The organism is Brevundimonas vesicularis, assembly GCF_014204545.1.
Taxonomy (GTDB): Bacteria; Pseudomonadota; Alphaproteobacteria; order Caulobacterales; family Caulobacteraceae; genus Brevundimonas; species Brevundimonas vesicularis_B.
In genome coordinates this window covers 1-115343 of record NZ_JACHLJ010000002.1, presented here as the reverse complement: position 1 = coordinate 115343, position 115343 = coordinate 1, and the positions used below count along the sequence as shown (strand labels likewise).

Below are 115343 nucleotides of genomic sequence, written 5' to 3'. Positions count from 1 at the left end.
CGTCCATGCCCTGGCCGCGCATAGCCTTGGCCGAGTTGGCGCCCATGACCCAGCGCAGGCTTTCCAGCACGTTGGACTTGCCGCAGCCGTTGGGGCCGACGACGCCGGTCAGGCCGGATTCGATATGCACCTCCGCCGGGTCGACGAACGACTTGAAGCCGACGAGCCGGAGGCGCTGGAACTGCATCGTCCTGGCGGACTACCGGAGCAGAGGGTCGATGGCGGCCGACAGGGCGTCCAGCGAATGGTCGGCGACGGCCGTCCCGTTGACGAAGAAGGCCGGCGTGCCGGTGACGCCGGCCGCATCGGCGCCCGCGATCTGGGCGTCCAGTTCAGCGCGGATGGTCGGGCCTTCCAGGCAGCTCTCGATCTGCTCGCGCGTCCTGCCGCTGGCGGCGATGCCCGCTGCGAACCAGGGCTGGGCGCCGGTGGTCTGCAGGTTGGCCTGATCGCGCATGAAGACGGCCGCCACGTCGAAATAGCGCGCGGGCGCGGCGCACATGGCGACCGCAGCCGCGGCGGCGGCGACATTGGCGGGCGGGGTCGGCAGGTTGCGGTGAACCAGCCGAACCTTGCCGGTGTCGATATATTTGGCCTTGAAGGCCGGCAGCACGGTGTTGTGGAAATCCGCGCAGTGCGAGCAGGTGAAGGACGCGTATTCAATCACCGTGACCGGGGCATTCGCCCGGCCCAGGATATGATCCTGGGCCGTGACGGGCGGCGGCGCATCGGCGGCGAACGCCGGCGCCGCCAGACCGCCGGTCAGGGCGGCGAGGGCGAAACCGGCGGCGATGAAGGCGCGTCGCATCATCTGATCTGGCCTCGGTTACTTGGCCAGGGCCGCGTCGATGGCGGTGGACAGGTCGGCCAGGCTGGCGCCTTCGCCGCCGGGCGAGATGACCTGCGTCTCATTGACGTAGAAGGCCGGGGTGCCGGTTACGCCCTGGGCGCGGGCGGCCTGGACGCGCTTCTCCATGGCGGCGACAGCGTCCTTGTCGGTGACGCAGTCGTTGAACTGCTGCTCGGACAGACCGGCGGCCTGGGCGGTGCGCAGCAGCCAGTCGCGCGGCGAGGACGTCAGCATCTCCTGCTGCGTCGCCATCAGCTGGTGGACGACGTCGAAATACTTGTCCGGACCGGCGCAGCGCGCGACCAGGAAGCCGGCGGTGGCGGCGTCGACCGGCGGCGTCGGCAGTTCGCGGAAGACGTAACGGACCTTGTTGGTGTCGACGTATTTGGCCTTGAACGCCGGCCAGGTGTTCTTCTGCCACAGGGCGCAGTGGGGGCAGGTGACCGAGGCGTATTCGACCACGGTGACCTTGGCGCCTTCGGGCGCGCCCAGACCGATGTCGCCCTCGGCCGCACCCTTGGCGCCGCCGCCGCAGGCCGCCAAGGCCATGGTCGCCAGAGCGGCGCCGGTGATGGCCGCACGACGGCTCATGCGGGCGAAGCGGGATTCAGTGTCGGCCATGAAGGTTCCTCGGAGCGGATCGTTGGCGATGATCGCGCGATTCCCCGGGAATGGCGCAACCCTGAACTAGTCTGGAACAGGTGCGGCGAAGTTTTGTCAACAGCGCCTTATCCGCGCGCCCAGGCCCGATCGATTGCGGGTGCGGGGATGAAACTTTGCGGCCTGTCCTGACGCGGCGGCGGATCGCTAATGCCCTGCTCGATGAAGCGCATGGCCGACAGCAGGCCGGACCGCGAGAAGGGCTTGGGGATCACGCCGTGCGCGCCCAGGAAGTCCTCGGGGATCATCTTGGGGTTGGCGGTCAGGAACACCACTGCGGTGGACGGCCAGCGGTCCTTGATCAGGCGACACACGTCCAGACCGCTGGAGTTATCCGCCAGCTGGATGTCGACGAAGGCGATGTCGGGCGGCGCGTCGAGCGACAGCGACTCGACCTCGCTCAGGGACATGGCCTCGCCGACCAGCCGGTGGCCTTCGTCCTCAAGCATCGCCTCCAGGTCCATCACAAGCAGGGCCTCGTCTTCGACGACCAGGATGTCGAAGTGTGGCCCGGCGGCGCGCACCTAGCCGCTCACGGGGAAGTCGACGACCGCGCGTGTTCCGGGGTCGGCTGGCAGCCACAGCGTCCTGCCGCCGATCTGCTTTGAAAGACGACCGATCAAAGTCTTGCCCAATCCCTGATGCGCGGCGCCGGGAATGCCGGGGCCGTCGTCCTGAACAACAACCTGGCCGCCTTGTTCCGTCTTCTTGGCCGAGACGACCAATCGTCCGCCCCGATCATCGGCGAAAGCGTGCTTGATCGCATTGGTCAGCAGTTCGTTGATGATCAGGCCGATCGACGAGGCGTGGGTCGAAGGTATGAACATCGGCTCCACGTCGACCGAGACCTCGATGTCGCTGCGTCCGGTCGATCCGATCACATCGGCGACCAAGGTGTTGGTGAAGGCCCCGACGTCGAACTGGGTGACGTCGTCGGACTGATAGAGTTTGCGGTGAACGGTCGCGAGGGCGTCCACCCGCTCCAGCATGGAATCCAGGGTTGCGGTCAAGGCCGGATCGGACAGAGAGCGCGATTGAAGTCGCAGCAGCGAGCCGATCATGGTCAGGTTGTTCTTGACCCGGTGGTCGACCTCATGAAGCAGCAAAGTCTTGGCGGTCAGGGCTTCCTGCAGGTCGGCAGTGCGGGCCGCGACTTCGCGCTCGACGACGGCCTTCTGCTTTTCGACCAGAACCTGGGCCTCGACGCGTTCGGTGACGTTCAGCTGCGAGGCGAAGAAATACTCGATCTCGCCCTCGGCGTTACGCACGGGGCTGATGAACAGGGCGTTCCAGAAGGTGCTGCCGTCCTTGCGATAGTTCAGCAGATCGACCTGAATGTCTTCGCCCGCTTCGATCGCCTCGCGGATCTTCGCCACGGCCGCCTTGTCGGACTTGGGTCCCTGCAGGAAACGGCAGTTCTGGCCGACGATCTCATCGCGCTCATAGCCCGTCAGATCCTGAAAGGCCTTGTTGACGAAGACGATCGGATTGTCGGGCAGGCGCGGGTTGGTGATGACCATCGGCATGCGGGTGCCGCGAACGGCCGCCGCAAATGGGTCGCCTCGACCCATCTCGTGCTCCACGAGTTCGGTCAGTCGCCAATCGTCTTTTTGTTTCATTTAGGCTCGGGGATCCAGGCGCGCGACCAGGATATGCCGTGCGGAACTCTCATCTTTACCGTCTCTACCTACAGCAGGGTAGAAGACCTGCCAACCGAGGCGCGGGGCATCAGTCGCTGTCGATGCGGGGACGCGACAAGGCGACGCGGCCCAGGCGCGCCAGGGCGGCGCGCAGATCGTCGGGGGCGGCGGCGATGGAGGCGGTCAGATCAGCCTCGGCCTGTGCGGGCAGGGGCGGCGGCTTGGCGCTGCGTTTGGGACGGGCCGCGGCCTCCTTCAAAGGGGCGACCGGACCCTGGGCGATGCGCAAACGATCCACCGTCCCGGCGCCCAGGAACAGGTTGACGCGAGCCAGAATGTCCTCGGACTGGTGCTGGATCAGCAGGGCGGCGGCGCCGGCGACGCGCAGCTCCAGCACGCCGGGCTGGCCCCCCTTGCCCTTGGTCAGCTTCTGCGGACGGGTGACGCGGGCCAGGCGATCGCCGACGATCTCGCGCCAACGGGGCTCCAGCGCGCCGGCGCCGCGTCCGAACTGTTCGTCCAGCTTCTTGATCAGGGGCGTCAGCGCCTTGCCTGCGCGCGGCGCCGGTCGGGGGACCGGGCGGGTGCGACGGCGAGACAGGATCTCGCGGACCTCGGCGTCTGTGGGCAGCGTGCGGCGCATGGGTCTATATAGCGCGACCGATGCCTGACGTCTCTCCCGACATAGATCTGATCCGCTCGCGGCTGCTGGCCTGGTACGACGCCCATGCGCGCAGCCTGCCGTGGCGAGCGGCCGTCGGCGCGCCGCGGACCGAACCGTATCGAGTCTGGCTGTCGGAGGTCATGCTGCAGCAAACGACCGTGCCGCACGCGACGCCGTATTTCCACACCTTCACCACGTGCTGGCCCACGGTCTGCGACCTCGCGGCGGCCGAGGATGCAGAGGTCATGGGGGCCTGGGCGGGGCTGGGCTACTACGCGCGTGCGCGCAATCTGCTGGCCTGTGCGCGGGCGGTGGCGGGCGAGCATGGCGGGGTGTTTCCGGACACCGAGGCGACGCTGCTCGCCCTGCCGGGCGTCGGCGCCTATACGGCGGCGGCCGTCGCCTCCATCGCCTTCGACCGGGCGGCCAATGTCGTGGACGGCAATGTCGAGCGGGTCATGGCGCGTCTGTTCGCCGTCGAGACGCCTGTCCCCGCCGCTCGGCCCGAGCTGAGGCGGCTGGCCAGCCGGTTCGTCACCGATGAGCGGCCAGGAGACTGGGCGCAGGCGTTGATGGATCTTGGCGCGACGGTTTGCCGGCCCAAGTCACCGTCGTGCGGGACCTGTCCGGTAGCCAGCGAATGCCTGGCTTTGGCCACGGGCGACCCGGCCCGATTTCCGATGAAGACGAAGAAGGTGGGCCGACCGCATCGGCGGGGCGCGGCCTATGTGCTGGTCGACAATCAGGGTCGTGTTGCAGTCGAAACGCGGCCCGAAAAGGGGCTGCTGGGCGGCATGTTGGGCCTGCCGACCAGCGACTGGACGATAGGTGAGCCTGCTGCCGCGGCGCCGATCGAGGCCGACTGGCGCGAAGCCGGAGCGGTGGAACACGTCTTCACCCACTTCAGCCTGACGCTGACAGTGATGACCGCTCGTGTCGATGCGGACAGCCCCTATAGCTGGATGCCGATCGAGGCGGCGCGGGCCGCCCTGCCGACGGTCTTCGCCAAGGCGCTGGACCGGGCGAGCGCGCCGGATCTCTTTGTCTGACCCCTATCGCAGCGTGCGGATTGAAACCTTGCCCCGCTTGTGATGCGGGATGACCACGGCGCGACCGTCGGCGTGCTGGATATTCAGATCGACCACCGCGCCGCCCACTTCCAGGCCGGTGATCTTCAGACGATCCAGGCCGGCGGGCAGGACGGGGTCAGAGAGATCGACCGTCTCCGTCCAGGCGTCGATCGACAGGCCCAGGGTCGCCTGAAGCATCAGGAAGACCGATCCCGCCGCCCAGGCCTGGGGCAGGCAGGCGACCGGATAGGCGATGGGCGGCTCGCCCGGCTCACGCGGGAAGCCGCAGAACAGCTCGGGCAGCCGCAGGTGGAAATGGGCGGCCGCAGCGTAGATCTCGGCCAGGATTTCCGCGACCGCATCGCGCTCGCCGTAAGCCGCCATGCCGGCGGCGGCCATGGCGGTGTCGTGCGGCCAGACCGAGCCGTTATGATAACTCATCGGATTGAAACGGGCCTGTCCGACCTCCAGCGTGCGGATGCCCCAGCCGGTGCGGAACTCGGCGGTCAGCAGGCGTTTGGTGACGCGCCGCGCGCGTTCCAGCGACGGCAGGCCGGTAAACAGCAGGTGCCCGGCGTTGGAGGCTATGGCGCGACATTGCTGCCCGTCGCCATCGAGGGCCACGGCATAGAAGCCCTCGTCCTCCATCCAGAACTTTTCCTCGACCAGGGAGCGGACCTGTTCGGCGCGCATCCGCCATTCGGTCGTGCGGTCGTCATGCAGACGCTCGCCCAGATCACCAAGCGCCTTCCAAGCGGCGAAGGCGTAGCCCTGAACCTCCAGAAGCGCGATCGGACCCTTGGGGAAGCGGCCATCAGCGTGGAAGATGGAATCCTCGGAGTCCTTCCAGCCTTGGTTGGACAGGCCGGTGTCGGCCCCGCGCTGATAGTCGATCAGGCCGTCATTGTTGCTGTCGCCATAGTCGCGCATCCAGTCGGCGGCTGCGATCAGATTGGGCCAAAGCGTGCGGATCAGATCCAGATCGCCGGTCCTGTTGGCGTAGGCGCCGGCAAGGGCCACGAACAGACAGGTGGTGTCGACCCCGCCGTAATAGAGGCCGAACGGCACCTCATGCAGGGCGCTCATCTCGCCGCCGCGCGTCTCGTGCATGATCTTGCCGGGCTGGCTGTCCTGATAGAGCGACGTTTCGGTCGCCTGGCGCGAGGCCAGATAGGTCAGCACGCCCTTGGCCAACGACGGATCCAGCCACAGCATTTGCCAGGCCGAGATAATGCCGTCGCGGCCGAACGGGGTCGAGAACCATGGCGTGCCTGCATAGGGATAGGGGCCGGTCGGCAGGTCGGTGGTCAACAGCGCCATGTCGGCGCGCGACTGGTCCAGCCAGTCGTTGAAGCGCGGGCTGCGCGGGCCGCGCACCGAGGCGCCGCGCCGGCGTTTGGCGCGCATGGCCAGGCGGGCCTGGATGGCGTTCTGACGCCAGCGGTCGGCGTCCGGCGTCTCGCAGGCGTCCACGCCGCACTCGATGAACAGGTCCAGCGAGCGGCCCTTGGGCAGGCTGAACATGAACTCCGCGCGCTGATGCGTCAGGCGCGCGGGCGGTTCGGAAAAGGCGATGCAGCTGGACCGGTCCACGTCGTCCAGGCCGGTATAGCGGAAGGTGACGCGGCGGCCGTCGGTGGTCGGCGTGTGGATCGTCCCGCGCTTGGCCCGAGGCGTGCCGCGCACTTGGAAGATATCGAAGAAGTCCGCACCGAAGTCGAAGGCCAGCGGCAGCAGGATGTCCTCCACCCCATGGTTGACCATGCGGATGCGCTCGAACATCCGCCGGTTCCACAGGAAGCGCCGGCGCTCGATGTGCAGCACGCCGGCCGGAGCTGACCGGCCGCCCATCGGGGGCAGGGGACGGTTGGTGGTGTGGCAGGAGAAGAAGACGTTGTCCTGGCTGACGCCGGACGACAGGCGCGACGGCTTCAGCAGGCCGACCGTCATCGCCCAGCGCGACAGGACACGGGTGTCGCCCGCGAACAGGCCGTCGGCGCCGCCCTTCATGTCGCCCCACCCGTCAGCGACCAAGAAGGTATCGCCTTCCTTCAGCGCCATCAGCTGTTCGAGACCGGTGGCCTCGACCGATTCACCGGCGGTCAGTTGAGTAGAATAGGCGTCGTCCATGCGGTCTCTTCCCCGTCGTTTGAGGCCTCGGCCGAACGTGTCGCACCCGAATGCGGCGCTCAGGGCCGCTTACGGACTTTAATGGTCAAGTCGCCGCCGGGTTCAGGCGAACCTGTGCTTTTTCATCGACAGAGACCGGGTGACCCTCATTTGATCAACCGGACGACCCCGATGGACCGCGCGATGTCGCGGAAGGCGGCTTCCAGGGCGGCGCTGTCTTCGGCCAGGAAGGCATGGTCGGAATCGGTGGCGCAGCTCCTCAGCAGATTGCGCCCGTTCTGCGTGGGCACGTTCAGGCCGACGGTGAAGACCTCGATCTTGTTGGACTTGGCGTAGGTGCAGATCGAGGTCAGATCGGAATCCGTCGCCGCCAGCTCATTGGCTTTGTTCGTGGCGACGTGCGCGCCGTCCGAGGAGCGGTAGCGCAGCGTGTTCACCCCGTCGGTCATCAGCACCAGAATCTTGCGCGGCGTGCGGTTCGCCGGGTCATAGGCGCCGCCTTCCTGGAACGGCGCGGTGGGCGACAGCAGATTGATGCCCCAGATCAGGCCGGATGGAATGTGCGTCTCGGGCTTGTAGCCGCCGACATTGATGACAAGGTTTTTGATCGCTTTCAGGACGCTGGATTTGCTCTTGGACAGGGGGCTGACCGCATTCAGGCAGCTCTGGCCCGTCGTCAGGAAACCTTTGTAGGGCGTCGCCGGCGACTGGTCGTTCAGCCGCGTCGTGCCGACGTTGCGCGAATAGACGCAGCCGAACCACTTGTAGCTGACGTTGCAAGCATATGGCGGGACGGTGACCGTCTTCACCACCTGATCCTTGTAGCAGGTGCCCGTCTCGCTGACGCCGTCGCGCACGGTGGTGCACGGGTAGGGGGTGCCGCCGCTGTAGGTCGTCTTGGTCGTGCAGGTGCGCTCCTGAACATAGTCGTCGGGCACGGAAATCCACGGGGCCTTGCGATTGGCAATCCCGACGTTGACGTAGTCCGCATAGGGCACGACGCCTATCGAGACCTCGTCGCTCTCGGTCGCCATCAGCTCGTTGACCAGCAGACTGGAAGAGCTCTTCAACGCATCGATCCGCTTGATCGAGCGGCTGTCCTTTTCGCTCATGGACCAGGTGTTATCGAGCACCAGAACGGTCTCGATCTTCTGCGCCACGCCACGCGTCGCCTCGGACAAGGCGTTGATGTCGAACTGTTTGACGCCGGCCAGACCCGCGAAGATGGGTTTGACCCCGCCCTTGAACGTCACCCTGACGATTTTGCCATCGACATATTGGGTGCCGGTCTTCCAGCCGTCGATCAGTTGGCCGGTCTTCAGATTGGCCTCCAGATAGGGACCGCTGACCGCTTCCAACTCTTTAGCTGTCTGGGCGCGGGACGCCGCAGCGCCCAGCGCTGCTGCATCGAGCGCTTCCTGCACCTGGTTCCTGACCGAGACATAGCGATTGATGTCGATGGCCAGGCCGACCATCAGTGTCAGGCCCATGGCGGACAGGGCGAAGAAGGTCGCAATGTTGCCTGCGGTATTCCGGCGCAGATGCGCCAGCCGCCGCCTCATCGCTGTCCATTGCATAGTCGTCGCCCCGATTTGGGACGACCGTATTGGATAAGCTTAACTTTTGAGTGAACGCCGTTACAGACTCAGGATTGCAACGGTGCCCTACTCAGTTAGCTTTACGCGATGGCGGCGAAGCTGCGATCTTCGCGCGGACGCAGCGGGGTGACCACATCGTCCAGCGCAGCTTCCGCGAACGGACGGCGCGCCAGCAGGTCGCCGTAGACGTCCAGATAGCGCCGCGCCATGGCGGTGGCGGAGAAGCGCAGGTCAAAGCGCGCACGCACGGCCTCGCGGTCCAGCAGATGCGCGCGCCCGGCGGCGGCGATGGCTTGTTCCATCGTGTCGACCAAGAAGCCTGTGGCGCCGTCTTCGATGACCTCGGGCGTCGAGCCGCAGCGGAAGGCGATGACCGGCGTGCCGCAGGCCATGGCCTCGATCATCACCAGGCCGAACGGCTCCGGCCAGTCGATGGGGAAGAGCAAGGCCTCGGCGCCGCCGAGGAAGGCGGACTTCTGATGGTCGCCGATTTCTCCGATGAACTCGATCAGCGGATTGCCTTCGACCAGCGGGCGGATCGTCTCCTCCCAATAGCGTTTGTCGGCGGCGTCCACCTTGGCGGCCATCTTCAGACGCTTGCCCAGTTTGGTGGCGATCTCGATGGCGCGGTCGGGGCGTTTCTCGGGGGAGATGCGACCCAGGAAGGCTAGATAGCCCTCGGATTTCGGGGAGAAGATGTACTGTTCGCCCGGCATGCCGTGATGGACGGTGGCTTTCCAGTTGGCGAAATGCAGCGGCTTACGCTGATCGTCGGAAATGGAGACCAGGCCGAATTCGCTCCAGCGCGCGTAGACGCCGGGCAGGTCCTTCATATCCAGACGGCCGTGCAGGGTCGTCAGGGTCTTGTCCGCATATTTCTGGAACAGCGGGAAGTGGACCATGTCGGTGTGGAAGTGGATGACGTCGAACTCGTCGGCGCGGTCCAGAACTTCGCCCAGCATCGACAGGTGGGCGGCGAGATCGGATTTCAACGGCGCCGGATCCAGACGGATGGCCTGGTCGCGCACGGGCACCAAACGGGCTTTGGTCTGGGCGTCGGCGCTGGCGAACAGGGTCACGTCGTGGCCCAGATCGACCAAGGCGTCGGTCAGATGCGCCACCACACGTTCCGTGCCGCCGTACAGCTTGGGAGGCACGGCCTCATACAGCGGGGTGATCTGCGCGATTTTCATGGTGATGTGCTCCGACGCCGCATCCTGGCGGGCCGTTGACATCAATGGTCTCGCAACTGCGAAGTTCCGTCGCAGCTGACTAATTTTTACATAGGTTTCGCGGGGTTACAGCGACGCTGACCCGTAATGAGTGTGCGAAATCGTACGTTTCAGCGACGCATTGTCAGCTAAGTGATTGATGCGGCTTATGCGACGCGCGGTCGCAGCGGCTTACATCGCGGCGCGAACTTCCGAGCGGAGGGCGTCGATGGATTTCAGTCCCTGGTCGGTCTTGAAGCGCCAGTAGGTCCAGCCGTTGCAGGCCGGCGCATTCTCCAGCAGCGCGCCCAGCTTGTGGATCGAGCCGCTTAGCGAGCCGTGAACCAGCGAACCGTCCGCACGAACACGCGCCTCGCGTTCGCCCTTGGGGCAATACAGGCGGTCGCCGGGTTGCAGCAGGCCGGCCTCGACCAGGGCGCCGAACGGCACCTTGGGTTCGGCGCGCTTGGAGCCGGTGACCATCAGGTCCTCGGGGCGGGCAGGGATGACCGAGGCGATGCGGGTTTCGGCGACCTTGGCATAGGTCTCGTCACGCTCGATGCCGATGTAGTGGCGGCCGAGGCGTTTGGCGGCCGCGCCGGTGGTGCCGGTGCCGAAGAAGGGATCCAGGATCACGTCGCCGGGGCGCGTCGCCGACAGCAGGACGCGGTGCAGCAGGGCTTCGGGCTTCTGGGTCGGATGGGCCTTCTTGCCGTCGGCGTCCTTGATCCGCTCCTCGCCCGTGCACAGGGCGAAGGTCCAGTCGGAACGCATCTGCGTGTCTTCGTTGAAGGCCTTCAGCGCGTCATAGTTGAAGGTGTAGCGCTTCTGATCCCGCGACTTGGCGGCCCAGATCAGGGTCTCGTGGGCGTTGGTGAACCGGGTGCCCTTGAAGTTCGGCATCGGGTTGGACTTGCGCCAGATGATGTCGTTTAGCACCCAGAAGCCCAAATCCTGGATCGCCGATCCCAGGCGGAAGACATTGTGGTAGCTGCCGATCACCCAGATCGAGCCCTCGGGCTTCAGGACCCGGCGGCATTCGGCTAGCCAGGCGCGGGTGAAGGCGTCGTATTCGGCGAAGCTGGCGAACTTGTCCCAGTCGTCATCGACCGCATCGACCTTGGAATTGTCAGGACGCAGCAGGTCGCCGCCCAGCTGCAGATTATAGGGCGGATCGGCGAAGACGATGTCCACCGAGGCGTCGGGAAGGCTCTTCAGCACCTCGATGCAGTCGCCGCGATGAATGACGTCCTTGGCGAGGACAGGGGTCTTCAGATCGGACATGGAACGCGGCCCCGCAACAGTGAGACCGCTATGGTGAATCCTTGTGGTTAAGGTGGATTAAACGGCAGGGTCCGCCGGACGATTTGCAATCCGGTCGCACCATCCACAGCCTTCTTCGACCAACACGTTCCTGATTTGTTCCGTTTGTGCTCTAAGCGTCTGCGGCGGTCGGCGGCGTGATGGAGGATCAGATGAACGATGGAATCCTGGCTCATATGATGGCCGAATTGGATGCAGAGCTGGCCCGGGCGGAGCCGTCCTTGCCCGCCCATCCCGAACATACGCGCCAGACCGAGATCATGCGCGCCCTGGCCTTGGGGCTGGGCAATTTCGAGCGGATGCGGGCGCACGACGTGCATCTGCTCGCCGCCAGCCTGTCGCCGCGATCGGCCTGATCCGGCGTCAGGGCTTGCGCTTGAACGTGTCGCCGATCTCAGCGGCGTCCGGGCCGTCCGGTCCCGCGCTCTGACGCTCGGCCTGACCGACCGCCTCCGTCGCCTTGTCAGAGGTCAAGGCGTCCGGCTTGCCGGCCGGATCGGCGCCGTTCTCTTCACGACCCTTGGTCTGTTCGCGGTCCATGGTGCTCTCCGTTGCTGGGAGAGGTAGCGCGATGGGGAGCGGCGCGTTCCGTCAGCCGGCCGTATTCACCTTCGCCACCACCGACATGCCCGGCGCCAGACGCTGGGCGGCGGGCTGGTTCGGGTCGATGCGGATGCGGACCGGGATGCGCTGGGCGACCTTGGTGAAGTTGCCGGTGGCGTTGTCGGGGCGGATGACGCTGAACTCCGATCCCGCGGCGGGGGCGATCCGTTCGACATGGCCGCGCAGGGTCTGGCCGCCCAGGGCGTCGACGGTGATCTCGACCGGCTGGCCGACGCGGATGTTCTTCATCTGCGTCTCCTTCATATTGGCCGTGACCCAGACCACGTCCGGCACCAGACCCATCAGCTGGGTGCCCGCGGTCACATACTGGCCCTGGCGTACGCCGATCTCGCCCAGACGGCCGGCGCGGGGGGCGACGATGTGGGTGTTGGCCAGGTCGATCTGGGCCAGGCGCACGGCGGCCTGGGCGTTTTCGACAGCGGCGGCCAGGCTGTCGCGACCGACGACGGCGGAGGTGACGCCGGTCTGAGCGATGCCTTCGGCAGCGCGGGCCTGGGCGACCTGGGCCTGGGCGCTGCGCAGGGCGGCTTCTGCCACGTCGACATTTGCCTGGGCGACCCAGCCTCCGGCCTTCAGGGTGCGGGCGCGGTTGGCGTCGGCCTGGGCCCGTGTCAGCGTGGCTTCGGCCGCGGCGATGGAGGCGCGTTGCTGGGCCACCGATCCGCGCGCCGACGCCTGGGTCTGGGCCGAGTTGGACAGGGCCGCCTGGGCCGAGTGCAGGCTGGCCTCGGCCTGCTCCAGCCGCTGGCGATAGATGCGGTCGTCCACCTGGGCCAGCAACTGCCCCTGTTGCACGGTCTGGAAATCCTGGACCGGCACCTGGACGACATAGCCGTTCACCTGCGGGCTGATGATCGTCACCTGGCCGCGCACATAGGCGTTGTCGGTGCGCTGGATCGCGCCTCGGAAGGGCGGCAACTGCCAGGCGTACAGCACCATCAGAACGCCCAGCAGGGCGACCCCGGCGGCGATGACGGTCCACATGACGTTCTTCTTCGGCGCAGGCGCAGCCGGAGCAGCGGCCGGCGCCTGCGGGGCGGCAGGGGCGGAAGAGGCGGGGGCTGGCGGGGCGGCGTCGGTCATTGTGGGTCTCGGTTCAGTCGGCGGCGGCGACGGCGGCGCTCTGGACCGCAGCGTCTGCATTGTTGTTGTTCTTGGCCTCGCGGCGCGCCTTCCAGCGCGGCCGCAGGTGGGTGACGGTCACCCAGGCGGAGCCCAGGGCCGCGATCACGGCGATCACCAGAAAGACGTCGTTGTAGGCCAGCACATTGGCCTGCTGCGTCACCTGTCGGCCTAGCAGGACGGCGCCTTCGGCGTTCGCCAGCGCGGGGTCCGTTATCGTCGAGGCATAGGCGCCCGACAGTTGACGCAGCCGCAAGGCGACCTGCGGGTCCAGCGCCGAAATCCCGGCCGCCAGCTGATTGGAATGGTATTTCTCGCGGATGATCTGGAGCGTTCCGGTCAGCGCCGAACCCGCCAGACCGCCCACGTTTTGAAGCACGCTGAACATGACGATGAAGCTGATCAGGTTCTGCTTGCCCTGGGTCAGCACCTTGACGATGCCGATCATCAGGGCCGGGCCGATGAACATGGCCGAAGCGAAGGCGATCAGGGCCTGGCTGAAATATAGCTGCGCCGGACGCGTCAGCACCGTCGAATGGCTGTCGATCCAGGCGCCGACGGCGATCAGCGCCAGGGCGATGGCGATCGGCTTGTTCAGCTTTTCCATATTCAGGGTGAAGGCGCTGACCAAGGTGCCGGCGATCATCGACAGCAGAATGACGACGAAGAGGCCGTGAAGCTGATCCGGTCCCAGGCCGACGACGGTCAGGAAACCCACCGCGCCGGATGTCTGTTCCGACAGCACGATGCGGATCAGCAGGATCGCCCCGAACAGGCGCAGCAAATCCGGTCCGGTCAGCCAGCGGGTGTTGATCAGCGGGTTCTTGCGATTGTGCTCGACCAGGAAGGCGGCGGTCAGCAGGATGACGGACCCGATCAGGGCCCAGCCGATCCAGGCGGCTTGCGTCCACCAGACGATGCGCCCCAGACCCAGAGCCGCGCACAACAGGGCCACGCCTGGCGCAAACAGGGCGAAAGTCAGGAAGTCCAGCCGGTCGAACACGCGCAGTCGCTCGGACGGCGGCAGCTTGACCACCTGCACCGCGCCCCAGGCGACCAGGCACAGGCCCAGCTCGAACAGATAGAAGGCGCGCCAGTCGCCCAGCTGGAGCAGGCCGGGCATGACGAGGCGCGAAATCGGCACGGCGAAACTGGCCAGGCCGATGCCGATGATCAGACCCTTCAGCCGATGCGCCGCCGGGAACGCCTGGATGATGTAGAGGAAGCCCAGGCTAGAAAGGCCTGCGCCCGCCATGCCGGCGATGGCCCGCACCAGCAGGGTCGATTGATAGTTGGCGACGAACAGGTGGGCGGCGCAGACCAGCACGAAGGCGCCCAGGAAGATCTGGGTGAACAGGCGCAGGCCGTACTGCATCCGGAACTTGACGAGGATCAGGTTCATGCAGGCGTTGGTCATGACGAAGACGACCGGCAGCCAGGCGGCCTCGGTGATCGTGATCCCCAGCGAGCCTTGCAGGTTCTGGATGTTGGCGGTGACGGCGGCATTGCCCAGCGACCCGACCATGGCGACCAGCAGGCCGGTCAGGGCGTATTGGATCCGCATCGGCCAGGAGTGATCGGGGGTGGCGGGCGAGCCGGGCATCATCGGCCGCTCGTGCGGCTTCAGCGTTTCGACATACTGTTCCCAGGGCAGGTGCCAATTGTTGCCGGCCATCAGCGCAACTCCCCGCGCGGTCTCAGGCCATCAAGAACAAGCGCGCGGGTGCGCAACGACACGGCCTGGCGCTCGGCTTCATCCGCGCCCTGAAAACCGGCACCCAGCAGGGTGGCGATCAGACGAATGTCCATCGGCCGCAGATCCTCCCGCACCAGGCCGGCGGCCTGGGCCCGCTTCAGCGGTGCGGCGCCCGCCTCCATCAAGCTCTGCCGCAAGGGGGTAAGCGCATCCGGCGACCGCACGTTCCGCACGACGCCGGCCAGTCCCGCATTGCGCACCATGTCCTCGGCCAGGCGGTCCAGAAACCAGAAGAAGGCCTGCGGATCATCGCCCTGTTCGGCGGTGCGCCGACCCAGGTCCGCGACGTCGGCCTCCAGCACGGCCAGAGCCAATTCCGTGCGGTCGGAGAAGTGCCGATACAGGGTGCCGCGCCCCACCCCTGCCCGTTCGGCGATCAGATCCAGGGGCGCATCCAACCCTTGGCTGGCGAAGACCGCGCGCGCCGCCTCCAGCACCGCCGCCCGGTTCAGAGCGGCGTCCTTGCGGACAGGTTTTTCGGCAGGGCGCGTCATGGTGAGGCGCGTAAATGGACACGACTGTCCGTTTTGCAAGGGGCGGCTAGAGCGCTTTTTCCAGCACCGCGAATTCCAGCTCGGGTCGGGGCGGATCGACGGGGAAGGGGCGGGTCTCGCCGGTGGGGGTGTAACCGCGTCGTTCGTACCAGGCCATTAGTTCGGTCCGGCGGTGGATGACGGTCATCTCCATGCGGCGCGCGCCGAAACGCGCGACCGCGTCGCTTTCGGCGGCCGCGAGCAGACGACGGCCGAGGCCGGACGCCTGCAAGGTCGGCTCGACCGTCAGCATGCCGAGATAGGCCAGGTTGTCCCCGGCGCGGGCGACCTGGACGCAGCCGATCAGCGCGCCGTCGCGATGGGCCAGCAGGATGACCCGGTCGGGATCGGCGATCAGGGCCGACAGCTCCGCCGCGCTGGTGCGATCATCGAACAGCAGGTCGGCTTCATGCGTCCAGCCGGCCTTGGCCGTTTCGCCGCGATAGGCGCGCTCGATCAGAGGATGCAGCGCGGCGACGTCGTCGGGCGTCGCCGCGCGTATGGCGATCGGCGTCACCGGCTGACGCCCAGCTCCGTCAGCAGATGATCCATCCCATAGACGTCGCGCAGGGCCACGGTGACGGCCTGGGTGGTGACGATCACGCTGCGGTTGGTGTTGCGGTCGTAGCCATAGGCGTTGCGCTGGGTCAGGACGGTGGAATCGAAGTTGGCTCCGATGATCTCGCCCCGGGCGTTGATTGCCGGCGAGCCCGAGGAACCGCCGATGGTGTCGGTCGAGACGGCCATGTCCATCACCGCGTTCGGATCGATCCGATCCTTGGCGGCCATCAGCTTGGGCGCGACCTTGAACGGCTCGGCGCCGGTGGCGCGGTCCCACAGGCCGGCGAAGGTGGTGAAGGCGCCGAAACGCTGGCCCGGCACGTCGGAGCCTTCGACCTTGCCATAGGTCAGGCGCAGGGTGCCGGTAGCGTCGGGATAGACGGCGTCGCCATAGGCGGCGAAACGGGCGGCCGCCAGCTGTTCCGACGCGCGGTCGGTCGGGGCCTTGACCTTATTCTCCCATTCCGTGCGAACCGCGCGGGCGTCGGCGTCGATCGACAGGACATACTGGATCATCGGGTCGTCCGACGCCTGAACCGCCGCCAGGCCGCCGGTCCACAGGGCGCGACGCACGGCCGGATCGGCCAGTTTGGTGCCCGAGACGACGCGGGCCGACAGCGCTTCGGGGCTTTCCTTGCCCAGCAGGGTGCGAACGTAGGGGCTGTCCACCGTCAGCCATTCGCGCGTCTTGGACAGCCACCATTCCAGCCGGATTTGCTCCAGCTCGGGATAGGTGGGCCGCTCGGCGAACAGACCGGATTCGACGCCCGGCAGGCGGCTGTCGGCGAACTCGGCCAGACGCTGGTCCGACGGCTTTGCTCGCTCCTGCGCGCCGCGCACGATGGCCTTGGCCCACTGGAACAGCTGCGATCCGCCGGCGACCGAGGTGGTGCCCAGACCCGTGCCGCCTTCCAGCAGGGCGGTCGGCGCATAGAGTTCGCGCGCAATGGGCTGGACCGCTTCCAGCGCACCCCACGGATCGGGACCATTGCCGTTGGCGGCGGCGTAGCGCTGCATGAAGTCGACCTCGGCCGCCGCCTTGGCCTGGATGAACTGGGCGTCGGTCAGGGCGCGCATCCGGCCCAAGCCGCGCTTGTAGGTGTTCTCCACGCCCACGATCGGGTCCATGGCGATAAAGGCTTGGTCCTCGCCCTCTTCAGAATAGCGGATCAGACGACCGCGCAGCTCCGAGGCGATCAACTGATCCAGTGGCAGGACCACGTCGCGGATCGTGGCCAGCTGGTCCATCGTAAGCAGGCGCTGGGTCGCGCCGGGATTGCCGGTGATGAAGACGGCCTCGCCCTCGGTCGGCTTGTCGGCGTTCCAGGCGAAGTGGACCGGCGTCTCGACCGGTTTGCCGTCCTCGTACAGGCGGATGAAGGCCGCATCGATGGCGAAGCGCGGGAAGGAGAAGTTGTCCAGATCGCCGCCGAAGGTCGCGGCGCGATCTTCCGGCGCCCAGGCCAGGCGCACATCGCTGTATTTGCGGTATTTGTAGAGTTTGAACTGGCCGCCCCGGTACAGGCTGACGACCTGGCAGCGGATCTTGGGATCGTTTCCGCAGGCTTCGGTCTCGATTCGCCCGGCCTCGGCCTCGCGCGCCTGGGTGAAGGCCTGACCCTCAAGCCCTTCCCCGGCCTTGTGCATCCGCTCGGTGACGTCGGAGATGTCAGTCAGGATCTCGGCCGTGGCGCCGGGGCATTTGCGCTCTTCCTCGCGCGTCTTGGGCGTAAAGCCCGTCTCACCATACTGCTGCCGCGGCGTGGACAGGTTGGCGACGCAGGTGGCGACGCAGTGGTTGTTGGTCATCACCAGACCCTGGCCGGACACCACGCCCGCCGAACAGCCGCCGAACTTCACCGACGACAGCCGCACCCGATCCAGGAAGGCCTGATCGATATTGGTCCCCAGCGTCTGGTTGGCGCGGGCGATCGGGAAGTTGTCGTAGGTCCACATGCCTTCCTCGGCGCTGGCCGAGGTGGCGGCGAAGGCGAAAACGGCGGCGGAGGCGAGGAGGAGAGGGCGCATGGGCGGTGTCCTTTAGGTCTCCTCCCCGCCTTGCGGGGAGGTGGCGCGGCGCTTCTTCAGCGTCGTGACGGAGGGGCTCTTGGGCACTTTACAGGCGATCGTGCAGTGGTGAAGAGCCCCTCCACCGCTTCGCGGTCCCCCTCCCCGCGCAGCGGGGAGGAGACTTCTTCGTTCTCGTCTTAGCGCCGCACGCCCAGTTCGCGCAGCAGGCGCGGCTGGTTGTAGACGTTGCGCAGGGCCTCGGTGATGGCGGCGGTCGAGACCGTGACCGTGCGGTTCAGCTCGCCGTCGTAGCCGAAGCTGCCGCCCAGCGAGTGGATGTTGCCGTCGAAGGCCGCGCCGATGACTTCGCCCTTGGCGTTGATCACGGGCGAGCCCGAGTTGCCGCCGATGATGTCGTTGGTCGAGACGAAGTCATAGACGGTCGACTTGTTGACCTTGCCCTCGGCCGCCAGCCAGTCCTCGGCCGCGTTGAAGGGCTCGGCGCCCGTGTTGCGCTCGTACAGGCCGCCGATCTGGGTGAAGGGCTCGACCGTCACGCCGCGATAGGTCCAGCCCTTCACCTGGCCGTAGGACAGGCGCAAGGAGAAGGTCGCGTCGGGATAAAGGTTGGTGCCGTAAACCGCGAACCGGGCCTGGGCGATCTTTTCGCCGGCGCGGCTGGTCGGGCCGGACACGGCCGATTCCCACTGGGTGCGGACGGCCTGGGCCGCATCGTCATTGGCCAGGACGAACTGGATCAGCGGGTCGCCCGAGGCGGTCAGTTGCTCCGGCGTCATGGCCAGGGCCTGGGCGCGGAAGGCGGGATCGGCCAGACGCGTGCCGTCCACCAGACGCTCCGCGATCTGCTCGGGGCTTTCCTTGCCCAGCAGCGCCTTCACGTTCGCATTGTCGACCGTCAGATATTCGCGGGTCTTGGACAGCCAGAAGTCGAGATAGATCTTTTCCAGATCGTTCGAGATCGGCGTCTCGGTCGCCAGGCGACGACCCAGCGAGGCGATGTCGGCGTCCGAATAGCCGGCGCGGCGTTCAGCGACGGGCTTGGCGCGTTCCTTGGAGGCGCGGACGATGGCCTTGGCGTAGCTGTACAGCGACGAGCGCTGACCGGCCGCCGATTCCAGCTGGCGATAAGGCAGATACAGGTCGCGCTGGGCGCTCGAGGCGCGTTCCAGATCGGCCCACGGATCGCCGATGCGTTGGGCCAGGGCCGGGTCCGCGGCGACGCGCTGGCGCAGCTCCTGCTCCTCGCGGCGCTTGGTGGCCATGAAGGCCGGGTCGGTCAGGGCGCCCTGCTGGCCGTAGTTGACCTTGAAGCCGTTCTCCAGGCCGAAGATCGGATCGACCGAGACGCGCTTGGCCTCTTCGCCGGTCGTCGAATATTCCAGCAGGCGACCACGCAGTTCCGAGGTCTGGATCAGGCTGACGGGCAGTTGCTGGTCGCGCAGGGTTTCCAGCTGGGCCACGGTCAGCAGGCGCTGGGTCGAGCCGGGATTGCCGGCGACGAAGGTGACGTCGCCTTCCTTGGGCGCATTGGCGTTCCAGGTCAGGTGGTTCGGCGTGGCGACCGGCTTGCCGTCCTCGTAGATACGCAGGAAGCCGGCATCCAGGGCGTAGCGCGGGAAGTTGAAGTTGTCCGGGTCGCCGCCGAAGAAGGCCGCCTGGAACTCGGGCGCGAAGACCAGGCGCACGTCGTCATACTTGCGGAACTTGTAGAGCTTATACTGGCCGCCTCGGTAGAAGCTGATGACCTGGCAGGTCAGCTTCTGATCGTCGCCGCAGGTCTCCTTCTGGATCTTGTCGATCTCGGCGGCGCGGGCCTGGACGAAGGCGGCGCCTTCAAGACCGGCGCCGGCGCCGACGACCCGATCGGTGACGTCAGTGATGTCCGTCAGGATTTCGGCCGTCTGGCCGGGGCATTTCTTCTCTTCCTCACGGGTGGCGGGCATCCAGCCGTTCTTGACGTAGTCGTTCTGGGCCGTGGACAGGTCCTGAACGCACGACACGACGCAGTGGTGGTTGGTCAGCACCAGGCCTTCGTTCGACACCAGTGAAGCCGAGCAGCCCTGCAGGCGCACAGCGGCGTTGCGCACGCGGTCCAACCAGGCCTGGTCGATGTTCGTGCCATACTTCTCGTTCACCGTGGCGATGGGGAAGTTGTCGAAGGTCCACATGCCCTCGTCGGCGCGTGCGGAGGTCGCAGGCGCGGACAGGACGGCGGTGGCGGCGCCGAGCGCGGCGAGCGAGGCGGTGAGACGAAGCGAGGGCAAGGACATGAAGGCGTGTTTCCCAGAGCGTGGGACGGCCTGTCCCATCTGTTATGTTGTAACTAGCGCCGACGAAGGGTGGGCGCCAAGAGGCTGTAAAGCCCTTAATCCCCTGATTTCGAACCCGCAATGACAGCTCTTCACAAGCCTTACCCCGATTTAACTTGGCGGTGAGGGGGCGCACGGTCAGATAGGCGCAAGTTCGGGGGAACCATCGGTTCATGTCGCTTGCATTATCAACCCTGCTCTACGAGTGGCGCCGCTATATGGCGGCCATCGTGGCGCTGGCCTTTTCCGGTCTGCTGGTCCTTGCACAGGTCGGCATGTTCATGGGCATCGGCAAGGCCTTCACGGCCCAGATCGACCGCGCCCGCGCCGACATCATGATCCTGAGTCCCGGCGCCACGGCCCTGTTCAACGGGGGGCCGTCGGGCGTGCCGCGCCGCATCATGCCGGTGGTTTATCAGCATCCCGAGGTGATCGCCGTTGCGGACCTCGATGGATCGGGCGGGCGTTGGCAGAACATCGTCAAGGACAACAAGGGCGAAGCCGACAGCGCGCCGGGCGCCAAGAAGATGGAGTTCGTCAACGTCACCACCATCGACGCCTTGCCCGGCGCGGTAACGGTGCCGGTCGACTATTCCGATGATCTGGTGGAGGCGTTGCGTCAGCCCTACGCCGTGGCGGTGGACCAGACCGCCTTGGGTCGCCTGGGCGTCAAACTAGGTGATCAGGCCTCCTACAACGGCAAGACGGTCAAGGTCGCGGCCGTGACCCAGGGCTATCCTAATATGATGCAGGCGACGGTAGTCATGTCGCGCGACACCCTGCGGATGCTGGGCGAGGCCAACACCGGCGAGCGGGTCGGCCCCCTGATGGTGCAGATCAAGAACCCTGCCCGTGCGCCCATCGTCGTCGCCCAGCTCAACGCCATCGCGAACGGCCAGTTCAAGGCCTGGACCCGTCAGGACCTGGCCAAGGCCAATGAGGGGGCGATGATGAAGGAGAGCTTCATCGCCATCATGCTGGGCTTCTCGCTGTTCCTCGGCATTCTGATTGGGGTGGCCATCACCTGGCAGACCCTGCGCGGGGCCATCATGGCCAACATCAAGGAGTTCGCCTCGCTGCGGGCTCTGGGAGTGTCGATGGGTTCGCTTCGTCGGATCGTGCTTGAGCTCAGCTTCTGGGTCGGGATCGCGGGCGTTCTCGCGGCCTATGTCCTGACATGGCTGGTCAGCCTGCTGGCGGCCGGCACGGGCCTGACCATGTCCTTCCCCCCGACGATGGTGCTGATGGTTTCGGCCATGCTGGTGCTGATCGCCCTGGGCTCCGGCTTCCTGTCGCTGGGCGTCCTGAAGAAGAGCCAGCCTGCGGACCTGCTGCGATGAACAGTCATACGAAAGTCCAAGGCAAGCACGGCGACTTCGCCATCGAGGCCAAGGGTCTGGTCAAACGGTTCAAGACCGGTCGCAGCTGGGTCGAGGTGCTGAAAGGGGTCGATTTCGACGCGCGGCACGGCGACCTGACCATGGTCATGGGGCCGTCCGGTTCGGGCAAGTCCACCCTGATCGCCAATCTGTCGGGCCTGCTGAAGCCCGAGGAGGGTCGGGTGGACATTCTGGACGTCGACGACCTGTGGAAATACGGCTCGGGCCGGATCGACAAGTTCCGCCTGGACCACTGCGGCTTCATCTTCCAGGGCTTCAACCTGTTTCCGTCGTTGACGGCGCTTCAGCAAGTCATGACGGTGCTGAAATACCAGGGCCTGTCGCCGTCGGAGGCGAAAAAGCGCGCCACCACGGCGCTGGAGGAGGTCGGTTTAGGCCATCGCCTGAACCAGCGCCCCAGCGCCCTGTCCGGCGGCGAGAAGCAGCGTGTCGCCATCGCCCGCGCCTTGGCCAAGAACCCGCAGATCCTGTTCGCCGACGAACCCACCTCGGCCCTGGACGGCGAGAACGGTCAGGTCGTCATTCGCCTGCTGCGCCGAGCCGCCACCGAACACGGCGCTGCGGTGATCTGCGTCACCCACGACCCGCGCCTTGAAGCTTGGGCCGACCGGGTCATCCATATCGAGGACGGCAAAATCCTCGACGACCAACGCCGCACGCCCGATCCCGACGCCCAGCTGGCGTCCCACTAGACCTCCTTTCCAACGGACCGCATCGTCATGCCCGCCTTCTTGAAAAACAAATGGCTCTGGATCGGCCTGGTCCTGATCGTCCTGCTGGGCGTGGGCTTCGTCGCCTTCACCAAGGCCGACGCGGCCAAGAAGGCCCAGGTCGAAAAAGAGTCGGCCCAGAAGATCGACAGCCCCTATGCGGCGATCGCCAACGGCAAGGCCGACGTCGAAGGCGGCGTGATCAAGGTCGCCGCCCGTCGCGGCGGCGTCGTCCGCGAAGTCCTGGTCAACGAAGGCGACCGCGTCGTCGCTGGCCAGATTCTGGCCCGTCAGGAAGACGACGAGACGCGTCTGGCAGCCCAAAGCGCCGCCGCCGCCGTCGCCGAGGCGCGCGCCCAACTGGGCATGTCGCGGGTCGAACTGACCACGGCGCGCCGCGAATACGACCGGCTCTCTAAACTGGCGGCCACCAATAACGTCGCCGCCCAGCGACTGGACCAGGCCCGTGACCAGATCGCCCAAGCCGAGGCGCGCATCGGGTCGCAGGACGCCGCCATCCAGACCGCCCAGTCGCGTCTGGCCGAGGCGCGCTACAACCAGGAACTAACCGTCATCCGCGCGCCGATGAACGGCCGCATCGCCCGCCGCTACGCCCAGCCCGGCGCCGGCGCCTCGACCCTGAACGTCACGGCCATGTTCGATCTCGAGCCGGACACCGCCCGTATCGTCCGCGCCGAGATCGTCGAGGCCGATATCCCCAACGTCGCCGTCGGTCAGGAGGTCGAACTGACCCCAGAGGGCGATCCGACGAAGATCACTGTCGGTCGTGTCCTGCGTCGCGCCGCCGTCTTCGGCGCTCGCCAGCTGCAGTCCGAGGACCCGTCGGCCCGCACGGACGAACGTGTGGTCGAGGTCGTGGTCTCCGCCGACAACACTCCGTTCCTGATCGGTCAGCGGGTACTTGTGAAGTTCATGAAGCCGGGTCAGAAGGCCGGCGTCGCCCGACCGGTCCAGGCCGGCGTCGGCCCGGCGGCGGCCATGCGGCCTTCCGGTCAGAAGTAGGCTTTCGATCTAAGGTCGAGGAAAGGGGCGCTGCGGCGCCCCTTTTTTTGTTTCAGCGGCCGGTGAAATCGCCCGGCCGCTTTTCCAGTACGGCGGCGACGCCTTCCTGATGGTCCTCGGTCAGGTGGGCCAGCGCCTGCATCGCCGCCGACATCTCCAGCATCTGGTCGAAGGTGGTGTCGCGGCCCTGACGCAGCAGGGTCTTGGCCATGCGCAGGGCTTGGGGCGGCTGGGCCGCGACCTGGCCGGCGACAGCCAGGGCTTCCTCCATCAGGCTGTCGTGCGCGACCACGCGATTGACCAGCCCCCATTCGGCGGCCGTCGCGGCATCGATGGATCGGGCGGTAAACAGCAGTTCGGCGGCGCGGGCATAGCCGATGTTGCGCGGCAGCAGCCAGGACCCGCCGTCGCCCGGGATGATGCCCAGCTTCAGGAAGGGCACGCCGAAACTGGCGCGATCCGAGGCGATACGGATATCGCCCAGCCCCGCGATATCGCAGCCCAGTCCCATCGCCGGCCCGTTGACGGCGGCGATCAGCGGAACTTCAAGCCCGTACAGCGACCGCACGATCCGGTGGACGACGCGGCGATAGCGTTCGCGGATGGCTGCGCCTGAGCCCTCGAACAGGTCGCGCCTGTCTCGCATCGCCGTCAGATCGCCGCCGGCCGAAAACGCCCGCCCGGCGCCGGTCAGGACCACGCAACGGATCGACGGATCGGCGTTGACCCGCTCGCACGCCGCCGCGACCTCGTCGCCGTCGCCCAGATCGGGCAGGGCGTTCAGCCGCGCCTCGCGATCCAGCGTCCAGATCAGGATCGCGCCCCGCTTCTCTTCGGTGATCAGGCCCATGCTTCGTCTCCGTCTTCACGCCCGTCATCGACCGCGAACGCCGCGTCAGGCAAGTCCGGAATTGAAAAAGCCCCGGCGAGACCGGGGCTTCTTCAGGCTGAGGACCGAGCGGGCCGTCAGCGCTTCTTGATCGTATAGGGTACGAAGTTGGACGGATGGCTGACCACTCGACCCGAGTTTGACGGCATATGCCGACTGTTGACCAGCATCCCACCCCAAAGGGCGAAGGACATCATGGCGTGTTGGAGGTTACGTTCCTTATCGTTCATTTTGGCGTCTCCTTTCGCAGAACGATGAAAAGAGACGCGTCGTACCAATGGGATTCCACCGTCAGTCGTTTCGCGTCATCAGCTGATATAAGACAGTTTCGTGAATTTGCAACTTTATTCGTCAGGAGTCGGAGTGATTTTCGCTAGGGTGTCACAATGAGCGCGGCTAGCCCGAGCCGGCCAGGACCGCCCAAGGCCATCGCTACGCCGTGCGTCATGGTGTGCGCGGTCGATGGCGAGAGCGGCCTTTGCCTCGGCTGTTTTCGCACGCTGAAGGAAATCGCCGGCTGGCGGTCGCTGAGCGACGCCGAGCGCGCGGCGGTCATGGCCGAACTGCCGTCGCGCCGTAGCCGGGTCGATCCGGCCAAACTGGGCTAGCGCGGGTCGCGGCTTAAGCTTTCGTCAGCCACGTCGTTTCACCCCATCAAAACGCCGCGCCTGTAAGACAGTGGCATGGTTCGCATCGATACCCAGTCTGTCGTCGTTCTCGGCTTCGCTCTCATGGCGTCGTTCGGCACGGCCCTGACGATCCGCCATCTGGAAGGCGACGGCATGGCCCAGGCGGCGACGCCTGTCGTCGAGGCGGCGGTGGGCGCCTCCGGCACGGACGCCCAGGTGGTGAAGGGCGCGGACGGCCACTATTGGGCCGAGGCCAATATCGACGGCAAGGCGGTGCGGGTGCTGGTGGACACCGGCGCCAGCGTGGTCGCCCTGACGCGCGCCGACGCCCTGAGACTGGGCGTCGATCCCGAACCCGAAGCCTTCACCGGCAAGGTCCAGACCGCATCGGGCGTCGTGCGCGCCGCGCCGGTTCAGCTGAAGACAATCTCGGTCGCCGGCGCGAGGGTGGACCGGGTCGAGGCCCTGGTGGTCGAGCAGGGGTTGGAATACTCCCTGCTGGGCATGAGCTATCTGGGTCGGCTTTCCGCCTTTTCCGCCACGCCGAGCGGGCTGACGCTGCGTCCCTAGAGCGAAATCGGTTGAGTTGGACGTAGTCCAACTCAGCCCAGATTTCGCTCCAGCATCAATCTGGAGCCTGATTCACGGCATCAGCGGAATCGCGAAGCGATTCCTCCTCGGCCGATCAGGCTCTAGAGGTCGCGCATCTGGCGACGGGCTTCGCTGAAATACTGCCAGCCGGTCCACAGGGTGATGATGGCGGCGAACCAGATCAGGAAGATGGCGAAGGACTCGAACGCCGGCTGCCACGCCAGCGGCGATCCATCGTCGTTCTGCAGGCCCAAGGCGCCCCACAGCAGGGTCAGCTGAAGCGCGGCGAGCGCCACCATCTGCACCGTGGTCTTCCACTTGGCGGCCAGGGTGACCGGCAGTTCGATGCGGCCGGCCATCGTCTCGCGCAGGGCGGAGACGGCGAATTCGCGGAACAGGATCAGGCCGCAGGGCAGGGCGATGCCGGGCAACGATCCCGAGGCCAGGACGCCCAGAATGGCGCCGGTCACCAGCACCTTGTCGGCGATGGGATCGAGAATGGCGCCCCAACGCGTGGTCGCGTTCCAGCGTCGGGCCAGATAGCCGTCGACCCAGTCGGTCGAGGCGGCGATGACGAAGATCCAGAAGGCCCAGACGCTGAACTTCCCTTGCGTTTCCGGCGACAGCCAGGCCTCCAGCGCCCCGGGGGCGGCCCCGGCCATCATGGCGAACATCACCACCCCGGCCGCGAGACGCAGCCCGGTCAGAATGTTGGGAATGGGGTTGGCGCGGTGGGCGGAGGTCATCGTCATGTCCGTTGCAACGCGCCGGGTGTGGCACGGTTCGCCGCTCAATCCAACGGTTCGAACCGGGGCTGGTCGGTCAGGGCCGTAAGCGCGCCCTCGGCGATGCCGAAATGCAGGCCGCTGAGCTGAAGCTCGCCCTTGGCTTCGCGCTCGGCGATCCATGGGAAGGTGCGCAGATTCCGGATCGACAGCCGCACGATGGCCTCTTCGGCTGCGCGCTCCAGCTGCTCGGGGGCGACGGTTTCGGCGACGTGCTGGACGACGGGCGCGCCTTGGGCGATCCAGGGGGCGACAAAGTCGGCGACGATTTCAGGGGCGCCGTTGATCATGGCGTTGACGCCGCCGCAGTGAGCGTGGCCCATGACCACGATCCGCTTGACGCCCAGAACCTTGACGCCGAACTCCAGCGCCGCCGACACGCCGTGCAGCTTGCCGTCCGGCTCATAGGGCGGGACCAGATTGGCGACGTTGCGCACGACGAACAGCTCGCCCGGCTTGGCGTCGAAGATCAGGGCCGGATCGGCGCGGCTGTCGGAACAGGCCACGATCAGGGTGTGCGGCTTCTGGCCCTTGGTCGCCAGGGTTTCGTACTCGGCGCGGGCCGTCGGCCAGTGCTCGGCGCGGAAGCGGCGATAGCCGGCGGTCAGTTCGTCTTCGATGTCGCTCATGGTCGGTGTCTTAGCTCCGGCTCAGCTTTTACGGAAGAAGGCGTGGATGCGGTCGGCGAGGGGTTGGTTGATGCCGTCGACCTTGACCAGATCGGCCAGTGAGGCGCGGCTGACGCCCTTGGCCGAGCCGAAAGCGTGCAGCAGGGCCTTCTTGCGGCCGGGGCCGACGCCTTCGATCTCGTCCAGCGGGTTCTTCTTGATGTCCATCGAGCGGCGCTTGGCGTGGGCGCCGTTGGCGAAGCGGTGGGCCTCGTCGCGCAGCCGTTGCAGATAGTAGAGGGCCGGCGACTTCAGCGGCAGCATGAAGGGGGCCTTGCCGGGCATGAAAAACTTCTCCATGCCGGCGTCGCGATCGGGCCCCTTGGCCACGCCGACGACGGTGATGTCGTCTAGACCGCCGAGGTCGGCCATGACCGCCAGCACCTCGGCCAACTGCCCTGCGCCGCCGTCGATCAGCAGCAGGTCGGGACGGACGACGTCTTCGCCCTTGGCCTCGCCTTCCTCCTCGTCCTTGATCAGGCGCGAGAAGCGGCGGCGCATCACCTCGCGCATCATGCCGTAGTCGTCGCCGGGCGTCAGATCCTCGCCCCGGATGTTGAACTTGCGATACTGCGACTTCTGGAAGCCTTCGGGGCCGGCGACGACCATGCCGCCCACCGCATTCGTCCCTTGAATGTGGGCGTTGTCGTAGATTTCGATCCGCTCGGGCCGGCTTTCCAGACCGAAGGCCTCGCATACCTCGTCCAGGATCTTGCCCTGCGCCGAGCTTTCGGCCAGGCGGCGGCCCAAGGCCTCGCGCGCATTGGTTAGGGCGTGGTCGACCAAGGCCAGTTTCTCGCCGCGCATCGGGCGGACGATCTCGACCTTGCGGTCGGCCTTCATCGAAAAGGCCTCTTCCAGCAGTTCCAGCTCGTGCGGGCGGACGTTGGACAGGATCAGGCGCGGGATCGGCTTGTCCTCGTAGAACTGGCCGAGGAAGGCGGCCAGGATCTCCGGATCCGTGTCGCTCTTGTCCACGCGCGGGAAATAGGCGCGGCCGCCCCAGTTCTGGCCGGCGCGATAGAAGAAGACCTGGACGCAGGCCTGGCCGCCGTCGGAATGCAGGGCGAAGACGTCGCCTTCGGCGACGCTGTCGGCGCTGACGGAATTCTCCATCGCGATGGCCGACAGGGCGCGGATGCGGTCGCGCACGCGGGCGGCCTGTTCGAAGTCCATCTCGTCCGACGCCGCCTGCATCTCCTTCGACAGGCGGCCGATCACGGCGCGGGACTTGCCGCGCAGGAACTGTTCGGCCTCGGTGACCAGTTCGCCGTAGTCCTCGAGGCTGATCAGGCCGGTGCACGGCGCAGAGCAGCGCTTGATCTGGTGGAGCATGCAGGGGCGGGTGCGGGTCTCATAGACGCTGTCGGAACAGGACCGCAGCAGGAAGGCCTTCTGCAGGGTGTTCAGCGTGCGGTTGACCGCCCAGGTCGAGGCGAAGGGGCCGAAATAGTCGCCGGGCGTCGTGTGGGCGCCGCGATGCTTTCTGACCTGGGGCGCGCGGTGGTCGCGGCGGATCATCAGTTCGGCGAAGGACTTGTCGTCGCGCAGCACCACGTTAAAGCGGGGCTTCAGCTTCTTGATGAAGTTGGATTCCAGCAGCAGGGCTTCGGTCTCAGTGGCGGTGACCACCAGCTCCATCGACCGGGTCTGCGACACCATCAGGCCGATGCGCTGGGTGTGAAAACGCCCCTGCGCATACTGGATGATGCGCTTCTTCAGCGACTTGGCCTTGCCGACATACAGGCACGACCCGTCCTCGCCATACATGCGATAGACGCCCGGCTTGTCCGGCGCCCGGCGCGCCTCGTCGGCGATCAGGGCGGCGGCTTTCAGTTGGGAATCAGGCGTCTCCTCGGTCATCGCGCCCGATATAGGGTCAAGAGCGCCGGACCAGAAGGACGCCGGCCAGAACAAGCCCCACCCCGGCGATGCGGCCGATGTTCAGCGGCTGGCGCGGCACGCCCAGCGCCCCGAAATGATCCAGCGCCAGGCTGAGCAGCAGCTGGCCCCCGACCATCAGGGTGATGGTCATGGCCACGCCCAGGCGCGGCACGCCCCAGGCGGCGGCGACCACGAAACAGGCGCCGTAGGCCCCGCCCAGCCAGGCGTACCAGGGCAGCGCCCGCGTCGCGGCCATGTCCGGCCGGGTGTGCAGGATGGCCGCCAAGATCCCCAGCACCGTGGTCCCGACCGCAAAGGAGATGAAGGCGGCGTTGACCGGCGAGGCCACGGCGGTCGCCAGCTTGGCGTTGGTGGGCGCTTGAAGCGCGGTGGCGCCGCCGGCCAGGATGACGACGAGGATGGCGAGCAGGGACGGGTTCATGGCCCTTGGCTAGCATGGCTTTCATGGCTTGCAGAGGGCGGCGTGCGGCGCTGGGCGCGGCGCAGGCGGCGACGCTCGGCCCGGTTAAGGGGCGCGCCGGATCGGCTGAGGGCGTCCGAAGATAAATCACGGTGCAATTCGTGCACTTCACCCGGTCCGGACCCGGCGTCGTCCGTCGAGGGGCGAGGGGCGGGCGCGTCGGTCCCATCAGACGGTTGGGGCGGAAAATCAGAGTGCAATGTGTGCACATCGCCGGTCTGGGCCGCCATCGACGACAGGGTTTCGAAGATCCTGAGCCAGCGCTGGGCCTCGGTCGCCTCGCCGTCCATCAGGGCCAGTTGCAGGCGACGGCGCGCCGTGTCGGCCATGTCGGAAAAGGCGAGGTCCTCGACCGCCTCCAGCTCCAGCGCGGGATCGTACAGGTCGGGATCGTCCTGATCCTCGCGCCGCCACTTGGCCTTGCGCGCGCGGATGCGAAAGGCCGACAGGCCCAGGTCGTAGCGGCGGCAGACGATACGCGCCGGCTCGCCCGCCAGATAGTCGTCGCGGGCCAGGTCCCAGATTTCCTGCGAGCGGACGCGATAGACGGGGGCGACTTGGGTCATGGGCGGACGCTGGCACGCGCCTGCGTCAGATGCGGACGTCTCTCACCAGTCCGGATCGACCGGGGCGCCGTCGAAGAGTTCGGCCAGGCGCGCGCCACAGCCCCGGTTCACATCGTCCGGCAAGGCGTATGGCGAGAACCAGCCGATCTCGGCGATCTCGCCGTGGCTGGTGCGCTCGCCCACATCGAAGGCGTCGATGCGGAAGACGGCGACGTGATCGCCGGGAAAGAACCGCTCGTTGGAGTGGATCGAGATCAGGCGCGGCGCCCCGCGCGCGACCAGACCGGCCTCTTCGCGCAGTTCGCGCACCACGGCGGCCTGGGTCGTCTCGCCCCGATCCACCCCGCCGCCCGGCAGCCACCAGCCCTTGAGATAGGTGTGCCGCACCATCAGCACCCGCCCCTGCGCATCCACCGCCACCGCCCGCACGCCCAACGTCTTGCCCCGCGTCAGCCGCGACCAGGCGAAGAAGAGGGGGCGGGTGAAGGGTTCGACGTGGATGCGCCAGGTCATGGGTGAGCCAACTCTAAGGAAATTTGGCGTGTTTGAGCACTCGCGTATCCATTTAGGGGCGCAAACTGCAGTGGAAACCGATCTGTTATAACGTCGCAATCCGAAGTGTGGCTTATGCGTGGCAATATTGGCACGGAGTGACGCTGTTTTATGACGGCGGTGTAATAATCGTGGCGAATGCGGCGCGTCTGCTTAGGCTCCCTTTCACCACACCCGCCCTGGGTGTGCGCCGGGGCCATCGGCATGGGGATGTCGATCGGTCGTCGGGCTCTTTTCAAGGAGGGGTTCGTTTTGAACAGTCGCAGTATCCGTCAACGCCCTTTGGCCAGCACCGTCGTAGGCGGCGCCTTGCTGGCCGCGATTCCCGTCATGTCGCTGGTCGTTGTGCCGAGCGTGGCGCACGCGCAGTCTCAGACGGGCGCGCTTCGCATTTCCATCCAGGCGGGCGGTCAGCCCGTGGCTGGCGCAACGGTGACCGTTAATTCTTCCGTCAGTTTGGTGACGCGAAGCGGGGTGACGGACTCTGCCGGGTTCGTGCGTCTGTCGGGCCTGGATCCTGCGATCAACTACTCCGTCAATGTCGTCGCGCCGGGCTATGATGCCTTCACCGCCAACAACGTCGCCGTTGTCAGCGGCCAAGAGCGTTCTCTCGGCTATGCCCTGACGGGGGGCGACGTCTCGACCCTGGGCGATATCGTCGTGACCGGCACGTCGCTGGCATCCGTGGACGTCACCTCTGCGACGGTCGGAACGACGTTGACGTTGGGCGTGGTCGAGTCGCTGCCAACGGGACGCAGCTATCAAAGCTATCTGCAGTTGGTGCCCGGCGTGAAGCCGTCAAGCGGCGGCAACCCGTCCTCGCGCTCCGGCATCAACTATTCGGACATCGGTGGTGCGACCGGCACTTCGACCGACAACGTCTATTACTTGGATGGCGTCGACGTGACCGACCCGTCCACCGGGACGTTCGGAACCAACTTCAACTCCGAAATTATTCAGGAGCAACAGGTCATCGTCAGCGGCGTGCCCGCCGAATACGCCGGTGGTTCGGGTCTGATCTCGCGCGTCGTCACCAAATCCGGCGGCAACGAGTTCCATGGTTCGCTGAACTACTACTTCCAGAATGATGGATTGGTGGCCAAGGACGAGCACACCACTTCGGGCGGCTTCTCGACCTATGACACCGCCGCGACCCTGGGCGGGCCGATCATCCGCGATCGTCTGTGGTTCTATGGTTCGTACCAGAAGAAACACCGTGAAGACGAGGTTCTGGACGTCAACAGCGGCAACGTGCTGCGCACCGTCACCAATGACGGCGAATACACCTTCGGCAAGCTGACCTGGCAGATCACGGACGATGATCGTCTGACGGCCAGCTACTTCGAGGATCCGACCAGCATCAGCGGTTCCAACTCTTCGGCGACCCTGAATAATCGCGATGTGGCGCAAGAACAGGGCGGTAAGAATTACAAGGTCGAGTACGGCCGGACCTGGGGCGATCTGCAACTGGGCGCCTATTGGTTCCGTCACGAAGGCGAGGTCACGACGAGCGCGGCGGATCAGTCGGTGCGTGATACCGTCACTTTCAGGAACTCGGCCGGCTCAACCCTGGCCCAGCGTCAGTTGGGTGGCGCGGGTTCGAACCTGGAAACCCATCGCGATCGCGACGAGTTCGGCCTGAACTTCGAATACTATCTCGACACGGCGTTCGGCAGCCATACCTTCAAGGGCGGCTATATCAGCACCGAGAACGTGTATGAGGAAAACGGGACTGTCCCGGGCGGCGTGACCTATCAGTCGCTGGCCCCGATCTATTCCGGCACCACCTACCTCGATTACACGACGGCCAGCGGCGCGAACGCTTGGACTGGCCGTGCGATCGTGCAGGCCGACAATGCGCGGGTTCTGGCCGCAATCCAGGGCAACGCCACGGCGCGTGCGGCGGTCGACACCAACCTGGACGGCACCGTCTCCCAGGCTGAGTTGAACGCCTATCGCTTCAACAACACGGCCGGCGCACCCTACGGCAACGTCAACGTCTATCGGGCCCTGCGCACCATCAGCGCGCCTTACGAGGTCAAGAGCGAAGGCCAGAGCCTGTATCTGCAGGACACCTGGACCCTTAACCAACTGACCGTCAACGCCGGCGTTCGGGCCGAGAAGTGGGAGCATTTCGCCTCTGACGGCTCCAAGACGGCGACCTTCGATTGGGAATATGCGCCACGTCTAAGCGTCGTCTATGACGTGCTCGGAGACGGTCGTTCGAAGGTGTTCGGTTTCGCGGGCCGCTATTACGACCCCATCCGCAACAACATGTCCGATTTCGCGGGCGCCCTGACCGGTCCGGTCGATGAAGAGCAGATCAACATCAACGGCACCTGGGTCACCTTCCGGACACGCGGCGGCGCGACCACGCCGGACGCCTTGTTCTCGCCGGCGACCAAGACGCCTTATACCGATGAGTTCATGCTGGGCGCATCGACGACCTTCGGCTCCAGCGTCGGCCTGACTGCGACGGTGACACGTCGCGAGACGCGTGACATCCTGGAAGACTTCGATCTGACGCTGTACTCTGACCCGACGCTGACGGCCGCCACGGCGCCCTTCGGTTACGCCTATCCGGGATCGTTCTACTATCTGCCGTATTCGTACTTCGGCTATACGTCCAAGCCGAACTCGAACTATGTCATCGGCACTCTGCCGGGTGGAGAGCGCAACTACACCGGCTTCGAAGTCACGGTCACCAAGTTCAAGACCGACAACTGGCAAGGGCAGGCGTCCTATACGTACAACAAGGCCGAAGGGAACTCGAACTCCGACTCCAACGCCGACTTCCAGGGCGACTGGATCGCACTCGACCCCCGCGCGCCCAATATGTACGGACCGCAACCCGGCAACATCGAACACCAGTTCAAGGCGTATGCCTCGTACGACTTCAACTTCGGTCTGCAGGTGTCGGGCGTCTTCAACTGGAACAGCGGCGCGCTCTACACGCCGGCGCAGTTGATCAGCGGTCGCTATCTGCCGCTGATGGACAACGGTTCGACGTCGGGCGGTGTGCAGGACACCTTCGTTCTGCCGAACAACGTCGGCTCGGCGACGGGTCCGTCGTATTACACCTTCGACATGCGCTTCCGCTATCAGCGGCCGCTGCCGATCGGAAACGCCGAACTGTTCCTGGACATCTTCAATATCCTGGACAACCAGGCCGCCACCGCCGAGCAGAAGCTGGTCGCGGGCAGCGGTCAGTACGCTTTCGGTGAAGCCAATGCGTGGGTTCAACCGCGTCGTGCCTATCTGGGTGTTCGCTACACGTTCTGATGAAGATCGGGCAGGGCGTCGCGGCTTGCTGTTGACGCCCGGCCTGACGTCAAAGCTCATCTGCGGCGGCCGGAAGCGTTCCGGCCGCCTTTTCTTTTGCGTCGCGCGTTGCCACGAAGATCGCGTCTGCCCGTCGTTCGGCTTGAACCCCGCCCCATCCCGCTCTAAGCCAAGACGGACAACAGGAGCATTCCATGCTGGCTCTCGGCATCATCTTCGGCTTCATCGCCGTTCTGGCGGCGTTCAACGTGTTCGAGTTCGGTCGGGTTGACTGAGGCGGCTGCTCGCTCTGAGCGGGGCGTCGCCCTGGTCACGGGCGGGGCGCGGCGGATCGGGCGGGCCATCTGTCTGAAGCTGGCCCAGGCCGGGTTCGACGTGGCGATCCATCATCATGCGTCGGGCGAGGACGCCCGGACTCTGGCCGACGAGATCGCGGGCCTGGGGCGGCGCGTGTGCCTGTTGCAGGCGGACCTGACGGACGAGGCAAAGGTGCGGGCGCTGGTGCCGGCGGCGTCGGAGGCGCTGGGGCCGGTCAGCGTGCTGGTCAACAACGCCTCGGTGTTTGAGGACGACCGGGTCGGCGGGCTGACGCGCGACAGCTGGGACCTGCATCTCGACACCAATCTGAGGGCGCCCCTCGTGCTGGCCGAGGCGTTCGCGGCGCAAGCCGTCGAGGGGGCCATCGTCAACCTGCTGGACCAGAAGGTGCTGAAGCCGGATCCGCGCTTCTTCTCCTACAGCCTGTCGCGCAACGGCCTGTGGTGGGCGACGCAGACCCTGGCTCAGGCGCTGGCGCCGGGCATCCGGGTCAATGGGGTGGGGCCGGGGCCGACCCTGCCGTCCATCCATCAGACGGCCGAGGAGTTCGCCGCCGAGGCGCGCGCCACACTGCTGGAAACGCCGGGCAGCCCCGAGGCGGTGGCGCAGGCCGTGCTGTGGCTGATTGACGCCCGCATGGTGACGGGCCAGATGATCGCCGTCGACGGGGGCCAGCACCTGGCCTGGCGCACCCCCGACATCCAGGAGTAGCGCGTGGTTTCCTCCTCTCACGTGACGCCGTTTCCGGCGGATGAGCCGCTGCGTTTCGAGCGGCTGAGCGTGTTCGTGCGCGGGCTGGAGGTCGAGGCCGGGATCGGGGTCTATGACCACGAGCAGGGGCGGCTGCAGCGGCTGGTCATCGATGTGACGCTGGAACTGGAGCCCCGGCCCATCGAGCGGCTGGGCGACACCATCAACTATGAGACCGTGGCCAATGCGGCGCGCGCCATCGCGGCCGAGGGGCATGTGGGGCTGGTCGAGACCTTCGCCGAACGGCTGGCGCGGGCGTGCCTGGAGGACGGCCGGGTGCAGCGGGCCACGGTGCGGATCGAAAAGCCGGGGGCCCTGGCGGCGGTGGCGGCGCCGGGCTGCGAGATCGTGCTGGGGCGGTAAGGGCGGTTGCTTCGCGCCGCGCCGACCGCCATTGTCGTCGGCAGATTCCAGCCGGGCGTCCGGCGTGACAGAAGCGTTGTTCATGGCCGAACCCGGCGATCCGAAAGACCCAGCAGCGCCCCGCGATCACGACCACGATCATGACGCCGAGGTCGGCTTCGTCTCGCCCGCGTCGCTGGCGGGCCGTGCGCGCGACCGCCAGCCGGGGCCCTTTCCTTCAGACGAGCCCGAACCGGATTTGTTCGACCCGCCCGAGTTGGCGCCGGGGCCCTTCGATCGGTCCGGGCCTGTGACCCGGCCGACGGCGCCGTTCCCGCCCCGGTCCGAGGCGAAGCCTGCCGAGGCCGAGCCGGCGCCGGCCGTGCGCGCGGTGCGTCAGCGTCTGACGGCCGAGACCGCGCCGCGCCGCGAAGGACCCGTCGTGCCGATGCGGCTGTATGCCGTCTATGTGCTGATCCTGCTGGCCGTGCCGACGCTGGGCGTGTCGTGCCTGGTGGCCCTGCTGGCGGTGATGCGGCGCGACGGGGCGATGGACCCGCTTGAGCACAGCCATGCCGTCTATCAACAGCGCACCATCGTGGGCGCGGTCGGGGCGGCGGTCGTCGGGGCCCTTCTGATCGTGGTCAACATCGGCGTGTTGGTGCTGTTCGCCCTGGCGATCTGGGTCCTGGCGCGCGGCGTGTTCGGGGTGCTGAAACTGAAGAGCGGACAGGCCGTTCCTCACCCCCGCAGCCTGTTGTTCTGAAGGACCGACGATGACGAACGAACCCAATTTCATCGCCGGGCAGCCGTCCGAGGGCAAGGTCGGGGCGCTGATCGCCTGGGCCCTGTTCATCCTGTCGATCCCCAGCGCCAATGTGCTGGTGCTGATCGGGCTGGTGGTGTCCTATGTGACGCGCGGGACGGCGACTGGCGTGGCGCGCCAGCATATCGAGGCGCAGATCCGACTGTTCTGGTCGGTCTTCTGGTGGACCATCGCGGCCTGGGTCGGGATCTTGATCAGCGCCCTGGCGTCGGTGGTGCTGATCGGCATTCCGTTCCTGCTGCTGTTCCTGCTGGTCTGGTTCCTGCTCAGCGTCTGGTTCACGATCAAGAGCGTGATCGGCCTGCTGAACCTACTGAACGACAAGCCCATTTGACGCTGACGGAACGTCCCGGCGGCCTTGGCGGTTGATCCGTCAAAGGAGAACCCGATGGGACAGTTCAAGGACATCGAAGGCGACAACCGGTTCGAACAGGCGTTCGACGACGACAAGGGCGCGGGCCTGGTCTGGGCCGACTATGCGGTGAAGGGCGATGCCCGGATCATCCTGCATGTCGAGGCCGAGCCGTCGTTGCGGGGGTCAGGCGCGGCGGGGCGGTTCATGCAGTCGCTGGCCGATCATGCGCGCCAGACGGGGCTGAAGCTGTTTCCCCGTTGCAGCTACGCCGTCGCCTGGCACAAGCGGCATCCCGACTACGACGACGTTTTGGCCTAGGCGATGCCGCCGCCCTGCGATCGCAGGGCGGCGGTTTGGGTTCAGCCGCCGGCGTAGCCGCCGATGATCGGCAGGATCTCGCCAGTGATGAAGCTGGACATCTGGGGCGAGGCCAGGAAGACGTAGGCGGGCGCGATTTCCTCGGGTTGGGCCGGGCGTTTCATCACCGTGTCGGCGCCGAACTTCGAGGTCGCCTCGGCATCCTTGTCGGCGGGGTTGAGCGGGGTCCAGACCGGGCCGGGCGCGACGACGTTCACGCGGATGCCGCGCGGCGCCAGATGCGTCCCCAGCGAACGCGCATAGGCGTGGATGCCGCCCTTGGTCAGGGAATAGTCGAGCAGATCCTTATTGCCCATCAGACCGGTGACCGAGCCGGTCATGACGATGGCGCCGCCGGCCTTCATGTGCGGCACCGCCGCCTTGGTCATGTTGAAATAGCCGTAGAGGTTGGTCTTCAGCGTGCGGTCGAAATGGTCATAGGTCAGGTCCTCGAAGGCGGGCACGTGTTCCTGGAAGGCGGCATTGGGGACCAGGACGTCGAGGCGGCCGAAGGCGTCGAGCGTGGCCTTGACCGCCATCTCGGCGAAGGCGGGATCGGAGACGTCCCCTTTCAGCACGACGGCGCGGCGACCCTCGGCCTCGACTGCGGCCTTGGTGGTTTCGGCGTCGGCGTCCTCGTCCAGATGGCAGATGACGACGTCGCAGCCCTCGCGCGCGAACAGGACGGCGACTGAACGGCCGATGCCGGAATCGGCGCCGGTGATCAGGGCGGCGAACCCGTCCAGCTTGCCCGACCCCTTCCAGAAGGGCGCATCATAGAGGGGCGCGGGATCCAGCGCGGCCTCGTCGCCCGGCTTGGTCTGGTGCTGTTTGGGGAAGGGCGGTTCGGGGTACGGGCGGGCGCCGGCCTGCATCGCCCCGGACGGTTTGTCATCGCCGGACGTCTTGTCCTTGGCGTCGATGTCGCGCTGGATGGCGCGTTCCTGATCGGCGATGTCTTCGGCGCGCGCGTGGGTCCGGTCGTCCATTGATGTCGTCTCCTGAAGATGGGGTCTTCAGGAAAGCGGATGGGCGGGCGGGTCGTTCCGACGGCCCAGCTTCGGTTGTCAGCCGACGCGGTGGACGATGGTCTTGATGGTCTCGGCCTTGGTCGGCAGATCGGCGGCGAGACGCGAGGCGATCTCGCGGGCGCCGACCGGATAGGCGTCGCCGCCGTCCGCAATGGCCTTGGCCTTGGCGGCAGCTTCCAGCAACAGCTTTTCCAGACCTTCGATCTCTTCCAGCGCCAAGGCGTGGGCTTCGAGCTGAAGGCGTTTGACGCGGTCGGCGGTGGTTTCAGGCGCTTTCATCAGGTCGTAGATCTCGGCCTCGGCCGCGACGAGCCGCAGGTCAGGCTTGGCGTCGGAACCGGTGGATTTGGCCATGGAATCACGTCTCCCGCAAACGACAGGAGCCTAGGGTGAGGCCGATCGAGATTGACGTCGAGCGTTGCTGTAACGGTTGTGGCGACACTGTGGCCGCCACGCATCGGTCGATTACCGCTCTGGCGCGCGGGCCGGGACCATCGCAGGCGCAGCGACGGGGGCCAGGACGCCGCCGGCGACCGCACGCAGCGGCGAACGCGGCGTATGCAGGACGGCCGGCGAGACGCTGACGCCGTCCTGAACCGGGGTGACCAGATAGCCCTTGGCAGCCAGCTTGTCGCCCGAGCGGACGCGCGAGGTCCAGACGGTGATCGGGGCGGCCAGCAGCAGCGGCAGGACGATCGGGGCGAACCAGGTGGCCAGGTCGGGACGGACCGCCAGCGGGATCAGGAAGCCGACGCCGGCGATCATCTGCCAGCGCATGGCGCGGAAAGCATCGGACCAGGCCAGGCCGTCGGCCTCGCGCTGCTGGGTCGACCAGCCGGTGTCGTGGCCCGAGACGATCTGGATGAAGGCCTTGGTGTTGGCGACCATCAGGATGGGGGCCAGGATGGCCGACAGGGCGATCTCGGCCGCCATGCCCTTGGCGATGGCGCGACGGCCGCCGAAGGCGCGCAACTCGGCCGGACGGCTGAGGACCAGGGCGGCGCCCATGAACTTGGGCCCGATCAGCAGCACGCCGGACAGGAATGAGGCCAGCATGAAGGGCGTGAACTGGGGGTTCAGAATGTAGAAGAAGCTGGTCCAGTCGACCGGATAGAACATCTGGATGAACAGGCCGACCATCAGCGACGCCAGCCACAGGGGCGACGACAGATAGGCCATGCAGCCCATCAGCAGCTGTAGGCGGCTCATCGGCGACAGTCCCTTGGCCGTGATCAGGCCTAGGTGCTGGAGGTTGCCCTGGAACCAGCGGTGGTCGCGGCGGATGAAGTCGGTGATCGACGGCGGGGTCTCTTCCCACGATCCGTCCAGCGAGGCGGTGACGTGGACGGCCCAGCCGGCGCGGCGCATCAGGGCGGCCTCGACGACGTCATGGCTCATGATGTGACCGCCGAAAGGCTTCCTGCCCTTCAGGTGCGGCAGGCCACAGCAGGCGGCGAAGGCGCGCGTGCGGATGATGGCGTTGTGGCCCCAGTAGCTGGATTCCGAACCGGTCCAATAGGCCAGGCCGGCAGCGGCGACGCGGCCATACAGGCGCACCGAATACTGCGAGACGCGCGCGAAGATGGTGCGGGCCTTGATGATGACCGGAGCGGTCTGGATCAGGCCGACGCCGGGATTGCGCTCCATGGCGTCGACCATGCGCAGCAGGGTCTCGCCGGCCATGGTGCTGTCGGCGTCCAGGACGATCATGTTCTCATAGGCGCCGCCGAAACGACGGACCCATTCGGCCAGGTTGCCGGCCTTGCGCTCAGCATTGTCGGTGCGGCGGCGATAGAAGGCCTTGGAGTTGGCGGCCATGCGGAACGACTGGAAGACCGAACGCTCGGCGGCGGCGGCGTCTTCCTTGGTCGAGTCGCTCAGCACGAAGATGTCGAAGGCCGACGAGGCGCCCAGACGCGCCAGGCAGGAATCGATCTGGGACAGGCGCGCGAAGGACGAGCGGGCGTCCTCGTTGTACAGCGGCATCAGCAGGGCGGTGCGGGTGCGCGGCATCGGCGGATGCGGCGAGAAGGCGAGGTCCGCCTGATCCTTGCCGCGCAGCATGACGAACAGACCCATCAGGCCGCTGACGAACCAGCAGGAGATGGCGGTGATCAAGACCATGAACAGGCCGAAGGCCAGGATCTCGGTGCCGTCCCAACCCTTGCGGGCATAGAGGTAGAAGGGCGTGATGGCCGACAGACCGGTCAGGACGATGGTGCCGGCCAGCAGGGCCAGGCGGCGCGTCGCGACCGTGCGCGGCGAGGTCGCGGGCGTCACGTCGGCGACGGCGTCGGGTGCGGACAGGGACTGAACCGGCATGGCCAGCGGCGCCTCGTCGGGCAGCCACGACCAGCTCGGCGTTTGCGCGCCGTGGATCGTCGTCTCGATATCAGCCTGTTCGACAGGCCGGATCGCCAGCTTGTTCATGCCGCTCTGGATGCCCCCGAGTGAACCGGATGTCGTCCCGAGGGCTGGGGACGACGCGGAGTGCTGCACTGCAACACGACCTGCATAATCGATCACATTCGCGCGATTTTCAATCACGCAATGTTGATGAAACCAAAAAATGTGGGGGTGAAGTCAGGCCGGAACGTTGAACGGGGCGGAAGCCGGGCGGCCGTGCGGCGACTCCGTGGCCACCGACAGCAGTTTACGATCCAGGACCCAGGCCGCAACCCCTACCCAGCAGACCAGGACGATAGCGTAGAGACGCTCCCACCAGCCGACGTTGGCGTCGTTGACCGTGCCGGGGAAGACGAGGTGCTTGGTCAGAACCGTCAGGATCGCCATGACGACGAAGGTGACGACAAGGAAAAGCTTCAGGCGCGGCAGGTCGCGGCGTTTGGCCAGCCCCCACAGCAGCAGCATCGGCGCCAACTGGATGCCCAAGGCCAGGTTGATGACCATGTGGCGTGGATCGGGCCAGGGCCACAGGGTCGAGGCCGACATGCCGCCGCCGGCCAGGATGAAGACGATAGCGATGACCCAAGCCGCGACCCGCGCGCCGGTCAGGGCGTAGATGGCCAGACCGAAGCCGATCCCCGCCAGCCCAGCCATGACGCCGGCGACGAAGACCCCGCCGTTGAAGATGATCGGCGCCTTGGCCGTCGCCCCGCCCAGTTCGCTGAGATACTGGGTGGCATTGTTGAAGCCGGGGTAAGCCAGGATGGCCACGGCGACGACTGTCAGGGCCAGAAGCGGGGCTGCGACGCCGACGCCCAGCAGGCGACGACGGCGGTGATAGCGAAGCTGCGGCTTCAGCAGGGCCCGAAGGTCCAGCGGCCAGGGTCGGCCGTCCAGCGGCTTCAGCCCCCACAGCGGGCGAATAGCCGGGATGCGCCGGACGACCTCATAGATCGCCAGGCTGCCGACGAAGGTGACGGCGATCAGGGACAGCAGTTCGACCGGCGCGGGAAGGTTCGCCGGGCGGATGATCCAGACGGCCGCGACCAGCACCGTCTGGTGCGCCAGATAGAGGGGGAAGGTGGCCTGGGTCAGATAGTTGAGCGCAGGGCCGCCTCGGTCACGCAGATGGCGATAGCCGAAGCCCAGGATGGCGACGATCACCGCCCATTGGTCGATGCCGTAAACGGCGGCCTTGGGCACGCCCCAGAAGGCCCGTGCGCCGGGATGCCAGACCTGGACCATCATGATCGGCAGGGCGACGGCCGCCAGGGCCAAGGCGATCCAGCGATAGCGCTCCATCGTGCGCCACAGGCTCTCGCGGCCGACGATGCTGAAGCCGAACAGGAAGGCGACCAGCGACAGGGCGTGATTGTACCAGTCGTTTTGCAGGGTGTTGGTCAGGCCGAACCAAGGGAAGATCAGCAGCCGAATGGCGAACAGATAGAGGATCGGCAGGATAAGAAGGCGCGGGCCTGTCAGCGCCTTTTCCAACCCATTGCCCAGTCGGTCGATCAGGCCGGGCTGACGCCACAGGACGACGGCGACCAGGCTGTAGACGGCGATATAGACGATGAACCACAGATGGTTGACCGGCACGCCGTCGGCGAGGCCGCTCCAGCCGAACTCATGACCCAGCCAGGCGACGAAGCCGGCGACGCCGCCGGGCCAGCCGCCCTTGTCCATCGACTCGATCCAGGACTGGATCGGCACCAGAACCAGGGCGCCGAAGATCAGGGGCGGAACCAGCCGCTCGAACCGGGCGTGGGCGACCTCGCGCGGGGTGCGCCGGAAGGTCATGAATCGCAGGGCGGCGCCGGACACCAGAAAAAGCAGGGTCAGCCGCCAGGGATTGGTGACCAGGATCGCCTCGCGCATCCACTCGAAGGTGTGGGCGCTGTGGATGTGCCAGTCATAGACCCCGTAAACCAGGCCGACATGATACAGGATCAGCAGGCCGAAGGCGCCGACCCGGATCCAGTCGAGATCATAACGGCGCTGGGTCGGGGAAGCGGATGGGTTCACGGCCGCGTCTATGATCCGCGTCTGCGCATCAGGCAAGACGCCGGATGGACGCGGGGCGCCGCCAGCCCCGCATGCTGGCGAACGGACTAGAGCGTCTCCGGCAGGCCCAAGGCCTTAAGCGTCGCTGTGATCGAGGCGTCCTGTTCGGCGCGGTACAGGGCCATCTCGTCTTGGACGGGGCGACCCAGCGCCTGTTCGAAATCGGCCTTGGCGGGATCGACGGCGTAGGCGGTCGCGCGGGCCTCCGACCCCAGGTTGGACTGGAAGATGCCGGCGGCGCTGACGGGCAGGAAGTCTTCGTAGGTGATGGGTTCGGCGACGACGTGGCCCGCTGCGATCAGGGCGTCCAAGTCGGCGGTCTCGGCGCGGGCGGCGAGCCCCTCAGGCGTGGGGCGATAACGGAACCAGGCCAGGTCGGCGCGGCGCAGCGCGTCCCAGTCGTCGGGCAGGGCGGAGAAGTCCTTCTTCGCCAGGGCCTCGTCGTACAGGGCGCGACCGGCGGGGGTCAGGGCGCAGCCACGCTGTTCGATCTCGCCGAAGCGGGCGGTGTGGGCGCCCGCCGTGGGGCCGTCGGCGCCCGGGAAGGTGATCGCCTCTTGCAACGCCTTGAAGCTGGTCTGGCGCAGCAGGATCGGACAGGCGCGGGCGGGCGGACCCTCGATGGTTTCCTTCGGGCTGATGCCGCGTGCGGGCATGGCGGCCTGGGCCGCGTCGATATCCAGCGTGCGCGGCGTCAGGTGGTTGATGTGCGGCCCCTTGAAACTGACCACATCGGCGATCAGACGGTGGGCGGCGACCAGCCGTTCGTAGGTTTCGGCGCTGACGGTCGCCTGGGCGTGCCAGCGGAAGGTCTCCAGCAGTTCGGACACGAAACGATCGGCCTGAGCCTCGTCCAGACCGCCGGCGGCCTGCGCCGTCTCGATCAGCTCGCGCGCGCCGGGGGTGAAGATGTCGCGGCGGGCCAGGGTCGCTGCGGCTTCCTCGCGCAGGGCTTCGTCCTCGATCAGTTCCAGCCGCAGCAGCGACGTGAAGACCCGGAACGGATTACGCGCCAGGGCCGCCGGATCGACGGGGCGGAAGGCGGTGGAATGGACCGGCACCCCGGCCGGCGCCAGGTTGTAATAGCTGACCGGCGCCATCCCCATGACCGCAAAGGCGCGCGCGATCGTGGCCAGTTCGTCGGCCGTGCCGACGCGGATGGCGCCGTGGCGCTCCTCCGACAATCGCGCCAGTTCGCCCGACGCCGCCAGCCGGTCTGCCCCGCTCGCATCGGCCTTGATCGCTTGGGCGTTGATGTCGGCCACCAGCGTCAGCAGGTCGCCGTATTGCGGCACCTCGGCCCGGTACATGGCGGACAGGGCGGCCGAAAACCGGCTGCGGATCTCGTCAGGATGGACGAAGGCGGACATGAGCGCTCCCATTTTTCGCCGATCCATAGGCCGACTGGCCGCCGGTTGAAACCCGGCGGCCGTCGCAGGGGTCAGGCGTCGACGCCGACCCCAATCGGGCAGACCACGCCGGTCCCGCCGATGCCGCAGTATCCAGCCGGGTTCTTGGCCAGATAGCCCTGGTGATAACCCTCGGCGTAGAAATAGTCGCCGGCCGGCTCGATCTCAGTGGTGATCGTCCCGCGCCCGGCCTGGGTCAGGGCGGCCTGATAGGCGTCGCGAGAGGCTTCTGCCTCGGCCTGCTGCTCGGCGTTCAGCGTGTAGATGGCCGAGCGATAGGTGGTGCCGATGTCGTTGCCCTGGCGCATGCCCTGGGTCGGGTCGTGGTTCTCCCAGAAGGCCTTGAGCAGTTCGGCATAGGTGATGACGCTCGGGTCGAACACGACCTTGACCACCTCGGTATGACCCGTCCGGCCGGTGCAGGTCTCCTCATAGGTCGGGTTGGGCGTAATCCCGCCGGAATAGCCGGCCGAAGTCACCCAGACGCCCGGCAACTGCCAGAAGATGCGCTCCACGCCCCAGAAACAGCCCATGCCGAAGATGGCGGTCTGGAAACCGTCGGGATAGGGCCCCTTCAGCGGGTTGCCGCTGACATAGTGGTTCACATCGGTGTCCAGCGGCTCGGCGCGGCCGGGCAGGGCGGTCTCGGGCGTGGGCATTTCGGCAGTCTTCTTGAACAGCATTTGCGGCTCTCTCATCGGAAAATGGCGTTGAAGTCCATATGGGGATGCGAGATGCGCTTGCCGAGGGGGCGAGGGTGTTCTATCAGGCCCGCCTCCCGCCGGATCGACCTCCGGCGGCGCGCAAGACGCAGCGTGAAACGGACAGGTGGCGGAGTGGTCGATCGCGCACGCTTGGAAAGCGTGTGTAGGTGAAAGCCTACCGAGGGTTCGAATCCCTCTCTGTCCGCCACGCTCTCCAGCGCTACACGCCGGTGCAGATCGTCGTCGCGAATATTCGCCTCATTACCGAGCTTTGTGCGAACGCAGAGACACCGCGTCGGTCTCTGCGTGCCTGATTCATCGCCAAATTGGGTGCCCTAAGGCCGCCTGTCTCCGTTTGGCGGAAGGCGGTGCACTTTCGCTGTTTCCCTGATATCCGGAAGTTGGCATCTGCCCCTGCCGTCTCTCGGGCTATCCCTGCCGCGTTTCCGTGAGAGTTCCGTAGCTTAGAGGCGCGGCTAGCAGAAATGGTTAGCTCGGATAACAGGGAAGCCAATACGGTATATCAGGGAAAGTAATGCCGGCTATCAGCGAACGAAAAGCCGCCGATCAGAGGTCTGATCGCGGCAGCTATTGTTTGGCAGCGGAGATTTAGGCGACGTAACGGCGTCGCTGTTCGGACCAATCCAACACCAGATCGTTACGCATGACGTCTTCCAAAGTCAGCCGGTCAGATTGCGCGCCGTCCAAGATGGCTCGCTTCAGGTCTGGGGCCAGGAAGGCGACACGCAGGACCCTTGTCACATAGGTGAGGGTCACGCCCTCGGCTTCTGCAATTTCGGCCAGATTGGCTGACCGTCCGCTCAGCAACTTGGCCTTCCAAGCTTCGGCCCGGACCAGTGCCGCGCTGAGCGCGGGATCCATTTTTGGCGCATGGATCGCTGGACTGCCGCCTGGTCCGGCGATTGAAACAGCGCCTCGACGGGTGGTCGCGACAGATAGTCGGAGGATTGGGGCATCGCCTCGACGCTCCAAGTGCTGAAAGACCAGTCGGCCAGACGGCGTGTCGATCATTTCGATGCAGCGTTGCGTATCCAGTATGATGAGGGCTTCTTCCCGCAGTATTTCGATCCGCGCGATCACGTCGCGCATGATCGCCCAATCCGGAATGACCACGCCAGGGAACAGCGGCTTCAAGGCCGTTTCTACAGCGCTTTCAATGACGGGAGCGGATATCCGCGGATGAAGCCCAGCCTTCCGAGGAGATCCCTTCTGTAGGGCCGTCGAGACATAGTATCGATAGGTGGCCCCACCCTTCCTGGGCGAACTGACCGGCGACATCACATTGCCGACGCTGTCGAACATCAGCCCGGTTAACGGCGCGCCTGTGTGTGCGGGCCGCGGCTTGGCAGGCTTACGGGTGCGCCTCGTTGTGTCTAGAAGCGCTTGGACCGCATCAAAGGTCTCTCGATCGATCAGACCGGGATGCTGGCCAGGATACACTAGGTCTTTGTGCGGAATGTCGCCGACATAGATGGGATTGCGCAGCATGTGGTAGGCGCCGCCACGCTCGATCGGCAAGCCGCCTTGGGGCTCGCCGGCCCTGCTCGTCCAACGCTTGGTGACAACGCCTTTCTCGGCCAACTCTTGAACCAGCCGGTTGGCTGAGCGCAGTTCCAGATACCGGGTGAACATCCAGCGGATGACCGGAGCCTCCTCGGCGTTGATCTTCAATGTTCGGCTGTCGGGGTCGTAGCCAAGAATAGGCCGGCCACCCATCCAAAGCCCCTTCTTCTTGGAGGCTGCGATCTTGTCTCGGATGCGCTCGCCGGTGACCTCCCGCTCGAACTGGGCGAACGACAGCAGCACGTTCAGGGTCAGCCGGCCCATTGAGGTGGTGGTGTTGAACGCCTGGGTCACGCTGACGAAGCTGGCTCCAGCCTTGTCCAGCACTTCCACGATCTTGGAGAAGTCTGGCAAGGAGCGTGTCAGCCTATCCACCTTGTAGACCACGACCACATCAATCCGGCCGGCCTCGATCTCCGCCATCAGCCGTTTCAAAGCCGGGCGATCCATGTTGCCGCCGCTAAAGCCGCCGTCGTCATAGATTTCAGGAAGCAGGGTCCAACCTTCACCAGTTTGCGACGACACGTAGGCGGCGCAGGCGTCGCGCTGGGCATGAAGGGAGTTGTAGTCCTGCTCCAGGCCCTCTTCCGTGCTTTTGCGGGTGTAGATGGCGCAGCGAACCGTACGGCCCTGGACGCTCATTGTTTCGCGTCTCGAAGACCAAAGAACCGCGGTCCGTTCCATCGCACGCCGGTGATCTCACGCGCCACTTGGGAGAGGCTTTTGAAGCGTCGGCCTCTCCAGTCAAAGCCTCCCGCGACGACATCCACCTGATGGGCCTCTCCCTGCCACTGACGCTCAAGTCGCGAGCCAGTCTTGAACGTGGCCGTGCGCGGAACTGTCCGGCGGCTGGGGCGGTGGCGCGCCGCGATCTGCCGGAGTGTTTTGTCCAGGCTGACGTCGCTGCCTTCGGCCTCGGTCTGAAGTCGTTCGGCGAATACCCGCCGCATCAAATCCTTGGACTGGAGCTGCGGCGGCGCGTCGCCGAACTTTTTGGCCCACGCGGATCGGAGCTGTGAGATCGTCATCGATCTCAAGGCCAAAAGGTCATAGGAGAGGGTCATTGACTCGCTCCCTCGACGATCCGCCAGCGACGTTCGCCCTCAGCCTTCTCGCTCAGGACCGCATGACCTTTGCGCTTGAGCGCTCCGGCGATGGCGCCGCGAACCGAATGGGCCTGCCAGCCGGTCACAGCCATCATCGCCTGCATGGACGCGCCACGCGGGTGTCGCAGGACTGTGATCAGTTGATCCAGCTTGGAGACGCGCGGGATGGGCTCGGCCGTGGAGGCGGTCTTGATCGGCTTGTTGTTCGGCATGGTATTCGTCTCGGGTCACGGGCCTCAGCACCCTACTGAGACGAGCCCGGATTACCGGGCGTGACATGCTGACTAACGCTCCTATTCCAAAGCTTGTCCAATGGATTGTGCGACGGGGCGGAACGTCAGGGCTCAGCCGTCTCGGATAAGTCGGGTCAGGGGAAACTTTGGGCGGCCGGCCGATGTAGACCGGCCGCCCAAGCACGTCAGTCGGTCTTCGACAGCTTGGCAAGGTTGGCGAGAATGGACGTCCACAACTCGCGTAGCTTCGGATCTCGCATCACCATATCCACGTTCAGCCCATCGAGCAGTTCTAGATTCGGCTTCCTGGCCTGATTGTCTCGGTAGGAAAATCTGAGCAGTTCGATGACCTGCTTCATGTGCCCGACCTTGCCCTGAAGGGCCTGGTTGACGGCCACCATCAGCAGAGCCTGCTGCATGGTGACGGTCTTGCCTCCAACGGTTCGGGTAGTGCGCATAATCTCGCGCATGTCCTTGCCGATCTGGCTTTCGATCTCGGCGCGCGGCAGCCGGCGAGGCCGACCGCGTGGATTTCCGGATCGACCCTTCTTGAACTGGGCGTGTTTAGGCGGTCTGCCCTTGCCGACCTCGTAGTGGCTCATGATCCAGCCTCCACGGGTTGAGCAGCCCGTTCGGCGGCGATCTCGGTGAACGTGCGGCCGTCTCCGATCAAGATCGGTTCAGATTTGGTCGCCATGGGAGACGGCGGACGATCAGATCGCAGTAGATCGGATCAATCTCCACCCCATAGCCTCGACGGCCTGTCCGATGCGCCGCCACCAATGTGGTGCCGGAACCGGCGAAGGCGTCCAACACGATGTCGCCACGGTGCGAACAGTCCAAGATGGCGTCCATGACCATAGTCACCGGCTTGACCGTGGGATGGCTGGCCAGGTCTTCGTCCCGGGTCGCGCTGAAACTGTTGGCGCCGGGATAAGACCAGACATTGGTGCGATACCGGCCATTCTTGCCCAGTTCGACATTGTTGATATGAGGCGCGTTTCCGACCTTCCAAACGAAGACCAACTCGTGGGCGGAGCGATAGAGCGACCCCATGCCGCCATTGGTCTTTGTCCAGACGCAGATGTTCTTCAGCTCGCTGTAGACCGCCTCTCCGGCCGAAATCATCTCTTTGGCATGGCGCCAGTCTATGCATTGGAAGTGGACCGCACCTCGCCGGGAAGCTCTGATCATCTGGATAAGCGCGCGAGCCAGGAAGGTGGTGAACTCCTCACTGGTCATCTCCCCCACGCCCATGGCGAACTCGCGGTGTTTGGTCTGACCCAGGCCAGAAACATGCCCGGCGATGGGGACGTTATAAGGGGGATCCGCGAAGGCAACGCCCGCCTCCTCGCCGTCCATCAGGATCGCATAGGTCTCCACCGCGTAATCTATCGCACGCTAGGAGCCAACGCTGCATCAACAGCGGGCGAAGCCGCCTTGGGCCCGGAACTTAATCAGGCGCTAGCTGACTGCGGGATCTAGCCGGAGGCGGATGACGGTTTTGCGGCAGAAGCGGACGTTGGCGCTGACGGCCGCTGCCATGTCCGCTTCTAACTCATTGCAGACATTCAAAGAGCCCGCTTCCCGCATAGCCGCTAATGCGACAGCGAGGGGCGGCGATTTGTGCCGCTCGGCTAAGGGCATCGCCCCCGCCGATTCATCCGCTGTGTAGGATTGACGGCAAATGCTTTTTTGACGCCGGCCGCTCCATGGGGCTGGCTGCCTATCAACGTTAAGCCTAGGCTGCGTGCTGATCATGCGAGGGCGCTAGGCGAGTGACGTTTCAACAGGGACTGGCCTTTGGCCTTGTCGGGCTGACAATCGGCGCCTTCATCTGGGGTAGGTTTCGTTACGACCTGGTCGCGGTCGTCGCGTTGGTTGCAGGATTGGCGATCGGCATCATCCCCGCCGAGGCTGCATTTGACGGTTTCAAAAACGACGTCACCGTCATCATCGCCTGCGCGCTGATCGTTTCGGCCGCCTTCGCCCGATCGGGGGTCATTGAACTCGCGATGCGGCGGGTGATGCCGCTTCTCAAGACTGAGCGCTCCCAGGTCCCGGTCCTGACCGGCGCTGTGACGTTGCTTTCCATGGCGACGAAGAATGTCGGAGCCTTGGCGATCATGATGCCGGTGGCGCTTCAGGTGGCGCGCCAGACGAAGTCGTCTCCCGCGCGGCTCCTGATGCCGATGGCTTTTGGCGCCATGGCGGGCGGCATGGTCACCCTGGTCGGGACCGCCCCGAACATCATCGTCGCCGAAGTGCGCCAGAGCATCGTCGGCGAACCCTTCGCCATGTTTGACTACGCACCAGTGGGCCTAGCGCTTACCCTGATCGCCCTGGCGTTTTTGGCGTTCGGCTATCGCCTGTTGCCCCGCGATCGACAGGGCGCGACATCCCTGAGCGCGGCATTGGCCGCCAACGCCTATGCCACGGAAGTCAGGGCGCCTGAAGGCTGGGCTCCGGGATCCATGACCGTGTCCGCTCTCGGCGCCCTCGGCGATGGCGAGGTCAAGATCATGGCGCTGATCCGTTCAGGGAAACGGCGGCTGAATCCCAGAGGTAATGTCGTCGTCAAGGCGGGTGACGCGTTGCTGATCGAGGGCGAGCAGCAGGCGCTGGAGGGTTTCGTCAGTCGGGCTCAGATGAACCTCATCCGTGATGATCGCCCCGTTCCGATGGCGACCGCATCCGAGGAGATCGCAATCGTGGAGGCGGTGATCGGCCGAAACTCCCCGCTGCAAGGGCAGTCTGTTCGAAGCTCGGATCTTTACGGCCAGCACGGGATCAATCTGCTGGGCGTGTCGCGAAGCGGCTTTCAACTCACCCAGCATCTACGGACGGCAAAGCTGGCGCCCGGCGACATCATCCTGCTTCAAGGCGCCGAACAGGCGCTGCCGGTCGCGCTGAAGGCGCTGGATCTGCTCCCCCTGGCGGAGCGTCAGGTTCAACTCGGGAGCGTGCGCAGACGGTTCATGCCGGCTGTTGTTCTTGCGTGCGCGATGACGCTCGTTGGCCTCGGCCTGGTTCCAGTCGCCGTCGCCTTCTTCGGCGCCGCCGTCGTCATCGTTGCATTGGGCGGCTTGAAGATGCGTGAGGCCTATGCCGCCCTCGATGGACCCCTGCTCGTTTTGATCGCAGCCCTCATTCCCGTCTCAGACGCGATCCAATCCACGGGTGGGTCCGACCTGATCGCGGGACTGCTTCGCCACGTGTTCACAGGCTTGCCGGGCATTGTCGCGATCACCGGCGTCATGCTCGCCTCAATGGCGGTCACGCCCTTCCTGAACAATGCGGCGACCGTTCTGATCGTCGCCCCGATCGGAGCGACGCTGGCCAAGCAGCTTGGCTACAATCCGGATCCATTCTTGATGGCGGTCGCGGTCGGCGCCGCGTGCGACTTCCTGACGCCCATCGGTCACCAGTGCAACACGCTGGTCATGGGACCTGGCGGCTATAAGTTTTCTGATTATCCCAGACTGGGCGCGCCTTTGAGCGCGCTCGTTCTGGTCACGGGGCCCTCGCTCATCTTGCTGTTTTGGCCTCTTTGATTGGCTCGAGGTCAGAAGATAGCGTTGGAACAGACAGGTCAGGATCACCGTTTCCGGCTGTTCGCCGGCTCGACATCCCGAGCCGCTTATGAGGGCCTGACAGCCTGATAATGCGGCTTCAAAGAGGCGTGAGAGTCGCGAGGCTGCATCAAAACTGCGAGGCGTTCGACAGCTTCAGCCATCGCCAGTCGTTCGCTGTGTGGAAGTTCAGCCAAGGCGGCGAGAAAGCCGTCGCCGAGCAGGCCCGGGGACGTCTGCAATGCCTGCCGCCCCGCGTCGGTCAAACGCACATGGACGACGCGGCGATCCACGGTGGAGCGATAGCGGGCGGCCATGCCCTTCGCTTCGAGCTTGTCCAGCACGGCGACGACGGTCGGCGCCGACATGGAGACGTCCCGCGATATGACGCTGGTGCTGACTTCGCCCAATGCGCGGATGGATTGCAGCACGAGGAGCTGCGGCAGCGTCAGCCCGGTCAGGCGTGAGATTTCTCGAGACCGAACATCGATCGCCTGAGCGATGCGTCGGACCGACCGGACAAGGGATACGGTGGCGTCAACCGCCGCGTCAGGGCCTGGCTCATGGGAAATATCGGCCATTCGGGTTGAACTCTTTCGTGTCCTAACCATTTGTACCCGCTGCTTCCACAATTCAAGGAGGACCCATGTGCGGTCTTAGCGGCGAGATCAATTTCGACGGACGACCGGCCGATGCCGGCGCCGTTCAACGCATGACCGATGCGCTCTCGCCCCGTGGACCGGATGGCTCCGGCATTGTGATGCGCGGCTCGGTGGGGCTGGGTCACCGCCGTTTGAAGATCATCGACCTGAGTGAGAAAGCTCAGCAGCCGATGGTGGACCCTGACCTGGGCGTGACCCTGGCGTTCAACGGCTGCATCTACAACTATCCCGAACTGCGCGAAGAGTTGCAGGGGATGGGGTTCCGCTTCTTCTCGCACGGCGATACCGAGGTCATCATCAAGGCCTGGAAGGCGTGGGGCGAAGCCTGCGTCGAGCGATTCAAGGGCATGTTCGCCTTCGTGCTGCATGAGCGCGACACCGGCCGCACCGTGATCGCTCGCGACCGTTTCGGCATCAAGCCCCTGTATCTGGCCGAACAGGGCCAGCGTCTGCGGTTCGCCTCGACCCTGCCGGCCCTGCTGGCGGCGGGCGACATGGACAAGACCATCGATCCCGTCGGCCTGCACCACTACATGACCTTCCATGCGGTGGTGCCGCCGCCGCACACCATCCTGAAGGGCGTCAAGAAGTTCCCGCCGGCCACCATCCGCGTTATCGAGGCGGACGGAAAGGCCACAGACCGCCTCTACTGGCAGCCCGACATGACCCGCCACGCCGAGGACGCGGCTCTGACGGCCGAGGACTGGCGTGACCGGGTCTTGGACAGCCTGCGCGAGGCGGTGAAGCGCCGCATGGTCGCCGATGTGCCGGTGGGCGTGCTGCTGTCGGGCGGGGTGGACTCCAGCCTGATCGTCGGTCTGCTGGCCGAACTGGGTCAGAAGGATCTGATGACCTTCTCCGTCGGTTTCGAAGAGGCCAATGGCGAGAAGGGCGACGAGTTCGTCTATTCCGACCTGATCGCCAAACACTATGGCACCAAGCACCACCAGATCTTCGTGCCGCATCAGCGGCTGATGGAGGCCCTGCCGGGGACCATCGGCGCAATGTCCGAGCCGATGGTCAGTTACGACAACGTGGGCTTCTATCTGTTGAGCCAGGAAGTCTCGAAACACATCAAGGTGGTGCAGTCGGGCCAGGGGGCGGACGAGGTGTTCGCCGGCTATCACTGGTACCCGCCGATGCTGGACGCGACTGATCCGGTCGAAGCCTACGCCAAGGCCTTCTTCGACCGCAGTCACGCGACGCTGAAGACCCAGCTGAACGGCGCATACATGGCGGACACCGACGTCAGCCGCGCCCTGGTCGAGGCCCATTTCGCCCAAGGCCGCGCGGCGACCCCGGTCGACCAGGCCCTGCGTCTGGACAGCCAAGTGATGCTGGTGGACGACCCGGTGAAGCGGGTCGACAACATGACCATGGCCTGGGGTCTGGAGGCGCGGGTGCCCTTCCTGGACCATGAACTAGTCGAACTGGCCGGCCGCATCCCGCCGGAGCACAAGCTGGCCCAGGGCGGCAAGGGCGTGCTGAAGGAGGCCGCCCGTCTGGTGATCCCGTCCGAGGTGATCGACCGCAAGAAGGGCTATTTCCCCGTTCCGGCGCTGAAATACATCCAGGGTCCGTATCTGGACATGGTCCGCAAGGCCCTGACTAATCAGGCGGCGCGCGATCGTGGCCTGTTCGACCGGGGCTATCTGGACACCCTGTTCGCCAATCCCACTGAGCACATCACACCCCTTCGCGGCTCCGAACTCTGGCAGGTCGCAGTCCTGGAAATGTGGATGCAGCAGCATGGCGTCTGATATCCGCCCCGAGCGATCAAAGGCGCATCGGCTAAAACGTCTGCGGCACGAGGGCCTGAAGCCTCCGGTGCAGTCCGGGGACGGACCGACTCCGGACGCCGTTCTGGACTGCGGCTGGGGGCGGCTGCTGTTCGCCCAGACCTTCGAGACGGCCGAGCCGCTGGTCGAGGCCCTGCGCGCCGAGGGGCCCGACCGGCGCGACATCGCCTTCTATGTTCGCAATCCTCACGTCCTACTGGCGTCAGCGCCTCAGGAGCTGTTCCTGGATCCGTCGCACACCTATCGGCTGGAACTGGCCACCTATCGCGCCAGCCGCCGTCAGCCCCGAGGCTTCACCGTGCGCCGGCTGGCGTCGGAAACGGATGCGCAGGCGGTCAACGACATCTACGCCAAGCGCAAGATGGTGCCCGTTCCGCCTGACTTCTTCTGGTCGCATCGGGACGACCGGACCCTGACCTATTTCGTCGCCGAGGATACTGTGACCGGGGCTGTGATCGGCACCGTGACCGGCGTCAACCACGCCCGCGCCTTTCATGATCCGGAATGCGGCTCTTCGTTATGGTGCTTGGCGGTCGATCCCCAAGCGACCCAGCCGGGCGTCGGCGAGGCCCTGGTTCGGCGTCTGGCAGAATACTTCAAAACCCAAGGTCTGGCGCACATGGACCTGTCGGTCATGCACGACAACGACCAGGCCATCGCCCTGTACGAAAAGCTGGGCTTCTGTCGCGTCTCCTTCTTCGGGGTCAAGCGCAAGAACCCGATCAACGAGGCCCTGTTCGTCGGCCCGACCGACGACCACAACCTGAACCCCTATGCCCGGATCATCGTCGACGAGGCGCGTCGGCGCGGCATCCATACGGAGATCATCGATGGTGAGGGCGGGCTGTTTCGCCTGAACTGGGGCGGCCGGTCGGTCCGATGCCGCGAAAGTCTGTCGGAGCTGACCTCGGCCGTGGCGCTCAGCATCTGCGACGACAAGCGGATGACGCGACGCATCGTCGAGGCGGCCGGCGTGCGCGTTCCCGAGAGGATCGATCCCGAAAGCCCGTCGGCCATCGATGCGGCGCTGACCAAGTTCGGCGCCTTGGTCGTCAAACCGGCGCGCGGCGAGCAGGGGCAAGGCGTCGCGGTTGGCCTGACGACGATGAGCGAGGTCCAGACGGCTCTGGTCCGGGCGCGCCGCATCTGTTCCGAGGTTCTGATCGAGGAACAGGTTCAGGGCGAGGACCTGCGGCTGGTGGTGATCGACTACAAGGTCGTCGCCTGCGCCCTGCGTCGTCCGCCGCGCGTCGTCGGCGACGGGCGCTCGACCTTGCGCGCCCTTGTCGAACACCAAAGCCGTCGTCGCGCCGCCGCCACCGGCGGGGAATCCACCATCCCTATCGACGCCGAGACGGAACGCACCCTGGCCGAAGCCGGCTATCGCCTCGACGACGTAGCGCCGGATGGTGAGGAGATCCTGGTTCGCAAGGCCGCCAACCTGCATCTGGGCGGCACCATCCATGACGTGACGGAAGAGGTGCATCCCGCGCTGATCCGCGCCGCCGTCGCCGCCGCCCGCGCCATCGATATCCCGGTCACGGGCGTCGACCTGATGGTGAAGTCGCCGCGTGAACCCGACTACGCCTTCATCGAAGCCAATGAGCGCCCCGGCCTGGCCAACCACGAACCCCAGCCGACGGCCGAGCGCTTCATCGACCTGCTGTTCCCCCTGTCCGCGCCGACGTCGGCCCGGACAGCCCCGAGACCCGAAGCCTGAAGGAGGCTCCTTGGCCCGTCCCGCGATCGACCTCGACTATCTGAAGACCCGCCTGGCCGAACTGCTGAACACGCCCAGCCCGACCGGCTACACCGACGAGGCCGTCTGGCTGCTATGCCGTGAGCTGGGGCGTCTGGGCGTCGATTACGAGCTGACGCGGCGCGGCGCGATCCGTGCGCGCCTGCCGGGCCGGTCGCCGAAGCCGGCGCGCGCCTTCGTGGCCCACGTCGACACGCTGGGCGCCCAGGTCAAGGCGGTCAAGGACAACGGCCGGCTGGAGCTCGTGCCCATCGGCCACTGGTCCTCGCGCTTCGCCGAGGGCGCGCGCGCGACGATCTTCTCGGAGGGCGGCCTCTATCGCGGGACCATCCTGCCGTTGAAGGCGTCGGGCCACACCTTCAACGAGGAGGTGGACACCCAGCCCGTGAACTGGCGCCAGGTCGAGCTGCGCATCGACGCCGTGACCCACGGCCGCGAAGACACCTTGGCCTTGGGCGTGGATGTCGGCGACATCGTCGCCATCGACCCGCAGCCCGAGTTCATCGATACTGGCTTCATCGTCTCACGCCATCTGGACGACAAGGCGGGCGTCGCTACCCTTTTGGCTGCGCTGGAATGCATGATCCGCGAAGATCGCAAACCGACGGTCGATACCTGGTGGCTGTTCACGATCGCCGAGGAGGTCGGGCTGGGAGCCTCGTCGGTGCTGATTCCGGATGTTGCCGCTATGGTGACGGTCGACAATGGCACGACCGCACCGGGTCAGAACTCTTCGGAGTTCGGCGTCACCATAGCCATGGCCGACCAGACAGGCCCCTTCGACTGGCACCTGTCACGCAAACTGGTTCAACTGGCCCGCGACCACGACATCCCGCACCAGAAGGACGTCTTCCGATACTATCGCTCGGACTCGGCCTCGGCCCTGGAAGCTGGCGCCGACATCCGGACGGCCTTGGTCACCTTCGGCATCGACGCCAGCCACGGCTATGAACGCATCCACGAAAGCGCGCTTGAAGACCTGTCGCGCCTGCTGATCGCCTATGCCGAAAGCGATGTCGAAATCAGCCGTGACGCCAAATCGCTGAGCGGGGCGAACGGCTTCACACACCAACCTGTGGGCGACGAGGTGGACTAGTGCTTGGGTGATCGCTCATTCGCCCAGCCCGCCTCAACTTACGTAATGAATGTCGGCTTGTGGCAGCGTTCGACATGTCCGCTCATGGCGCATCGCCGACCTGGGTGAGTGATGAAGGGTAGGGCGTTGCGCCTAGCGCCAATCTAGAAAATGGCTGATCACATAGACCCAACGAGTATGACGATCGATTCCGCGCCACCTCGGCCAAGGAACAAGCTAATGCCATTGGTGGATCCCCAATCAAGCCCGACAATCGTGACCGAGGTGCAACTTGGCTGACTCATCCTCAATCATAGATCGCATCGTCGTTGTCGGCGGCGGGACCGCGGGATGGATGGCGGCGGCGGCGCTGGCGCAGGCGTTAGAGGGCGCCGGCAAGATCGTGACATTGGTCGAATCCGAGGCCATCGGCATTATCGGGGTGGGCGAGGCGACGATCCCGGAGATCCTGAAGTTCAACGCGCGCTTGGGGATCGACGAGGCGGACTTCCTGCGTGAGACCAAGGCCACGTTCAAGCTGGGGATCGAGTTCGACGGTTGGCGACGCGAGGGTGAGCGCTATTTCCATCCGTTCGGCGCCTTCGGGCTGGATATGGAAGGCATCGCCTTTCATCATTTCTGGCTGAAGGCCTGCGCCGAAGGCCGGTCGGAGCCGCTGGAAACCTACTCCATGGCCTGGCAGGCCGCGCGCCGTGGCCGTTTTGTGCATCCGCAGGGCGGGCCGCAGTCGCCATTGTCCAGCTTGGGCTACGCCTATCATTTCGATGCGGCGCTCTATGCGGCCTTCCTGCGCCGCTTCGCAGAAGGGTTGGGCGTCGTTCGGCATGAGGGGCGGGTGGTCGAGGTCCAGCAGGCGGCGGATGGCGACATCACGGGCGTAAGGCTGGACGACGGCCGGATCGTCGAAGGGGACTTCTTCATCGATTGCACCGGCTTCGTCGGCCTTCTGATCGAGCAGGCGTTGACGTCCGGCTATGAGGACTGGACCAACTGGCTTCACTGTGACAGCGCTGTCGCCGTGCCGTGCGAGCGCGAGGAGCCCTTATCGCCCTACACGCGGTCGACGGCGCGCGAGGCTGGGTGGCAGTGGCGCATTCCGCTGCAACACCGGGTGGGCAACGGCTACGTCTATTCCTCGGCGCACATCTCGCATCAGGAGGCCGAGGACGCGCTGATGTCGCGGTTGGAGGGCAAGGCTCTGGCCGAGCCGCGTCGTCTGCGGTTCGCCACAGGACGGCGGCGAGAATGTTGGAAGCGCAACTGCGTGGCGGTCGGATTGTCGAGCGGATTCCTCGAGCCCCTTGAATCGACCAGCATTCACCTGATTCAGAGCGCCATCACCAAGCTGATCACCCTGTTTCCGTCGCACAAAGACAGCGAGGGCCTTCGCCTCGAGTTCAACGGGTTGATGGAGGAGGAATTCGTCACGGTCCGCGATTTCCTGATCCTGCACTACAAGGTCAACCAGCGAGCGGGACCGTTTTGGAGCCAGGTGCGCGACATGCCGATCCCGGACAGGCTGGCGGCCAAGATCGCCCTGTTCGAGGATACGGGTCGGATCGTCAGGCGCGACCACGACATCTTTTCCGAGTCGAGCTGGCTGGCGGTCGCGGTGGGGCAGGGGCTGACGCCGCAAGGGCGTCACCCGATTTCCGACGTCATCAATCATGACGCCAATCTGGGACGGCTGTCGGCGATCCGTGACAGCATCTGGCGCACGGCCGAAGCCCTGCCGACGCACGAAGATGTCCTGACGACGACGATGAATCGTAAGGCGTTTTGAGGCGGACCTGCCGCCTGCAAGCCGTGTCATCAGACTCGCGTCCGTCGCAATGGTGTGCGCGCACCGCTTCTGACCCCGCCGATCGAAAACACGGCGACTTTGTCGCGAGGCGTTGACATCGCTGTCAATCGGTAGTCCAACACGCTCGCGGACGGTCGATCAAGGCCGCCGAAACGATTGTGACGGGCTGAACCGTCCTCGGGGGGATCAGAAGTGAAGTCAGAGATGTTCCAAGCCGGCTATGCGCCCGCCGCTCGCGGGCTGCGCCGTTCCGTGTCCGCCCTGGCGTTGACGGTCGCCGTCGTTGGCGCAACCGCCGCCCACGCCCAATCGACACCGGCGCCGCAGACGACTGCCCCGACCACGGACGATGCGGCGCAGGTCGACGACGTCGTCGTCACCGGCATCCGCGCGCGGATCGCATCCTCTCAGGCGATCAAGCGCGACTCCGACACCTTTGTCGATGCCGTGACTGCCGACGACATCGGCGCCCTGCCGGACAAGTCGGTTAACGAGGTGCTGCAGCGCATCCCCGGCGTGAACATCAACCGCTTCCAGGGCCCGACCGACCCCGACCACTTCTCGGTCGAAGGTTCCAACGTCATCATTCGCGGCCTGTCCTACGTCCGCTCGGAATTCAACGGCCGCGACGCCTTCAGCGTGAACACGGGCCGCGCCCTGGGCTTCAACGACGTGTCACCGGAACTTCTGTCGAGCGTGCAGGTGTTCAAAAACGCGACGGCTGACCGGATCGAAGGCGGCATCGCCGGGGTCGTCGATCTGCGCACCCGCAAGGCGTTCGACAGCCGCAAGTTCGTCTTCGGCGCGACGGCCGAAGGGTCGTATGGCGACCTACGCGAAAAGCCGGGCCTGGGCTTCTCGTCCCTGATCAGCAACGTCTGGGACACCCAGTACGGTTCGTTCGGCGCCCTGCTGAGCTATGGCGAGTCCGACCTCTATTCCGAAGCTTACGGCAGCCACCTCACCGACTTCACCTACCGTTCCGATCTGTCGAACGGCAACGATCGTCGCTATGTGCCGCGCGGCGGCGCGGTGCGGACCCAGCAGTTCGACCGTTCGCGTTCGACCCTGGACGGCTCGCTGCAATGGGAATCCACCGACGGCCGCGCCAAGCTGACCGGCGAATACATTCGCGCTGACTCGACCTCGGCCTGGGGCGAGCGCGTGGTCGAAGTGGATCTGGGCAGCGGCGGCAACCCCACCCCCCTGCCGGGCCAGTCGTTCACCTATGATTCCAACGGCGTCTTCACGAGCGGTCTGCTGGTCAGCGATTCGCCGAACCTGCAGGTCCTGCCCAAGCGTCAGCGCGATCTGCAAACCCTGACCGAAGACTTCTCCCTGGCCGCTGAATTCCATCCGACCGATCGCCTGTCGATCTGGCTGGATGCACAGTACAGCAAGGCCAGCGCCGACGATCTGGACATGACCGTCTATGGCGCCATCACGCCGCTCTACACCTTGATCGGCGAAGGAAGTCACGGCGTGCCGGACATCCAGTTCGTGGACGCGTCGGGCCAGCCGTCGGCCAGCACAAACGACCCGTCGAACTTCTACTATCGTTCGGCGATGGACCACATCGAACAGTCGGACGGCGATCAGTCCGCGTTCAAGGCCGACGTCAAATACGATTTCGACAACTCGCCGCTGCGCGCCATCCGCATGGGCGCGCGCTATTCGGACCGCGAGCAGACGCGTCGCTATACCGCCTACAACTGGGGTGCGATTTCCGAAAGCTGGGCTGGCGGCGTCACGCCGTTCCAGACCACAGGTCCGCTCGCCGTCGAAGCGTATGACTTCCCCAACTTCCAGCGCGGCCACAATCCGACGCCGATGAAAGGTTTTTACCCGACAGCCGATCTTATGACGGCCTATCGGGACGGCACGCTGCAGGCGGCCTTGGCTGCAGCAAGCAGCTCGGGCTCGACGTGGCGTCCGTTGGATCAGCGTCCGGGCGCCATCGCCGGCACGCCCTTCCTGCCGGGCGATATCAACAACTCGGCCGAACAGACTACCTCCGCCTACGTCCGGTTCGACTTCGGCTGGGATGATGTCTTCGGTCCGGACACCGCCGTCACCGGCAACCTGGGTGTTCGCTACGCCAAGACTGACTTCCAGACGCGCGGCTTCATCTCCAGCCCCAACATCGCGCAGAACTTCGGTGATGCGAACGGTTTCGACCCGCGCTTCCCTGGTCAGAACATTCCGGTGACCCAGGCCAATGCGGCCGCGATCGCGCAGTTCCGTTGCTCGACCATCCAGCCGGGTCAGTCGGCGCCGGGCTATTGCCTGCTGTCGAACGACCGTCTGAACCAGCTGGTCGCCTTCAGCGACGGCAGCTTCCAAGAGGTCGAGCGCGGCAACAGCTACGACGACTGGCTGCCCAGCCTGAACGTCAATCTGAAGTACAAGGAATGGGTGTTCCGCGGGGCCGTGTCGCGCGCCATGACGCGCCCGGACTTTGGCGTGACGGCCTTCGCCGCCACCTTGTTCTACACCGACATGAACCAGGTCCGGGACAATGGCGGCGACGTCAACACCGCCCCGCTGCTGACCACCTTCACCGGCGGATCGCAGCTGACGGGCGTCCGCTCATGGAACTATGATCTGGGCGTGGAATGGTATTTCAAGCCGGGCAGCTCGGTGACCTTCAACGCCTTCTACAAGGACCTGTCGGACATCCTGGCCAGCGGCTCGACCGTCCAGCAGTTTAGCAACGCGCAGGGTGTCTCCGCCGACGCTCAGGTCAACCAGCAGGTCAATATCGGGTCCGGCTGGATCAAGGGCTTCGAGGTTGGTTATCAGCAGACCTACAGCTTCCTGCCAGGCCTGTGGAGCGGGCTGGGTATCGAGGCGAACTACACCTACGTCGAGCCTTCGACCTTCCCCAATGCTGTGACCGAGCCGCGCTATGTGGGTCTGGAGCTGCCGTTGCAGCAGCTGTCGAAGCACACCTACAACTTCTCGGTCTTCTACGAGCGGGATCGTCTGTCGGCGCGTCTGGCCTACAACTGGCGCAACGGCTTCCTGCTGACGCCGCGCGACGACGTGAACCCGTTCTCGCCGATCTTCAACGACTCGACAGGGCAGCTTGACGGTTCGATCTTCTACACCCTGAACGACAACTGGAAGATCGGCCTGGATGGCGCCAACCTGCTGGACGAGGTCACCGTCACGGAGCAGCAGACGTCGTACAACCTGAACGGCGCGAACCAGGCCGGCCCGCTGGCCCCGCGCTCCTACTTCCGCAGCGACCGTCGCGTGACGTTCAGCCTGCGCTACACCTTCTAAAACTTCTTCTCTGAGCGAAGACTTGGGGCGTCGATCTGATCGACGCCCCTTTTTTCGTTCTGGATCAGCCGCCTTCGCGCAGCCTTTCGATGAACTGAGAATGGGCGGGCAGGGCGGCCAAGGTCTGGTCGAAGGCCATGACCATTCGCCCCAACGAAGCCGTTGCGCTCTTGATGTCCAGACAGTCGGCCTGGACGTCGTAGCGGCGCGGCGTCAGGCCAAGGCCGGCCATCAGCAGGGTCCAGTGCTGCGCGTCGTAGGGATCGCCATCCAGGCCGACACCGGCGTTGCGAGACGTGAACTGGGCGATGCGACGCGCCAGGTCGTCGCCAGCCGGGGCCAGTCGCTGGCCTTGCGATCCGCACAGAAGGATCAGATGAAGTCGGTCCGCGCGGTGCGTGATGTCGCGAACCACCGCCTGATTATACGCCTCGGCGCAGGCTGGAACCTGCTCGGACGCGCCCGGCAGCGATGCGACCAGTTGTGTCAGCTGTCGCTCCAGCGCGGCGCTATCCAGGCCCAAGGCGTCGCCAAAGCGCGCCGCCGCCGGACCAAGAGCAAGACGACGCCCGCTCCAGGGATGCGTATCCAGGCCGGGGGCGAGGGCGACGTCCGACAGGGCGGCGACGTCAACGTCGCCCAGCCATGCCGCGAGCGCCGCCTTCGCAACGTCAGCGGCCGTGCGATCTGTGGCGTAGGCCAGGCTGGCGAAGCCGCCGCCGGGCAGGGGGCTACGGCTGGCCAGCCCCTCTTCCAGGTTGGTCATATCCAGACGCGGCGCGTGATCGCCACCCGCGTAGCGCACGGTCAGGCAGCGGTCGTAGCCCAGGCGCGCGGTCCAGTCGCCGTCGCCGTCAAAGGCGCTGGACGCTCGCGTGTCCAAGGTCATGAAGGGCGCGATCGCGCGAGTGTCGCCCAGACCCTCTCGCACGCCGGCACGCAGGGCGATGTCCCGTAGTCGCGCCGTCAGAACGCGCGCGTCCAGCATCAGTCTGGGACGAAGCAAAGAGCGGGGCGATTGCCGATCCGGGCTGGGATGGGCGTAACGACCGGCCGCCATCACGCGCGCCTGGAACTGCAACGGCGTCAGAAGCGCGGCATAGTCGGGGGCGGCGGGCGACTGACGGGCGGCACGCAGCACGACGTCCGCCAGCGCAACCCCATTGATCCCAGGCAGGGGCTCCTGCTCGACGATGGCGATGTCTCGCCCGTCGCGCCAGTTTCGCAGCAGCGAGCCCAGGAAGAAGCCGCCGTGGCCCTGAGCCAACAGGTCGGCGCCGTCCGACAACTGGACGAGCACGCCGTCTGGATCAGCGATCACGACCTCGGGCTCTTCACCAAGCGCGCGAGGAGCGGCGTCTTCGATCAGGACCGAATGACCAGATGGCAGGTGGCGGGCCAGCAGCGCCGCCGCCGCCCAGGCCGCTAACCCGGCGCCCTGAATGACCCAAATCTTTTCGGTCCCGCTCATCGGAGGCTACCTGTGCGCGCAGCCGCATCGCGGATGAAGGCCATGTGATCGGGCGTCCGATCGACGGTCGATCTGACGTCGTCGCGCAGGCCTGCCAGCTTGTCGGACAAGACGTGCGGTTCCAGCCGATCGACACGCGGATCCCAGCCGTTCGGGACGATGTTCTGTCCCACCAGTACGGCGAGCCAGCTCGGCGGTAGGAAGACGCCGATGTCGTAGTCGGGCAGCAGGCCGCGCGACTTGAAGGCTTCGACCTTGGCCGAAAGACTGTCGGGCCAAGCCATGGTTCGCATCTCGCGCCAGAACGGCTCGTCACGCTGGTTGGCGACGTAGTGCAGGACGAGGAAGTCGCGGATCCGATCGAACTCCAGAGCCATGATCCGATTGTATTCCGCGGCGTCCGCCGCCATCCCAACCCTGTCGGGGAACAGATCCAGCAGCGTCGTGATCCCCAACTGGATCAGGTAGATGCTGGTGGATTCCAGCGGTTCCAGGAAGCCGCCGGACAGGCCGATGGCGATGACGTTGCGGCTCCACAGTTTTTGGCGTCGCCCGGTCTTGAAACTCAGCCGACGCGGCTCGGCCAGCGCCGGACCTTCCAGATTGGACATCAGGGTCGCCACGGCGTCCTCGTCCGAAATGTGAGCCGAACAGAAGACGTGGCCGTTTCCGGTGCGATGTTGCAGCGGAATGCGCCATTGCCACCCCGCCGCACGGGCCGTCGCGCGGGTATAGGGGCCGACCGGCGCTGTCGTCTGGCACGGCACGGCGAAGGCGCTGTCGCAGGGCAGCCAGTGGCTCCAGTCCTCGAACGTCGTCTCCAGCGCCTGATTGATCAGCCGTCCGCGAAAGCCCGAGCAGTCGACGAAGAGATCGCCCGAGATACGGCGCCCGTCCGACAGGACGACGGCGTCGACATCGCCCGTCGCGCCATTCAGGACATGATCGACGACCTTCCCTTCGGTGCGGACCACGCCGCGCCCGCACGACACCTGGCGCAGGAAGGCGGCGTAGAGGCTGGCGTCGAACTGAAAGGCGTAGCTGAAGGTGGACAGCAGGGAGCCGGGGTCTGAAACCGGCCGCTGGAAGCGGTTCGCCTCGGCCGCCCTGACCGGATAGCTGTAGTCGCTGATGTCGGCGGGGTCGCCCATGGCGCGGCGCGCGGCCCAGACATGGTGGAAATCGATCCCCTCGATCGGCTCGCCATAGGCGCCGAAGGGATGGATGTAGCTGTCGCCGGGCCGCCCCCAGTCCACGAACTGGATGCCCAGTTTGAAGGTCGCCTGCGTCTGGTCAATCAGCGTCTGCTCGTCGATGCCCATGGCCGTGTTGAAGGCGCGGATGTGGGGCAGGGTGGCCTCGCCCACGCCAACGATGCCGATCTCGTCGGACTCGACCAGTTCTATCGACACGGGGCTGCCCGCCAGACGATGAGACAGGGCGGCGGCCGTCATCCAGCCAGCGGTTCCCCCGCCCAGGATAACGATTTTTCGGATCGGACCGGCATCGTTTCGGATCATCATGCCGACTGTCTAGCAGACCGTTTTTCAGCATGACAGCGATGGACAAGCCTGGCCATACGGCGTGTCGGCATCGCCTTTTCGAACGGGGATGTTAGAAGCGGTCTGAGCGACGTTCAGGGGGACGGATTTTGGCGACGGTGACGATCTATGACGTGGCCGCGAAGGCGGGCGTGTCCATCAAGTCCGTGTCGCGCGTGCTCAACAACGAGCCGAACGTCAGCCCCACGCTCAGAACAAAGGTGGAGGAGGCGGCTGCTTCTCTGGGTTATCGGCGCAGCCTGTCGGCGCGTAGTCTGGCGGGTGCGTCGTCGTCGTTGATCGCGGTGCTTGTGGACGCGGATCTGACCATCGAGCACTGGAAGAGCGGGCGCGGCAGCGACTATCTCGGGCGTCTGGAGTTCGGCGCCCTGATGGAGGCGCGCCAGGTGGATTACCATCTGATGATCGAACTGGTGGACCATAACTCGCCTGATCTCGAACGCGATCTGATGGCGCTGTTGAACTCGATCCGGCCTGAGGGCGTCATTCTGACCCCGCCGAACTCGGACAATACGGTGGTCATGGACGCCTTGGAGGCGGCCGGCACGCCCTATGCCCGCATCGGGCCGGAAGCGGCGTTCGATCGGGGCTTCTGCATCGAGATGGACGAACGGCGCGCCGCATTGGAGATGACACGTCATCTTATCGACCTGGGGCACACGCGGATCGCCTTCGTCACCGGACCAGTCGCCTATGGCGCCAGCCGGCGTCGTCTGGCCGGTTACAGGGACGCCATGGCCGAGGCGGGCCTGGACGTGGCGCCGGCCTGGGTGGTTCAGGGCGACTTCACCTTCAACTCCGGCGCGCTGGCGATGGAGAAACTGCACCAGACCGCGCCCGACATCACGGCGATCTTCGCCAGTAACGACGATACGGCCCTCGGCGTCCTGCAATGTGCGGCGAGGCTGGGGCTGTCGGTGCCCGGCGACCTGTCGGTGGCAGGTTTCGACGATTCGCCCGGCGCGGGTTTCAGCACGCCCGATTTGAGCACCATCCGTCAGCCGGTAGCGGAGATGGCCGCCGCCGCCGCGCAACGCCTTATTCCGCCTCTTCGTCGGCTTCTGGACGGCGACGCCGCCGCGCGTGTCATCGTTCCGCATGATCTGATCATGCGCCAGTCCACGGCTCGCATCGAGCATTGAAAAGCAAGATCAGGCAGTTGTTGACAGCGCTGTCAGACGTTTGGCACAGTGGTTTTTGTCCGGGGCTGTTTCGGACATCCATATCGGCCTGAAGGCGCGTCTCCGGGGTTGGCTTGGGCGGCGTGGCGGCCGCAACGATCAGGTCTTCCCCCATGCGCATGGCCGCCACCGCCCTGGTGATCACCCTCATGTCGAGCGCCTGCGCCATCGACCCCGGCATGGCTCGGGCCGTTCCCGTTCAGGCCGTGACGCCCCAGGCCTCCATCGTCACAGACGCGACGCGCGCCCATCCGGCGCTTTGGCCTCGCGCGGCCTCGCCAGCGGCGATGACCGATGCGGCGACGGAAGCCTTCGTCACGGAACTGATGGGCCGGATGACGCTCGAGGAGAAGGTCGGCCAGACGATCCAGGCCGATATCGCCTCGATCAAACCTGAAGACCTGCTGACCTATCCGCTGGGATCGATCCTGGCGGGCGGCAACTCATCGCCCGGCGGCGACGAGCGCGCCTCGGCCGACAAGTGGGTGGAGCTGGCCCGGGCCTTCCGTGCGGCGGCGGCCCAGCGGCCGGGCGCCAGGATCCCGCTGATCTACGGCATTGACGCCGTGCATGGTCACAACAACATCGTCGGCGCCACCATCTTTCCGCACAACATCGGCCTGGGCGCCGCGCGCGATCCCGACCTGATCCGCCGCATTGGCGAAGCGACGGCGCTGGAAGTCGCTGTGACCGGCGCCGACTGGACCTTTGGCCCGACCCTGGCCGTGCCCCAGGACGACCGCTGGGGCCGCGCCTATGAAGGCTATGCCGAGAACCCCGAGGTCGCCAAAAGCTACGCGGGCCCGATGACACTTGGCCTCCAGGGTTCGCTGTCGGTCGATCATCCGCTGACGGCCGGCCATATCGCCGGCTCGGCCAAACACTTCCTTGCCGACGGCGGCACCACGGGCGGCAAGGACCAGGGCGACTTCGCCGGGTCCGAACAGGAGATGATCCGCACCCATCTGTCCGGCTATCCTCAGGCCATCGACGCCGGCGTGCTGTCGATCATGGCCAGCTTTTCCAGCTGGAACGGCGTCAAACACTCGGGCAACGAGACCATTCTGACCGACGTGCTGCGCGGCCCGCTGGGCTTCGACGGCTTCGTGGTGTCGGATTGGAACGCCCATGGCCCACTGCCGGGCTGTTCGAACGAAAGCTGCGCCTTGGCCTTCAACGCCGGCATCGACATGTTCATGGCGCCGGACAGCTGGAAGCCGCTCTATACCTCGACCCTGGCCCAGGTGAAGTCGGGCGAAATCCCAATGGCGCGCCTGGACGAGGCGGTGCGCCGCATCCTGCGCGTCAAGGTCAAGACCGGCCTGTTCAACGACAACCGCCCGGTCGAGGGGCATCTCAACGAACTGGGCTCGCCCGCTCACCGCGCCCTGGCGCGCGAGGCGGTGCGCAAGTCGCTGGTGCTGCTGAAGAACGAGGGCTCGGTGCTGCCGATCCGCTCGGGCGCGCGGGTGCTGGTCGCCGGCCACGCTGACGACATCGGCCAGGCCTCGGGCGGCTGGACCCTGACATGGCAGGGCACGGGCAACTCGAACGCCGACTTCCCCAATAGCCAGTCGATCTGGGCCGGCATCCGCGAGGCGGTCGCCGCCGGCGGCGGCCAGGCGACGCTCAGCGCCGACGGGGCCTTCACCCAGAAGCCCGATGTGGCCATCGTCGTCTTCGGCGAAACGCCCTACGCCGAGTTCCAGGGAGATGTGGACACGCTGGACTTCCTGCCGACCGAACCGCTTGAGACGTTGAAGAGGCTGAAAGCGGCGGGCATTCCGACCGTGTCGGTCTTCCTGTCGGGCCGCCCGATGTGGATCAACCCTGAGATCAATGCGTCCGACGCCTTCGTCGCCGCATGGCTGCCGGGCACGGAAGGCGGCGGGATCGCCGATGTGCTGGTCGGCGATGCGGCGGGCAAGCTGCGCAACGACTTTACCGGAACCCTGTCCTTCAGCTGGCCCAAGACCGCCAAGGGCGAGCCGCTGAACGTGGGCCAGCCGGGTTATGACCCGCAGTTCGCCTATGGCTACGGCCTGACCTATGCGCGCAACGCCGGCGTCGGCCTGCTCTCGGAAGACAGCGGCGTCGCCAATGCCGGCGGCAGCCTGGATCGCTATTTCGTCGACGGCCGCTTCGTCGCCCCCTGGTCGCTCATGCTGCGCGATGCGGGCGGAGACTTCCGCCTCGGCGCCGAAAAGAGCGGCGCCAGTCCTCGCGGCGGCGTGTTGGCGCGCGCCACCGACGGCGCAGGCCAGGAGTCGGCCCGCGCCCTGATCTTCTTGCAAGGCGGTGGCCAGGCGATGATCGTGGCGCAGCCGGTCGATCTGACTCGCCAGTCGAATGGCGAGATGGCCATCGCCTTCCGCTACCGCGTGGACGCCCGCGCCAAGGGGCCCGTCTTCCTGACCCTGGGCGCCGGTTCGGTCGATATCTCCAGCCTGATCGCCACAGCGTCCGTCGGCGAATGGCTCACGCTGAAGGTGCGTCTGTCGTGCCTGCGCGATCGCGGCGCCGACATCGCCGCCGTCGATCAACCCTGGGGCCTGCGCACCAACGCCGACTTCGCGGTCACGGTCGAAGACATCCGCCTGGCCTCAAACGAGGGCGACGCCGTCTGTCCGACGCAGTAGGCTGGCGCTTGCCAAAGGGGGAATCGGCCGCATGACCAATGCTGAACTAAGCGTGGCCTTCTTCCTGCAGATGGCGATCATCATCGCCGCCTGCCGCATCGTCGGCTGGCTGGCCAAGCGCTACCTCGGCCAGCCGCAGGTGGTGGGCGAAATGATCGCCGGAGTGATCTTGGGCCCGTCCCTGTTCGGGCTGTTGGCGCCCGATCTGCAGGCGGCCCTATTCCCGAAAGAATCGAAGTCGATCCTGTTCGTCGGCGCCCAGCTGGGCGTCGGCCTCTACATGTTCCTGGTGGGACTGGGCTTCCGTCGTGACCACTTCCGGGCCAATGCGAAAAGCGCCGCCGCCGTGTCGCTGGCCGGCATGGCTGCGCCCTTCCTGGTCGCTGTCGCCATTGCGCCCTGGTTGGTCGCTGAGGGTTTGTTCGGTCAGGGCATCCAGACCTGGCAGGCCATGCTGTTCATGGGCGCGGCCATTTCGATCACGGCCTTCCCCATGCTGGCGCGCATCATTCATGAGCGGGGGCTCAGCGGCACGCGGCTGGGTTCGCTGTCGCTGGCGGCCGGCGCCATCGACGACGCCGGCGCTTGGTGCGTCCTGGCCATCGTTTTGGCCAGCTTCGGCGCCGGGCCGATGGTGGCGGTGACCGCAATCGCCGGAGGCGGCGCCTTTGCTCTATTCATGCTGACGCTTGGCCCGAAGCTGCTGGCGCCCCTGGGCCGAATCGTCGAGCGGGAAGGGCGGCTCAGCCCGACAGTGCTTGGGATCGTGCTGATCCTGTTCATGCTCAGCGCCTGGGCCATGGACGCGGTCGGCATCCATGCCGTGTTCGGCGGCTTCATGCTGGGCGTCGCCATGCCGCGCGGCCTGTTGAGCGACGAGGTCAAGCGTCAGCTGGAGCCGTTCGCCGTGCTGGTGCTGCTGCCGATGTTCTTCACCTTCTCGGGGCTGAACACACAGCTGACCATGGTCAACAGCCTGGGGCTGCTGGCCGTGACCATCGTCATCCTACTGGGCTCCATCCTCGCCAAGGGCGGCGCCTGCTGGGCCGCCGCGCGCCTGACGGGTCAGGACAACGCCACGGCCATGGGCATCGGCGCCCTGATGAACGCGCGCGGCCTGATGGAGCTGATCATCATCAACATCGGCCTGCAAAAGGGCGTCATCGGCCTGGCCCTGTTCTCCATCCTGGTGCTGATGGCCATCATCACCACCCTGATGGCCTCGCCCCTGTTCGAATGGGTTTACGGCAAGAGGGCGAGGGCGCGGGGCGAGCTGGGACAGGTCAACGAGGCCGATCACGATCTGGCCCAGACGTCCTTTTTGGCGCCCAAAGCCTGAAGACAGCAAGCCCGCCACGAGATCGCGGCCGGCGGCTCGGCACATTGATCCTGGGCTTCGATCGCCTCAGTGATCGTCGATGAAGGCGGCGACCCAGACCAGGGGCGCATTCCAGTTGATGGCCACTTCGTTTAGAGCATAGGCGTTGATGTCGTCGGCCCAGCAGGTCTGGGCCGCGCATTTGCCGACCAAGGTCTTGGCGACGTCGTCGATCATGGCCTGATTGTTCGGTCCGCCGGACAGGGCGCCTGCCGGTGGCAGGGGGTATGCCGGGTTTGCCTGGTGCGCCCAGAAGCGATGGTGCGGGTTCTGGACCGGCCGGTCGCCGTAGCCCGTCACATAGGACCGATCCATCGGATTACGGCCGAGAATATAGTCCAAGGACCAGATCACCGCGTTTCGGAAGTTCCAGTCGCCCGTATAGTCGAAGGCGGAACCCAGGACCACCGCCCGGCTCATCAAGGCGCCGTTCGAGCCCCATTCGTATTTTACGCCCGACCCCGGCAGGCCGTAGCCCTGACCATAGCCGGCGTCGACATAGGTGCGTGCAGCCGCCACGATGTTGGCGCGCACGGTGACCAGATCCTCTGGCGGTAGAACGTCCGGCACGGTCGCCAGCGTTAGCGATCCCAACGACGCCGTCCACGAGAAGCCCGGATCGCCAGTCGCGCTTTTGCCCGACACTGGTCCGCCCAGATAATAGGGCGAGGTCTTGAGCGCGGTCAGATAGGCCGGATTGCGCGTCGTGGCCAAAAGCTCGGCCGTGGCCCAATAGAATTCGTCCGAGAAATCTTGGTCACCATAGGCGCCGCCGCCGGCGAAATTCTCTCCGGCTCGAACGTCGCGATTGCGTAGCGCCGCGCGGAAGGCCCGCTGCGACGCTGTTGAACATTGGCGCGCGAACGCCGGATCGATCTCGCGCCAGATGCGCGCGCACTGGGCGCCGACCGCCGCGAGATTGAGCGTCGCGGCCGTGCTGGGCGGATAGAGCAGGCGCGGCTGGGGATCGTCGGCCGGCGCCATCGGCAGACCCGTCCACTGCGCATCGTGCACCTTGTGATGGACCATGCCGCCGGCGTCGATCTCAGTCAGGGTCAGCGGCTGACCCGGCGCCTGGGTGCCGACCGGGACCTTCAGCTTCACGCCGTCGGCGATCTGCATCTTCAACAGGAACTCGATCTCGTATCGGGCCTCGTCCAGCAGATCGTTGACGCCGTTTCCTGCCTCGGGAATGTCGACCTTGCGGTCTGCGAAGGCGCTCGCGCCGGAGCCGCCTTTGGCCATGGCGCGTTCATAGGCGTTCAACAGCATCCAGACCGAGATGCCGCCGTTGACGACATATTTCCCGTGGTCGCCGGCGTCATACCAGCCGCCGGTGACGTCCAGCGTATAGTCGCACCCAGGCCAGACTACGCCGGCCGTGTCCGCGCCCGAGAAGCAGGCCGCGACCTCGTGCGGGTGCCCGGCCGCACGCGCCAGATCCGGCCGAGCGACGTGATCCGCCAGGATCGGAACGCCGGCCCGGTTCTGATAGAAATAGGCTAGGGCATCGTATTTCAGCCGCGCGTGCGGATGCGGCTGGATCGCGAAGGGGCGACTTTCATGTGAGCCCACAATCAGGCGGTAGCCTTCGCCGTCCGTCTGCAGCGACTGAAAGTCGACCGTGTGGACGCTCTGTCCAGAGGCGGCGTCTTGGCCGAAGACTTTTGACAAGCCCTGAGCGACGACGGCGCCGGAGCGATCGACAATCCGCCAGGGCAGGGGCCGCGTGGCGTCGTCTTGCACCGTCGCCCCTTTGGGGCCCTGTGTCTCAAACCCGCCCTGACTCATGCGGACCGTGACGATCGTCGAGCCTGCGTGGGCTGCGCTCAAGACGCTTGTTAAGGCGAAGGCCGCGATGCTTGTAGCCAGTCTTTGTCTCACACCAACCTCCTTACAGCGTGTAGCCAGTCATGGGCGTTTCGGGGGAACATCTTTGTCGCGCGACAGCCAACATTACGATATCAGATGACAGCGTTGTCACAAGGGGTAACTGGACGGGCTCTGTCGCAGTCACAGCACCGATGCATGATTGCTATGAGGCATGTTTGGCCTCATGCCATAGAGGCGATAGGCCGTTCGATGGAGGAGAGCGAGTGTCCAGCCCTTCTCATACCCTTCGTACGCGCATCGGCGTCACCGCGTATCTCGCGCTTTTTCTAGCCGCGTTCATCGGACTTGCGCCGCTCTTCCAAATCATCGTTCCGCTCCACGCCAATGCTCTCGACGCTGGGGGAAAAACGGAAGTCCTGAGCCAGGCCATGATCTGGGGGGCGATCACAGCCGCCGTGGCCAATATCGCGATGGGCGCGATAAGTGACCGGACGCGTTCGAGATTCGGTCGGCGCCGTCCCTGGATTGCGATCGGGGCGGTGCTTACGGCGTTAAGCTACGTAGGCATATGGCGCTCGTCGACGTCAGGCGAATTCATATGGGCCCTGGTTGGGTTTCAAGTTGCGTTCAACGTTCTCATGGCTCCGCTCTCAGCCGTTTTTGCTGATCGCGTTCCTGCTTCGCTAAGAAGTACTGTCTCGGCGATGCTGGGACTGTCGTATCCGCTTGCTGTTGCTCTTGGCTCCAGTTTGATGGCTCTGGGTCCGCAGAACGAGCCCGAGAGATTGGCGCTTCTGGCCGGCATTCTTCTCGGAGCAGCCGCAATCTTCCTACTGGTTTTCGACGAGCCGTCTTCGCAACGACAAGACAGCATGCCGTCAACCTACTCTGGCTGGACCGGATCACTGCTAGCCCCGTTTGGATCCCGCAACTTCACGACGGTTTGGACCGCTCGGATCCTGATTGCGACCGGCTATGCTTTCGTCAGCATTTACCTATTGTACTTTGTTGCCGACGCCGTCGGATGGCCTGGCCGTAGTCCGGAACGCTCCCATGCCGTGCTGACGGGCGCGGCCTTCGTGAGCGTCGTAATTATCGCTACTGCAATGGCGCTGTTCGGGACGCGTATCAGGCGGCGGCAACCCATTGCTTTGATAGGAGCAGCGGCCCTCAGCGTAGGGACCGTTGCCTTGGTGGTCGCCCCGTCATGGACAGTCGCGATCCTCGCTTTCGCGCTCTATGGTTTAGGGCAAGGGGCCTATGGATCAGTAGAAATGGGATTGATGGCGGACGCACTTCCCACAGAAGAGAATCGTGGTCGGGATATGGGCCTAAACAATCTGGCGGTTACTTTACCGCAAGCGATGGCTCCGATCGCTGCCCTTATTCTGGAACGGGCAGGGTTCGATATCCGAGGTCTCTATATCGCTGCGGCCGCGTGTTTCGCTGCTTCTGCGGTCGTTATGAGTCTGTTTCGGTCAGCCCGGACATGAGCGTTGTCGGGTTAACCTGCACGGGCTGAATAGTGCTGTCAGGGCAACCGATGCAGGACACACTTGGCCCTACACATCAAAATCTCAGGCGGCGGCCGCCACCCACGCTGCCTGAGCCCCGACGCGAAAGCGACGAAGGGTGGGGCAGGTGATCAGATGTCTCTGCGTAAAGATGGTGTTGTAGATCGCGCGTGGGGGTGAGAAAGCGCTGAGCTGAGACCTGGGACTTGAACAAATGCTGCTGCCGCTCTAGCCGCTGGATCGGCTCGACTATCTGGACCTAGTCCTTGTCGCCCAGATGCTGAACTTCACCGAGGAGGAGCTTCATCAGGTGACGGCCCTTGCGGACCGGTTTGACGGTTGCGGACTGACGCAGTGCTAGGGCCCAGTCCCTTCGCTTTAGGTCACGAAAGAGGCGCTCGGCGCGGGCTAGGACAGGCCGGACGTCGAAAGCTTCGATGTCATGCGCGATTTGTACGGCACGCTCGTCTGTCAGCCGGCCGGAGATCGCGACGGACGTCCCCGGGTCACCAATGAGGGCCTTTCGGCACGCTATGAGACGCGGATCCGCGGACCGCCCGACGCCGGTGATGCTGCAACTGACCCCGTCAGCGGGATCAAGGATCACAGACGGATAGAGGTCCGGTCGATCATCGACATCCACGTTTGGGATTGCGCTGGATGGACCGGGATGATTTTCGCCTCGGTCGGCCCGAACATCTCCCCGCTCATCGGCCTGCATTTCCGCGACAAACCGGCCGCCAGGCGTATCTTTGCCCGCTGGCGCGAGCGGGTGGGGCAGAGCGATCTCGACAACGAGATTCATCTCGCCCTGATCCAAGCCCTGCCTGACCAGCCAAAGTCGCACTACGCCGCACTGGCGACGTTCGGAATGGACAATCTCAGCGATGGCGGTCGCTTCCTGATGGTGCTAGCGCGGCTGACGACGATGACCCCGCGACGCACCAAAACCTCCAGCGGTTTCCCAGCCATTGGCGGAAACCGGCTGTTTTCTGATGGCCGCAGCCTTGTTTGAAGCACGGGGTGAGATCGAATCCATAAGGACCTGACCATCCTCAAAAGGGACCTCGTCCTGAAGAAGTATAGAGAGATCACGGATTGGGACATCGAAAGCGTAGCGTTCCGCCTGATCGCGAGAACCGCTCCTTCTGAAGCTTGATCACAGGGTGGGTAGAACTCATTTTGGACAGTTCGCCGATACCCCGAAGTTATGGGAAACAACGTCGGCGGCCGACCGGATAGGATGTCCGCTTTGCGCGTGGGTGCCAACGTCCGCTTCTGGCGCATAGCGAACAGTCATTCCCGCTGTTGCTGGGCTGAGAGTGGTCGCGACCGATCGGAAGCCCAGTCCGAAGCAGTTTCATCAAAAGCCTAGGCCGTGACCCGCGCGCCTCCGTCCTGCCTCGATTCAGAACTTGTTAATGTCATTCGCGCGAGTATATGTGGGTTACATCGTGCCCTATGGCACACCGATGGTGACCTTAGCTTGCAAGCTAGGGGTAGCCTCCGGGGCGTAGGCCTCGAGATTCGACGGTCCTTTCCGGACCTCTCGTTTTGGCTCCGGTCGAACGAGACGCGTGGCTCCTGCCGCGCGACCGACTGGTGGAGACTAGGTTCAACGATTATCGGCGCCGCGCCTAGTTTTAGGTGGCGGCGTTTTTATTTTTCCCTTTACGCCCAAGTTGGGCTTTGCCGGGACGGACGAAATCGTCTGGATAGATATTCACATAGGGGCAGGTGAAGGTGACCTGGCCGGCCCGACCGCAGTCGAAGTCGCTGTTCTGAAACCTCGACCCGTCTGCAAACTGAACGTCGTGATGAAAGCCATCTGGCAACGGGGCGCCAAACCACACCGGTCTGTCCTATGACCCCGGCGGTCGGCTTTATCAGGTGGGGCCGACCCGCTTGCTATACGATGGCCAGCAGGCCATTGGCGAATTCGACCAGGCTGGCGCTCTGCTGAAGCGCTACGTGCCGGGGTTGGGTCTCGATAATGTGGTCACTGCCTACGAAGGTGCAGGCTACGATCGGCGTTATCTGCTCGCAGACGAGCGAGGCTCGGTGGTTTCGATTACCGACGGCGCTGCCAATGCACTCACGACCAACACTTATGATGAATACGGTCAGCCGGGCTCAACCAATAGCGGCCGCTTCCAGTACACCGGTCAGATGTGGCTGACGCAGGCGCAGCTCTACCACTACCGCGCCAGAGCCTATGCGCCGCAGCTCGGACGGTTCATGCAGACCGATCCGATTGGGTAGGGCGATGGGGCGAACATCTATGCCTATGTCGGGGGGGATCCGCTCAATCGAGTAGATTCGAGTGGGACATTCGGGCAGTGTCTCGTGGGTGGATATCGCGAGGTTGCGCGTTACACAAACAGCGGGACGTGGGGTAATGTCGGCGATGTAGCCTGGTCTCGCGCATATCCTGAATACGGCGCTTGCAGCGGGGATGGGCCGGCATCTTTCTACGGAGAAGTCGGTGATGCTGGCGGAAATGGCAGCCCTTCTGCGCCGACCATCACTCCCCAGTGCGCCGCCGCAACTGAACGACGTCGATCGGCCGAACGAATATTTGCTGGTTCAGCGGTTTTTCACGATACATCACTGGTGGGGATGCCGGCGGATCAGCTGTTTGAATGGAGAGACGCCCTCGATAAGCAGATTAATGGGTTTACTATCGGCACGTGGCTTCTTGGCGGTGCTGGCACCGGACAAACCTTGTTGGGCGGTCTGAATGCATATGCCGGAGAAGGGCCGCGCTGGACTGGCGCAGGAGTAGCTGCGCGCATGACCGGTCCGCGCGCGGGCTTTTGGACGCAGGTAGGCGCTCTTGTGATGGCTGGTTCAAGAGATCATAGAATTCAAGTCCGTGCTGCTCTTCAATCTAGAATTGACGAGCTAATGATCTGTATCGAGGGTAGTAATGCGCAATAGTGACATCATATATATGTTGCTATCTCTATCTATTTCCGTATTGTTTTTAGTCGCCCTGTTTTTCTGCGGCGACTGGCCGTCCGCTGCATGGTTCGTATTAGGATTCTTTATGGTCGTTGCTGTGTTCTTCTTCACTCGGCGGCGTGAGAGGTGAAGTGTGGTGCTCCGACATGGTGTTATTTAGGTTGGCTAGTCTAACCTTGTTAGCACCGCACCATCATTTTTAGTTGGCTGCGAGAGCGCTGTTAGGTAAGCGCCGTACGCCGTAACTTGTCCGACCTGGCGAAATCTCAGGCGGCAGCGACCGTCCCTGCGTCAGGGCGCCGGTCGAGAGGGGAAGGGACGAAGCATCTTCAGCCGTCGGGCTATCTGCGGCCCGAACTTGATGGTCCAGCAGCGGATGATCTCATAGCTGACTTCGATCCCGCGTGCGGCCATCAGCTCTTCGACATCGCGAAGGCTGAGGCTGAGGCTGAAGCGAAAGTACAGCCACACAGCTTGGCAGATCACCGCCGCAGGGAAAGCGGAGGCGCTTGAACGACAGCGGTTTCACGACACAGGTCCTCCGGTCAGCGGCTTACGCCAGCTGAGTGCTGTCAGGTTAGTTGCCGTCGGCCAAAACTGACCCGACCCACTAAAATGTTAGGCGACGGCCGTCGTCCAAGCGGAGGCGACCTCGGCACGGAAGCGTCGAAGCGTGGGCCGGCTGATGAGGTGACGTTGGGTGTAGAAGGTGTTGCAGATCGCTCCGTCGGTGGTGAGGAAACGCTGGGCTGAAGCCTGGGACTTGAACAGCTGCTGCTGCCGCTCTCGCCGTCGGATCGGCAGGTGGGGGTTCTCCGTCCGATTGTTTTCCCGAAGCCGGCCGGGTGAATGCAGATGGCGCAGGCCCAACGCCTGAGAGCAGCAGGATACGATCGAAGGCCGTCGGTGAGGATACGTTCTGGCTCGACAGGCTGGTTCCGTAACAACCGCTTCAACAGCACCAGCGCCGCCTCCGTGTCTCGCTTGCGCTGGACAACTAGTTCTAGGACCTCGCCCTCATCGTCAACCGCACGCCACAGGAACATCCGCTTGCCTCCGATGGAACAAACGACTTCGTCCAGGTGCCAGCGAGGGGATGGGGAGGGGCGAAGCTTCTTCAGCCGTCGTGCGATCTGAGGTCCAAACTTGATCGTCCAGCAGCGGATGGTCTCGTAGCTGACATCGATCCCCCGGGCCGCGAGAAGCTCTTCAACGTCCCGGAGACTTAGGCTGAAGCGAAAATAGAGCCCGACGGCATGGCGAATGGCTTCCGCCGGGAAACGATGGCGCTTGAACGATGACGGCTTCAACGAAACTCATCCCAATCAGCCGCCTGCGCCGTCCTTCAGTGGAGACAAGTTAGCGTTAGACTGACAGCACCGCCACGGTGTTAAAAGCTTTTGATATTGAAGAGTTTGGCGCGAAATTAGTCACTTAAAATGGTCATGGCCCGAATGTCTGCTACACTCGACAGGCGTTTCGGTCGAGCGTCAGGCGGAACAGCGCCATGCCGGCCACGATGGCGCCGACGAAGACGAAGGCCTGCCAGGCGCCGGTCGTCAGGGCCGCCAGCGCCGGGCCGGGGCACAGGCCGACCAGCCCCCAGCCCAGGCCGAACAGGACGGCTCCGCCGACCAGGGGGGTGTCGATGGTCCGGCTCTGGGGGACGTGAAAGGTCTCGGCCGCGACCGGCGTCTCCATTCGCCGGCGGATCAGATAGGCGATGGCGGAGGGGATCAGCGCCCCGCCCATGACGAAGGCCAGCGAAGGGTCCCAGGCGCCCGTCACATCTAGGAAGGCCAGGACGCGGGCCGGGTTGATCATGTCGGACACCACCATGCCGGCGCCGAACAGCAGGCCGCACAGGACGGCGACGATCAGCCGGTTCATGCCAGGCCTCCCAACAGGTGGCGGGTGACGAAGACGGTCAGGGCCGCGACCACCATGAAGACGCCGGTGGCGACGATGGAGCGGGGCGACAGGCGGGCCAGGCCGCAGACGCCGTGGCCGCTGGTGCAGCCCGACCCCCAGCGGGTGCCGAAGCCGACGACCAGGCCGCCGAGCACCAGCAGCCAGAGCTCCGAAGTGATCTGCACCTCAGGCCTGCGGATCAGCGCCGAGGCCAGGGCCGCGCCGCCTAGCAGGCCGGCGATGAAAAGCAGGCCCAGAAGGCGCGGCGCGCTTTTCGCCAAGCCGGTCGCAGCGGCGGTCAGGCCGGAAATCCCGGCCACGCGCCCATTCAGTAGCAGATAGAGGCCAGCCGACAGGCCGACCAGCAGACCGCCGGCCAGCGGCCAGATGAAGGGGAGGGGCTCAAGCATCGGGGGCTCGTCTCACAGCGCGTTGAGCGGGACCTTGAGGTAGCGCACCCCATTGTCCTCGGGCTCGGGCGGGCGGCCGCCGTTCATGTTCACCTGAACCGACGGCAGGATTAGCTTGGGCATGGGCAGGGTGGCGTCGCGCTGGGTGCGCATGGCCACGAACTCGTCCTCGCTGACGTCGTCACGGATATGGATATTGCCGGTGCGTTGGGCGCCGATGGTGGTTTCCCGGGCGAACTCGGTCCGGCCCGGGGGCGCCTTGTAATCGTGACACAGGAAGACCCGCGCCTTGTCCGGCAGGGAGGTCAGGCGATGGATCGAGCGATAAAGTGTCCTGGCGTCTCCGCCGGGGAAGTCGCAGCGCGCCGTGCCGTAGTCGGGCATGAACATGGTATCGCCAGGGAAGACGGCGTCGCCGATGACATAGGCCAGACAGGCCGGGGTATGGCCGGGCACGTGCAGGACCATGGTCTTCAGCCCGCCGATCTCGAACCGGTCGTCGTCGTTGAACAGATGGTCGAACTGGCTGCCGTCGCGGTGGAAGTCGGTTCCTTCGTTGAAGATCTTGCCGAAGACTGCCTGGACGGTGAGGATCTCATGGCCGATGGCCAGCTGACCGCCGAGCTTTTCCTGAAGATAGGGCGCCGCCGACAGGTGATCGGCATGGGCGTGGGTCTCGAGCAGCCACTGAACCGTGAGACCTTCGGCTTTTACGTAATCAATGAGCGCATCGGCCGAAGCGTGCGTGGTGCGGCCCGACGCCGGATCGTAGTCCAGCACGCTGTCGATGATGGCGCAGACATCGGAGCCGGGATCGCGCACGACATGGCTGACGGTGAAGGTGGCATCATCGAAGAATGATTTGACCAAGGGACGTCGAGCGGGATCGGCGAGCGCGGCGCGCACCAGGTCGACGGCGTGGTCGCGGGCGGGATCGGGGATGGGCGAGGACATAGCGTGTCTCCGTTTCTGCGGCTCAACACATATGTGCATTCATAGTTCATGCAAGTATGTATTTAAATGTGGCGGAAAGGACGTGAAGCGCTTAGCTTTCGGCAATGGACACGACGACCGACACCGCGCCGACCGCTGACAGCGCCGCGATGCGCGCCCTGCGTATCAACGACACGGCGCCGGATTTCACCGCGCGTACGACCCAGGGCGAAAAGCGCCTCAGCGACTACCGTGGACGCTGGCTGGTGCTTTTCTCGCATCCAGCGGACTTCACCCCGGTCTGCACCAGCGAGTTCGTAGCCCTGGCCCGGCAGGCCGACGCCTTCGCGGCGATCAATTGTGATCTGATGGCCCTGTCGGTCGACAGTCTGTATTCGCACCTGGCCTGGCTGAAGGACATCTACCGCCTCTTCGGCGTGAAGGTGCCGTTCCCGATCATCGAGGATCCCTCCATGGCCATCGGCCACGCCTTCGGCATGGTGGACGCCGGCTCGAGCGACAGCGCCACGGTGCGCGCCACTTTCGTGATCGATCCCGAAGGCGTGGTGCGCGCCATCAGCTGGTACCCGATGAACATCGGCCGCTCGGTTGATGAGCTGCTGCGTCTCGTCACCGCCTTGCAGACGTCTGACCGTGAGGCGGCCTCCACGCCAGCGGGCTGGACGCCCGGTGACGCCCTGCTGGAGCCGGCCGCCACCACCCTGGACGCCGCCATCGCCGATGGTGACGGCGATGCGCCCTGGTACTATCGCGAGCGCCGCGCATGACCGACGATCATGCGGCCGCCATGGAGCGGTTGAAGGAAAAGGCGCCGGAGGCCGCAGAGCTGCTGCGCCAGCTGGCCAACGCCAACCGGCTGCTGATCCTGTGTCACATCGCCGAAGAGGAACGCTCGGTGGGCCAGCTCGAGGCGGACCTCGGCATCAAGCAGCCGGCGCTGTCCCAGCAACTGGCTGAGCTGCGCCAGTACGGTCTGGTCAAGACCCGCCGTCAGTCCCGCTCAATCTTCTACTCGATCGCCGACGAGCGGGCCCAGGCGGTCATGGGCATGCTCTACGAAATCTTCTGCGGCGATGCGAAGGCGGTTGGCGCGCGAGCCGCCGCCCCGGCGCCCCGCCCATCGACGCCGGCGCGCGGCGACACGGCGCAATTCGCGCGCATCACCGCCGTCGCACGTCGATGACGGAAACTCTACCGCGCAGCCGATGCTCAACGACGGTCATACGACCACTAAACAGGCTGCCTCTAATTCCCGTACCGGGTCGAGAGCCAACGCTTGGCCAGGAGGCGTTTGAACGCCTGCTTTCGGGCGGCCATCTGATGTCCGCTGATGGCGCATCTGTGAAGTCGACAAATGAAGACGCCTGTCGGAGCGGTAGGAGACCTTATCGGAGCTGTAGCATTATGTAAGCGCGGTCTTGTCGACGGCCAAGGAAAGCCATGCCCGATCCCTATATCCTGATGCTGTTTGTGGTGGGGGCGCTGGTCGCTCTGGTGGCATGGTTGCCGCTGGTGTTCCGACGCGCGCCGCTGTCGCTGCCGATCGTTTGCGTGATCCTCGGGGCTGGGCTCTTCGCCCTGCCGCAGGTGGGGTTCGATCCGCTGCCCCAGAACTATCCAGACATCACCGAGCGGCTGACAGAATTCGTGGTGATCATCGCCTTGATGGGCGCTGGCCTGAAGATCGACAGGATTTTCAATCTGCGGCGCTGGGGGGTGACCTGGCGACTGCTGGGCGTGACCATGATGCTGTCTGTTGCCGCGATCGTGATCCTGGGCTGGACGGTGCTGGGGCTTGGGCTGGCGGGAGCAATCCTGCTCGCGGGAACATTGGCCCCGACCGACCCGGTGCTGGCCTCCGACATCCAGGTTGGCGCGCCGCGCGAAGGGCGGGAAGACGAGGTTCGGTTCGGCCTGACGTCCGAGGCCGGGCTGAACGACGGGCTCGCGTTTCCGTTCGTCAACCTGGCCATCGCCCTGGCCTTGGTAGCGGCGGGCCAGAAGCATGATTGGTTCGCCGAATGGTTGAGCGTCAGCGTGCTGTGGGAGATCGGCGCGGGACTGGGTGTCGGCTGGGCGATCGGCTGGCTGTTCGGGTGGCTGACCTTTGCGATCCCGGTCCGCTCGCGGCTTGCCGCCACACGGGACGGCTTCATCGTTTTGGCGGCGACCTTCATCTCGTATTCGGTGACGGAGATGCTGCACTGTTACGGGTTTCTGGCGGTCTTCATCACGGCGCTGGCGTTCCGGCATGCCGATCGGGACCACGAGTTCCACGCTCAGATGCACGACTTCATCGAACAGATCGAACGGATGGCGATGATGGTTGTGTTGGTCCTCTTTGGTGGCGCGCTGGTGTCGGGTCTATTGGCGCCGTTGAGGCCGATCGATGCGGCGGTGGCTGCTGTGATCGTGTTGCTCGTGCGCCCCCTGACCGGCATGATCGGTCTGATCGGTTGGAAGCGACCTCTGCGCGAGAAGATGATCCTCGCCTTCTTCGGCATCCGCGGCGTCGGGTCGTTCTACTATCTGGCTTATGGGCTGAACGCCGCGCCGTTTGAGGGTGGCGACCGCCTATGGGCCATCGTGGGTCTGATCTGCCTGATGTCGATCCTGCTTCATGGGATTACGGTCACGCCAGTCATGCGGTGGTTCGACCGCAGCCAGGGTCGCAATCCCGATGCGGATGCGGATGGGGTGAAGGCCGAGGCTTCAGGACGAGGCGCATCAGCATGAAGCTCTGACCGGATGTACGCTGGTCCGGCGACCGCGTTACTGCTGCGGCAGATGCGAGACCTTCAGGTCTCAACGGGTCGAAGGCCGTCTCCTGCGATCGGCTGAATGTCGGCTTTCAGGCAATGGCTGACCGACCCTTGCGTACCCGGGACGTCGACGAACTCGCAGGTAGCGCTGCAGCGACACCCGACGGTCAGCGTCGCTGGAACAGGCGGGGAACGTCGTAGCGCATGCCGTCGAATGAAAGGCGGATCGTGCGAGGGGCGACCGCCTGGTCGGTCGTGTTGCACTCACCACTCTTGGCTTCCTTCGATGTGCTTTGTGTGATGCGCTCCAGCACAGAAAGATCCCGTCCCTTCGGGCCGGGAATCATTCGAAGGAGTCGCTCGGTCACAACCGTCTGGCCGGCGCAGGACAGATCCCATTCCCCTTGACTGCGCTGAACGATCAGATCGTTCAAGACCGACGCGAGGGCCGCGCCCCGTATCTCGCAGAGGGATAGAGTGGTTTCCTGAACGGGTTCGGGCGCGAACTGCCGACCCAGTCTCGTCTCACGCCAAACGCCAGGCGATCTGGCCTGAGACGGTATGGGGCAGTGTCAAAAGAAATCCCGGAAATCCGGACGGCGTCGTCGTCCATGGCGTGGGAGATGCGGAGCCTCTGGCGCGGCGTGCCGGTTGGCTCGTCGACGACAAGCACATCCAGATCACCAAGCGTCGAGTCCACACCAACCTCAGCGATCATCCGGATAGCGACCAGAAGGCGTCCGGGGCTCCCCCGCCAGCGACGACAGACAATGGCGTGAGGGTTTATCGACGAGGGCGAGGGGAGGGTGAGCGTGCGATTTCCAGTTCTCATAGTGCGCTCGCCGTCCGCGACCGCATCGGGATAGGCTTGACGAACGATCGGCCCGATGTCCCCGCATTACTGATCTTGTGCGCGCGCAAGCGTCGGCACGCACAGCGCCAACGCTAGCGTCCCCAAACCCCATCCGCCGATCGTTCGAATGATGTCTCCCTTTGCGGCTTTCGACAGTGGTTGCAACATGTCGTCCACCGACAGATATCGAGCACCGTCTCGCCTTGAAAGTTCCTGGCCAAATGAACTCTCCCCAGCCGGTTGATCGCCCCGATAGCCACGAATGCGATGGCTTCCACTGGATCGTGGGCTGCCTGTGCCCACGCGCTGCCTTCGACCGGCGCAGACCTCCTTTGAGCCGACCATTCCCTTTACCGCCCCGGCGCCGTCCCCGTGGGGACTTTGGGGTCCATGGTCGCTTGGGCGCGCGGAAGCGGCACGCAATGTTGCCGTAAACCAAGTGAAACCCAAGATTTATGCGAATGCCGCTTGTCGTTGGCTTTTGGATGTTCGGTGCGTGCGCAAACCCGTCCTGCTTGAGACGTTGGCGTTGCGGCCTAAAGCGGACCTCCACCTCACGCGCGGAATGTCGTGTTTAAGGCACGTTCGTCATCACCGCTCATGGCGCGTCGCTTGCCTACCCAATGAGTAGTCGGCACGGCTTTGAATCACATCATTCACGGAAACCGATCGATAATCGACGTATGCTCAATCCATGCCCCAGGTCGGCTGGTATGATGGGCTTTCGGAAAGCTTCCTACCAGTTCACTTTCAGGCCGAACGAAACCTGTGGGCCGGCCGAGCCGATCTGGAGTAGGCGGGCGGGGGTGTGTTCGTAGGCCAGGTCTCGGGTGTCGGTCAGATTGGTGGCGGCGATGGACAGGCGGGTGCGGGCGTCGATCCGGTAGGTGGCTTGGGCGTCTAGATAGCCGGCGGGCCCGACGATGAAGGCGGACACCCCGCCGCCCTGCAGGTCTGCCTCGGAACGGAAGGCGGATCGCCATGACCAGGACAGGTTCAGCGCAAGGGGCCCGCGCTCCAAGTAGGGATTGATCGACCAGGCCAGGTCGGAGACACCGGTCAGACGCTCGCCGTTCCCGAGGCGGCTGTCGGTCCAGGTCGCGCTGGCCCAGACGCCCACTCCGCCGCCGAGCCGGTGGTGCAGGCCCGCCTCCAGCCCGTCGATCCGGGCTTGGCCGACATTGCGCGGGCGCGACATCAGGACCGGCGCCTGGACCGCCGCGCCGGTTCGGGTCTCGAACGTCAGGGTCTCGACGGCCCAGGTCGCCTGGATGAAGTCGCGGATCGTCTTGTGAAATAGGGCGAGGCTGAAACTGGTTCGGCGGCCGGTGATCTCATAGGACAGGTCCAGATTGGTCGAGACATAGGGCGTTAGTTCAGGGTTGCCGCCGATCCCGCTGAAGATCACGCCCGGCTCGGGGCTGTCGACGGCCGTCTGCCCGTATTGATAGATAGCCGAGACCAGGACGCTGGCGGGCACCGTCGAGGCGCGCAGGTCGGCCAGGGACGGGCGTGTGAGGGTGCGCGACGCCGCCAGGCGCACCACGGCGTCATCCGCGATGTCGAAAGCCAGGTTCAGGCTGGGCAACAGGATGGCATTGGCGCCTTCGTGGGTCAGGGGCATGACCTGCGCCGTGCCGCCGACGCCGGCCATGCGCGCGCCTTCCACATGGGTGTGTGTTCCGACCAGCCGCAGCCCGGCGTTGCCGAAATAGGTCAGGCCGCTCCCGCGACCGTCGAAGTCCGCCCGGACATAAGCCGCCGCAACCCGCTCCTCGACCCCGTAGGAATTCTGCAGGTCCGAGCCGGTCGGCGTCAGGTCGTCCGGTCGAAACATCACGTCGTCACGTTCGCCGGGCAGGACGAAGGCGACGCGCAGCTTGTCGAACACCGGGGTGATCCAGGGGCCAGGACGCGCCGCGATCAGGTCGGAAAACACATCTTCCGGCGTAGCGCTTTTATAGAGGCCGGCGATGTCGTCCCGGCCCGGTCGCAGGGCCGCACGGCGGTCGCGACGCTGATAGTCGCGGCTGCGCGCGCTGAACTGGCCGCCCATCTGGACGGCCGAAAGCCGAAGGCCGCTCCAAGTTAGGTCCAAGGTGCGGCGGGCATTCAGGACGGCGGTCATGTCCTCGTCGCGGGACTGGACCCCCCTGATGTTCAACTGGGCTAGAACCAGAGGGGAGGGGTCGCGCAGGTCGAAGTCGGTCGTCAGGCGCGCCGCCCGGCGCGCATCGGCGGCGCCGTCCAGATCGAAAGCGTAGGCGACGCCTTCCGGCGACTGGGCAGATAGTCGCTCTAGCGGCGTGTCGAGCACGGAACGGGCGCTGGAGACGCTGAGGCGCGGAGCCAGCCGCCACTTGCCGCGCCGCAGTTCGGCGCCCAGTGAGGCCGCGATGTTCAGGTGCGACTGGTCCGAAAACTCGGTGTTGTTGTCGATGCGTCCGGCGGCGATCCGCCCCGCCGTAACGACCTCGTCGTCAATCCGCTGGATGGCGCCCAGCGTCCCCAGCCGCTGACCCAAGCCAAAGACCAGCCGGTCCTCGCGGATGGCGTTGTCGAAGGTCGAGACCAGGGCGTCGAGGTCCAGGCGAAGGTCAGGTGAGACCTGCCAGTCCGCGCCGACGACACCGCTGCGGCGGCGTCGATCCTCGCTTTCGACCGTTGTGCGCAGGTCGGTCGGAACCGCCAGTGGGCGGCCGTCCACGACGATTTCTCCGTAGCGCATGACCTGAAACCGGTCGTACCGGACCGATCTCTGCTCCTGCGACAGACCGGCGACCAGGCCGGCGGAACCGCCGGACGACACCCATCGTCCGCCGACGGACAGATCGGGGCTGATGCGTCCGTCGTGCGTCGTGGCCTCGCCGCCCAGCCGCAGCGACAGGAACGGATCGCCGTCCAGCCCGCCGGCCGTCTTGATGTCGATGTTGGAGCCGATGCCGCCCTCCATCAGGTCCGCGGTCGCCGACTTGGTCAAGCGCGCGCCCGCCAGCAGATCGACGGACAGGGCGCGAAACCGGAACTGCCGCCCGCTCTGGGTCGAGTTGCGAATATTCTCGTTAAAGGCCACGGGCGCGCCGTTCAGGGTCACGGACTGGAACAACGGACCCAAACCTCGGACGCTGACGAACTGACCCTCGCCGACTTCGCGCTCGATAGCGACGCCGGGCACGCGCTGGAGGGCCTCGGCCAGATTGGCGGACGGCAGGTCGCCTATCCGTTCGGACGACAGGCCATCGGAGATGACGTCGGCGTCGCGCTTGCTCCGCAAGGCCTCGTCGATCTGATCCGACAGGCGGCCAACCACCTCGACGGCCTCCAGTTCGGTCGTTTCCGGCGGGGGCGGCGCGGCCGAGCGGGCGCTCGGGGCGACGGCCCAGATGCGCACGCCCCGCGATCCGACGAAGCGATAGCGCAGGTCGGTCCCCTCCAGCATCTGCACCAGGGCGACGCGCCAGCTCATCCGTCCGTTGACTGCACGCGTGCGCACGTCCAAGCCGGGTCGTTGGATGAAGGCCAGTTCGCACCCCGCCTCCAGGCACAGGCGCAGCAGGGCGGAGGAGGCGTCCCGACTGTCGATGTCGAAGGTCTGAACGCGCGATCCAGACTGGGCTAGGGCCGGCTGGGCGATGGCCGAGATCGAGGCGGCGGTCGCAACGCTGCAGACGACGCGCCATGGCCTGCGTCGCACGCCGGCGGGCAGCGATGCACCGAGCGGTTTCAAACAGCGAGCCCCTGGGAGATGTTCCGTGAAGCCCTTAGCGCAGTCCCATGACAGGTCTGCGATACGGCCGCTTCACTCCGCGCGGATCAGCCGCCGGCCGTCTTCGTCCTGCACGATGCGGATCGGCAGCAGGGCCGTCATCCGATCCTCCAGCGCATCCTCGCCCTCAAGCGGCAGGATCACCGTTACGCGCGTCCGGCCAAGCACAGGATCGGCCAGGATCAGGGGATGGTCCGAATAGCGGGTGACGGCGGCGACCACGGCCGACAGAGGCGCATCCTGGAACACCAGGCGGCGTTTGCGCCAGGCCGTCGCCATCTCGACGTCAGCGGCGGTCTTGCGGATGCCCGGCTTGCCCGGCTGGAAGTCCGCGCGTTCGCCCGGCGACAGCGTCAGGGCGCCCTCCAGCGCACCTTTGGCCGTCGCGTCGCGCGTCCCGACCGCGACGCGACCCTGCAACAACGAAATCTGCGCGCTGTCGCCGGTCAGGGCCGTGACGAAGCGCGTGCCGGTCACGATCACCCGGCGATCTCCGACCGCCACTTGGAAGGGACGGGCGGCGTTGTGGGCCACTTCAAAATAAGCTGCGCCCCGCTCAAGCGTCGCACGGCGCGCATCGTCGCCCAGGTTCACGCGGATGGCGGAACCGGCGTCCAGCGTCACTCGCGACCCGTCGTCCAGGGCGATGTCGGTGATCCGGCCGGGCGCGGCCTCGTAAAGCCGACCCGGTTCGGCGCCCTTCAGCATCGGGACCAAGACGACGGCGGCGGCTACGGCGGCTACGGCGAGACCCGACGCCAGCAGGGGACGGCGCGTCGTCGATTTGCGCTCGGTGCGACGCAGGGCCGCCAGATCGCCGGCGAAGGCGCCGCGCAGAGGCTCCAGCACGGCCTGGTCGGCCTTGGCCTGCTCATACTGACGCAGATGGTCGGGGTCGGCCTCCAGCCACGCCAGCAGCGCCGCCTGCTCGCGCGCGCCTGCGCCCGGCCGCGCCATGCGGGCCAGCCACGCCTCGGCCGTCCTGGGACGGGCGGCGATCAGGATGTTCAGGCGCTCCAGCATCAGCGTGGCGATTTCCTTTTAGACGCGCGGTGCAGGTCGCCTTTGCAACCCGCCTCAAAAAACACAACGATCCAGCGGTGAGACACCTCAGTCGCCCCGGGATTTCTTCAGTTGACGGAGGGCTTCGGCGATATGTTTTTCGACCATGCTGACCGATACGCCCAGCCGTCCGGCGATCTGGCGATAGGTCAGGGCGTCGAACCGATGCAGCAGAAAGGCGTCGCGGGTCTTGGGCGGCAAGCCCCGGATCACGGCGGCGGCGGCGGCCAGGTCCTGTCGCCGGATCAGCCCCGTCTCGGCGTCGGGCGTCTCGCTGGCGATGGCGCGCGGTCCATTGTCCAGGTGATGGATGTCGTGGGGGCTGCGTCGCGCTGCCTCGCGTCCATCGGCCTTCCAGCGGTCCAGCTGAATGTTGCGCGCGATGACGAACAGCAGGGGGCGGGCGTCGGCGCTGTCCAGGTCGTGACCGGCGCGGTGAAAGCGCACGAAGGCCTCCTGAACCACGTCCTCGGCGTCGCCGGCGCCACGTGTCTTGCGCAGCAGATAGGCGACCAGATCGGCCCGCAGACGGTTCACCTCGGCCTCGACGCCGGTGTCCGCCGCAGGCGCAAAGACGCCCCCTCCCGAATAGGAGGAGGCGTCTCGGCGAGGCGAACGCGCGGGGATCACGCGCACGCCTGACAGTCAGGGCAGGGGTTCAGGTCCACGAACGGATCAGAACTCCATCCGCAGGCCCAGATTGATCCGGCGTCCCGACATTTCGTACATCGTGGGGAAGGACGGATCCATCGTGTAGCCCTTGGTCGCCTCGTCGGTGACGTTGATGCCTTCCAGGTTGATCTGGATGGCGTCGGTCACACGGTAGCTGGCCGACAGATCGACCTGGCCATAACCCTCGCGCCAGATCGGATACATTTCGTAGCCGATGGCTTCGACGTATTTGTCCTTGAAGTTATAGGACGCCCGCGCCTGTAACCTGGCGTTCTCGTAGAAGAGGGTGACGTTGTAGGTGTTGTCGGCCAGGCCGACCGGCGGGGTGGGAATGCCGAGTTTCGACGTGCCGGTCAGCGAGCTGTCCAGAACGGTGTAGTTGGCGTTGATCCCGAACCCTTCCAGCGGCGCGTAGAACTGGCCGAACGGCACCACGGCGACCAGCTCGACCCCGCTGACCTCATAGGAGCCGGCCTCGTTGATCGGCTGATAGACGTCGAAGGTATAGACGCCGTCGATTGTGCCATTGGCGTTGTACTTCGTCACGTTCGGCACGGTGCCCGTCAGGGCCTGACGAACCACGCCCTCGATCTCTTTCCAGAAATACGACACCGCCAGCAGGCCGCCGTCGCCCAGATACTGCTCGAGCCCGACTTCCCACTGTTTGGCATAGGTCGGCTTGAGGTTGGGATTACCGTCGGTGAAGCGGAACGAGTTGAAGCTGGCCGTGCGCTTGTAGGCTAGGTCGGTCAGGGCCGGGCGGATCAGGGTCTCGGACGCCGCCGCGCGGAACACCAGGCTGTCGGTCAGTTCGGCCGTGACGTTCAGGCTGGGCAGGACCTTGTCATAGCCGCCGTCGCTGGAAATCGGGGCGGGGGTGAAGCCGGTCGTGCCGTTCGGGTTCTGGATCTGATGATAGCCTGACGAGGTGATTGAGGTGTCGACATAACGCGCCCCGCCGTTGACCGAGACGGGCACCGGACCGATGTCGAAGTTCAGGTCTGCCATGGCGTAAAGCGACAGGACCTTTTCCGACACCTCGTAGTAGTCGCCGGGCGCGAACGGCGTCGAAAAGCCGTCGTAGCGGAAGGTGCGCCGGGCATAGTCGTTCGACACCTGGCTCCAGTTCAGATCACGAATACTGAAGGCGCCGCCGGGAACCAGGTCGCCGATCGGCGTCAGTTCGCTTCGCGACATCGGACGGTTCAGATAGTCGACCCGGCCCGGCCCGGTCCCCTGGATGTTCAGGGCGCCGTACTGCCGCTCCTTGGATTTGTCGGTATAGCGCGCGCCGAACTGGACGCTGGTCAGGGCCGGGAGAAAATCCAGGCCCAAGTATTTGGTGAAGTCGATCTGGGCGGCGTATTTGTCGTCGGTGATCTGTTCCAATGACGTCTCATAGGCTTCGAACAGATAGCTCTGAGGCGAGTTGTACATGTCGATCGAGGCGGGATTGGCGCTCTTGATGGTCTCGCCGCCGTCGGCGGTCCAGCGCGTGCGCGACGGCGCATAGGCGACGTGCTTCAGGTTTGAGTAGTCCAGCGTCTTTTCGGCGCCGGAATAGCCGGCCAGGGCGTGCAGCTTCCAGCTTTCGCCGCTCCAGTTCAACTCGGTCCCGAACTGGCGATAGTCGGTCTCGTTGATCTGCTCCTTGCTGAGCATCTCGTGCTGGGTGGCGGTGTAGGAGACGTCGCGCAGCACGACCATGTTGTAGTCGGCCAGGGTGGTCTTGTCGTATTCGTGGATCGTCTCCAGCGTCGACCGGCTGGAGGCCGAATAGGCCGCCGCATCATACTGGTCTTCGGTGGTCTCGTAGCGGCCGATCAGGGCGTCGAAGGCCAGGCTGAACTCAGCCGACGGCCGATACTGCAGCGAAAGAGAGCCGCCCCACTGGTCCTGGGTGTTCAGATAGGCGCGGTCGCCGACCTTGTCCTGGAAGATGATCAGGTCGGTCTCGGCGGCGTTGGCGCGGTTCTGGACGATGACGCCGGCATCACGCGCCAAGACGGCCTGCGCCTGAGTTCCTCGCGTGCCGCTGGCGCTGAGAAAGCGCGTCAGGGGGCGGAAGTTGATGCCCGACTCCGAGTCCGTGCGGTTGGTTCGGCGTGCAGTCGAGAAGGACACCAGCGCGCCCCAGTCGCCCCAAGTGTCGCTGGCGAGGAAGGACAGTTTCGGATCGGTCTTTTCCGAGATGGAGTTGTAGGCGCCTTCGGCCGCCGCCACGACGCGACGCCCCTCGTAGTCGAACGGGCGCGCGGTCGAGATATTGACCGAACCGGCGATGCCGCCTTCCTCGTCCGCTGCGCGCGGGGACTTCTGCACCGTGACCTGCTGGATGATTTCCGAGGCGAAGATGTCGAACTCGACATCGCGGCCGCCGCTGCCCGAGGCGGTCGCCAGGCCGTTGATGGTTACGAAGGTGAACTCGCTGGGCAGGCCGCGCACCGACACCCGCTGGCCCAAGCCCCTGTTACGCTCGATCGTCACGCCGGGGATACGTTGCAGCGCCTCCGCCAGGTTCTGCTCGGGGAAGTTGGCCACGTCGGTCGCCACGATCGAGTCGGAGAAGCCGACCGTCTTGCGCTTGATGTCGACGGCCTCTTCCAGGCTGCGGCGATAGCTGCCGGTGACGATGATCTCGTCGACCTGGGACACATCCGCCTGAGCCGGGGCCTGGGTCGAGACTTGATCGGCCGTTTGCGCGAAGGCGGCGAACGGCGAGACGGCCGCGACGACCAGCGCCGTCGTGCCGAGAATTCGGTTCTTCATTTGGACTACCCCCAGAGAGCTTGACGTGTTTCACCCGCGAAACACGTCGACTGGCCATGGCGTCACGCCGGCCGATCTACCGCCCTCAACGACGGCGTCACCCCGCCCCTCAGCGTGTGACAGCCGATTTCATCCAATGTTCACGGCGCTGTCGCGTTCGACCCCGGAACAGCCACCGACCCTGCCTCTGGGCGGGCTTGGGCGAGCGCCGCTTGCACCTCGGCGCGCGCCGCCTCCATGTCGCGGCGGAAAGTCTCCGAGCGCTGTTCGGCGCCGTAGATGACCGCGCCCGACAGGATGCCGGCCTCGGCGGCGCTGTAGCTGTGCGAGCCGCAAACGAAGCGGCTCTCGGCGAACTCGCGACCGCGCGCATACAGGGCGTCGGCCCGCTGGGGCGCCAGTTCGGCCAGGATCATGGCGATGTGCATTCCGTGCGCCGAATGGCCCGACGGATAGTCGGGATTACCCGCCAGATGATCGCTCTTGGCCTCGCAGATCGGCAGGTCCGTGCCGATGTAGGGGCGCTTGGTTCCCCAGTGTTCCTTGGCCACGCCGACCACCGACCGGTCGTTGCCCGACCGATCCAGCAGGGCCGTCAGAACCGGCGCCTGTTCCGGCGTCAGCCGCACGCCCAGCGCCTGGGCGAAATGGTCGTATTTGTCGCCCGTGACGTCGCCGGTGGCCACGTCCCAGCGCGCCGTGCCCTGAAGCGCGCGGGTTTCCCGGAACACCCCGGCGTTGGCGATGTCGCGGGGCGAGCCCGGCTCGGGGGGCGGGGCCAGCACCGTCGTCAGGTCCGGTCGATCCGCCGGCGCGAGATAGCCCCGGACGGGCGCCCCCGCGATCATCTCGACCGCCAGCCCGTCGCACCGCGCCGCCGCCCGCACAGGATTGCACGCCGCCGCCTGGGCGCCCGGCAGACGCACCTCATAGGTCGCAAAGCGCGGATCGGCCCAATAGTAGTCGGTCGAGACATATTGCGCCCCGCTGGCGAAGGCGGCGGTGCGGCGGCTCACATCTGCGGCCCTGGCCTCGACCGTGTCGGCGTCGGCGCGGGTGCGCACGATGAAGCCCTGGCGCACCGCCGCGCGGATGCGATCCTGCTGGGCCACCGGATCGTTCAGCGTCAGATAGGCGGCGGCGGGGCTGGCCTCGTCGGTGTTGACGAAGATCGCCCGCCCTTGCAGCGACGGCCGTCCCGCCGCATAGGCCGCGACCTTCTCCGGCCCTTCGTCCAGGGCGAAGAAGACCTTGCCGCGCGCCTCGCCGACCGTCGGCCACCCGCCGGCCAGCACGCCCTCGCGCAGGGTGGCGTGGTCGCCGCGCACCTGGTCCGGCGTGATCAGGCGACCGGCGTCGAACACGGCGCGGATCTCGGCGTCCAGCGCGTCCCAGGCCGCCGCGTCGAATTCCATCGGCGCCACGCCGCCCGGCATCGAGGCTGCGCCCGTCTTGGCGTTCAGCATGATCAGGATCGGCGCGTGATCGGGATGGGCGGACGACCAGTCGCGGATCTGGGTCAGACAGGCGACGAAGGTCAGGCACGAACTGCGAAAATCCACGTCGGGCATATGCAGGACCTTCATCCCGGGCCGCGCCATGGCATCCCAAAAGCTCGCGCTCGTCGGCGCGCCCTGACCCGCGCGACCAAGGGCGGAGGCCGGCCGCGCATAGCGCCCGCCCTGGGGATCGTTCAGCACGTCGATCTCAAGCTGACGCGCGCCGGCGTCCAGTTGTTCGACCAGGGGGCGATGGGAGTAATCCAGCCCGGACGCAGCGGGATTGACCGCCGTCATAGCCGCCAGTTCCGCCTCGGGAATGGCCAGTTTGTAGCTATTGTGGGTGCCGACCGCGGCGATGTCGTTCATCCGCAGGGACTTGTCCATCCAGGCCCGCGCGCAGGCGTCGCCGCCCGCAGCCTTCACATCGGCGGCGGCCGGCTCGCAGGGCGATGCGCCCAAAAGTAGGGCGATGATAAGAGCACTCATGATCGATCTCCGGGAGCGACGCCGCTGGAAGTCGCGTGTCCTTCAGACAACGACCGTCAAGCACGCTTCCTCAACAGCCGCGTGACACATGAGGCTAGCGGTCCGCTTGTCTGGCCCCGCTTCAGGCGGACGTGGCTGCGGCGCGCCTGGATTTGGTTCGCGAGAGAAGGCGGGGAAGATGAAGCTGCGGTCTTAGCCGTTGGCAAGTCAGATGGTTCACCGAAGAGTCGAGCCCTCCCGCGCGACGATCCGGGCCAGCCCCATCACGCTCATCTACAGTTCCGAGGTCGGATGAACAGTCGCTGGATTGTGCGGACCTCGTCGTGAAATCGATGCGGCAATGTCGTCGCCTCGACATCGCGCCATCGTAGGCACCTCCCCAGCTTAGCTGAATCTGGGGGATCAGATGTCCACGACCACATTGAAGACGCGCCTGCTTGCTGCTGCGGCCCTGACGGGCGCCATGACGGCTGGATCGGCCGCTTGGGCGCAGGAGCCGGCGCCGGTCAACAACGTGGAGGACGTTATCGTCACCGCGCAACTGCGTGAGCAGAAAACCATCGACGTGCCGTTCGCCCTGACGGCCTATTCCGGCCAGTTCCTGGAAGACCTGGGCATTCAGGAGTTCGAACAGCTGTCGGCCTTCGTGCCGGGCTTTCTGGTGCAGAACCAGTCGCCGAACAATCCAGGCTTCGTGATGCGCGGCATTACCTCGGATTCCGGCGCGGCGACTTCTGAGGCTCGCGTGTCCGTGTTCCAGGACGGGGTGTCGATCTCCAAGTCGCGCGGTTCCTATGTCGAATTGTTCGACCTTGAGCGGGTGGAGGTCGCCAAGGGCCCGCAGTCGACCCTGTACGGGCGCGGGGCCCTGATCGGTGCGGTCAATCTGGTGCAGAACCGCGCGCGTCCCGGCGCGACGGAAGCCTATGCCAATATCGAGGCCGGCAACGAAGGCTATCGCATGGTCGAGGGCGCGTTGAACCTGCCGGTGGGCGAGACCGCTGGCCTGCGGCTGGCGACACGTCTGAAGACGCGCGACGGCTCGGTCGAGAATCTGTTGGGCGGCGAGGATTTCAACGCGATCGAGACTCGCGCCTTCCGTCTGTCCGGCGCCTGGACGCCATCGGACGCCATGCGGTTCGACGTGATCGGAAACTATCAGAAGGACGACGCGTCGGGAACGTCGTTCAAGTCCATCGCCTATGCGCCGGCCGATCCGAACACCGGCGCCGTCCTGGGCGGCAAGGAACCGTGGGAGGGTGCTGCCCTGACACGCGGTGCGGCGTTCGACGGCGGCAAGGCGCTGGGTCTGGACCGAGAAGTCTGGGGCGTGACGGGTCTGGCCCGCATCGACCTGAACGCCGCCTGGACGCTGAACGCGACCACGGCCTATCGCGAGTTCACCAACTACGAGACCTTCGACGCCGATGGCGTGTCCCTCCCGCTTTTGACTGCCGCCGAGGACACGCATGGCGAACAGTGGAGCCAAGACCTGCGTCTGGGCTTTGACAACGGGGGTCAGCTGACCGGTTTCGTCGGCGCCGGCTGGTTCCATGAAGAGGGTTACCAGCGCACCCCCACCCAATTCGACGAGCGCCTGATCCTGGCGCAGCTGTCGGGCCTGCTGGACGGTTCGCCTGCCACGGTCGGCGACAGGACGTTGCCGCTGGCCGCCTATCCCGCCATCGCCCAGGCTGCGCTCGGCGGTCTTCTGACGCCGCTTGGCGCCGGAGCCTTCGCCACGCCCATCGCCGCCAATCTGAAGCCGGCGCATATCGAGACGCCGACCAACAGTTCGGAGCTGACATCCTACGACATCTTCGCCGACGCGACCTACGCCTTCACCGACCGGTTCGAGGTGTCGGCAGGGCTGCGCTACACCCGCGACGACAAGACCACCGGCTTCGCCAGTTCGGTTCAGAGCCGCTCAACCCTGGGAGCCCTGCTGGCGCTTCAGGCCGGCGCAATCCCGGCGGCGCAGGTTCCGACCTTCCTCGGCGCCCTGGCTAACCCGGCCTATCTCGCCATTCCCGCCAATGGCTTCCCCCTGTTCGGCCTGATTTCGCAGCCGACCGCCAACAACGGCGACTTCGCCTATTTCGGCTCCGAGGACGATGGCGTGACCTGGCGTCTGACGGCGCGCTATGCGCTGACGGACGACACCAACGTCTATGCCAACTATGCACGCGGTCGTCGCCCTGAGGTCATCAGCGCCTCGGCCCCGTCCGCGCCGCTGGGGGCGTCCCGGTTCGCTCCGGTCGAGGCGGAGACGGTCGACAGCTATGAGATCGGGGCCAAGTCGTCGTTGCTGGGCGGCCGCCTGCGGATCGACGGCGCGGTCTTCCTGTACAACTACGAAAACTTCCAGACGACGGTGCAGCAAGGCACGACGTTCATCGTCACCAACGCCGGCGAGGCCAAGTCGTATGGTTTCGAAACCCAGGCCAACTTCGCCGTCACGCCGGACTTCGACCTGTTCGCCACCTATGCCTACAACCACTCGCGGTTCGAGAACGGCATCTATGACGGCAACCAGTTCCGCCTGTCGCCGGACAATGCCGCCTCGATCGGCGCGACCTGGCGTCTGCCGGTGTCCGGCGGCGCGATCGTGGTCCAGCCGACCTACACCTGGCAGTCCAAGGTCTTCTTCAGCGACGAAAATGACATCCCGGCGCTTCAGAGCCGCAACATCGTGCGCGACCTGATCCAGGACGAGTATCAGGACGCCTACGGCCTGCTGAATCTGCGCGTTCGCTACACGCCCGACTCGGGCGCCTGGGGCGTCGAGGCCTTCGGCGAGAACGTGCTGGACGAGGACTACATCAAGGACGCCGGCAACACCGGCGACGGCCTGGGCATGCCGACCTTCATCGCCGGACGGCCCGCGTCGTACGGCCTCATATTCAAGCTCAAGCTGTAAGGGTTCGACGATGAACATGGATCGCCGCAGTCTTCTTGGGTTGCTCGGCGCGGGGGCGGCGTCGCCCGCCGTCGCGCAGGACGCCAACACCGGATCGGTCGCCTTCCTGCACGGGGTGGCCAGCGGCGATCCCGACACGCGCTCGGCCGTCTTCTGGACCCGCGTCACCCCGGCCGATCCGTCGGTCGGGGAGGTCGCCGTCGTGCTGGAAGTCGCAAATGACGCCGGGTTCGGCGACATCGTTCGTCGCTCGACCGGTCTTCGCGCGCGGGCCGAGCGGGATTTCACCGTCAAACACGATCTGGACGGCCAGGGCCTGGAGCCGGGACGCGACTATTTCTATCGCTTCGTCGCCAATGGCGTGATCTCGCCGGTCGGCCGGGTGCGGACCCTGCCGGAGGGGGCGACCGCCGATCTGGCCTTGGCCGTCGTGTCGTGTCAGCTTTATCCCGGCGGCCTGTTCAACGCCTATGACGCCCTGTCGAAGCGGGACCGGCTGGACGCCGTCATCCACCTGGGCGACTACATCTACGAATATGGGGCCGAGCCGTCCGACTATGGCATGGCGGTGGGCGCGGCACTGAACCGGATTCCGCAGCCGGCGCACGAAATCGTCAGCCTGGCCGACTATCGGATGCGGCACGCCCAATACAAGACCGATCCCGACCTTCAGGCGGCCCACGCCCGAGCACCCTTCATCTGCGTGTGGGACGATCACGAGGTGGCCAACGACGCCTGGATGACGGGCGCGGAGAACCACCAGCCCGAGACCGAGGGCGACTTCGCGACCCGCAAGGCGGCCGCCCTTCGCGCCTATTACGAATGGATGCCGATCCGCGAGCCCAAGTCGGGCGCGCTCAACGCGGCGATCAACCGCAGCTTCGATTTCGGCGACCTGGCCACCTTGGCGATGGTCGAGACGCGGCTGTTGGCGCGCGGCGAGCAGATGACTTTCGCCGACATGCCCAAGACGCCGGAGGGCGGGCCGGACGTCGCGGCGTTCGAAGCTCTGCGTCAGGCGCCGGATCGCGACCTCTTGGGCGAGCGCCAGCGTCAGTGGGTCGGCGAGACGCTAAGCCGCTCCAAGGCGGCCGGTCGTCCGTGGCAGATCATCGGCAATCAGGTGGTGATGGCCAAGGTCAAGGGACCGGACATCTCGCGCATGATGCCGCCGGAGCAGCTCCAGCAGATGGTCGCTTCCTTACCGGAAGACGTTCGGCCGCAGGTCGCGGCGGCGATACAGCTGTTCAAGCTGGGCTTGCCGTTCAATCTGGATAGCTGGGACGGCTATCCAGCCGGGCGCGAGCGTCTGTACGAGACTTTTGCGGCGGCGGGGGTCGCCCCCATCGTCCTGTCGGGTGACAGTCACGCCTTCTGGGTCAACGAACTCCATGACAAGGACGGCGCGCGCCGGGCGGTGGAGTTCGGGACATCCTCAATCTCCAGCCCGTCGCCGGGTGACCATGTGGGCGGGCTGCCGCTTGGCCCCGCGCTGTCGGCGGCCAATCCCGAGGTGAAGTTCTGCGACCAGACGTCGAAGGGCTATGTGACGCTGAACATCACGCGCGATCGGGTTGTGGGCGAGCTGTGGGCCGTGTCCACAATCGCGGTCAAGCCCTATGAGCTGAAGACGGTGAAGACATTCGCCGTCTCGGCGGCGGGCGAGTTAGTGGAAGTCTGAGCGCTTCACTATGCAGCAGCGTTGCGCGCTCCCCCTGTCACATCGTCATCACTACCTTTATCGCAGCGGTCGAGATTACCGCACCGCCCATCGCGCTCCAGCCGATCTGCAGGCCCTTCGGCTGCCAGATCACCAGGGTGATGGTGACCGCGAAGATCATGAAGGCGACGATCATGGGCAGCTCCATCCCGGTCGACCGACGACCGCAGCGCCCCTCTAGCTTGTATGAAACCATATTTCCAGTATCTTGGAATAATGGAATCGGAACCGGCTATTCTCACGCTCGCCGCCCTGGCGCAATCCAGACGACTGGACGCCTTCCGGCTCCTGGTCCGCCATGCGCCGGACGGCCTGCCGGCCGGAGCGATCGCCGACCGGCTCGCCGTTCCGACCAATACGATGTCGGCGCATCTGGGCGTGCTGTCGCGCGCCGGACTGATCGCGTCCCAAAGGCGCAGCCGGTCGATCGTCTACCGCGCCGATCTGGATCGACTAGGCGAGGTCGTGCTCTTTCTGCTGAAGGACTGCTGCCAGGGCCGCGCCGAGCTTTGCCAACCCCTGCTGGCCGAACTGGCCCCCTGCTGCGATTGAGGCCAATGGACGTCGTCATCTATCACAACCCCGCCTGCGGCACGTCGCGCAACACCCTTGCCCTGCTCCGCCACGTCGGGATCGAGCCGCATGTGATCGAATATCTGAAGACCCCACCCAGCCGCGCGCTGGTGGCCCAACTGGTCGAACGGATGGGCGGATCGGTGCGCGATATCCTGCGTGAAAAGGGCACGCCTTACGCCGACCTCGGCCTGAGCGACACAAGCTTGTCGGACGACCAGCTGCTGGACGCCATCGCGGCCCACCCGATCCTGATGAACCGCCCCATCGTCGTCTCGCCCCTGGGTGTGAAACTGTGCCGCCCGTCCGAGGTGGTGCTGGACCTGCTGCCCCAGGAGGGACTGAAACCCTTCACCAAGGAGGATGGCGAAGTCGTTATCGACGCCGACGGGCGCCGTGTGCGCAGATGAACCGCCTTCGCGATCTGCCTGATGCCAGCCATCTGCCGGCGCTCGATGCGGCCTATCTTTCGAATACGCCGGCGCTGGGTCTCGAAGCCGGTGATCCCCCGCCCCGCATCCTGCTGCTTTATGGCTCGCTGCGTGAGCGGTCCTTCTCACGCCTCTGCGTCGAGGAGGCGGCCCGCCTGCTTCGCCACATGGGGTGCGAGACCCGCATCTTCGATCCGTCCGACCTGCCCCTGACCGATCAGGTGGCGGGCGACGATCATCCCGCCGTGCACGAGCTGCGTGAGCACGCCTCGTGGTCCGAGGGCATGGTCTGGTGCAGCCCCGAACGCCACGGCCAGGTATCCGGGATCATGAAACTTCAGATCGACCATCTGCCGCTCAACATCGTCGGCATGCGCCCCACCCAGGGCCGCACCCTAGCGGTCATGCAGGTGTCTGGTGGCTCCCAGAGCTTCAACGCCGTCAACACCCTGCGCCTGCTCGGGCGCTGGATGCGGATGATCACCATCCCCAATCAATCCAGCGTCGCCAAGGCTTTCACGGAGTTCGACGATGCAGGCCGGATGAAGCCGTCGGCCTATTACGACCGCATCGTCGATGTCATGGAGGAACTGGTGCGGTTCACGGTCCTGACCCGACCTTATGCCCACATGCTCGTTGACCGCTATTCCGAGCGAAAGGCTGGCGGATTACCGGTTGATGCCGCTGCGGATCTTTCAGCAATCGCGGTCGCAGAAAAATGAGCGCCTTCCCCAGCAATTTTGTAGCGCCTAAAAGCTGAACCAGCACGTACTCTACTAAAGACCTGTTCTGAACAAATCAGTGTAATAGCTGGATGGATGTAACACTATTCGGTCTTAAGCGCGGCTGATAGAATCGATGAGATTATTGCATTCCGACCAGAGTTCTTTTGTGACGATTGGATGGACGGAAACTGAGCTGGCAGCTGCTTGAGCATCCACATTATGGTGGTGTTTACAGTTCCCTCGGTACAACCCCATAGACACTGGATCTTGAATCATCCGTTTGACCTCCGCAGGGGTGAAGCGCTTCTTCCTGCGTAGTCGTCGACCTCGACTGTTCAAAGACGTCGTGACTTCGGCCAAGTCCCGGAGGGATGCAAAAAGGGTGTACATCTCAAGGCGGATGGGTGCCTCAAGGGGGTGAGGCTCTAAACGGCCGTCGCTCCACCAAAACCCAAATGGTGCTGCCGCAACGCGCTGAACCGGGGCGGGAGAGTAAGAGATGAGTTGATTTCTGGCGTCGCGGCCGTTGATTGACGCACGCCACATCGCAGTCGCCAGCAAGACGTTCGCAAACGCCTGAGCGCCGGAACGATCAGTATCCAGGTTATCGTCAGTCAAAATTAGGCGCCCGCCAGCAAGGCCAATAGCGCTCGCTAAGTCTTGAAGTTCAGAGTGCGAGCGCGCGACGGTCGAAAGACTGGGAGCAATAATCGCGCTTATAACGCTCCGATTGAGATCGCTTATCACCCGTTTGAGAACTATATTTCGGTCTGTGGGGATGTCTAAACAACCGTACTCTCGAACAATAACGAAATTATTATTAGCCGCAGCCTGTTTGAGCGGAAGGGGTATAAACGACCGATCTTTTTCGTCGGATGTAAACCACACACAGCATCTCAAGAGAACTGGCGTCGCAGAAAACGTTATCGGGTCAATCATAGCCGCGTTCGGTAAGTGGATTTTCAGCTTACAACAGGGAACGACCGATTGATCCTGATCAATATTGTCGCACCGACATGCTGCTAAAAATAATCTTGTGACAAATATGAAAAGATTCCACAGTAGACGGAATATTCGAAAATTGAGGCAAGGCGTAATGTGGTTGACAGTGCCAATGGTGGCAATGATTACAAATTAAAACGATCAGGACCAAGACGGAAAATAGAATCTGTCAACATCGTGTCATGAGTCTATTACAATAAAAGCATAGGTCGATAAGGAGGGGTGCTGGACTGCGTCAAACCGATGCGCAGTGACCCGCGGACAATCCTAGGGGATCTCTATGCTTCGCTTGACCAATATCCTTTTGGCTGGAACCTGCGTTCTGGCTCTTGCTGCATGCGGCTCCGCAGAGGTCGCCTCGCCGGGCGAAGGCGATTTCGGCGGCGGGAGCGGCGGCGGCGGCGGAACGACCAACCCGCCTCCTGGCAACGGTACTCCGGCGAGCGATTGCCCCACGGGATTTGCCAATGTCGGCCTGATCGCCAACGGCACGCTGCGGGTTTGCCAACTACCGCAACAGATTCTCGGCTCGCTGACCGTACCGCTGCGCGCGGGAACCATCTATTCGATCTCGGGTCGCACGGAAGTCGGCACTGACCGAGGACCTGACGCCGCCGCCCCGACTCCAGGTTCGACGCAAGGCATCTTGACCATCGAGGCCGGCGTCAAAGTCTTCGCTTCTGGCGGAACCGACTATCTGTTGGTCAATCGCGGCTCGCAAATCTTCGCTGAAGGCACCGCGACCAGCCCGATCATCTTCACGAGTCGGCAGAATGTCGAAGGCACCACGACCCCGACGTCGCAAGGGCAGTGGGGCGGCCTGGTCATCGCCGGTCGCGCGCCGACTGCCGTCTGCCCCGTGGGCGTCACGGCGCCGAACGCAGCCTGCGTCGGTCAGATCGAAGGCACCAGCGCAAACTATGGCGGCAACAGCCCCGCCGACAACTCGGGCCGCCTTCGCTATGTTCAGGTCAACTATTCGGGCTTCGAGATCTCGCCGAATAACGAGCTGCAGGCCCTAACACTGGCCGGCGTCGGATCGGGCACCACTGTCGATCACTTCCAGTCCTACAACTCGTCGGACGACGGCATCGAAATCTTCGGCGGCAACGTCAACCTCAGGTATCTGGTCATCAACGGCGCGGACGATGATGGTCTGGATACCGACACCGGCTGGCGCGGTGGCGCGCAGTTCGGCATCATCACCCAGAAGCCAACGGCCGTAACCAACGGCAGCCGTGGTTTCGAATGGTCGGCCGCGCCGTCGGGCACGACCTACTTCGCCCAGCCGAAGGTTTCGAACTTCACCATCGTGGGACGTAACGCCGCTGTGGCGGCCGACGCGATCATTACACTGAACACCGGCACGTCGCCGTCGATCATCAACTCGGTCTTCACCAACCCGACCACCTCGGCGGCGGCTTGCCTCGACATCGACGACGCGCAGACGGTGACGAATGCGCCGATCTTCCGCTCGGTCTATTTCGCGTGCTCGCGTCCTTATGAGAACGACAGCAACGTGAACGCGGCTGCGACGGAGGCGGTGTTCATTAACGCCACCAACGTCAACAACACCGCAACCGGCACGTCGACCATGACGGCCCCGGCGGGGGCGACCATGACGAACAACGGTCTGACCTTCATCAACGGCGCCAATGAGACAGCGGTCACGGCCGCCAATGCGCCTGCGCTGTATCCGTTCTTCACCTCGGTCACCTACATCGGCGCCGTCAGAAACGCTGCCGACACCTGGTACCTCGGCTGGACCTGCGGTTTGGCTGCCGGTTCGACCTGCTGATGACGAAAAGGCGGACGGGGACCGAGTCGGGTCCCCGTCCCATTTCGCCTGCTTTCGTCACACCCCCTTCAAGGCGCAGATCATGAAGACACTTACTCTGACCCTGACAGGGGTCCTGCTAGCCACGAGCGCGATGGTCGCGCCTGGCATGGCACTCGCACAAACCGAAAACCCTTCGGCTCCGGTCGAGCAGACCCCGGCGGCTCAGTCGCAAACCGACATCGATCAGACGCCGTCCACCGTCGATGAGATTGTGGTTCTTGGCCGTTTCATCCCTGAGCCGAACCGCGCCAGCCCGGAAGTGGCCGCCTTCCTGACGGCCGAAGATCTGCAACGCACCGGCGATTCTTCCGCCGCCGCAGCCTTGACGCGCGTGACCGGCCTGTCGGTCGTCGAAGGCCGGTTCGTGTATGTCCGCGGTCTGGGTGAGCGCTACTCGTCCGCCCTGCTTAACGGCTCACCTCTGCCCAGCCCCGAGCCGCTTCAACGCGTCATTCCGCTGGACCTGTTCCCGTCCGACATTCTGAAGGGCGTCACTGTTCAAAAAACCTACTCGGCCAGCTTCCCTGGTGAGTTCGGCGGCGGCGTCATCGATCTTCAGACCCTTTCAGCGCCGACCGAAGCCTTCTTCACGATGAAGGCGTCTGTAGGCGCGGATACGGAGTTCACCGGCCGAAACAACCTGATCTATTTCGGATCGCGCACGGACTTCACCGGCTTCGACGACGGCACCCGCAGTCTGCCCGGCGGCATCGACCTCGCGTTCCAATCGGGGAATCGGATTCAGGTCGGGCCAAACTACACGGCTGCCCAGCTTCGGACCCTTGGTCAGTCGCTCGAGAACGCTCCGCTGCGACTTCTCCAGAAAGAGCAGACACCTGCGAATCTTGGCTTCAGCCTGACGGGCGGCAACGCCATGCAGACCCCGTGGGGGACGCTGGGCGCCGCTTTCGTCGCGGGCTATGACAACAGCTGGAAGGGTCGCCAGGGAGTGCGACAATCCGGTCGTATCGACAGCGGTCAGCTAGTGCTGGCCGACGACTACGTGTTCCGCTCCAACGAGAACAATATCGGTCTCAATCTGTTCGGCTCGCTTAGCCTCGCCAACGACGACAACGAGATTAAGTGGACCAACTTCTACGTCCGAAACACGACCAAGGAAGCCCGCTCGGTCGCTGGATTTGACGACTTGGGCGGCGGCGCCTATCGCCGTACCGACTACACCGAATGGTTCGCCCGTCAGCTGTTCACCACGCAGTTGTCCGGCGATCACACGCTAGGCGCCTGGGATTTAACCTGGCGTGCGGCCTATGCGAAGACCTCGCGTGATGCGCCATATGAGACCCAGTTCGGCTACGGCAAGAACGCAACTGGCGATATTATCCACAACATCCAGACCAACCGTATTTCGTTCAGCAACCTGGACGACACCATCATCTCGGGCGGCGCGGACGTCAGCTATACTCTGCCGCTTTCGGATGCGCGTGAAGCCAAGTTCACCTTGGGCGTGGCGAGCAGCGACAATGACCGTTCGTCGCAGCAGCGCCTGCTTCACTTCATCGCCCCCAACGGCTTGACCCCGGAACAACAGCTTTCGCGCGTCGATTACCTGTTTTCTGATTTCAACATCGGGTCGACGCTTCAGCTGGAAGAAATCACGGGTTCGAACGGCGCTTCGGCATATGATGCGAAACTGCGTGTCAACGCCGTCTACGGTCAGGTCGAGGCCGAGGTCATACCTCTGGTCAACCTAAACTTCGGCGTCCGGTTCGAAGACGGCAAGCAAAGCGTCAATCCGTTTGACCTCTTCGGTGGGGCGACCGGCTTTCTTCCGACTGAAATCAACGAAAGCTATGTGTTGCCGGCGGCGACCGTGACCTGGAACTTCGCCGAAGACATGCAGTTGCGGTTCGGTGCGTCTAAGACCATCGGGCGGCCTCAGTTCCGCGAACTGGCGCCGCAGCAATACACCGACGTAGAGAGCGACAGGACCTTCATCGGGAACCCGTATTTGGTGAACACCGAGTTCCTGAACCTGGACGCGCGATACGAATGGTATTTCGCTCGCAACCAGTATGTGACGTTCGGGCTCTTCTACAAGGATTTGGACAAGCCGGTTGAATCCAGCGTCGTCGATCAGGGCGCCAGCATATCCCAGACCTTCATCAACGCCCCGAAGGCGATCGTTAAGGGGGTCGAACTGGAGGCGAAGAAGTTCTGGGAGTTCCCGGACAACGGCCTGTCCTTCATTTCCAGCAAGCGCTGGCTTGTTTCCGGCAACTACACCTATTCCAACTCTGAGGTGAAGGTCGAAGACGGGGATACCGTCACGACTCAGTCCAGCCTCGGCGTCGCTCAGCCGGCTTCCTTCTACGTCATTGACGGCAGCCGCCTTCAAGGCCAGTCGGACCATGTCGCGAACCTGCAGTTTGGCTGGGAAGACGATACGGCGAGGTCGCAAGCCACGATCATCGTGAACTACGTCTCCAAGAGGACCTCGGCGCGTGGTCGTCCCGGCGAGCCGGACTTGATTCAGGATCCCGGCGTGTTTCTCGATCTGGTGTACCGCAAGGACTTCAGCGTGATCGGTCAGGATCTCGGATTTGCTATTGAGCTGCGCAATCTCCTCGGCACCGACTACGACGAATATCAGGAACAGGGCCGCAAGATCCGTATCAACAACTACGATCTCGGATCCAGCGCTTCGGTCAGCCTGACGGCGCGTTTCTAGGAATAGGGCGTCAGGGGTCGGTCCAGCGACCCCTGACGTTTTTACGACAATCCATCCGCAGTCGTCGCAAGTGTCGCACGACCTTCTCGCGGATGTCGCATACCAGTGAAGCCGCCTTTCGCCGATTGGTCTACGAGCGTGAACTTGCCGCGCGCATCGGACGCGACGGCATGTGTCGGGCGTGCAAACGTGATCTCTAAACTTCGCCAGTGGACATCCGCGACTGCGCAGTCTGCGCGCGGTCTTAACCGCGGCTCGCGTCTACGATTGGCCGCTGAGGCTGTCTTGGTCGCCTTGCTTTTAGTTCAAGCTGGGCGTTTGGTGTGGATCGTGGTCGATCCCCGCGCGCCATCCATGGCCCCGCTGCCGCAGCCGACGATCAAGCCTGCCGACACCAGCATATTTCAACGCTTCGACGCCTTTTTCCGCACAGGCGATGTAAGCAGCTTGGCTGATGTGACGAACGCTGACGCGACGCAGCTTCGCCTGTTCGGCGTGCGCAGTGGCGGCGTAGGTGACGGATCCGCGATTATCGGCCTGGCTGATGGCCGGCAGATTTCCGTAGGGGTTGGCGAGGAAGTCGAACCCGGTTTGGTGCTCAAGGAAGTCGGCCAGGACTATGTGACCCTGGCGAGGGGGCAGTCTGTCAGCCGCCTGATCTTCTCTGAAGTGCCCGTTGGGGCGCCGCCTCCGCCTCCGCCGCCGTCCGGCGAACAGGTGGTCGGTCCTGTAGCGCCTGCTTCCGCACCCTCTGCCCCCGTCGCTGTCGTTGATCCGTCTAGACTGATGGCCCAGGCCTCGCTGCGTCCCCGAATGCAGGGAATGGCGATCAAGGGCTTCACGGTCTCGGGCTCCGGCGATCAGCTGGCCGCAGCGGGTCTCCAGGCCGGGGACGTGATTTTGTCCGTCAACGGCAATGAACTGACCGGCCTCGACCGGATCGCCGCCCTCCGGGGCCAGCTCGCCAATAGCGCAAATGCCGAAGTCCGTTTCGAGCGAGCCGGCCAAGTGCAGACGACCACCATAAGGACAACTCGGTGAACCGACGCAGTTCCAACCTTCTTGTCGGCGTTTTGTCGGCGATATTGCTTGTACAGGGGCCGATCGCAGCCTCGCCCGCCATCGCCCAATCCGCCAGCCGGCAGACCTTGAACGTTCAAGGCGCAGACATCCGCGCGTTCATTCAAGATGTCGCCCGAATGACCGGGCGGACCTTTATCGTCGACCCCGCGGTGACGGGGACCGTCACGGTGACCAGTGACAAGCCACTAAGTCGCGCCGAGCTGTTCGAAGTCTTCCTGTCGACGCTGCGCGCCAACGGTCTGGTCGTGACGCCGACAGGGTCAGGCGCATACCGCATCAGTCCAGCGGCCGGTGCGGCGCAAGGCCCGTCGACCGTCGGAACCGAGCGGTTCTCGACCGAGGTATTCCAACTTCGCAACATCGACGCTGCCTCGGCGGCGGAAACCATTCGACCATTGGTGGGGGCCCAGGGACAGGTCTTGCCGAACCCCGCCGGCAACAGCGTGGTCGTTGCGGACTTTGCCGACAATCTGACGCGTATTCGCGCCCTGATTGGCCGCATCGACGTGGATCGTGGGACATTCGATGTCTTGACGCTGCAGAACTCCTCGGCGCGTGAGATTGCGGCCGTCCTTCAGACGGTTCTTGCACCGCCGGGCGGACAGCCCGGACAAGGCATGGTGTCCGTGACGCCGGTCGAGAGCTCCAACTCCGTTATCCTGCGCGGAGATCCTGCAGCCGTCGCGCGCGTTCGCCCGCTGATCGAAGACCTGGACCGGCGCGCCCAATCGGCGGACGACGTCAAGGTGGTCTTCCTCGAACACGCCAACGCAGAACAGCTTCTGCCCGTCCTTCAGCAGATCGTGGGTCAGCAAGTCACGGCAGCCAGCGCCAATGCCGCGCCTGCAAGCCAGGCCCGGTCGGGCGGAGTCAATCAGGCGGCGGCTGTGGACACGACAGCATCGGCGCCGACCACCGTATTGCCTGGTCAAAAAGCCACGATCGCGCGTTTCCCCGGTGCAAATGCCCTGGTGATTTCGGCCTCAGCAGATACGCAACGGATGCTCGCCGAAGTGATCCGCCAGCTCGACGCTCGTCGCCAGCAAGTGTTGATTGAGGCGATTGTTGTGGAACTGAGCGATACGGCGGTCCGCGAGCTTGGCGTGCAATGGGTATTAGCGGGGGAAGACGGCAATCCCGCAGGGCTGACAAACTATCCCAATCGGTCGACCCCTCTGGCGCCGATCGCAGGCGGCGCGGTCGCCGGTCAATTGGACGATCCTAAGGATGCGACCGTCCGTGATCAGCTACAGAGGTTGGCGCTTAACAGTCTGCTGGGTGCGAACGGTTTTGTCGGCGGCGGTGGCGGCCGCATCGGCGACGGCCTGTTCGGCTTTATCATCAATGCGGCGAAGACTGACGAAGGCTCCAACCTGCTGCAGACGCCGTCGCTGATGACCCTCGACAATGAGGAGGCCACAATCCTGGTGGGACAGGAGGTGCCGATCACGACGGGGGAGACGCTGCTCGACGGCAACTCCAATCCCTTCCGAACGACTCAGCGCCAGGACATCGGCGTTAAGTTGACCGTTCGACCTCAGATCAATGCAGGCGGCTCGATCACACTCCACGTGCGTCAAGAGGTGTCGAGCATCAATGGCGTCCTGACGAATTCTTCGTCCGATCTCGTCCTCAACAAGCGAGAGTTGGAGAACACCATGGTCGTCGATGACGGGGCGATTGCGGTCGCCGGCGGCCTGCTCGACCAGAATGACAGGCTGTCGATCGACAAGGTCCCGGGGCTAGGCGACCTGCCCGGCATCGGAGCTCTGTTCCGGTCCTCCAGCCGTCAGCGAGGCCGAACCAACCTGATGATCTTCATCCGTCCGACGATCGTGAGGTCGGAGGCGGACGCCCAAAGGCTGGCCGCTGATCGTTGGGGTTATATGCGCCGGCAGCAAATGAACGCCACGCCAGGTGTTGAGCCCAGCCTGGACGAAATGTTGCGTGAGTATATGCGCGCAACGCCGCCTGAACAGCTTCCAGTCGGCGCCGCCCCTGTCGCATCGGTTGCAGGGGCGCCCCTGCAACCTGTCGCGGATGGCGCTCCGCCCCCTGGCGGTCGCCCATGATTACGCGGATCAATCCGACGCTGCCTTATGGTTTCGCCAAGCGCAGCGGCGTGGTCCTGCTCGAGGCCGGCGAAGTCGCCTCGGTGGGCTTGAGGGAAGGGGCCGACCCGGCGTGTCTCATCGAGGCTCGCCGTGTGCTCGGGCGTCCGCTCAAGATTGAACACATGGATCAGGCGACGTTCGATCGTTATCTGTCGCAGATCTATGCGGGCGACCCATTAGTGACCGGCGACGGCGATGATCTGGGTCTGCCGGGCGGCGGCATGCCCGGCGGTCTGGATAGTCTGATCGACGACATGCCGGCCGCCGCCGATCTTCTGGACACCGCCGACGACGCCCCCGTGATCCGGCTGATCAACGGCGTGATCGCCGAGGCGGTCCGGGCGGGAGCCTCCGACATCCATCTGGAGCCGTTTGAAAACGCGCTGACGATCCGGATGAGGGTGGACGGCGTGCTGCGCGGGGCTCTCAGTCTAAACCCGCGGATCACGCCGCTTCTGGTATCGCGCATCAAGGTCATGGCGCGTTTGGACATCGCCGAAAAACGCGTGCCGCAGGATGGAAGGATTCCGCTCGCCCTAGGGGGCAAGACCTTGGACGTTCGTGTCTCGACACTGCCTTCAAGGGGCGGAGAACGTGTCGTGCTGCGCATTCTCGATAAGGCGCAGGCCGATCTGGATCTGAATCGACTCGGCATGGATCCGCCAGTGCTTGAGGCTTTTCGGGCGGCGCTGACTGAGCCCAATGGCATCATATTGGTGACCGGACCCACGGGATCGGGCAAAACGACCAGCCTCTATGCGGGTCTTTCCCTGCTCAATGATGCGACCCGCAACATTCTGACCGTGGAGGATCCGGTCGAATATGCGATCGACGGCGTGGGCCAAACCCAAGTCAACACCAAGGTGGGGATGACTTTCGCCGCCGGACTTCGCGCCATCCTGCGCCAAGATCCGGACGTGGTCATGGTGGGTGAAATTCGGGACGCCGAGACGGCCAGCATCGCCGTTCAGGCGGCGTTGACGGGACACCTTGTCCTGACAACCGTCCATACGAACGACGCGGCGGGCGCCATCACGCGCCTGCGCGACATGGGCGTGGAACCCTTCCTATTGGCCTCGACTCTTCGGCTGATCGTCGCCCAACGGCTGGTGCGACGACTGTGCGACGAGTGTCGACGTCCGGAACCAGCAGATGTCGCAACCGCCAAACTAGCGGGAGTCGCCGTCGGCCAGACGGTGTGGCGACCGCATGGCTGCGCGCGTTGCAACCAAACGGGCTATGTCGGACGCACAGGTCTCTACGAGCTGATCCGCGTGGACGATCGCGTCCGGCGTTTGATCGCCTCCGAGGCTGGAGAAGAGGCGATCGCCGCGGTCGCGTTCGCGGCGACGGACGGGGGAGGGCGCACCTTGAGCCAGAGCGCCCGTGAACTTGTCGTCGCCGGCGTCACTTCTGTCGAGGAAGCCGTCCGTGTCGCCCGGCAGGAAACCCCGCAGGACGCCGCACACCTTGAGATTCCAGCGTCGCCACAAGGAGTCGCGGCCTGATGGCCTTATTCGACTACGTGGCTGTCGACACGGCGGGCCGAACCGTCACGGGCGCTGTGGCGGCGACGGACGATGCCGCTGTCCGAAAGGCCTTGGATCGAAAGCGACTTGTTCCCCTGAACATCACGCCTTCGACCAGCGCATCGTCCCGCGTCGAACGCGCGCCTTCCGGCAAGCCCGGGCGATTAAGTTCCAAAGCCCTCGCGCTGACGACACGGCAACTGGCGACCCTGGTTTCGGTCGCGCCCATCGAAGAAGCCTTGCGCACGATCGCGCTTCAGGCGGATCGGCCCATGGTGCGAATGATCCTGGAGACCGTGCACGGCGGAGTGATGAGCGGGCGGCGTCTGTCGGATGCGATGGCCCTAGAACCCAGGGCCTTTCCGCCGCTCTATCGCGCGATGGTTTCGGCGGGCGAGACGTCCGGCGCGCTTCAGTCGATCCTTGAGCGTCTAGCCGACAGGCTCGAAATGGATGAACAGGTTCGGGGGAAGGTGATTACGGCCCTGGTCTATCCTCTCGTATTGGCCGTCGTCGCGCTGGGCGTCATCGGGGCCCTGATGACCTTCGTCGTTCCGAAGGTCGTCGATCAGTTCGACAGCATGGGTCAGACCCTGCCGCTGCTGACGCGCCTGGTTATCGGGGTATCGGAACTGATGCAGAACTGGAGCTGGCTCTTGGCGCTCGTGATCGCCATCGGGGCGCTCGGTGTTGCGGCGCTATGGCGGAACCCGTCCTTCCGACTGACGATCGACAGCCTTCAACTACGCTTGCCCCTGGTGGGGCGACTGACCCGCGATCTGCATGGCGCAAAGATGGCGCGGACACTGTCGACGATGATCGCCGCTGGGCTTCCGGTTTTGGAGGGTCTGACCATTACCGCCCGCACCGTTTCCAACCGGGCGCTGAGGCGGGCGACCGAAACGATGGCGGATACGGTGCGTGAGGGCGGCGGTCTGTCTAGCGCTATGCGCCGAGCCGACGTTTTTCCGCCCATTCTTGTTTACATGACAGCCTCCGGCGAGAGCAGCGGGCGTCTGGAGCCGATGCTGGACCGCGCCGCCGACTATCTCGAGCGCGAATTCGCGACGTTCACGGCCGTGATGCTGAGCCTGCTGGAGCCGGCGATCATCGTCGTCATGGGCGGGATCGTCTGTTTGATCGTGTTGTCGATCCTGCTGCCCATTCTTCAGATCAATACCCTGGCGATGGGGTGAGGAGTTGCTTGATATGACCCAGGACCAAAAACAGGCGCAACGCCGCCGACGCGCCGGTTTCACCCTAGTGGAGCTGATGGTGGTGATCGTGATCATCGGTCTTTTGGCGACAGTTGTCGCCATCAATGTCCTGCCGGCCCAAGGCAAGGCCATGGTTGGAAAGGCCAAAGCCGATATCTCGACGCTGGAACAGGCGATCGAAACCTATCGGCTCGACAACCTCACCTTCCCGGATAACGCCCAGGGCCTGCAGGCCCTCGTGACAGCGCCCCAAGGCTTGTCGCAGCCCGACCGCTACCGACAAGGCGGCTATGTACGCCGCCTGCCGAAGGATCCCTGGGGCCGCGACTATCAGTATCGCCGCCCCAGCACGCATGGCGGTCAATTTGACGTCTTCTCCTGGGGCGCGGACGGCAAGGAGGGCGGCGAGGGTGAGGATGCGGACCTTGGCAACTGGCAGAGCTAGACCAGGTCGCAGGTCGCGCGGTGGCTTCACCCTGGTCGAGCTGATGATGACGGTCGCCATCATCGCGATGGCCGGCGCCGCCGTCGTGATGGTGGCGCCCGATCCAAGGCCCGCCGTCAGCGCAGAAGCCGAGCGCTATGCCGCGCGGCTGATGAGCGCGCGCGACGAGGCCGTGCTCACTAACCGACCGATCGCCGTAGAGACGACGACGTCAGGCTATGGATTCCAATCCTTCGATGGTCGGGAATGGACGCGGCTCCAAGAGGGTCCGTTCAAATCGGTATCTTGGGAAACGGGCACCATCGCTGAGCCGGGCCAGAATACATTGAGGATCGTCTTCGATCCGACAGGCGTGGCGGAGCCCTATCGACTGACGCTCAGACGCGAGGGCCGACAGCGCGTCGTGATCGTGGACGGCGCCGGCGAGGTCAGTATTGATGACTGATCGACATGCCCTGCGTGGTGGTTTCACCCTGGTCGAGATGCTGGTCGCACTGGCGGTCTTCGGGCTGTCCGCCATGGCTCTGTTGAACCTGGCGGGGGAGAACACGCGCTCGGCGGCGAGGGTCGAAAGCCGAACTCTCGGCGGCGTTGTGGCGGACAACTTGGTTATTGAGGCGTTGATCGCGCCTTCGCTCAGCGATGGCGTATCTAACGGACGCACCCATCTGGCCGGCCGCGACTGGACTTGGACACGGACCGTGACGCCGACCGATGTCGCAGATCTGCAGCGGGTCGAGGTACGCGTTGCAAGTGATGAAGGCCAGGCAGCGGACCGCACGGCCTTGCGCGCGCGGGCCTCATGAGGCGGACTTCAGAACGGGCCGGTTTCAGTCTGGTCGAAGTCATGATCTCGCTGCTGATTTTCGCGTTGATCGCCGCAGCAGGGGCGACGGTGCTGACACAGACCATCGACAACCGTTTCGCTATCAAAACTGAAACGGACCGTACAGGCGACCTGCAGCGTATGCGGGCGCTTCTGAGATCGGATATCGGCCAGGCCGCCGCCCGTCGCACGCGGGGCACGACGGGGCGACCGCAACAACAGCCCATCGTCGGTGCAACGGGGCCGGGGGCCCCGGTCCTGATCCTGGTGAGAGCGGGCTGGTCCAATCCTGGCGAACAGCCGCGCGCCTCGCTTCAACGGGTCGAATACAGCCTTGTCGACGACCGCTTGGAGCGCAGGGTTGCGCCGCGCCTAGACGGCTCGCGCGCCGGATCGGCTCAGGTGCTGTATCGCGGCGTATCGGCTCTCAAGATCAGCTTCATCAGGGACGGGGTCGAGGCGCCGGCCTTTATCTCCAGTGCAGACAAGCCGATGCCGGACGCGGTGCGTCTGGTGATGACGCTGAAGGGTCTGGGCGAGGTCGAGCAGCTGTTTCTGGTGGGCGGTCGATGAGCTCACGAGGTGTAACCAAGGCGCCAGGACGTCGCGAAGGCATGGCCTTGCTCACCGTGCTGCTGCTGGTGGCGGTGATGTCGGTCGTGGCTGTCGCCGTCCTAGATGACGTGCGTTTTTCGGTCAGGCGCGCCTCAAACGCCGAGGGCCAAGCCCAAGCCCAGCTGTATGCGGACGGCGCCGAGTTGCTCGCATTGCGTCAGATTGAGCAACTCATCGCGGCAGGGCCGACCAGGACGCCGTTGGAGCCTGAATGGAACGGTCGCCTCCTGAGCTTTCCGATCGATGGTGGAAATCTGAGTGCTGTCGTGCGCGACGGTCAGAACTGTTTCAATCTTAACAGCGTGGTTGAGGGTCAGGGGGAGGATCTCACGGCGAGCCCTGCCGGGATCGCGCAGTTCATCGCCCTCGGACGAAGCCTGGGTTTGACGGAAGGGTCGGCGCTCGCCGCTGCGGACGGTCTGGTGGACTGGCTGGACGTCGATCCGGCGACACGAGCGGCGGGCGCAGAGGACGGCGCATACGCCGGTTCGGCCGTCCCTTATCGAACGGGCGGCGTGATGCTGGCCGAGGTCAGCGAACTTCGCGCGATCCGCGGGTTCGACGCCGAAACTTATCGCCGTCTGCGACCTTTCGTCTGCGCTCTGCCGGTTGCTCGGCCCAGTGTGCTCAACGTCAACACGCTGCAGCCGGAGGCGGCGCCCTTGCTGGTGATGGTGTTGGACGGCAAGCTCAGCCTTACGGCAGCGCGCGCCGCGATCGAGGCGCGGCCCCGGAGCGGCTGGCCAAGCGTCGACGCCTTCTGGAGCCAGCCTGCGCTTCTCGGCTCTGCGGCCTCTCCGCAAGCGCGTGAACAGACGAGCCTTCTCACACGCTATTTCGATCTGCGGGTCGATGTCGACTACGGCGGCTCTCGCGCCGTGCGCACCGCCCTTCTATACGCCCCCCCCGAGGGCGGGGCCAAAACCGTCATCCAACGCTGGACCCTCGACGAATGAGTTCCAATACGCGCCTAATCCTGATCCCGGCCCTGGCGTCCGAACCGGCTCCGTTTATGATCGTTGCGCCGGACGGCGCGGTCTTGCAGCGCGGCCTGATGACGGTCGATCCGGTCGAGAAGCCCTTGGCCATGCGAACGGTCGTCATTGCGCCGGGCGCCGATGTCCTGGTCCGTTGGGCGGTTGTGCCGGCTGGGAGCGACGTCCAGAAACGCGCAGCAGTCCTTTGGGCTTTACGGGACCAACTCGGGTCGCCGCCAGAAAGCCTTGAGGTCGCTCTAGGCGAAGCCGTTCAGGGCGAGGCCCAGATGGCCGTCGTGTTCGACCCGGCCTTGCGCCGGGTTTGGCTGGACTATTGCGATGCGCTCGGTGTCACCGCCGACGTGCTGTTGCCGGACATGCTCGCCGTTCCCGCGCCGCTATCGGATGAGGAGGTCGTGGCGGTGTCGTTCCCGCCCAATGTGGCGCTGCGTGGTCAGGGCCTGGCCGCAACGGTTCAACCCGATATGGTCGAACTCCTTACCGAGGGGCGCCGGCTTGTCGTTCCGAACGTTCATGAAGAGGTCGAACGGCTGACGATCCAGGCGTCGGTGCGGCCTATCGTCAATCTGATTGAACGCCGCAGCGCTTCGGTGGGTGGCGGTTGGAGGCGGGTTGCGGCGCTTGCAGGCGTCCTGGTGTTGACGCCGCTGATCCTGACCTTGGCCATGGCGGCGCGTGATGACCTGATGGCGAAGCGAATGCAGGATCAGACCCGTGCGACACTGATGCGCACGGAACCTGATCTCGCGGCGTCGTCCGACCCCAGGGCGGCTCTGGAGCGTCGCCTCATGTCATCGCCTCCAGGCGGAATAACCGGCGTTGCGGCGGCTCTCTTTGCAGCTGTAGAGGCTGTCGACGGCGCTGAACTCGACAGTTTTACCGCCGATCCCGAAGGGGGTGTGCGAGCCACCGTGAGCTATCCTGCGTACGAAGACCTCGATACGTTGAAGCGGGCAGTTGCGAGCGCCGGCCTTGTGATGAGCGACCAAAGCACGGTCGATGATGCGGGCCGCGTCGTCAGCGAAGTCCAGATAGGAACTGCGATATGAGCGCCGTGTTTGATCCAGCCACGCGCTGGTGGTGGTCTCGTACGGACCGTGAGCGGCAGATGCTGGCTGTCATGGTGCTTCTGATCGCTGCAGTTTTGATTTGGTTGCTTGTCGTGCGCCCAATCTGGTCCTGGCGCGAAGCTGCGGCGGAGCGGCGTGACGAGGCGCGCATGATTCTGCTTAAGGTTGACGCTGGCGCGAGACGACTGTCGCGCGATCCGGGTCGGGAAGGCTCACGCGGGTCTTCGGCCGACATCGAGCCTGTGGTCCGACAAAGCGCAGAAGTTGCCGGGCTCATCGTGACGACCGGAATGGACCCCTCGGGCGGCCTGGGATTCAGAGTGGACTCCACGACCAGCGCGCAGATTTTTCCTTGGCTTACAGCGCTGAAGGACGAGCATGGGCTCGAAGTGTCGCGCTTGGCAGTGGTCGAGAATTCGGACGCAACCTTACAAGTCGATGGCGGAATTGCGCCGTCTCCTACGCGAAACGATCTTGAGAAATCGCGCTAAATTCGAAGAAAGCTTAACTCTTGCGTTAAAAGAGCTGCGGAGAATAGGTCCGCCAAGTGCTGTCAGGTTAAGCGCCGTTGGCCGTAACTTGCCCCACCTGACGCCATCTCAGGCAGCAACCGCCCAGGCCGCATCCGCCTCTGCGTGAAACGGCGGAGAGTTGGTCGGCTGACGAGATGTCTCTGGTGTAGACGGTGTTGTAGATCGCTACGGGGGCAGTAAGGAAACGCTGGGCTGAAGCTTGAGATTTGAATAGCTGCTGCTGTTGACGTGACCCCCTGAAACTCCTCCAGGAATAGCTAGAGTCCGCCCAACGAAGGACGGACAGAATGAAGCGATCAAGGTTCACGGAAGAGCAA

At 65.0% G+C, this 115343-nt stretch carries 97 protein-coding genes, 1 tRNA gene and 2 pseudogenes (1 of these 100 running past the window's edge); 47 read left to right on the top strand and 53 right to left on the bottom strand.

Annotation, left to right across the window (positions count from 1 at the left end):
- The 6 genes from smc to HNP47_RS08645 all read right to left on the bottom strand — a co-directional run.
- A protein-coding gene (gene smc, locus HNP47_RS08670; protein ID WP_184279235.1) for a chromosome segregation protein SMC crosses the window boundary here: on the bottom strand, nt 1-187 show its 5' end (the start). Its footprint begins 3251 nt before the window's first position; only the first 187 of its 3438 coding nucleotides appear in the window; it begins with the start codon at nt 185-187; its stop codon lies beyond the left edge, outside the window.
- 12 nt (nt 188-199) lie between these two features.
- Entirely contained in the window at nt 200-811 is a 612-nt protein-coding gene (locus HNP47_RS08665; protein ID WP_184279234.1) for a thioredoxin domain-containing protein, read from the bottom strand.
- Nucleotides 812-826: 15 nt separating this feature from the next.
- A complete protein-coding gene (locus HNP47_RS08660; RefSeq protein WP_184279233.1) occupies nt 827-1471 on the bottom strand; it encodes a DsbA family protein in 645 nt (214 codons plus the stop codon).
- Between the two features lie 107 nt (nt 1472-1578).
- Nucleotides 1579-2034, bottom strand: a complete 456-nt coding sequence (locus HNP47_RS08655) for a response regulator (RefSeq protein WP_184279232.1) — start codon at nt 2032-2034, stop codon at nt 1579-1581.
- On the bottom strand, nt 2035-3129 hold the full coding sequence (locus HNP47_RS08650; RefSeq protein ID WP_184279231.1) for a PAS domain-containing protein: 1095 nt from the start codon (nt 3127-3129) through the stop codon (nt 2035-2037).
- Between the two features lie 109 nt (nt 3130-3238).
- Entirely contained in the window at nt 3239-3793 is a 555-nt protein-coding gene (locus HNP47_RS08645; protein WP_184279230.1) for a DUF721 domain-containing protein, read from the bottom strand.
- A gap of 20 nt (nt 3794-3813) precedes the next feature.
- On the opposite strand from HNP47_RS08645, the gene mutY reads away from it, so the two are divergent.
- Nucleotides 3814-4863 (top strand): A/G-specific adenine glycosylase, encoded by a 1050-nt coding sequence (gene mutY, locus HNP47_RS08640; protein WP_184279229.1) that lies wholly within the window; start codon nt 3814-3816, stop codon nt 4861-4863.
- Nucleotides 4864-4866: 3 nt separating this feature from the next.
- On the opposite strand, the gene HNP47_RS08635 is transcribed toward mutY, so the two are convergent.
- From HNP47_RS08635 to HNP47_RS08620, 4 genes are all read right to left on the bottom strand, one after another.
- A complete protein-coding gene (locus HNP47_RS08635) occupies nt 4867-7014 on the bottom strand; it encodes an amylo-alpha-1,6-glucosidase (protein WP_184279228.1) in 2148 nt (715 codons plus the stop codon).
- A gap of 146 nt (nt 7015-7160) precedes the next feature.
- On the bottom strand, nt 7161-8591 hold the full coding sequence (locus tag HNP47_RS08630) for a pilus assembly protein TadG-related protein (RefSeq protein ID WP_184279227.1): 1431 nt from the start codon (nt 8589-8591) through the stop codon (nt 7161-7163).
- A 101-nt stretch (nt 8592-8692) separates the two neighbouring features.
- Nucleotides 8693-9805 carry a glycosyltransferase family 4 protein gene (locus tag HNP47_RS08625; protein WP_184279717.1) on the bottom strand — a complete coding sequence of 371 codons (1113 nt, stop codon included), beginning with the start codon at nt 9803-9805 and terminating at the stop codon, nt 8693-8695.
- A gap of 210 nt (nt 9806-10015) precedes the next feature.
- Entirely contained in the window at nt 10016-11107 is a 1092-nt protein-coding gene (locus tag HNP47_RS08620) for a site-specific DNA-methyltransferase (protein WP_184279226.1), read from the bottom strand.
- A gap of 191 nt (nt 11108-11298) precedes the next feature.
- Here HNP47_RS08620 and HNP47_RS08615 point away from each other — a divergent pair, with 191 nt between their 5' ends.
- Nucleotides 11299-11502 carry a hypothetical protein gene (locus tag HNP47_RS08615; RefSeq protein ID WP_228763748.1) on the top strand — a complete coding sequence of 68 codons (204 nt, stop codon included), beginning with the start codon at nt 11299-11301 and terminating at the stop codon, nt 11500-11502.
- A 7-nt stretch (nt 11503-11509) separates the two neighbouring features.
- On the opposite strand, the gene HNP47_RS08610 is transcribed toward HNP47_RS08615, so the two are convergent.
- From HNP47_RS08610 to HNP47_RS08580, 7 genes are all read right to left on the bottom strand, one after another.
- Nucleotides 11510-11686, bottom strand: a complete 177-nt coding sequence (locus HNP47_RS08610; protein ID WP_184279225.1) for a hypothetical protein — start codon at nt 11684-11686, stop codon at nt 11510-11512.
- Between the two features lie 51 nt (nt 11687-11737).
- The gene (locus HNP47_RS08605; protein WP_184279224.1) at nt 11738-12853 is read right to left on the bottom strand and encodes an HlyD family secretion protein; all 1116 of its coding nucleotides are present in this window, start codon (nt 12851-12853) and stop codon (nt 11738-11740) included.
- Between the two features lie 13 nt (nt 12854-12866).
- Nucleotides 12867-14567 (bottom strand): MFS transporter, encoded by a 1701-nt coding sequence (locus HNP47_RS08600; protein WP_184279223.1) that lies wholly within the window; start codon nt 14565-14567, stop codon nt 12867-12869.
- A complete protein-coding gene (locus HNP47_RS08595) occupies nt 14567-15142 on the bottom strand; it encodes a TetR/AcrR family transcriptional regulator (protein WP_184279222.1) in 576 nt (191 codons plus the stop codon). The genes HNP47_RS08600 and HNP47_RS08595 overlap by 1 nt, the downstream gene beginning before the upstream one ends.
- 46 nt (nt 15143-15188) lie before the next feature.
- On the bottom strand, nt 15189-15698 hold the full coding sequence (locus tag HNP47_RS08590; protein WP_184279221.1) for a GNAT family N-acetyltransferase: 510 nt from the start codon (nt 15696-15698) through the stop codon (nt 15189-15191).
- Nucleotides 15695-17770, bottom strand: coding sequence for a S46 family peptidase (locus HNP47_RS08585; protein WP_184279220.1), 2076 nt, complete (start codon nt 17768-17770; stop codon nt 15695-15697). Before HNP47_RS08585 ends, HNP47_RS08590 begins: the two co-directional genes overlap by 4 nt.
- A 179-nt stretch (nt 17771-17949) precedes the next feature.
- Nucleotides 17950-20043, bottom strand: a complete 2094-nt coding sequence (locus tag HNP47_RS08580; protein WP_184279219.1) for a S46 family peptidase — start codon at nt 20041-20043, stop codon at nt 17950-17952.
- Nucleotides 20044-20255: 212 nt separating this feature from the next.
- Here HNP47_RS08580 and HNP47_RS08575 point away from each other — a divergent pair, with 212 nt between their 5' ends.
- From HNP47_RS08575 to HNP47_RS08565, 3 genes are read left to right on the top strand one after another with little or no spacing between them, the layout of a single operon-like run.
- Nucleotides 20256-21422: an ABC transporter permease gene (locus HNP47_RS08575; protein ID WP_066624305.1), complete on the top strand. Its 1167-nt coding sequence runs from the start codon at nt 20256-20258 to the stop codon at nt 21420-21422.
- Nucleotides 21419-22174 (top strand): ABC transporter ATP-binding protein, encoded by a 756-nt coding sequence (locus HNP47_RS08570; RefSeq protein WP_066624307.1) that lies wholly within the window; start codon nt 21419-21421, stop codon nt 22172-22174. The genes HNP47_RS08575 and HNP47_RS08570 overlap by 4 nt, the downstream gene beginning before the upstream one ends.
- 27 nt (nt 22175-22201) lie before the next feature.
- A complete protein-coding gene (locus HNP47_RS08565; RefSeq protein WP_184279218.1) occupies nt 22202-23215 on the top strand; it encodes an HlyD family secretion protein in 1014 nt (337 codons plus the stop codon).
- Between the two features lie 52 nt (nt 23216-23267).
- Here the strand turns inward: HNP47_RS08565 and HNP47_RS08560 are convergent, their stop codons facing one another.
- Together HNP47_RS08560 and HNP47_RS08555 are read right to left on the bottom strand one after the other, a co-directional pair.
- Nucleotides 23268-24065, bottom strand: a complete 798-nt coding sequence (locus HNP47_RS08560) for a crotonase/enoyl-CoA hydratase family protein (RefSeq protein ID WP_184279217.1) — start codon at nt 24063-24065, stop codon at nt 23268-23270.
- Nucleotides 24066-24181: 116 nt separating this feature from the next.
- Nucleotides 24182-24334, bottom strand: coding sequence for a hypothetical protein (locus tag HNP47_RS08555; protein ID WP_017505113.1), 153 nt, complete (start codon nt 24332-24334; stop codon nt 24182-24184).
- Nucleotides 24335-24490: 156 nt separating this feature from the next.
- Between HNP47_RS08555 and HNP47_RS08550 the strand changes: the two genes are divergently transcribed.
- Nucleotides 24491-24712, top strand: coding sequence for a DUF1289 domain-containing protein (locus HNP47_RS08550; protein WP_184279216.1), 222 nt, complete (start codon nt 24491-24493; stop codon nt 24710-24712).
- Nucleotides 24713-24787: 75 nt separating this feature from the next.
- On the top strand, nt 24788-25303 hold the full coding sequence (locus HNP47_RS08545) for a TIGR02281 family clan AA aspartic protease (RefSeq protein WP_184279215.1): 516 nt from the start codon (nt 24788-24790) through the stop codon (nt 25301-25303).
- Between the two features lie 122 nt (nt 25304-25425).
- Here HNP47_RS08545 and pgsA read toward each other — a convergent pair whose 3' ends face one another.
- From pgsA to HNP47_RS08515, 6 genes are read right to left on the bottom strand one after another with little or no spacing between them, the layout of a single operon-like run.
- Nucleotides 25426-26070, bottom strand: coding sequence for a CDP-diacylglycerol--glycerol-3-phosphate 3-phosphatidyltransferase (gene pgsA, locus HNP47_RS08540; protein ID WP_371275650.1), 645 nt, complete (start codon nt 26068-26070; stop codon nt 25426-25428).
- A gap of 44 nt (nt 26071-26114) precedes the next feature.
- Nucleotides 26115-26738 carry a carbonic anhydrase gene (locus HNP47_RS08535; RefSeq protein ID WP_184279214.1) on the bottom strand — a complete coding sequence of 208 codons (624 nt, stop codon included), beginning with the start codon at nt 26736-26738 and terminating at the stop codon, nt 26115-26117.
- 21 nt (nt 26739-26759) lie between these two features.
- Entirely contained in the window at nt 26760-28640 is a 1881-nt protein-coding gene (gene uvrC, locus HNP47_RS08530) for an excinuclease ABC subunit UvrC (RefSeq protein WP_184279213.1), read from the bottom strand.
- 16 nt (nt 28641-28656) lie between these two features.
- On the bottom strand, nt 28657-29103 hold the full coding sequence (locus HNP47_RS08525) for a DMT family transporter (protein WP_017505105.1): 447 nt from the start codon (nt 29101-29103) through the stop codon (nt 28657-28659).
- On the bottom strand, nt 29100-29708 hold the full coding sequence (locus tag HNP47_RS08520; protein ID WP_184279212.1) for a hypothetical protein: 609 nt from the start codon (nt 29706-29708) through the stop codon (nt 29100-29102). The genes HNP47_RS08525 and HNP47_RS08520 overlap by 4 nt, the downstream gene beginning before the upstream one ends.
- 42 nt (nt 29709-29750) lie before the next feature.
- The gene (locus HNP47_RS08515; RefSeq protein ID WP_184279211.1) at nt 29751-30221 is read right to left on the bottom strand and encodes an NUDIX domain-containing protein; all 471 of its coding nucleotides are present in this window, start codon (nt 30219-30221) and stop codon (nt 29751-29753) included.
- Nucleotides 30222-30464: 243 nt separating this feature from the next.
- Between HNP47_RS08515 and HNP47_RS08510 the strand changes: the two genes are divergently transcribed.
- The 6 genes from HNP47_RS08510 to HNP47_RS08485 all read left to right on the top strand — a co-directional run bounded on the left by HNP47_RS08510 (nt 30465) and on the right by HNP47_RS08485 (nt 36451).
- The gene (locus HNP47_RS08510) at nt 30465-33542 is read left to right on the top strand and encodes a TonB-dependent receptor (RefSeq protein ID WP_311770060.1); all 3078 of its coding nucleotides are present in this window, start codon (nt 30465-30467) and stop codon (nt 33540-33542) included.
- 267 nt (nt 33543-33809) lie between these two features.
- Entirely contained in the window at nt 33810-34571 is a 762-nt protein-coding gene (locus HNP47_RS08505; protein ID WP_184279210.1) for an SDR family oxidoreductase, read from the top strand.
- A 3-nt stretch (nt 34572-34574) separates the two neighbouring features.
- Nucleotides 34575-34973 carry a dihydroneopterin aldolase gene (folB, locus tag HNP47_RS08500; RefSeq protein WP_184279209.1) on the top strand — a complete coding sequence of 133 codons (399 nt, stop codon included), beginning with the start codon at nt 34575-34577 and terminating at the stop codon, nt 34971-34973.
- A gap of 82 nt (nt 34974-35055) precedes the next feature.
- Complete coding sequence (locus tag HNP47_RS08495) at nt 35056-35718, top strand: hypothetical protein (protein ID WP_221415057.1); 663 nt, start codon at nt 35056-35058, stop codon at nt 35716-35718.
- A gap of 10 nt (nt 35719-35728) precedes the next feature.
- Entirely contained in the window at nt 35729-36112 is a 384-nt protein-coding gene (locus tag HNP47_RS08490; protein WP_184279208.1) for a hypothetical protein, read from the top strand.
- Nucleotides 36113-36166: 54 nt separating this feature from the next.
- Complete coding sequence (locus HNP47_RS08485; RefSeq protein WP_184279207.1) at nt 36167-36451, top strand: GNAT family N-acetyltransferase; 285 nt, start codon at nt 36167-36169, stop codon at nt 36449-36451.
- 41 nt (nt 36452-36492) lie between these two features.
- On the opposite strand, the gene HNP47_RS08480 is transcribed toward HNP47_RS08485, so the two are convergent.
- The 6 genes from HNP47_RS08480 to msrA form a co-directional block, all read right to left on the bottom strand.
- Complete coding sequence (locus tag HNP47_RS08480) at nt 36493-37479, bottom strand: SDR family oxidoreductase (RefSeq protein ID WP_184279206.1); 987 nt, start codon at nt 37477-37479, stop codon at nt 36493-36495.
- 78 nt (nt 37480-37557) lie between these two features.
- The gene (locus HNP47_RS08475) at nt 37558-37875 is read right to left on the bottom strand and encodes a hypothetical protein (RefSeq protein ID WP_039248149.1); all 318 of its coding nucleotides are present in this window, start codon (nt 37873-37875) and stop codon (nt 37558-37560) included.
- Nucleotides 37876-37986: 111 nt separating this feature from the next.
- On the bottom strand, nt 37987-39951 hold the full coding sequence (gene mdoH, locus HNP47_RS08470) for a glucans biosynthesis glucosyltransferase MdoH (protein WP_184279205.1): 1965 nt from the start codon (nt 39949-39951) through the stop codon (nt 37987-37989).
- 153 nt (nt 39952-40104) lie between these two features.
- On the bottom strand, nt 40105-41952 hold the full coding sequence (locus tag HNP47_RS08465) for an acyltransferase family protein (RefSeq protein WP_311770059.1): 1848 nt from the start codon (nt 41950-41952) through the stop codon (nt 40105-40107).
- A gap of 86 nt (nt 41953-42038) precedes the next feature.
- A complete protein-coding gene (locus HNP47_RS08460; protein WP_184279203.1) occupies nt 42039-43361 on the bottom strand; it encodes a VOC family protein in 1323 nt (440 codons plus the stop codon).
- A 71-nt stretch (nt 43362-43432) separates the two neighbouring features.
- Nucleotides 43433-44083 carry a peptide-methionine (S)-S-oxide reductase MsrA gene (gene msrA / locus HNP47_RS08455; protein ID WP_184279202.1) on the bottom strand — a complete coding sequence of 217 codons (651 nt, stop codon included), beginning with the start codon at nt 44081-44083 and terminating at the stop codon, nt 43433-43435.
- 139 nt (nt 44084-44222) lie between these two features.
- Between msrA and HNP47_RS08450 the strand changes: the two genes are divergently transcribed.
- A tRNA-Ser gene (locus HNP47_RS08450) sits at nt 44223-44312 on the top strand.
- A gap of 401 nt (nt 44313-44713) precedes the next feature.
- On the opposite strand, the gene HNP47_RS08445 is transcribed toward HNP47_RS08450, so the two are convergent.
- From HNP47_RS08445 to HNP47_RS08425, 5 genes are all read right to left on the bottom strand, one after another.
- A complete protein-coding gene (locus HNP47_RS08445; RefSeq protein ID WP_184279201.1) occupies nt 44714-46330 on the bottom strand; it encodes a recombinase family protein in 1617 nt (538 codons plus the stop codon).
- A complete protein-coding gene (locus HNP47_RS08440; RefSeq protein WP_184279200.1) occupies nt 46327-46752 on the bottom strand; it encodes a DUF2924 domain-containing protein in 426 nt (141 codons plus the stop codon). Before HNP47_RS08440 ends, HNP47_RS08445 begins: the two co-directional genes overlap by 4 nt.
- The gene (locus tag HNP47_RS08435; RefSeq protein ID WP_184279199.1) at nt 46749-47006 is read right to left on the bottom strand and encodes a DUF3489 domain-containing protein; all 258 of its coding nucleotides are present in this window, start codon (nt 47004-47006) and stop codon (nt 46749-46751) included. Before HNP47_RS08435 ends, HNP47_RS08440 begins: the two co-directional genes overlap by 4 nt.
- A 206-nt stretch (nt 47007-47212) precedes the next feature.
- Nucleotides 47213-47629 (bottom strand): DUF5681 domain-containing protein, encoded by a 417-nt coding sequence (locus tag HNP47_RS08430; protein ID WP_184279198.1) that lies wholly within the window; start codon nt 47627-47629, stop codon nt 47213-47215.
- 67 nt (nt 47630-47696) lie between these two features.
- Nucleotides 47697-48410 carry a site-specific DNA-methyltransferase gene (locus HNP47_RS08425; protein ID WP_221415056.1) on the bottom strand — a complete coding sequence of 238 codons (714 nt, stop codon included), beginning with the start codon at nt 48408-48410 and terminating at the stop codon, nt 47697-47699.
- Nucleotides 48411-48805: 395 nt separating this feature from the next.
- On the opposite strand from HNP47_RS08425, the gene HNP47_RS08420 reads away from it, so the two are divergent.
- Nucleotides 48806-50581, top strand: coding sequence for an SLC13 family permease (locus HNP47_RS08420; RefSeq protein ID WP_184279197.1), 1776 nt, complete (start codon nt 48806-48808; stop codon nt 50579-50581).
- 86 nt (nt 50582-50667) lie between these two features.
- Here the strand turns inward: HNP47_RS08420 and HNP47_RS08415 are convergent, their stop codons facing one another.
- On the bottom strand, nt 50668-51180 hold the full coding sequence (locus HNP47_RS08415) for a MarR family winged helix-turn-helix transcriptional regulator (protein WP_184279196.1): 513 nt from the start codon (nt 51178-51180) through the stop codon (nt 50668-50670).
- Nucleotides 51181-51245: 65 nt separating this feature from the next.
- Between HNP47_RS08415 and HNP47_RS08410 the strand changes: the two genes are divergently transcribed.
- The 5 genes from HNP47_RS08410 to HNP47_RS08390 all read left to right on the top strand — a co-directional run bounded on the left by HNP47_RS08410 (nt 51246) and on the right by HNP47_RS08390 (nt 61007).
- A complete protein-coding gene (locus HNP47_RS08410) occupies nt 51246-53021 on the top strand; it encodes an N-acetylglutaminylglutamine amidotransferase (protein WP_184279195.1) in 1776 nt (591 codons plus the stop codon).
- The gene (gene ngg / locus HNP47_RS08405) at nt 53011-54780 is read left to right on the top strand and encodes an N-acetylglutaminylglutamine synthetase (RefSeq protein ID WP_184279194.1); all 1770 of its coding nucleotides are present in this window, start codon (nt 53011-53013) and stop codon (nt 54778-54780) included. The genes HNP47_RS08410 and ngg overlap by 11 nt, the downstream gene beginning before the upstream one ends.
- Nucleotides 54781-54790: 10 nt before the next feature.
- On the top strand, nt 54791-55915 hold the full coding sequence (locus tag HNP47_RS08400) for an osmoprotectant NAGGN system M42 family peptidase (protein WP_184279193.1): 1125 nt from the start codon (nt 54791-54793) through the stop codon (nt 55913-55915).
- Between the two features lie 271 nt (nt 55916-56186).
- On the top strand, nt 56187-57698 hold the full coding sequence (locus tag HNP47_RS08395) for a tryptophan halogenase family protein (protein ID WP_260394749.1): 1512 nt from the start codon (nt 56187-56189) through the stop codon (nt 57696-57698).
- A gap of 213 nt (nt 57699-57911) precedes the next feature.
- Complete coding sequence (locus HNP47_RS08390; protein WP_184279192.1) at nt 57912-61007, top strand: TonB-dependent receptor; 3096 nt, start codon at nt 57912-57914, stop codon at nt 61005-61007.
- A gap of 64 nt (nt 61008-61071) precedes the next feature.
- Here the strand turns inward: HNP47_RS08390 and HNP47_RS08385 are convergent, their stop codons facing one another.
- A complete protein-coding gene (locus tag HNP47_RS08385) occupies nt 61072-62478 on the bottom strand; it encodes a tryptophan 7-halogenase (RefSeq protein ID WP_184279191.1) in 1407 nt (468 codons plus the stop codon).
- Complete coding sequence (locus tag HNP47_RS08380) at nt 62475-64001, bottom strand: tryptophan halogenase family protein (protein ID WP_184279190.1); 1527 nt, start codon at nt 63999-64001, stop codon at nt 62475-62477. Before HNP47_RS08380 ends, HNP47_RS08385 begins: the two co-directional genes overlap by 4 nt.
- A 137-nt stretch (nt 64002-64138) precedes the next feature.
- Between HNP47_RS08380 and HNP47_RS08375 the strand changes: the two genes are divergently transcribed.
- From HNP47_RS08375 to HNP47_RS08365, 3 genes are all read left to right on the top strand, one after another.
- Entirely contained in the window at nt 64139-65182 is a 1044-nt protein-coding gene (locus HNP47_RS08375; RefSeq protein ID WP_311770058.1) for a LacI family DNA-binding transcriptional regulator, read from the top strand.
- Between the two features lie 152 nt (nt 65183-65334).
- Nucleotides 65335-67860 carry a glycoside hydrolase family 3 N-terminal domain-containing protein gene (locus HNP47_RS08370; protein ID WP_184279188.1) on the top strand — a complete coding sequence of 842 codons (2526 nt, stop codon included), beginning with the start codon at nt 65335-65337 and terminating at the stop codon, nt 67858-67860.
- A 31-nt stretch (nt 67861-67891) separates the two neighbouring features.
- Nucleotides 67892-69199 carry a cation:proton antiporter gene (locus tag HNP47_RS08365; protein WP_184279187.1) on the top strand — a complete coding sequence of 436 codons (1308 nt, stop codon included), beginning with the start codon at nt 67892-67894 and terminating at the stop codon, nt 69197-69199.
- Nucleotides 69200-69265: 66 nt separating this feature from the next.
- Here the strand turns inward: HNP47_RS08365 and HNP47_RS08360 are convergent, their stop codons facing one another.
- Nucleotides 69266-71122: a glycoside hydrolase family 9 protein gene (locus tag HNP47_RS08360; protein ID WP_184279186.1), complete on the bottom strand. Its 1857-nt coding sequence runs from the start codon at nt 71120-71122 to the stop codon at nt 69266-69268.
- Nucleotides 71123-71334: 212 nt separating this feature from the next.
- Between HNP47_RS08360 and HNP47_RS08355 the strand changes: the two genes are divergently transcribed.
- Nucleotides 71335-72564, top strand: coding sequence for an MFS transporter (locus HNP47_RS08355; protein WP_184279185.1), 1230 nt, complete (start codon nt 71335-71337; stop codon nt 72562-72564).
- 463 nt (nt 72565-73027) lie between these two features.
- The gene (locus HNP47_RS08350; protein ID WP_184279184.1) at nt 73028-73600 is read left to right on the top strand and encodes a hypothetical protein; all 573 of its coding nucleotides are present in this window, start codon (nt 73028-73030) and stop codon (nt 73598-73600) included.
- Nucleotides 73601-74228: 628 nt separating this feature from the next.
- On the opposite strand, the gene HNP47_RS08345 is transcribed toward HNP47_RS08350, so the two are convergent.
- The gene (locus tag HNP47_RS08345; protein ID WP_184279183.1) at nt 74229-74438 is read right to left on the bottom strand and encodes a hypothetical protein; all 210 of its coding nucleotides are present in this window, start codon (nt 74436-74438) and stop codon (nt 74229-74231) included.
- Between the two features lie 37 nt (nt 74439-74475).
- Here HNP47_RS08345 and HNP47_RS16380 point away from each other — a divergent pair, with 37 nt between their 5' ends.
- The gene (locus tag HNP47_RS16380) at nt 74476-74847 is read left to right on the top strand and encodes an RHS repeat-associated core domain-containing protein (RefSeq protein ID WP_311770057.1); all 372 of its coding nucleotides are present in this window, start codon (nt 74476-74478) and stop codon (nt 74845-74847) included.
- A 1320-nt stretch (nt 74848-76167) separates the two neighbouring features.
- On the opposite strand, the pseudogene HNP47_RS08335 reads toward HNP47_RS16380, so the two are convergent.
- From HNP47_RS08335 to HNP47_RS08320, 4 genes and pseudogenes are all read right to left on the bottom strand, one after another.
- Nucleotides 76168-76859: pseudogene (locus HNP47_RS08335) on the bottom strand (IS6 family transposase).
- Between the two features lie 151 nt (nt 76860-77010).
- Entirely contained in the window at nt 77011-77439 is a 429-nt protein-coding gene (locus tag HNP47_RS08330; protein WP_184279182.1) for a DUF6691 family protein, read from the bottom strand.
- The gene (locus HNP47_RS08325) at nt 77436-77870 is read right to left on the bottom strand and encodes a YeeE/YedE family protein (protein ID WP_184279181.1); all 435 of its coding nucleotides are present in this window, start codon (nt 77868-77870) and stop codon (nt 77436-77438) included. Before HNP47_RS08325 ends, HNP47_RS08330 begins: the two co-directional genes overlap by 4 nt.
- A 12-nt stretch (nt 77871-77882) precedes the next feature.
- Nucleotides 77883-78824: an MBL fold metallo-hydrolase gene (locus HNP47_RS08320; RefSeq protein WP_184279180.1), complete on the bottom strand. Its 942-nt coding sequence runs from the start codon at nt 78822-78824 to the stop codon at nt 77883-77885.
- Nucleotides 78825-78928: 104 nt separating this feature from the next.
- On the opposite strand from HNP47_RS08320, the gene HNP47_RS08315 reads away from it, so the two are divergent.
- From HNP47_RS08315 to HNP47_RS08305, 3 genes are all read left to right on the top strand, one after another.
- Nucleotides 78929-79591 carry a peroxiredoxin gene (locus tag HNP47_RS08315; RefSeq protein WP_260394746.1) on the top strand — a complete coding sequence of 221 codons (663 nt, stop codon included), beginning with the start codon at nt 78929-78931 and terminating at the stop codon, nt 79589-79591.
- A complete protein-coding gene (locus tag HNP47_RS08310) occupies nt 79588-80007 on the top strand; it encodes a metalloregulator ArsR/SmtB family transcription factor (protein WP_184279179.1) in 420 nt (139 codons plus the stop codon). Before HNP47_RS08315 ends, HNP47_RS08310 begins: the two co-directional genes overlap by 4 nt.
- 257 nt (nt 80008-80264) lie before the next feature.
- Complete coding sequence (locus tag HNP47_RS08305) at nt 80265-81560, top strand: sodium:proton antiporter (protein WP_184279178.1); 1296 nt, start codon at nt 80265-80267, stop codon at nt 81558-81560.
- 193 nt (nt 81561-81753) lie between these two features.
- Here HNP47_RS08305 and HNP47_RS08300 read toward each other — a convergent pair whose 3' ends face one another.
- From HNP47_RS08300 to HNP47_RS08275, 6 genes are all read right to left on the bottom strand, one after another.
- Nucleotides 81754-82020, bottom strand: coding sequence for a hypothetical protein (locus HNP47_RS08300; protein WP_184279177.1), 267 nt, complete (start codon nt 82018-82020; stop codon nt 81754-81756).
- Nucleotides 82021-83175: 1155 nt separating this feature from the next.
- Nucleotides 83176-86166 (bottom strand): TonB-dependent receptor, encoded by a 2991-nt coding sequence (locus tag HNP47_RS08295; protein ID WP_260394745.1) that lies wholly within the window; start codon nt 86164-86166, stop codon nt 83176-83178.
- A gap of 72 nt (nt 86167-86238) precedes the next feature.
- A complete protein-coding gene (locus HNP47_RS08290) occupies nt 86239-87228 on the bottom strand; it encodes a FecR domain-containing protein (protein WP_184279176.1) in 990 nt (329 codons plus the stop codon).
- Nucleotides 87229-87315: 87 nt separating this feature from the next.
- Nucleotides 87316-87903 carry an RNA polymerase sigma factor gene (locus tag HNP47_RS08285; protein WP_311770056.1) on the bottom strand — a complete coding sequence of 196 codons (588 nt, stop codon included), beginning with the start codon at nt 87901-87903 and terminating at the stop codon, nt 87316-87318.
- 39 nt (nt 87904-87942) lie between these two features.
- The gene (locus tag HNP47_RS08280) at nt 87943-90708 is read right to left on the bottom strand and encodes a TonB-dependent receptor (RefSeq protein WP_184279175.1); all 2766 of its coding nucleotides are present in this window, start codon (nt 90706-90708) and stop codon (nt 87943-87945) included.
- Between the two features lie 140 nt (nt 90709-90848).
- A complete protein-coding gene (locus HNP47_RS08275) occupies nt 90849-92696 on the bottom strand; it encodes a Ca2+-dependent phosphoinositide-specific phospholipase C (protein ID WP_184279174.1) in 1848 nt (615 codons plus the stop codon).
- A gap of 406 nt (nt 92697-93102) precedes the next feature.
- Here HNP47_RS08275 and HNP47_RS08270 point away from each other — a divergent pair, with 406 nt between their 5' ends.
- Together HNP47_RS08270 and HNP47_RS08265 are read left to right on the top strand one after the other, a co-directional pair.
- Nucleotides 93103-95616: a TonB-dependent receptor gene (locus HNP47_RS08270; RefSeq protein WP_184279173.1), complete on the top strand. Its 2514-nt coding sequence runs from the start codon at nt 93103-93105 to the stop codon at nt 95614-95616.
- A 10-nt stretch (nt 95617-95626) separates the two neighbouring features.
- The gene (locus HNP47_RS08265; RefSeq protein ID WP_184279172.1) at nt 95627-97297 is read left to right on the top strand and encodes an alkaline phosphatase; all 1671 of its coding nucleotides are present in this window, start codon (nt 95627-95629) and stop codon (nt 97295-97297) included.
- Nucleotides 97298-97358: 61 nt separating this feature from the next.
- Here HNP47_RS08265 and HNP47_RS08260 read toward each other — a convergent pair.
- A pseudogene (locus HNP47_RS08260) lies at nt 97359-97472 on the bottom strand (ArsB/NhaD family transporter); the annotation flags it as partial.
- Nucleotides 97473-97552: 80 nt separating this feature from the next.
- Here HNP47_RS08260 and HNP47_RS08255 point away from each other — a divergent pair.
- The 3 genes from HNP47_RS08255 to arsH are packed head-to-tail and all read left to right on the top strand — an operon-like array spanning nt 97553 to nt 99062.
- Nucleotides 97553-97888: a helix-turn-helix transcriptional regulator gene (locus HNP47_RS08255; RefSeq protein ID WP_184279170.1), complete on the top strand. Its 336-nt coding sequence runs from the start codon at nt 97553-97555 to the stop codon at nt 97886-97888.
- Between the two features lie 5 nt (nt 97889-97893).
- A complete protein-coding gene (gene arsC / locus HNP47_RS08250; protein ID WP_184279169.1) occupies nt 97894-98319 on the top strand; it encodes an arsenate reductase (glutaredoxin) in 426 nt (141 codons plus the stop codon).
- On the top strand, nt 98316-99062 hold the full coding sequence (arsH, locus tag HNP47_RS08245) for an arsenical resistance protein ArsH (RefSeq protein ID WP_184279168.1): 747 nt from the start codon (nt 98316-98318) through the stop codon (nt 99060-99062). Before arsC ends, arsH begins: the two co-directional genes overlap by 4 nt.
- 114 nt (nt 99063-99176) lie before the next feature.
- Here the strand turns inward: arsH and HNP47_RS16580 are convergent, their stop codons facing one another.
- The gene (locus HNP47_RS16580) at nt 99177-99611 is read right to left on the bottom strand and encodes a recombinase family protein (RefSeq protein WP_409360156.1); all 435 of its coding nucleotides are present in this window, start codon (nt 99609-99611) and stop codon (nt 99177-99179) included.
- Nucleotides 99612-100347: 736 nt separating this feature from the next.
- Here HNP47_RS16580 and HNP47_RS08235 point away from each other — a divergent pair.
- The 13 genes from HNP47_RS08235 to gspM all read left to right on the top strand — a co-directional run bounded on the left by HNP47_RS08235 (nt 100348) and on the right by gspM (nt 114984).
- On the top strand, nt 100348-101865 hold the full coding sequence (locus HNP47_RS08235) for a hypothetical protein (RefSeq protein ID WP_184279166.1): 1518 nt from the start codon (nt 100348-100350) through the stop codon (nt 101863-101865).
- Between the two features lie 82 nt (nt 101866-101947).
- Nucleotides 101948-104596, top strand: coding sequence for a TonB-dependent receptor domain-containing protein (locus HNP47_RS08230; RefSeq protein ID WP_184279165.1), 2649 nt, complete (start codon nt 101948-101950; stop codon nt 104594-104596).
- A gap of 285 nt (nt 104597-104881) precedes the next feature.
- Nucleotides 104882-105637 carry a type II secretion system protein N gene (locus tag HNP47_RS08225; RefSeq protein ID WP_260394744.1) on the top strand — a complete coding sequence of 252 codons (756 nt, stop codon included), beginning with the start codon at nt 104882-104884 and terminating at the stop codon, nt 105635-105637.
- Nucleotides 105634-107751 carry a type II secretion system secretin GspD gene (gene gspD, locus HNP47_RS08220; RefSeq protein WP_184279163.1) on the top strand — a complete coding sequence of 706 codons (2118 nt, stop codon included), beginning with the start codon at nt 105634-105636 and terminating at the stop codon, nt 107749-107751. The genes HNP47_RS08225 and gspD overlap by 4 nt, the downstream gene beginning before the upstream one ends.
- Nucleotides 107748-109301 carry a type II secretion system ATPase GspE gene (gene gspE / locus HNP47_RS08215; RefSeq protein WP_184279162.1) on the top strand — a complete coding sequence of 518 codons (1554 nt, stop codon included), beginning with the start codon at nt 107748-107750 and terminating at the stop codon, nt 109299-109301. Before gspD ends, gspE begins: the two co-directional genes overlap by 4 nt.
- Nucleotides 109301-110518 (top strand): type II secretion system inner membrane protein GspF, encoded by a 1218-nt coding sequence (gspF, locus tag HNP47_RS08210; protein ID WP_184279161.1) that lies wholly within the window; start codon nt 109301-109303, stop codon nt 110516-110518. Before gspE ends, gspF begins: the two co-directional genes overlap by 1 nt.
- Nucleotides 110519-110531: 13 nt before the next feature.
- Nucleotides 110532-110984: a type II secretion system major pseudopilin GspG gene (gene gspG / locus HNP47_RS08205; protein ID WP_165118651.1), complete on the top strand. Its 453-nt coding sequence runs from the start codon at nt 110532-110534 to the stop codon at nt 110982-110984.
- A complete protein-coding gene (locus tag HNP47_RS08200; RefSeq protein WP_311770055.1) occupies nt 110893-111429 on the top strand; it encodes a GspH/FimT family pseudopilin in 537 nt (178 codons plus the stop codon). The genes gspG and HNP47_RS08200 overlap by 92 nt, the downstream gene beginning before the upstream one ends.
- Entirely contained in the window at nt 111422-111790 is a 369-nt protein-coding gene (gspI, locus tag HNP47_RS08195) for a type II secretion system minor pseudopilin GspI (protein WP_165116532.1), read from the top strand. The genes HNP47_RS08200 and gspI overlap by 8 nt, the downstream gene beginning before the upstream one ends.
- The gene (gene gspJ, locus HNP47_RS08190) at nt 111787-112383 is read left to right on the top strand and encodes a type II secretion system minor pseudopilin GspJ (protein WP_184279160.1); all 597 of its coding nucleotides are present in this window, start codon (nt 111787-111789) and stop codon (nt 112381-112383) included. The genes gspI and gspJ overlap by 4 nt, the downstream gene beginning before the upstream one ends.
- A 41-nt stretch (nt 112384-112424) precedes the next feature.
- Complete coding sequence (gene gspK, locus HNP47_RS08185) at nt 112425-113381, top strand: type II secretion system minor pseudopilin GspK (protein WP_184279159.1); 957 nt, start codon at nt 112425-112427, stop codon at nt 113379-113381.
- 83 nt (nt 113382-113464) lie between these two features.
- Nucleotides 113465-114472: a type II secretion system protein GspL gene (gene gspL, locus HNP47_RS08180; RefSeq protein WP_184279158.1), complete on the top strand. Its 1008-nt coding sequence runs from the start codon at nt 113465-113467 to the stop codon at nt 114470-114472.
- Nucleotides 114469-114984 carry a type II secretion system protein GspM gene (gene gspM, locus HNP47_RS08175; protein ID WP_184279157.1) on the top strand — a complete coding sequence of 172 codons (516 nt, stop codon included), beginning with the start codon at nt 114469-114471 and terminating at the stop codon, nt 114982-114984. Before gspL ends, gspM begins: the two co-directional genes overlap by 4 nt.
- The last annotated feature ends 359 nt before the right edge of the window (nt 114985-115343 follow it).

Coding starts and splice junctions, on each gene's coding strand:
- HNP47_RS08665 (WP_184279234.1), bottom strand. CDS start 811: ATGATGCGACGCGCCTTCATCGCCGCCGGTTTCGCCCTCGCCGCCCTG.
- HNP47_RS08660 (WP_184279233.1), bottom strand. CDS start 1,471: ATGGCCGACACTGAATCCCGCTTCGCCCGCATGAGCCGTCGTGCGGCC.
- HNP47_RS08650 (WP_184279231.1), bottom strand. CDS start 3,129: ATGAAACAAAAAGACGATTGGCGACTGACCGAACTCGTGGAGCACGAG.
- HNP47_RS08645 (WP_184279230.1), bottom strand. CDS start 3,793: ATGCGCCGCACGCTGCCCACAGACGCCGAGGTCCGCGAGATCCTGTCT.
- mutY (WP_184279229.1), top strand. CDS start 3,814: ATGCCTGACGTCTCTCCCGACATAGATCTGATCCGCTCGCGGCTGCTG.
- HNP47_RS08635 (WP_184279228.1), bottom strand. CDS start 7,014: ATGGACGACGCCTATTCTACTCAACTGACCGCCGGTGAATCGGTCGAG.
- HNP47_RS08630 (WP_184279227.1), bottom strand. CDS start 8,591: ATGCAATGGACAGCGATGAGGCGGCGGCTGGCGCATCTGCGCCGGAAT.
- HNP47_RS08625 (WP_184279717.1), bottom strand. CDS start 9,805: ATGAAAATCGCGCAGATCACCCCGCTGTATGAGGCCGTGCCTCCCAAG.
- HNP47_RS08620 (WP_184279226.1), bottom strand. CDS start 11,107: ATGTCCGATCTGAAGACCCCTGTCCTCGCCAAGGACGTCATTCATCGC.
- HNP47_RS08615 (WP_228763748.1), top strand. CDS start 11,299: ATGAACGATGGAATCCTGGCTCATATGATGGCCGAATTGGATGCAGAG.
- HNP47_RS08610 (WP_184279225.1), bottom strand. CDS start 11,686: ATGGACCGCGAACAGACCAAGGGTCGTGAAGAGAACGGCGCCGATCCG.
- HNP47_RS08605 (WP_184279224.1), bottom strand. CDS start 12,853: ATGACCGACGCCGCCCCGCCAGCCCCCGCCTCTTCCGCCCCTGCCGCC.
- HNP47_RS08600 (WP_184279223.1), bottom strand. CDS start 14,567: ATGGCCGGCAACAATTGGCACCTGCCCTGGGAACAGTATGTCGAAACG.
- HNP47_RS08595 (WP_184279222.1), bottom strand. CDS start 15,142: ATGACGCGCCCTGCCGAAAAACCTGTCCGCAAGGACGCCGCTCTGAAC.
- HNP47_RS08585 (WP_184279220.1), bottom strand. CDS start 17,770: ATGCGCCCTCTCCTCCTCGCCTCCGCCGCCGTTTTCGCCTTCGCCGCC.
- HNP47_RS08580 (WP_184279219.1), bottom strand. CDS start 20,043: ATGTCCTTGCCCTCGCTTCGTCTCACCGCCTCGCTCGCCGCGCTCGGC.
- HNP47_RS08575 (WP_066624305.1), top strand. CDS start 20,256: ATGTCGCTTGCATTATCAACCCTGCTCTACGAGTGGCGCCGCTATATG.
- HNP47_RS08570 (WP_066624307.1), top strand. CDS start 21,419: ATGAACAGTCATACGAAAGTCCAAGGCAAGCACGGCGACTTCGCCATC.
- HNP47_RS08565 (WP_184279218.1), top strand. CDS start 22,202: ATGCCCGCCTTCTTGAAAAACAAATGGCTCTGGATCGGCCTGGTCCTG.
- HNP47_RS08560 (WP_184279217.1), bottom strand. CDS start 24,065: ATGGGCCTGATCACCGAAGAGAAGCGGGGCGCGATCCTGATCTGGACG.
- HNP47_RS08555 (WP_017505113.1), bottom strand. CDS start 24,334: ATGAACGATAAGGAACGTAACCTCCAACACGCCATGATGTCCTTCGCC.
- HNP47_RS08550 (WP_184279216.1), top strand. CDS start 24,491: ATGAGCGCGGCTAGCCCGAGCCGGCCAGGACCGCCCAAGGCCATCGCT.
- HNP47_RS08545 (WP_184279215.1), top strand. CDS start 24,788: ATGGTTCGCATCGATACCCAGTCTGTCGTCGTTCTCGGCTTCGCTCTC.
- pgsA (WP_371275650.1), bottom strand. CDS start 26,070: ATGACCTCCGCCCACCGCGCCAACCCCATTCCCAACATTCTGACCGGG.
- HNP47_RS08535 (WP_184279214.1), bottom strand. CDS start 26,738: ATGAGCGACATCGAAGACGAACTGACCGCCGGCTATCGCCGCTTCCGC.
- uvrC (WP_184279213.1), bottom strand. CDS start 28,640: ATGACCGAGGAGACGCCTGATTCCCAACTGAAAGCCGCCGCCCTGATC.
- HNP47_RS08525 (WP_017505105.1), bottom strand. CDS start 29,103: ATGAACCCGTCCCTGCTCGCCATCCTCGTCGTCATCCTGGCCGGCGGC.
- HNP47_RS08520 (WP_184279212.1), bottom strand. CDS start 29,708: ATGACCCAAGTCGCCCCCGTCTATCGCGTCCGCTCGCAGGAAATCTGG.
- HNP47_RS08515 (WP_184279211.1), bottom strand. CDS start 30,221: ATGACCTGGCGCATCCACGTCGAACCCTTCACCCGCCCCCTCTTCTTC.
- HNP47_RS08510 (WP_311770060.1), top strand. CDS start 30,465: ATGGGGATGTCGATCGGTCGTCGGGCTCTTTTCAAGGAGGGGTTCGTT.
- HNP47_RS08495 (WP_221415057.1), top strand. CDS start 35,056: ATGGCCGAACCCGGCGATCCGAAAGACCCAGCAGCGCCCCGCGATCAC.
- HNP47_RS08490 (WP_184279208.1), top strand. CDS start 35,729: ATGACGAACGAACCCAATTTCATCGCCGGGCAGCCGTCCGAGGGCAAG.
- HNP47_RS08485 (WP_184279207.1), top strand. CDS start 36,167: ATGGGACAGTTCAAGGACATCGAAGGCGACAACCGGTTCGAACAGGCG.
- HNP47_RS08480 (WP_184279206.1), bottom strand. CDS start 37,479: ATGGACGACCGGACCCACGCGCGCGCCGAAGACATCGCCGATCAGGAA.
- HNP47_RS08475 (WP_039248149.1), bottom strand. CDS start 37,875: ATGGCCAAATCCACCGGTTCCGACGCCAAGCCTGACCTGCGGCTCGTC.
- mdoH (WP_184279205.1), bottom strand. CDS start 39,951: ATGAACAAGCTGGCGATCCGGCCTGTCGAACAGGCTGATATCGAGACG.
- HNP47_RS08460 (WP_184279203.1), bottom strand. CDS start 43,361: ATGTCCGCCTTCGTCCATCCTGACGAGATCCGCAGCCGGTTTTCGGCC.
- msrA (WP_184279202.1), bottom strand. CDS start 44,083: ATGCTGTTCAAGAAGACTGCCGAAATGCCCACGCCCGAGACCGCCCTG.
- HNP47_RS08445 (WP_184279201.1), bottom strand. CDS start 46,330: ATGAGCGTCCAGGGCCGTACGGTTCGCTGCGCCATCTACACCCGCAAA.
- HNP47_RS08440 (WP_184279200.1), bottom strand. CDS start 46,752: ATGACCCTCTCCTATGACCTTTTGGCCTTGAGATCGATGACGATCTCA.
- HNP47_RS08435 (WP_184279199.1), bottom strand. CDS start 47,006: ATGCCGAACAACAAGCCGATCAAGACCGCCTCCACGGCCGAGCCCATC.
- HNP47_RS08430 (WP_184279198.1), bottom strand. CDS start 47,629: ATGAGCCACTACGAGGTCGGCAAGGGCAGACCGCCTAAACACGCCCAG.
- HNP47_RS08415 (WP_184279196.1), bottom strand. CDS start 51,180: ATGGCCGATATTTCCCATGAGCCAGGCCCTGACGCGGCGGTTGACGCC.
- HNP47_RS08410 (WP_184279195.1), top strand. CDS start 51,246: ATGTGCGGTCTTAGCGGCGAGATCAATTTCGACGGACGACCGGCCGAT.
- ngg (WP_184279194.1), top strand. CDS start 53,011: ATGGCGTCTGATATCCGCCCCGAGCGATCAAAGGCGCATCGGCTAAAA.
- HNP47_RS08385 (WP_184279191.1), bottom strand. CDS start 62,478: ATGAGCGGGACCGAAAAGATTTGGGTCATTCAGGGCGCCGGGTTAGCG.
- HNP47_RS08380 (WP_184279190.1), bottom strand. CDS start 64,001: ATGATGATCCGAAACGATGCCGGTCCGATCCGAAAAATCGTTATCCTG.
- HNP47_RS08370 (WP_184279188.1), top strand. CDS start 65,335: ATGCGCATGGCCGCCACCGCCCTGGTGATCACCCTCATGTCGAGCGCC.
- HNP47_RS08365 (WP_184279187.1), top strand. CDS start 67,892: ATGACCAATGCTGAACTAAGCGTGGCCTTCTTCCTGCAGATGGCGATC.
- HNP47_RS08350 (WP_184279184.1), top strand. CDS start 73,028: ATGCGCGATTTGTACGGCACGCTCGTCTGTCAGCCGGCCGGAGATCGC.
- HNP47_RS08330 (WP_184279182.1), bottom strand. CDS start 77,439: ATGAACCGGCTGATCGTCGCCGTCCTGTGCGGCCTGCTGTTCGGCGCC.
- HNP47_RS08325 (WP_184279181.1), bottom strand. CDS start 77,870: ATGCTTGAGCCCCTCCCCTTCATCTGGCCGCTGGCCGGCGGTCTGCTG.
- HNP47_RS08320 (WP_184279180.1), bottom strand. CDS start 78,824: ATGTCCTCGCCCATCCCCGATCCCGCCCGCGACCACGCCGTCGACCTG.
- HNP47_RS08315 (WP_260394746.1), top strand. CDS start 78,929: ATGGACACGACGACCGACACCGCGCCGACCGCTGACAGCGCCGCGATG.
- HNP47_RS08310 (WP_184279179.1), top strand. CDS start 79,588: ATGACCGACGATCATGCGGCCGCCATGGAGCGGTTGAAGGAAAAGGCG.
- HNP47_RS08305 (WP_184279178.1), top strand. CDS start 80,265: ATGCCCGATCCCTATATCCTGATGCTGTTTGTGGTGGGGGCGCTGGTC.
- HNP47_RS08290 (WP_184279176.1), bottom strand. CDS start 87,228: ATGCTGGAGCGCCTGAACATCCTGATCGCCGCCCGTCCCAGGACGGCC.
- HNP47_RS08280 (WP_184279175.1), bottom strand. CDS start 90,708: ATGAAGAACCGAATTCTCGGCACGACGGCGCTGGTCGTCGCGGCCGTC.
- HNP47_RS08275 (WP_184279174.1), bottom strand. CDS start 92,696: ATGAGTGCTCTTATCATCGCCCTACTTTTGGGCGCATCGCCCTGCGAG.
- HNP47_RS08270 (WP_184279173.1), top strand. CDS start 93,103: ATGTCCACGACCACATTGAAGACGCGCCTGCTTGCTGCTGCGGCCCTG.
- HNP47_RS08265 (WP_184279172.1), top strand. CDS start 95,627: ATGAACATGGATCGCCGCAGTCTTCTTGGGTTGCTCGGCGCGGGGGCG.
- HNP47_RS08255 (WP_184279170.1), top strand. CDS start 97,553: ATGGAATCGGAACCGGCTATTCTCACGCTCGCCGCCCTGGCGCAATCC.
- arsC (WP_184279169.1), top strand. CDS start 97,894: ATGGACGTCGTCATCTATCACAACCCCGCCTGCGGCACGTCGCGCAAC.
- arsH (WP_184279168.1), top strand. CDS start 98,316: ATGAACCGCCTTCGCGATCTGCCTGATGCCAGCCATCTGCCGGCGCTC.
- HNP47_RS16580 (WP_409360156.1), bottom strand. CDS start 99,611: ATGTGGCGTGCGTCAATCAACGGCCGCGACGCCAGAAATCAACTCATC.
- HNP47_RS08235 (WP_184279166.1), top strand. CDS start 100,348: ATGCTTCGCTTGACCAATATCCTTTTGGCTGGAACCTGCGTTCTGGCT.
- HNP47_RS08230 (WP_184279165.1), top strand. CDS start 101,948: ATGAAGACACTTACTCTGACCCTGACAGGGGTCCTGCTAGCCACGAGC.
- gspE (WP_184279162.1), top strand. CDS start 107,748: ATGATTACGCGGATCAATCCGACGCTGCCTTATGGTTTCGCCAAGCGC.
- gspF (WP_184279161.1), top strand. CDS start 109,301: ATGGCCTTATTCGACTACGTGGCTGTCGACACGGCGGGCCGAACCGTC.
- gspG (WP_165118651.1), top strand. CDS start 110,532: ATGACCCAGGACCAAAAACAGGCGCAACGCCGCCGACGCGCCGGTTTC.
- HNP47_RS08200 (WP_311770055.1), top strand. CDS start 110,893: ATGGCGGTCAATTTGACGTCTTCTCCTGGGGCGCGGACGGCAAGGAGG.
- gspI (WP_165116532.1), top strand. CDS start 111,422: ATGACTGATCGACATGCCCTGCGTGGTGGTTTCACCCTGGTCGAGATG.
- gspJ (WP_184279160.1), top strand. CDS start 111,787: ATGAGGCGGACTTCAGAACGGGCCGGTTTCAGTCTGGTCGAAGTCATG.
- gspK (WP_184279159.1), top strand. CDS start 112,425: ATGGCCTTGCTCACCGTGCTGCTGCTGGTGGCGGTGATGTCGGTCGTG.
- gspM (WP_184279157.1), top strand. CDS start 114,469: ATGAGCGCCGTGTTTGATCCAGCCACGCGCTGGTGGTGGTCTCGTACG.